Raw genomic sequence first — 113976 nt, 5'->3', positions numbered from 1 at the left:
GAGCGCGGCGTCCGTCTCGCCGCTTTCGATCAGGCGGATGGCGTCGAACCGCCAGGGGTCATGTTCGGGATAGCCCCGGCCGAATCCGGTCCGGATCGGGAAGCCGGTCATCCAGCCCGACGTCAGGACGACGCCCGCGCTATTGTCGCCCGCGCCGACGGGGAAGCCTGAAAACCTCGTCGTCTTGTTGAGATCGGCAAGGAGGCCGTAAAGCATTTCGATCGCGAGCTGGTCGATGGTCTCGCCGCCCCAGATCGCGGCGCCGAATTTCGCCTCGTTGAGGATCTTGGCGATCTCGTCGAACTTTTTCGTTTCCTCGCCGGAGGCGGCGACGGGCTTTCCCGCGACCCTCGCCCGCACGAGCGCCAGCGCGGAGCGCAGGTCCGGCGCGTCGAGCGTTACGAGAGGCAGTCCGTTCAGTTCGGCTGGGACGGCTCCGGCGTCGATCCAGATGATCTTCCGCGCGGTCGGCTCGAGGGCGAGTTCGGGTTTTTCGGCCGGCGCGAGGCGCTCCAGCAATTTGGGCCAGACCCGCGTCAGGTCCCTGCCCACGAAAAGAAGAACGTCTGCATGAAGGCGCGCCTCGTTCGGCGTCGTCAGGAACTGTCCCGCCTGGCGCAGAACATCGAGGTCGGCGAAAATCCGTTTGGAGCCGAGATGGTCGTAAGCGCCGCGCAGCCGTTCAGCGAGCGCTATCGAGGCGCGGGCGCCGGCGACGTCGGTGCCAAGCCCGGCGATGACGGGGAACCGCGCCGCGCCCAAAATCTCGGCCGCGCGCTTGACCGCCGCGTCAATTCCCGCGGGCTTTCCATCAATCCGGGCCTCGACCATAAATCCTCCTCAAGGGACGCGCCTCGCCAGCCTTCCCTGACCGCGCGCCTGCTGTTTCCGGCGTCTTGCGGCGCCGCCGCCATCCGAGCCGTCATGAGCGCTGTTAGGCTGCAAAGCCGGGAGCCGCAAGGCCTCAGATCGGTGTTTTCTGGCTGGCTTTCTTGCTACCGGGGTTGGCGTGGAAGGCGGGAGCTTATCAAGACGACGTTCTGAACGATTGGCGGACCCGCCAAATCTTCGGTAGGCTTGTCCGACAAGCGCAATGCCACAAAATTCGGACGCGCGCCAGCCTCGCCTTCAGCGAAAACCGCACTGACGCCCGCCGATCCGGAGGATCAATAAGTGACGGGTTTTAAGAGTTGACGCCTCCCCCAATCCTATGCATACGAGATTTTTGGACGATCCGACGCGCGTTCCGGTCTTTCAGCGGCCGGGCCTAGCCCTAGACCCGACCGGCCGAAAACGACGACCGAAGGAGAAGTCCATGAACTATCAGGTTGCGAACTATCAGGGTGCGAATGTGAGGACGGCGATCGTTCCATCGGCCATGGGTCGGCCTCTCCCCTCGACCGGCCGCGCTGCAGCTCGCGGCCGCGCTGATTCGTTCGCCTACAAGGGCCGCCCGGCAGCCAAGCCCAAGGCTCCGCCGCCGGCGCCGAAAGGCGCGCCCGAGCCAGCCCCGGAAGCGCCGAAGCCTCCCCAGCCGGAAAAAGAGGCGGGAGCCTCCTAAGCGCCGGGCGGACCAAAGCGGCGAGCATGGCGCGGCGATGAACGCCCGCCGCCCTAGGCGAAGCGGCCAGGGCGCGGAAGCGTTTGATCGCCCTGCACGCTTGACTTAAAGCGATAAAGACGGCCGGCAGTGATAACCCGGACCGTGGAGCGACGGATCAAAGGGGAGGGTTTTCATCGCGGTCGTCGATGTTTCCAAAGGCGCGTCAATGCATGTCATCGAGATTGATTTTTGTGACCCGGCCGAGGCGGCGCAAGCGTTGCGCCATCTGCCGTTTCTGACATTTCTCGACAGCGCCCGGGCCGACGAAACGCTGGGCCGCTACAGTTTCGTCGCCGCAGATCCGTTCGCCCGCCTCCAGGGCGACGAGACCAACGACAGCTGGATCGCGCGCCTCAAAGCCGCGCTTGAGGCTCATCGCCTGCCGACCGTGCCCGGCCTGCCGCCTTTTCAGGGCGGCGCCGCCGGGCTTTTTTCTTATGAACTCGGCCGCAGTCTGGAACGCTTGCCCGAGCCGGAGCGCAACGACCTCGCGTTTCCCGATCTTTCCCTCGGATTCTACGACGTCGTCGTCGCCTTTGACTGCGTCCAGCGCAGGGGCTGGATCATGTCCAGCGGGCTTCCCGAGACGGAGCCGGGGCTGCGAAGCCGGCGCGCGGCCGAGCGCGGTCATTTTTTCGAATCGGAGCTGCGCCGCGCGCCAGGAACCTTTTCCGCGGGGAATATCGCGATCGACGAATGGTCCAGCAATTTCACCAAGGCGACCTACGAGCGGGCGGTCGGCGAAGTCATCGAACGGATTCTCGCCGGCGATATTTTTCAGGCGAATCTGTCGCAAAGATTCGAAGCTCAGGCGCCCAACGATTTCGACCATTTCGGTTTTTACAAACATCTGCGCAAGATCAACCCCGCCCCGTTCGGCGCCTATCTGGATCACGAGAGCTTCGTCATCGCCTCGGCCTCGCCCGAACGGTTTCTCAAGGTCGAGGGCGACAGGGTCGAGACCCGGCCGATCAAGGGAACGCGGCCCCGCTTCGCCGACGCCGTCCTTGACTCGCTTCAGGCCCAGGCTCTGTTCGAAAGCCGCAAGGACCGCGCCGAAAACGTCATGATCGTCGATCTTCTGCGCAACGATCTGTCCAAGGTCTGCGTCCCCGGCTCCGTGCTCACTCCTCAACTGTGCGCTCTCGAATCCTTTGCGACGGTGCATCACCTCGTTTCGACCGTCGTCGGCCGTCTCAGCGAGGGGCGCGGCGCCGTCGATCTTCTCGCCGCGGCGTTTCCTGGCGGTTCGATCACCGGGTGCCCGAAGGTGCGCGCAATGGAGATCATCACGGAACTCGAACGCCACGCGCGGGGGCCCTATTGCGGGGCCATCGGCTATCTTGGATTCAATGGCGCGATGGACACCAACATCGTCATTCGCACGGCCAGTTTTCGTGGCCGGACCTGCGTGACGCAGGCGGGCGGCGGCGTCGTCGCAGGGTCGGACCCAAGAGCCGAATATCTGGAAACTCTGGACAAGGCCCGTCGCGTTTTCGAGGCGTTCGGCGTCAAGGAACTCGCTCGTTGATTCTTGTCATTGATAATTATGATTCCTTCGTTCACACGATTGCAAATTATCTGCGCGAACTCGGCGCCGACCCCGTCGTCGTCCGCAACGACGCGGCGCCGCCGTCGCAAACGCCGGAGGCGATCGTGATTTCGCCTGGACCCTGCACTCCGAACGAGGCGGGAATCTCGAATCGCCTCGTGCTCGAATATTCCGGCCGCGCGCCGATCCTTGGCGTTTGCCTTGGGCATCAATGCATCGGGCAGGCGTTCGGCGGCCGCGTCACGCGCGCGCTGCGGCCGATGCATGGCGAGGCGAGCCTCGTCACGCACGAGGGAGCCGGCATTTTGCATGGCCTGCCCTCTCCGCTTAACGTCGGCCGCTATCATTCCCTGATCGTCGAACTCGACGACGACAACCCGGACCTCATTGCGACAGCGTGGTCGCAGGAAGGCGAGATCATGGCGCTACAACACCGCCGGCATCCGACGTTCGGCGTTCAATTCCATCCCGAATCCATCCTGACAGAACACGGACGGCATTTGCTCCGCAATTTTCTCGAGCGCATTCCCTCGCCATGACGCGCATCTGGCGAAATGGCGAGCTTTTCGCGCCCGACGAGGCCTGCGTTTCGGCGGCCGACCGCGGGTTTCTGCTCGGCGACGGCGTTTTCGAGACGCTCGCCGTTCACAATGGCAAGCCGTTCGATCTGCCGGCCCATCTCGAACGGCTGGCGTTCGGCCTGGCGGTCCTTGGTTTCGCGGACACCGTCGATATCGACCGGCTCCACGCCGAAATTGTCCGCTACGTCGCGGATGACGGCGCGAAATCCGGCGTGCTGCGCATCACGGTGAGCCGCGGCGGCGGGCCGCGCGGCCTTGCTCCTCCGCCGGAGCCGCGCCCGACAATCGTCATGTCGTTGTCGCCGCCGCCGCCCGCGCGGGAGGAGCCGATTTCGCTCCATATCGCGGCCGCCACGCGGCGGAACGAATTGTCGCCCGTGTCGCGGATCAAGGCGCTGCCCTATCTCGACAACATCATCGCGCTGCAGGAGGCGCGGTCTCTCGAGGCGGACGATGCCTTGATGCTCAACACCTGCGGGGCGATCGCCTGCGCGAGCGCCGCCAATGTGTTCATCATACGCGGCGACCGGCTGGAGACGCCGCCGGTCGCGGACGGCGCCTTGCCGGGCACGATGCGGGCGAGGCTGCTGTCGATGGCTCAGGCGGCGGGCTTGACCGCGATGGAGACGTCACTGTTTGCAAACGACGTCGCCGAGGCGGACCATGTCCTTCTGACGAATTCCGTGCGCGGAATCGTCGAGGCCGGGCGCTGCGACGGCGCGGCGTTGGCGCGCCGCGCAGGCGGCGCCGTCGGGCAATTGCGGGCTCTGATCGCCGCCGCGATCGAGGAAGGGTGATCGGCGGGAGCCGCCCTGGCCGCAGCGGCACTATTCAAGCGCGTCTGCCGCATATAGAACTACCTCGTAAAACGACCTCGGATTTTCTCCGTAAACTCGAATGATCGCCGGCGCCGGCGAGGGAACCGCCAGAATGACCTTGATGCTCGCAAGCGTGACCGATCCGGCCGAGGCCGAGGCGGTTTGGGCGGGCGGCGCCGACATTATCGATCTGAAGGATCCAGCGAATGGAGCGCTGGGCGCGCTCGATCCTGCGCTCGCCGCGACCATCGTGCGCCAGGTGGCCAAACGCAAACCCGTCAGCGCCGCGGCGGGGGCCTTGTTCGCTGATCCGGATGCTGGAGTCGAGGCCGTTGCGAAAATGGCCGCCGCCGGTTGCGATTACGTGAAAATCGGATTTTCCTCGGACCAGACCGGCGCCGACGGCGTGCGCGCGCTGGCGCCGATCGCCGCCAGGACCAAACTCGTCGGCGTTCTCTTCGCGGACAAGACTCCCGATCTCGAACTCGTCGCGCTGATGGCCGCGCAGGGCTTCGCGGGCGCCATGCTCGACACGGCGGCCAAAAATGCCGGGCGGCTTCTGGATCACATGGACGTCGCTGCGCTCAACGGTTTTATCGGGCGCTGCAACGCGCACGGTCTCGCCTCGGGACTCGCCGGATCGCTCGAGCCGCCGGACATTCCGCGTCTCCTGCCGATGCGCCCAGGCTACCTCGGGTTTCGAGGTTCCCTGTGCCAGGGCCGGACTCGCGAGGCCGCCATCGACGCCGGAGCCGTGCGGATGATTCGCGACCTGATCCCGCAGGCGCAGTCCGGCCGCGCCGCCGTCGACGCGGGCGCCGATTTACGATTCTTTTTTGGCCGCGGGTACATCGCGGCGAACGAACGCGCCATCGAAACCGACCGTGTTTTCGTGCATGACCTCATCATGCCCTGTTTCATCGGCGCCTATGATTACGAGCGCGGAATGAAGCAGAACGTCCGTTTCAACGTCGATGTGGACGTGCGGCGTTCAAATCATCATTCGGACGATATGCGGGATATTTTTTCCTACGATGTCGTGATCGACGCGATCAAGATCCTGCTCGGCCAGGGCCATGTGGAATTGGTCGAGACCCTGGCGCGCGAACTTGCGGATAGCGTTCTGCGCCATCCCGAGGTCGTTCGCGTGTGCGTGCGGATTGAAAAGCTCGACATCATTCCCGGCAGGGTCGGCGTCGAGATCAGGCGCGAGCGCGCGAGCGAAGCCGCGGCGGTCGATCAGCTGGCGACCGGGTTCGCAAGCGCGGGCGGCAAGAGAAGTCATTGAGCGTCACGATCGTCAAGGTGGGCGGCAGCCTCGCGCATTCGGCCGCGCAACGCGAGGCTTGGCTCGCGACGCTCATCGCCTGGGGCGGGCCGCTGGTTGTCGTGCCCGGCGGAGGCCCTTTCGCCGCCGCCGTTCGCGACGCCCAGGCCGAGATGGGCTTCGACGACAAGGCCGCGCACAAGATGGCGCTGCTGGCGATGGAGCAGTATGGTTGCGCCCTCGCGGCGTTTTCCGGGATCTTCGATCTGGCCGCGTCGGCCGGTGAAATTGAGAGCGTCTTGCAAGCTGGCGGGATACCGGTCTGGCTACCGTCGCGAATGGTTGCGCCTGCGATCGAGGTGCCGGCGTCGTGGGATGCGACCTCGGATTCCCTCAGCGCCTGGCTCGCGGCGAAGATCGGCGCGCGCCGTTTGCTGCTGATCAAGTCCTGCGATTGCCCGGCCGGAGCGCTCGTCGAGGATCTTGCGATGGACGATGTCGTCGATCCGCTGTTTCCGTTGTTCTCGGGTCAGGCGGGGGTCGAGGTTTTTATCGCGGGTCCGGCCGCGCTTCCCGGGGCGCTGGACATATTGCGCGGCGGCGGGGTTCCGGGCGTTAACGTGATGTTGGAGTAGCGCGGCAGTCCCGAAACCGCCCCCGATCGCCGGGGACGAATTGATGACGCGATCGAAGCGATGAGAGCCGCTATGATGAAGGTGCGAACATGAACGATATCGTCGTCCCGCGCTGGGGCTGGGCGCTCACCGGCTCCGGTCATTTCTTCAACGAGTGCCTCGATCTGGTGCGCGAGCTGGAGCATGTCGACGTCTTCGTCAGCAAGGCGGCCGCCGAGGTGTTGCGAATGTACAAGCAGAAATACGATCTTCCGGATGCGGCCCGCATCTTTCCCGACGGCGCCGCCAGTTCTCCCGTGGTCGGCAATTTCTACCACGGAATCTACCATACGCTCATCGTCGCGCCGGCCTCGTCGAACAGCGTCGCGAAATTCGTCTATGGCATCTCCGACAATCTCGCGACCAATGTGTTCGCGCAGGCCGGAAAGTGCCGCGTGCCGAGCATCGTCTTCGCCTGCGACACCGCGCCGGAACTTGAAACGCGCGCGCCCGAAGGCATGGTCAAGGTCTATCCGCGGCGCATCGACCTTGAGAACACCGCGCGGCTGAAGGACTTCGAGGCCACGAGCGTCGCGGAGAGTTTGAAAGATCTGCAAACGCTCGTCGCCAGACGCAGGAGCGAATTGACGGAGAAATGAGCGAACGGCTTCTCTTCGTCACCGGCCATCTCGCCTACCCGCGGCTTGAGCGGCTGCTGCAGTCCCTGGGGGAGACCCCGTTCCGCTGGGAAGTGTTCGACATTGGAGTCAAGGTCGCCGCGCTGATGACCGAGGCGATCATTTTGCGGCGCATCCCGAGGCCCGTCGCCGCCGACCGCATCATCCTTCCGGGCCGCTGCCGCGCCGATCTCGACCGGCTTTCCGGCGAACTCGGCGTGCCCGTGGCGCGCGGCCCCGACGAGCTGAGCGATCTTCCCCGTTATCTAGGGCGGGGCGGGACGGCGCCGGATCTGTCGGCCTACGACATCCGCATCTTCGCCGAGATCGTCGACGCCTCGACGCTCTCCGTCGAGGCCGTGCTGGCGCGCGCGCAGGTCCTGCAAAACGCGGGCGCCGACGTCATCGACCTTGGCTGTCTGCCCGATACGCCCTTCCCGCATCTTGAAGATTGCGTGAAAGCCCTCAAGGCCGCGGGCGGACGGGTCAGCGTCGATTCCGCCGACCGGACGGAACTGGCGCGCGGCGCGAAGGCGGGCGCGGATTTCCTTCTCAGCCTCGACGAGAACTCGCTCGACATCGCGGCGGATACCGGGACGGTTCCCATTCTCGTTCCGGCGCCGCATGGCGACGTCGACTCCCTTGTCCGCGTGGCCGAGGAGGCGTCGCGCCGCGGCTTGCCGTTCATCGTCGATCCGATTCTCGATCCGATCCATTTCGGATTCGCAACCTCGCTGACCCGCTACGTCGAAACGCGGCGGCGCCTTCCCGGAGCCGAAATGATGATGGGCACCGGCAACCTCACCGAATTGACCGAGGCGGATTCGGGCGGCGTCACCGCGATCCTCATGGGATTGTGTTCGGAGCTTTCGATCCGCAACGTGCTGACCGTGCAGGTCAGCCCGCATACGCGCCGCACCATCGAGGAGCACGATTGCGCGCGCCGCCTGATGCTGGCGTCCGCGCGCGACGGCGCGCTCCCGAAAGGTTACGACGCCGGGCTGTTGCAGCTGCATGACCGCGCGCCCTACGCGTCAACCCCTGCGGAAATCGCCGAGATCGCGGCGCAGGTGCGCGACGCCAACTTCCGCATCGAGACGGCGGAGGACGGCGTTCATATTTTCAACCGCGACGGCGAACATGTGGCGCGCGACGCCTTTTCGCTGTTTCCAAAACTGGGCGTCGAGTCCGACGGCGCGCACGCGTTTTATCTTGGGGCGGAACTCGCCAAGGCGGAGATCGCCTTCGCGCTGGGCAAACGCTACGCCCAGGACGAGCCTCTCGATTGGGGCTGCGCGGTGGACAAGAAGAACGAGGATAGGTCGCGCCTGCGTGAGATCGGACATACTTTGAGGGGGAAGGTGTGAGACCCGAGGGCGCCGATCGCGCGAAGGAAGGCCCTCCATGCCGATGATCCGCGAATGCATCGTCACGACTGTTGATTCCTCCGGCCGTCCTCACATCGCGCCGCTGGGGCTGATCGAGGACGGCGAAGAATGGATCATCGCGCCGTTCCGGCCTTCGACGACGCTGGAAAATTTGCGCGCCACATCTTACGCCGTCGCCAATTATACCGACGACGCGCGTCTCTTCGCCGGCCTCGTCACCGGCCGCGCGGACTGGCCGCTCGTCGCCTTGAAGACAACGCCCGCGCCGCGACTCGCGGCGGCGCTGGCTCATGCGGAACTTGTCGTCACTCATGTTGTCGAGGATCAACAGCGCCCACGGTTCCACTGCAAGGTCGATCGCGTCGAGCAGCATGCGCCGTTCGAGGGTTTCAATCGGGCCCGCAACGCGGTGCTGGAATGCGCGATCCTGATGACCCGGCTGCGCATGTTGCCGCGTGAAAAAATCGATCAGGAAATCGCTTATCTCGCCATCGCCATCGAAAAGACGGCTGGAGAGGCGGAGCGCGAGGCCTGGTCGTGGCTGATGGAAAAGCGCGACGCGTTCTACAAGGACAATTGATGCTACAAGCGGAAGCGGCGCTACAGGGGGAGGCGACGCGCGCCGATGAGCGCCATGGCGCAGGCGCCCGCGCAATCCGACGCCTTGCCGCGCGCCCCCGGCGCGGCCTCGATCAGGTCGTCGAAGGCCAAATAGGGCCGTTCCATCCGCGCGGCCATCCCGCGCACGATGTCGCGGCCGCATCCGGCGCCGACGATTGGCGCGCAGGGTCCGATCAGGCCGCGCGAGAGAACGAGCGCGGCCGCGTCCATGATCTCGCGCATCTGCGCTTCGGCGAAGTAGCGCGCGAGCCGCTCCCACGCGTCGTCGTCCGCCTCGCCAGCGTCGCGCCCGATCATGCGGGCGAGGCGCGCGCGCGAGGCTGAAACCGTCTTTTCGCGCCCGTCCGGCGTCTCCATCAAATCCGCCTCCTCCGGCAATCGCCCGAGAATGCGATAGACGTCCGCCGCGCTGGCGAACCATTCGTTCATCAATGGCGTCAAGGCGCCCTCGAACGGGACAAGCTTCGGGCCGGCCATCAGGAACGTGCGCACCAGTCCGGTGTAGACAAGTTCGCCGTGGGCGAGCCTTTGCGCGTCGCTCGCGCCCCGGGCCGCCGGAACGCCGCCCGAGACCGGAATGAGGTCGGTCGTCGTCGAGCCCATGTCGATGAACAGGGCCTCGGGCGCGCGAAGGCCGGTCAACGCGGCGCTCGCATGCCAGTTGGCGGAGGCGATCTCGCGGGCCTGCGCGCCGACGCCCGCCCATTCGACGAATCCGGCCCGTCCCGCATAAAAAAAGACGCGTGCGGGCGAAAGACGACGGTTTGCGATTTCAGCCAGACCTGCGACGCCTTCATCGCGGGTGGCGAAGGCGTCGCATAATTCGCCCGTCATGGTGATCGCATGAACGGACGCCGCTCCGATCTCGGCCTGCGCCGCCGCGAAGGCGCGGTCGAGTTCCTCAAGGCCAAGCCACAGCGGACTGGCGATTTGCGCGGCCGCCGTCACCACGCCATCGTCCGCGCGCGCGGCCTTGAGGTGCGCGCCGCCAATATCCCATCCGATCACGGTTTGCATCATTGCCGACCCGCTGGGGAGCTTCCGCTCCGGTTCCGGAAACTTGATCAATAACTTAGAGAGGCATACTGACTCTAAACCGCCCGGGGCGGGATAGGGAGCGCGTGATGGAAGTCATTCCGGTGATCGACCTCAAGGGCGGCGCCGTGGTCGCGGCCCGCCGAGGCCTTCGCGACGCTTACGCCCCGATCGCGACTCGCCTGGCGCAGACCAGCGATCCTTTCGACGTCGCGGCCGGGTTTCTGACGATCTTTCCGTTTCGAACGATCTATGTCGCTGATCTCGACGCGATCGCCGCGCGCGGTGGTCATGAGGATATTCTTGTCGCTCTGAGCGCCGCCCTTCCGGACGTGACGTTCTGGGTGGACTCGGGAATCGGCGACGCCAGGCGGGCGGTCGCGTGGCTCGCCCGCCACCCGCGCGCGCGCCTCGTTCTGGGCAGCGAATCGCTGAAAAGCATGGATTGCCTCGATCAGATCGCCGGGGACGAACGCGTCATTCTCTCGCTCGATACTCATCGCGGAGCCTTGCTTGGCCCGCCCGGCATTCTTGAGGCGGTTCATTTCTGGCCTGCGCGGGTGATCGCCATGAGTCTTGATCGCGTCGGCGCCGGCGAAGGGCCCGATCTGAAGCGCCTCGTCGGGATCGCCGCGCGATCGCCGTCAACGAAATTGTACGCCGCCGGCGGGGTGCGCGGACTGAAGGATCTTAAAAATCTCATGAAAGCCGGGATGGCCGGCGCGCTCGTCGCCTCGGCACTGCATGACGGCCGCCTCACGGGAGCGGAGCTCGCGTCCCTTGTGGACACGACGCCGGTGACCCACGAATAATCAAAAATAAGCAAGAATACCTAAAACTGCCAGGGAGCCAAAATAAAAGGGGGCCAAAGCCCCCTTGTTTTTCTTTGTTCGAAAATATCTGTTCGCTACAAATCTTTTTTGCAAAAGATTTTTATTTTCGGCCGATGAGAGCATATTCCGATTGGATTGAATCAGTCCAATCGACAAGAATATGCTCAAATCTTTGATTCTGGAGCGATTTCTGATCGATCGCATGACTTCATGCGATCGGAAAGAGCTCTAGTTCGGCGCGAAAGGATGTTTCGCGGTGTTGCGCTGCGCAACCACGGTGCTGGGGGTCGGGTCGCCGTTGATGGCGCGGGAGATCGCCTCTTTGGTCGCCTGATAATTGTAGTCCTGGATCTTCTGGTCGTCCTTGGCTTCCCAATGGATGAAGACGCCGACGCAGATGAAGACGTTGTCGGCTTCGCGCAGCGGGATCGTGCCGTCGGCGAGGCTGTCCGCAACGGCCTTGGCGACGCCGCGCTGGGCCGGACCGAACATCTGGACCGCCTGGGTGGCGTTCTTGATCGTCACCTTGTTGAACATGACGGTCGCCGGCTTGGCGAGCAGGTTCGGAGCGACCACGGCGAGGAGCGACGTGAACCCGTCCTTGTTGTTGACGAGCGCATTCGCGAACGCCGTCTCGGCGGCGCTGCCGCGCGGTCCGATGAGAAGGTCGATATGAGCAACTTCGTTACCTTCCCCGACCAGCGATTCGCCGACGAGGAGCCTGTTTATCTTGGCCATGATTGAATCCCCTGGAGGTTTCCATTCCATATTACTGCCGAAGAAGATCGGCAGATGCGAAGGCTTATCCTTGTTGTCAGCGCCCGATGGGATCGGACCGGTTGACCGGACAGCACCGGCGATTGGTCGCCGCGGGCGCACTCAATCATCATTGCGCCGCTGGATCAAGATACGAGTTAGCCTCTTGGCGAAAACCGTCGCGACGGTAAGGTCCGCGCTTGTTCCCGGATTGAACTTCAGAACCTTGAGGCGGCTGTCGAAGGCGAGCAGGTCAGGCAGGAGAGGCGAGGGATCGAGACGGCTGTTCAATCTCGCCCGCAGGCCGCGAGCCTCGGCCTGCACCTGAGCCGCCGGCTCCGGACCATGTTTGCGGGCGACATGGCTGTCGGGAAAGTCCGCCAGAAAATCGAGGTAGACGCGCGCCGCCGGCCATGGCGCCGGCCATCCCGCAGCTCCCGCGGCTTCCAGCGCGGGGAATCCCGTCTCAAAAACATCAATGAAATCAGAGGTATATTGAAAGGCGATCCTGTCCCGTCCAGCCGATTCGCGCATCGCCTCCAGCAGCGTCGCCTCGACCGGGGCGTGGACGTCGTGGCGGGCGGATTGGCCGAGCCCCGCCGGGGAGGCGAGCAAAATGGCCTGGAAGGCGGCTTGCGCATCGGCACGCGTCAGCCCAAGCAGAGTGTCGTGCAGCGAGGCGAACAAATCGAACACGTCCGTCTGCATGCACGATTGCGCCGCCGCGGCGAGCGGGGCGCACAATAAGATGATGCCGAGATTGGTGTTCATCCCCGCCGCCGCCCAGGTCGCCTCGACGGCGCCGAGAATGCGGGCGCCGACGGTTCGCGAGGAATCACACAATGAAGGAGCCGCGACTTCCGCGCTGATCAGGAAATCAGCCGCCTTCATGCCGTGGCCGTCTGCAAAAACATGCACGTTGCCTGGCTTCGGGGCTTCGATTTCGTCGCGGCAAGAAGCGATGAAAGCTTCCGCGATCGGATTCAACCAGTCGCCTCCGCCCCGGCGCCTGCGATGCGGGCGAGCAGATCCTGCGCGAGACGGTCGGCGATCGAAAACGGCGCGACCCTCTGCAGCCCGCGCCAGCCGGGCATGCTGTTCACTTCGAGAATCTGGGGCGCATCCCTCGCATCGCGAATGATGTCGACTCCGGCGAATTCGGCGCCGGCGGCTTCAGCCGCGCGCAGGCCGAGATCTATGATCTCGGCGTCGGGCTCGAACCATTCCGGCCGAGCGCCAAGTTTCACGTTGGTGATCCAGTGCTCCGCATTCCGCGTCATCGCCGCGATGACCTTTCCATGCGAGACGAACAGCCGGATGTCGCGAAATCCGTTGCGTTCCACGGCGACAAACCGCTGCAGGTAATAAACCCCTTCCGCCTCATCGAACGGCGGCAGATCGTCCTCGCGCCGGATCAGTTTCAAGCCGAATCCCTGCGCGCCGAACAGGGGTTTCAACACCAGCGGCCCCCGGGCCGCCTCGCGCCGCACGATTGCGCGGGCCGCCTGTTCGGACTGAACCGTCCATGTGGCGGGAGTTGGCAGCCCGCGTCGGGCGAGGGCGAAGCTCGTCGCGGCTTTGTCGACGCAGATCTCCACCGCCCGCGCGCTGTTCACGACCTTGACGCCGAGGGCGGCGAGGCTGTGCAGGACGCCGAGCCGCAAAGTCACGCTCTCGAAAGTGCCGGAACCGATCGCGCGCACGAAAACCGCGTCCGGCAGATCCGAGCCGAAGCCGGGTATGACGAGGCCGCCTGGACGGCCGGTGTCGAAGCCGCACTGCGCCAGACGAATCGGGGCCGAATCGGCGCCCGCCCGCGCGAAGGCGGACGCAAGATCGCGGGCGTGCCAGTCGTAAAGATCGATCGCGATCGCGATTTTGGGTTGTCGCGCGCCCCTGTCGGGCGCGCTGGCGTTATGAGAAAGAGGCATCGAGCAACGCGTGATCGACGCCGCCCGCGTGGAAGGTCTCCCCCGTCTCGACCGCCGTCACGATCGCCCGCGCGGGGCTGAAAAGCATCGGGTCGATCGCGTAGAAATCGCCTTTGTAGGCGCTGAACACGTCCGCGAAAGGACGGCCGTGGTCACGCGACGTCGTGCTCGGCAGCGAGGCCGCCAGCGCCTTGGCGTCGTCGGCGGGGCCGCTCACGAACAAATGAGCCTGGCCGCCGTAGATGATGGCGTCGTTGGTCCGGCCCATCGCCTGGATGAAATCGGGATGCGGCGGCGAAAGCGGCGCGGAGGCCAGACCATCGAGGATCCGCTCAAGCGGAAATTTCAGTTCATGCGCCTTGTGCAGGGCGACTTCGAGAACGCGCGCGACAACCTGAACCCCGCCCGCGAGACTTTGCGTCGGAGCGAAAATGAACGCGAGGTTTTTGGGGTCGATCCCGCAATCCTGCGCGACTTTTTCGACGATTTCGGCCGGCGGAGGACGGTCGCCTTCCAGCACCAAAGTCGCTCGGGTGGCGTGATCGCGATAGTCCATTTCCTTGAACAAGGGCTCGACGCGAGCCAGAGCCCGCCCGGGACCCGAGCCGAGGGCGAAGAAATCGCCATGCGAGAGGGCCCAACCGGCGTACTGGCTGCAAAGACAGGCGATCACGGGATCGGTGCTGCGCACCGAAATCTGGAAAGGCCAGTTCGGATTGGAGCCGGTGGGGGCGATATCGACCGAGCCGAGGCCGCCAAGGCATATGTTCGCGATCTGCAGGCCGGCTTCGATTCCGCCGCGCGCATCCTTGCCCGCATCGATGACGGTTTCGCCCCTGGAGCCGACCGAAACAGCAAGACGCAACCGCGCCGCGTCGGCGACCATCCTGTCGACGATCTGTCCCGCCAATGTGTTGATGCTGAGTTTCGTCTCGCTCAAAACGTCGCTTCCTTCCCCATGTATAGTTCCGCCGCGTCGAGGATAAGGGAGATTCGTCCCTCCAGAAGCAGGCGCGCGCCCGCCGGATCATCCGAGCGCGCGTGCACCGTACAAAGCGGATCGTTCAGCCGCAAGCGCGTTCCCGGTTTTTGCCGGTCGGCCGTCCAGTCCGGCCAGTCCAGCGCCGGCATGGAGGCAATGGCGCGCCGGACATAGGCGACCCCGGCCGCCTGCGCGCCGCTGACTTGCGGCGGCCGGGCCGGCAGGCAGCTGAGGCATCCGTCGACATGGGCGTCGAACAGGGAACCCGCCGCGTCATCGAAAATGTCCAAGGTCGCTCCCGGGCGCGGATTGATTTCGAGCAGCGTAAAGCCGTCGTCGTCGTCGACGAGGCAATCCATGCTGTTGAGGCCGCGAAGTTCGCACAGCCGCACGATGGCCGCCGCGGCGGAGGTCAGGGCGGATTCGAGGCCTGCGGAAATCTCCGCGGGCCTGACGCCGCCGCCGAAACGGAACGGTTCGTCCGGCGAGGGCGAGGGCCATTGCCGGCTGGTCCCAAGAATCTGGACCTGCCTCCCGTCGGCGCAAAAAAGCACCGAAACAGGTTCGCCTTCGGCAATTCTCTGAAAATAGACGTTGTCGTCGTTTCCCGGGACCATCTCTCCCGTCGACCAGATTCCGGCTGAAACGACATGGGAGCCGCCCGAAGCGCCGGCGCATTTGGCAAGCCAATTCTCGGGATCTTCGGGGACATCGAGGCGGATCGGCGGATGGAAAATTTGAAGGCAGGCACAGAGCGCCGAAAGCTCGACCGGATCCTTGATGCGCCGGACTACTTCCGGCGTATTGCCAAGAAGCGGCCAGCGCTTGGACATTTCGGCGATCAATCCGGTGCGGTCCTCGAAGCCCGCGCCGTACACGATCCCGGCCGGCGCCGCGATTTCCGCGAGCGCATTCAGCGCCTCGAACAACGCCTCGCTCTCAAAACCGGAACCGGGATCGCCCTCGACCCGGCGAGTGGCGTGGGCGATGACTCTAGTGTCGGAATCATCGAAAAAATCGGCGACGAGCGGCCGGTATCCCGCGCGCCGCGCGGCCGCCGCCAGGGCCCGTCCGGACGACGCCGCGATCAGGATCGCGGCGCCGGGTTCAGGCGGTCTCACGCGCCAGGTTCACGCAGTCTCGCGCGCGAGCACGAAGGCGTCGCGGAAATCGAGGCTGAGGGCGGTGGTGGAGGTGGCCATGCGCTTGAACAGACCGGACTCGGTCTTGTATTTCACGTCGCCGATGGCGAGCGGGCCAACGCCGAGGCTGCCGCCTTCGAGTTCGCGGCCGTAGTCCATGAGTTCGAGGCCCTCGATCCCGGCGGGCGGAACCGCGTTGACGTCGGCCGCGATCAGGAGCGACTTCGTCGTGGCGAGAACCTCCTTGGAGAGGATTTGCTTTCCAGCCGCCGCCGCGCAAAACACGACGTCGACGCCGACCAGCGCCTCGACTTTTTTCTCTTCGGTGCTGCCGTCAACGGCGTGGACCGTGACGCCGAACCTTTTCTTGATGTCGTCGGCCTTGGATTGCACCCGCGCCGGTCCGTCATAGCCGGCGAGGAAAACCTCGGCGCCTTCCAGCGCGGCGATGACGCCCGAAGCGTAGCCGACGACCCCGGTCGCCCCGAAAATCAGGATCTTCGTGCCCTTGAGGCTGCGATTCTTCTTTTCTTTCAGCAGTTTCTCGACGCACGCCACCATCGCGGCGGCGGTGGTGAAAGACCCCGCCGGATCGGCGAAGGCGGAGATTTCGAAAGGCTTCAGCAGCGTTTCGCGCACGCGCTCCATCATGTCGAGGGCGAGGCCGGCGTCCTTGCCGGCGAAGAACACGGCGGTGCGGACCGCGTCGGAGGGCGAACGCGAGAACATGGCGTCCTGCACCAGCGGCATGACGTCGTCGAGCGTGACGCCGGTGTAGGGCGTGACCGAATCATAACCGGCGTCGAGCGCCATGTTCACGTCGAAAGGGCTCATGTGCTTCAACGGACTGAGCATATGCAATATATTTTTGGCCACGCATTTCCCCTATGAATTGGCGTCGAAGGATTGTCCCTTTACCAAAGCGCCGTGATTTAGTCCTTTGCAAATTGCGATGTCTATACCCGGTTCGACGCCTTTTTCGCGCAAACGGGCGCCGAGGCGCCGGGCGTCGTTTTCGCTTTCGGCGAAGGCGAAGCCGGTCGGGCCCCACGACGACTGGCCCGCGCCCTTCGCGCCGAAGCGGGTGAGCGCGTCCATCGCGTCGGCCACGGCCGCGCTGGCGTAGCGGCCGCCGCCCTGGGCCGGAGCAAAATAATCTCCGACGATGTCCTGAATCCGGCCGATCGCGCCGCCGAACGCGTCGATATCTTTTTCGGCCAGCGCCGGCAGCGCCTTGATCAGGACCAGGCGGCAGATTTCGGCCGCGGCGGAGCCCTCGAAAACTCCAAGCTGCGCGAAAGCGGCGCGCTCCTGCGGGCCGTGGACCCCCTTGGCGCGGGAATCGAGCACGAGAATGATCCGCCAGTCCGGAGGAAACTCGAGCCGCGCGATCACCGGCGGCGTTCTGGTCTTCTCGCCATGGCCGCCGTCGACGATAAAGCCGCCGCGCTCGAAAACCGCCGCGCCGACGCCCGAACGCTCGCCCCGCCGCAGCAGGGCGGCGTCACCGGCCGGATCCGGGGGCAGCCCCTCGAGACAGCGTAATGCGGCGGCGACGGCGAGCGCGAGCTGCGTCCCCGAGCCAAGACCCGCATGCGCCGGAATGGCTTCGCTTATGGTCAGAGCGTAAGCGTGCGGAAGCCGGAGATGTCCGCTCAGGATTTCAAGATAGCTGGCGCCACGGGGGCCTTCGACGCCCTCGATTCCGGGAGAAGGCGCGCGTGCGATGGACAGGCGCGTCGCGGGACCGTCGATGGCGAGCCCGAGACTGCCGAAGCGTCGGCCGAGCCCTCCGTTCATATCCAGAAAACCGAGGTGAAGCCGGGCGGGGGCGATCGCCGTCGCGGTGTCGAACATGGCCCCTTCTTTCGCGGAAGCGCCTGAAGGCCCGGCCGCTCTTTCGGCTCGCGCGCGCAGAGCCCGGGAATCCGGCGGGGCTCAGGCCGGCGGTGGATCCGCCACCTGAAAAGACGCCCCCTCTTACCGACCCGCGCCGCCAAGTTCAAGAGCCGGCAAGTTCAAGCCGACAAGTTCAAGAGCCGGCGAGGTTCGCGGCCGGCGGCGATCGGAGGTCTGGATCTAGTCGTATTTGATATAGGCGAAGCGCTGGTCGTGCTCGGGCGTTCCTTCCAGCGATCCGCCTTCCTTGCCGGGCCGCCACATGATCACGTCCTCGATTTTCTTCGCCAGTTCGAAGTCCTTGTCGGTGATCCCTTTCGCCGCGTGGTTTTGCAGGCGCACCTCGACGAAGGCGTAAGACGCCGTGATGTCGGGATGATGCCAGGCGGCCTCGGCCAGATGGCCAACGGCGTTGATCACCATCAGCGTGCCCTTCCAGCTATGGGTGCGATAATTGCGCCGGATCCATCCATCCTCCAGACGCCAGTGCGGCAAGTCCCGCTTGAGGAATTGTTCGACCTCTTCGTTCGAATAGGTGCGTTCTTTTTGGGCTTCCGTCATCGCCGTCTGTCTCCGCGCAAAGGGAAACGATCAAACGCGCGGAAGCGGCCCTCGGCCCGCGACGGCCTGGCTCGCTCCCCGCGCGCAATGTGATGGATTAGGGCCGCTTGAGCACGGAGATCCATTCGTCGACGTCTTTCTTGATCTGCTCCTTGGCGTGGCCATAGAGCTCGTAGATCCGGGCTTCGAGCTGATCGCGCTTGCCCTTCAGGTCGGCGATCTCCTGCTCGGACAATTTATCCCACTTGGCCTTGACGGTTCCAGCGTACTCGATCCAGTTCTTCTCGATATGCTCCCATTCCTCGGAGCGCGCCTTCAGCGAGGCTGTCCATTCGTCGACATCCTTTGCGATCTCTTCCTTCGCGTGTCCGTAGACCTCCTGAATCTTGGCTTCGAGGTGTTCGCGCCTGCCCTTCAGATTGGCGATCTCTTCCTCGGACAATTTATCCCACTTCGCCTTGACCGTCGCGGCGAAGGTCTTCCAGTTCTGTTCGAGATGATCCCAATCCATGATGTTCTCCGATCAAGTTGCGCCATTGCTTCGGCCGAGCGACGCCCGGCCGAAGGAGAGCAGGAGGAGCTTAAGCGGCGACGCCGATCGACGCCGCCTTTTTCAGGAGAGCCTCGGCCATCCGGATGCTGGCGATGTCGATCAGGCGGCCGTCGAGCGAGACGGCGCCCTTGCCGGCCTTGGCGGCGTCGGCCATCGCCTCGACGATCCGCTTCGCCTTGGTGACTTCGGCGTCGGACGGCGTGAACACCTTGTTGGAAAGCTCGATCTGGGACGGATGGATCGCCCATTTTCCTTCATAGCCAAGCACGGCGACGCGGTTGGCGGCGGCGATGAAGGCGTCCGGATCGTTGAAATCGCCGAAGGGGCCGTCAATCGGGCGCAGGCCATAGGCGCGGCAGGCGACCATCATGCGGGTCTGCGCCGCGTGCCAGGGGTCGGCCCAGTAGTAATTGCGGTCGCCGTTGGCGTCCTTGTCGGTCAGCACGCCGTAATCGGGGTTCACGCCGCCGATCACCGTGGTGCGGGCTCGCGTCGAGGCGGCGTAATCGGCGACGCCGAATGACATCGCCTCGAGGCGCGGGCTCGATTGGGCGATGGCCTCGACATTGGCCATGCCGAGAGCGGTCTCGATCAGCACTTCGAAGCCGATCCGCTTGTCGCGCTTCTTGGCCGCCTCGATCTGCGTCACCAGCATGTCGATGGCGTAGACGTCGGCCGGCACGCCGACTTTCGGAATGAGGATCATGTCGAGACGCGGGCAGGCTTCGACGATGTCGACGACGTCGCGGTACATGAAATGGGTGTCGAGACCATTGATGCGCACCATCATGGTCTTCGCGCCCCAGTCGATCTCGTTCAGGCCGGCGATGATGTTCTTGCGCGCCTGCTCCTTGTCGTCGGGAGCGACGGCGTCCTCGACGTCGAGAAAGACGACGTCCGCGGCAGATTTTGCCGCCTTTTCGAACATCGCCGGAGCGGAGCCCGGAACCGCCAGTTCGGAGCGGTGAAGGCGAGGAGTCGCCTGTTCGATAATGGTGAAACTCATGGCCGTTTTCCCTCTCGTTGTATCTTGCGGCGTCCGCGGCCTGTCAGCCGGTGGCGCCGAGGCCGCTGGCGATGCAGTTGATCGAAAGCAGCAGGTTGGATTTGTAGGCTTCTTTCTCGAGTTCGGTCGGGCAGGCCCGGAAGCCGCGCAGAAGCTCCACCTGCTCCCGGCTGACCTTGTTGATGGTCGGCAGCCGGTGCTGCAGTAAGGATCTGTATCTTGGAAAGCGCTCCGCGATCTCGCCGTCCTGGCTGACCCGCAAAACCATGTCCCGGGTCAGCTTGAACTCCGCTTCGATCAGACTGAACACGCCTTCGCGCGCCTCTTCGTCCGTGACGAGTCCGGCGTATTCCCTCGCGATGTCGAGATCGACGAGGCACATCGTCTTCTCGACCTCGCCGATGACGAGCCGGAACAGGCGCGATTCCTTGAACATGCGTTGCAGCAGCGCGGCGCCGCGCTCCTTGCGCACGTCGAGGAAGCTGGCGATGCCGCTTCCCACTCCGTACCAGCCGGTTATGACATGGCGATTTTGCGCCCAGGCGAAAACCCAGGGAATCGCCCGCAGATCGCTCAGCGACCTTGCGCCGAAGCGGCGCGCCGGACGCGAACCGATGTTGAGCAGGGAGATTTCCTCGAGCGGACTCGCCGCCTGGAAATAGGCGAGGAGGCCGGGATGGCCGATCAGTCCGGCATAGGCGGCGTGCGAGGCGCCCGAGAGGGCCTCCATCGCCTCGTCGAATTCGGCCGAGGGCGTCAGCGCATGTTCGCGCTCCGACATCAGCGCATGCTGGAAGACGCCGGTCGCGAGAACCTCCATCTGATAGGCGGCGGTTCCCCGGTTGGCGTATTTGAACGAGACCACCTCGCCCTGTTCGGTCACCCGGAAGCGGCCCCGGATGGACCCCGCCGGCTGCGCCGCGATCGCCTGCGCGGTCGGCGAACCGCCGCGGCTGACGGAGCCGCCGCGGCCGTGGAAGAACGCGATGCCGATCCCGCTTTCGCTGCCGACCTTGGTCAGGCGGTTCTGCGCTTTCGCCAGCTCCCAGTTCGACGAAAGAAATCCGCCGTCCTTGTTGGAGTCCGAATAGCCGATCATGACTTCCTGGAGGCCGCCGAGGCCGCGCGCGCTGCGGCGCACGACCGGGACGGACAGCAGTTCGCGCATGATTCCGGGCGCGGCGCGCAGGTCGGTGATGGTTTCGAAAAGCGGCACGATCGGCAAGGTGCACGCCTCGACGCCCGCGGCGTCACGGAACAGCCCGGCCTCCTTGGCGACAAGATAGGCCCCGAGAATGTCGGCGGCCGAGCGCGTCATGCTGAGGATGAAGCTGCCGAAGGCCTCGCGATCAAACTCCTCGCGCGGGTCCTGTGCAAGCTTGAACATGCCGAGCGTCTCTTGCGCTTCGGGCGAGAGATTGAGTTCGCGGTCGCCCTGGCGCGGCCGGGCGAGCTCGGCGATGATCCAGGCCTTCCACTCTTCCGAATCGGGCTTCGGCGGGTCGCGCTCCTGCCCGGATGTCGCCTTCCACAAGGATTGCAGGGTTTCCGTCAGGCGAGTCGAATTCTCGCGCAGATCGAGCCGGACGGTGCGGAAGCGGAACACCTCCACGGTCCAGCGCAGCGGACGGATCAGCCGGGACGCGAGTTCGCCGCTGCCGCCGGCGGTCAGGGCCTCTTCCAGAACCGAAAGATCCGCGATCAGTTCATCGGCGTTGGAATAGGAGGCCGCCGTCTTGTTCCAGTTGCCTTGTTCCGTGTTCGCGATCGCGGCCCTGAGCTTGCGCAGCATGCAGGACAGGAACTGGCGGTACGGCTCGCCGGGATTGCGATGGGCTATCGCCTCGCCGTCGCCGATTTCGGCCAGCGTGCGGGCGAGAACCGCCCGGAACGCTTCCGGCGGAGGCAGCGCGCGCTCCGTGATCGACATTCTCTGCTGCAGGATCAGGATGCGCTGTTCGTAATGGCGCATGCTCGCCAGCGCGTTTTCGGTCAGCGCGCGGCGGGTGACGGTGTTGGTGACGAAAGGATTGCCGTCGCGGTCGCCGCCGATCCAGGAGCCGAACTGAAACACGGGGGTCAGCGCGAAAGTGTCGCCAGGATAAAACTGGTGCAGCGCGCGGTCGAGCTTTTTCAACAGCTCGGGGACGCCCTCGAACAGGGTCTCATGGAAAAAGTGAAGGCCCCAGGCGACTTCCTGATCCACCGAGGGTTTTTCCAGGCGCAGTTCGCCGGTCATCCAAAGCAGTTCGATTTCGTCGCGCAGCTGGTCGATGAGGGACGCGCGTTCGCGCTCGGTCCATCGGGTCTGCTCGAGATCGACGAGCAAACGGTAGATCCTGCGGTGCTTTTCGAGAACGGTCACCCGTTTGGCCTCGGTCGGGTGGGCGGTGATCACCGGTCGGATCCGCATCGAGGCGAGCTTGTCGCTGAGTTCGGGCGCGCCGACGCCGAGGCGCGCCGCCTCGGAAATCAGGTTGGCGAACGTGCCTTGAACCGCGTCGGGGCCGCGCTCGCGCTCGATGAGGCGGCGCAGCCGCATCGCGGCGTGCTGCTCGACGATCGCCAGAAGCTGAAACCAGATTCCATGAACCTGAAAGACGCGGGAGAGGAGTTCAGGCGAAAAATCCGAGACTTTGCCGTCTTTGGCGACGGAATCCCCCGCGAGGACGTCGGCCACCTGCGGGTATTGCTGGCGCACAACGTCGAGGAGGAGTTGAAACAGAATATCGGCGGTTTCCTCGCCGCTCAACGGCGCCTTGGCGCCGGCGTCGGAGGGGTTCCAACCGGGGGGAAGGGCGATCTCACGGTCAGTCATAAGCGGCGCTCGCTCCGGCCATGTTCCGCTGCGTTCGTCATGTCGGCCCTCATCGAGGTGTGATCCATGGATCGGTCCGGCGCCTTGTATGCGCCGACAGCGGAAATCCAAGCGGACTTGGATGATCGTTCGCTTGGATGATCTTTCGAAAGATTGGGCGGGGAGCTTTGGGCGCCCCGCGCAAAGTTCGTTTTCGCTTCGACGAGAGCATATTCCGATGGGATTGAATCAATCTAATCGAGAAAAATATGCTCAAGCATTTGATGCTGGAGCGATTTCTGATCGATCGCAGACTTCATGCGATCGGAAAGCGCTCTAGTGGGCACCGGCCTGGGCCAGGACCTTGGCCATGGTCGCGCCGAGTTCGCTTGGACTTGGCGCTACGGTCAATCCGTAGGACTTCATGATTTCGGACTTTTCGGCGGCGCTGTCGCCGGTCGCCGAGATGATCGCGCCGGCGTGGCCCATGCGGCGGCCTTTCGGAGCGGTCAGTCCGGCGACGTAGCCGACGACCGGCTTCGTCATGTTTTCCTTGATCCAGGCGGCCGCTTCGGCTTCCTGGGGGCCGCCGATCTCGCCGATCATCATGACCGCCTTCGTTTCGGGATCCTGTTCGAAGAGGATGAGATGGTCGAGGAAGGAACTGCCGTTGATCGGATCGCCGCCGATGCCGACGCTGGTCGAGACGCCGATGCCAAGGTCTTTCATCTGGGCGGCGGCCTCATAGCCAAGGGTCCCGGACCGGGAAACGATGCCGACCGAGCCCCGCATGTAGATATTGGTCGGCATGATGCCGAGCATGGCCTTGCCGGGGCTGATGATGCCGGCGCAATTTGGCCCGACCATCAGGGTGCGGCGCCCTTTCTGATAGCGCAGGAGGTAGCGCTTGACCCGCATCATGTCCTGCGCGGGAATGCCGTCGGTGATCGAGCAGACGAGGCCGATCCCGGCGTCGGCCGCCTCCATGATCGCGTCCGCGCAATAGGCCGGCGCGACGAAGGTGATGCTGACGTTGGCGTCGGTCGCGCGGACGGCTTCCTTCACCGTGTTGAAGACGGGCAGGCCAAGGTGCGTCTGGCCGCCCTTGCCAGGGGTGACGCCGCCGACGACGTTGGTGCCGGCGGAGATCATGTCCTTGGCGTGGAAAGTGCCTTTGTCGCCGGTGAAGCCCTGAATCAGGACCCGGCTTTTTTCATCGATTAGAATGCTCATGTCGGCTACTCGCGGAGAGCATTTTCAGGCGTAGCGGAAGCTATGTTCGCAACCAGAAAATGGGCCAAAACAAAAACGAGGGGCGCCGGCGCCAATGCATGCTGACTGCGGCCAGATGATCAAAGACGCGATGATCAAAGGCCGGCAATCAAAGGCTGACAATCAAAGGCTTGGCCGTCGCCGGGCTCTCCTCGTCGCGGGTTCAGTTCAATAACGCCAGTCTTCCGGGGCGCTCAGGCCGCCCCGGATTTGCGTGGCGGCGCAGTCTCGGCCGCATTCACCGCCGCCTTCGCCGCCTCGGCGAGCGTGTCGGCGGAAATGATCGGCAAACCGCTCTTCTTGATGATGTCGCGGCCGGCCTCATAATTGGTGCCCGACAGGCGCACGATCAGGGGCACGTCGACGTTGATCTCCCGGCAGGCCTTGACGACGCCTTCGGCGACCCAGTCGCACCTGTTGATGCCGGCGAACACATTGACGAGGATCGCCCGCACGTTGCGGTCCGACAGCACGAGGCGGAACGCCGCCGCGACGCGTTCGGGCGAGGCGCCGCCGCCGACGTCGAGGAAGTTGGCCGGATTGCCGCCCGCGTATTTGATCATGTCCATCGTCGCCATGGCGAGGCCGGCGCCGTTCACGATGCAGCCGATGTTGCCGTCGAGGCCGACATAATTGAGATTGTGCTCGGCGGCCTGGACCTCGCGGGGGTCTTCCTGCGAATGGTCGCGCATGTCGGAGACGGCGCCGCGCCGGAACAGCGCGTTGTCGTCGAACGACATCTTGGCGTCGAGCGCCAGCACGCGGTCATCCTTGGTGATGACGAGGGGGTTGATCTCGACCATGGTCGCGTCGAGATCGCGGAAAGCCCGGTAACAGCCAAGAATCGTCGAGACCGCGCGGCTGACCTGTTTCAGGTTGAGGCCGAGGCCGAAAGCGAGTTCGCGCGCCTCGAAGGCCTGCAGGCCGACCGCCGGCTCGACCACGACCTGGAGAATTTCTTCCGGGTGGGTCTTGGCGATTTCCTCGATCTCCATTCCGCCGAAACGGGACGCGATGATGCGCACGCGCTCGACTTTCCGGTCGAGCACGAAGCCGAGATAGATTTCACGCTCGAAGGGTTCGGCGGCTTCGATATAGACGCGCTGAACGACCTTGCCCTCAGGGCCCGTCTGATTGGTGACGAGAGTCTTGCCGAGAAGTTCGGTCGCGGCGGCGCGGACCTCGTTGTAGGTCTTGCAGAGCTTGACGCCGCCGGCCTTGCCGCGGCCGCCGGAATGGATCTGCGCCTTGACCGCCCAATGCCATCCGCCGAGTTCGGTGGCGCAATACACCGCCTGGTCGGGACTGTAAGCGATCGCTCCGCGTGGCGTCGCCACGCCGAAATTGCCCAAGATTTCCTTGGCTTGATACTCGTGAATGTCCAGCTTCCCCTCCTCCGACTTCTGTTGTCCGCTCCGCAAGAAGCGAACTCAAACTTTCACTAAAATTTCGCCGGACGCGCCCAGGCTTGTTGTTGAACCCTTGGTTCGGTTGTCCGAGTGTTTTGCGCGGGACGACCGGGATCCGGAGCGCTTCCGAAAACCTTATTTAAAATTCCAGGACGCATCAACTCATCCGTTGACGGCTTGCATAGACACTTGAAATGCGACTTGCAACAAATGCGACTTGCAACGGATCCGACCAATGATCTGCAAAGGTTTGGATGAGAGGAACGTCTTGGATAGGAAGAACGGCTTGGATCAAAGGAACAGCTATGACTAGAGAGACGGCTTGGTCTATGAAGAGCGCGCGCCGTTTCGCCGCCATCGAGTTCGCCGCCATTGACTTCGCCGTTATCGGTCTGCCGTCGACCCGCGCCGCGTCGGCGCCGAGCCTGACTCCTTCCTGACGAAGCGGCGAGAAAAACGGTTGAAACGCGATTATTCGCGGTTATAACGGCAACGCGCGGAAAAAAACAAGATTGTCGTTTTTCGAGGCCGGCGCGCGGTTCCATTTTGCCGGACGCCGCAGACCGGGATAAATTTTTCTTCTACGCCGTCCTTTCGTTGACGCATCACCCGAATTCCGCCGCCCCGTTCGGCGATCCCTGCTCACCGCGCCCAGATGAGGCGGAAAAATCCTCATGATTTCTGATCCCCGGCAATTGCTCCTTGATATGTTCAGCGCGGCGGTCGGCGCGGCCTCGCCCGCCGTTTGTCTTCCCGCGCATCTGCCCCCAAAGCCGCTTGGGCGCACCATTGTCGTCGGCGCCGGCAAGGCCGCGGGCGCGATGGCGAAGGCGGTCGAGGATCATTGGGACGGGCCGCTCGAAGGTCTGGTGGTCACCCGTTACGGCCATGGCGCGCCGTGCAGCCGCATCGAAATCGTCGAGGCCGGGCATCCGGTGCCGGATACCGCGGGCCGCGAGGCGGCGGAGCGCATCTACGCCATGGTGCAGGGGCTGACCCCGGACGATCTGGTTCTCTGCCTGATCTCGGGCGGCGGCTCCGCCTTGCTGGCGTTGCCCGCGGCCGCCGTGACGCTGGCCGACAAGCAGGGGATCAACAAGGCTTTGCTGAAGAGCGGCGCGACGATCTCCGAAATGAACTGCGTGCGCAAGCACCTGTCTGCGATCAAGGGCGGCAAGCTGGCGGCGGCGGCGGCTCCCGCCCGGGTCGCCGCGCTGCTGATCTCCGACGTTCCGGGCGACGATCCCTGCGTCATCGCCTCGGGTCCGACGGTGGCCGACCCGACGACGTCCTCCGACGCGCTGGCGATTTTGGAGAAATACGGGATCGGGGCGCCGGCGCATGTGCGCGCTCATCTCGAATCGCCGCAGTCCGAGACCCTGAAGCCCGGCGATCCCCGTCTCGCCGGGGTCCAGAACGTCATCATTGCGACGCCGCAAATGTCGCTCGAAGCGGCCGCTGCGGCGGCGCGGCGCGCGGGCGTGGCGTCCCTCATTCTCGCCAGCGACATCGAGGGCGAGGCGCGCGACGTCGCCCTTGTTCATGCGGCGATCGGCCGCCAGAGCTACGATTTCGGCCAGCCGATCGCGCCGCCTTGCGTGCTGATCTCCGGCGGCGAGACGACCGTCACCGTCCGCGGAACGGGACGCGGCGGCCGAAACGCCGAGTTTCTGCTGGCCCTCGGGGTCGCCCTCGACGGCCATCCGGGCGTCCATGCCTTCGCCGGAGACACCGACGGGATTGACGGCACCGAGGACAATGCGGGGGCTCTCCTTGCCCCGGACAGTCTGGCCCGCGCCGAAGCGAAGGGAATCAAGGCCAAGGCGAAGCTCGCCGATAACGATGGGTATGGGTTCTTTTCGGCGATCGGCGATCTCGTCGTGACGGGTCCGACGCGAACGAACGTCAACGATTTTCGCGCGATTCTGGTCCAGCGCTGACCGCCGCGCCGGCGCTGAACCCGGCGGCGGCAGACTTAAAATTCCTGCGCGGGGCGAGGCCCCGGCGGATGACTCGCTGCATTGACTTATGCTAGTCAGTGTGATCGTGGATAACGAATAAATGGCTATCGAAGATGGAGAATGAATGATGGCGGGCCGACACTTTCTTTTTGTCCCCGGACCGACCAATGTCCCCGACCGCGTTACGCGGGCCATGGTGGTGCCGATGGAGGACCATCGGTCCCCCAAATTTCCCGAACTGACTCTGCCTTTATTTCAGGAATTGAAGAAAGTCTTCAAGACGACCGACGGACAGGTTTTTATCTTTCCTTCCTCGGGCACAGGCGCCTGGGAATCGGCGCTGACCAACACCCTCTCGCCCGGCGACAAGGTGCTCGCCTCCCGTTTCGGCCAGTTCAGCCACCTCTGGATTGATCTCGCCCAGCGGCACGGCCTCGACGTTCAGGTTCTCGAGGAAGAATGGGGCACCGGCGTCAAGCCCGACAAGATCGAAGAGATCCTGCGCGCCGACAAATCGCATCAGATCAAGGCCGTCCTCGCGGTCCACAACGAGACCGCCACCGGCGTGACCAGCGACATCGGCGCGGTCCGCAAGGCCATGGACGCGGCGGGCCATCCCGCGCTGCTCTATGTCGATGGCGTCAGCTCGATCGCGAGCCTTGATTTCCGCGCCGACGAATGGCGCGTCGACCTTGCCATCGCGGGATCGCAGAAGGGGCTTATGCTTCCGGCGGGACTTGGCTTTGTTTGCGCCAGCCCGAAGGCGCTCGCCGCCTCGAAGACCGCGCAGCTGAAGCGCGTCTATTTCGATTTCGACGACATGACCAAGGCCAACGCGACCGGTTATTTCCCCTACACCCCGGCGCTCCCGATGCTTTACGGCCTGCGCGAAGCGCTCAAGATTCTGTTCGAGGAAGGCCTCGAGAACGTGTTCGCCCGCCATCACCACCTTGCCGGCGGCGTGCGCGCTGCGGTCAAGGCGTGGGGCCTCAAGACCTGCGCCAAGGAAGCAAAGTGGGATTCCGACACGGTGACGGCGATCCTGACGCCGCCGGGAATCAACGGCGCGGACGTGATCTCCACGGGCTACCGCCGGTATAACATCTCCCTCGGGGCCGGTCTGTCCCAGGTGGCCGGCAAAGTGTTCCGTATCGGTCACCTTGGCGATCTCAACGAACTCATGGTTCTTGGGGCGCTCGCGGGCGCCGAGATGGCGATGGCGGACAACGGAATCGATGTGAAGCTCGGCAGCGGCGTCGCCGCCGCGCAGACTCACTTCCGCGCCTCCAATGCGGTCGGCGAAAAGAAGTCCGCCGCCTGAGCCAGGCGAGATTCGGGACGCACGCTCGCGAAATAGAGCCTCAAGGCGCGCCGGAAATTTTTGGCGCGCCTCGAGCGCTCATAAAATCGCGTGGCGAGGCCCGTGTCGAGAGCCTTTTCGGCTCGCGCGACTGAGCTAAATCGAGACTTGGCCTCCTCAATCGAGACCTGCCTAAACGAGACATGGCGCCGGTCAAAAGGCGCGAGTTCGAAATGATTGACGACGAGCGCGCCAGGACAAAGATCCTGGCGTCGCGCGGCCTCGACACCGGCGCCTCATGGGGCGTCTCATTGCAAATTACCGCAAATTTTCGCAAATCTTCGCAGGCGCGGCGGCGAACAACATCCCGGCAAACGTTCAGAGAGCGACATCACCGTGCAACATTCGATTGTTTTTCTCGACCGCTCGACCCTCGACGCAAACGTGAGGGCGCCGAATTTTGCAAACACCTACAAGGACTATCAGGTCACCGCCCCCGGGGAGATCGTCGACCGTCTGAAGGGCGCGACCATCGCCATTATCAATAAGGTGCCGATGCGCGAGGCGACCCTCGCGCAGCTTCCGGATCTCAAATTGATCGCGGTCGCCGCGACCGGCACGGATGTCGTCGACAAGGCCTATTGCAAGGCGCGCGGCATTGTCGTCTCCAACATCCGCAATTACGCGTTCAACACGGTTCCCGAACATGTCTTTGCGCTCGCGTTCGCGTTACGGCGCAACATCGTCGCCTATCGCGACGACGTGCGCGCCGGCAAGTGGCAGGAAGCCGACCAGTTCTGTTTCTTCGACCATCCGATCCGCGACATGCGCGGTTCGACGATGGGAATCGTAGGCTACGGCGCGCTCGGCAAGGGAGTGGCGCGCATCGCCGAAGCCTTCGGCATGAAAGTGCTGCCCTATGACGTATTCCCGCAGCCGGGCCTCGTCGATCTCGAGACCTTGCTGCGCGAAAGCGACATCATCACGTTGCATGCGCCGTTGACGCCCGAAACGAAAAACATGATCGGCCCGCGCGAGCTGCGGCTGATGAAGCGGGACGCGATCCTGATCAACACCGGCCGCGGCGGCCTCGTTGACGAGGCGGCGCTCGCCGAAGCCCTGACCGAAGGCGTGATCGGAGGAGCCGGATTCGACGTGCTCACGGTCGAGCCGCCCAAACAAGGCAACATACTGCTCGATCTGCGGCTGCCGAATTTGATCATCACCCCGCATGTCGCGTGGGCCAGCAAAGAGGCGATGCAGATCCTCGCCGATCAACTGATCGACAACGTCGAGGCGTTCGCCGCCGGCAAGCCGCAAAACGTCGTCGAGGCCTAGGACGCAGACGCCGAAACGTGAATTCGGGCTTGAGACTCATCTGTAGCGGAGGAAAAAAGTATGTCCACGGACATCGAAATCGCCCAGCAAGCCAACATGCAGCGGATTACGCAGCTGGCGAAAGAAAAGCTGGGCATTGACGATGAATATCTTGAGCCTTACGGGCACTACAAGGCCAAGATATCGCTGGACTACATCGAAAGTCTCGCCGACAGGCCGGACGGCAAGCTCATCCTCGTCACCGCCATCAGCCCGACTCCGGCGGGCGAGGGCAAAACGACGACCACCGTCGGCCTCGGCGACGCGCTGAATCTGATCGGCAAGAAAGCCTCGATCTGTCTTCGCGAACCTTCGCTTGGTCCGGTGTTCGGGATGAAGGGCGGCGCGGCGGGCGGCGGCCACGCGCAAGTCGTCCCGATGGAGGACATCAACCTTCATTTCACAGGCGACTTCGGCGCCATCGGCCTCGCGCATAATCTTCTCTCCGCGATGATCGACAATCACATTCACCACGGCAACGAACTCGGTTTCGACATCAGGCGGATCGCCTGGAAGCGCGTCGTGGATATGAACGACAGAGCGCTCCGGGACATCGTCGTCGGCCTCGGCGGCGTCGGCAACGGCTTTCCGCGGCAGGACGGTTTCGACATAGTCGTGGCCTCGGAAATCATGGCGATCTTCTGCCTCGCCACCTCGATCAAGGATCTCAAGGAGAGACTCGGCAAGATCGTCGTCGGCTACACCAGGGAGCAAAAGCCGATTCTCGCCGCGGATCTGCACGCCCATGGCGCGATGGCCGTGCTTTTGAAGAACGCCTTGCAGCCCAATCTCGTGCAAACGCTCGAAAACAATCCCGCCTTCATCCATGGCGGCCCGTTCGCCAACATTGCGCATGGCTGCAACTCGGTCCTCGCCACCAAGACCGCGCTGAAACTCTCCGACTATGTCGTCACGGAGGCGGGATTTGGCGCCGACCTCGGCGCGGAGAAGTTCGTCGACATCAAATGCCGGAAATCCGGACTGCGCCCGCAGGCGGCCGTGATCGTTGCGACCATCCGGGCGCTCAAATATCACGGCGGCGCCGACCTCAAGGAACTCAACACCGAAAACCTTGCAGCGCTCGCGGACGGAATCGCCAATCTCGAACGCCACGTCAACAATATCCGCAACCATTTCGGGCTGCCCTGCATCGTCGCGATCAATCATTTCACGTTCGATACAGACGCTGAAATCGACCTGCTCAAAAAGAAACTGGCGCATCATGAAGCGCCGGTGGTCGTGTGCCGCCACTGGGCCGAAGGAGGCAAGGGCGCCGTCGACCTTGCGCGAACGGTCGTCGATCTCATCGATAAGACGCCCAGCGATTTCCGGTTCGTCTACGAAGACGACGCGACGTTGTGGGACAAGGTCACGGCCATCGCGAAAAAGCTCTATGGAGCCAGCGAGGTCACGGCGGACCTCAAGATCAGAAATCAGATCAAGAAGCTGCAGGACGCCGGCTACGGCCATTATCCGGTCTGCATCGCAAAGACGCAATATTCGTTCTCGACGGATCAGAAGCTTCGCGGTGCGCCGTCCGGCCACGAGATCAACATTCGCGAGGTGCGCCTCGCCGCCGGCGCCGAATTCATCGTTCTCGTCTGCGGCGACGTCATGACGATGCCTGGGCTGCCCAAGGTGCCGTCCGCGGTCAAGATCGACCTCGACGAACAGGGTAAGGTCGTCGGCCTGTTTTAGAGCGCTTTCCGATCGCATGGAGTCATGCGATCGATCAGAAACCGTTCCAGAGTCAAAGACTTGAGCATGTTCTTGTCGATGGGATGAATTCAATCCAATCGGAATATGCTCGAGCTGAGGTCCTTTCCCGTCTCTGATGGGGGAGCGAAATCCGTCCGAGCTCAATCAGCGGAGCGCCCTGTGCTCCGCTTGCCGGCGAGAACCGCCGCCGCCGCTTTACCGATCTGAGCATCGGGAGGCGCAGGCCCGGCGAGCCGAACGGGTCCGTCGTTCGGGCTAGATCCCCAGGATAGGCCGGACGAGACGCAAGGCGAGGCTGCGGAACCGCAAGGGCGAGTTGGTCACCGCGAGGCAAACGCATCCGGTCTCGGGGCCAGCCTTTGGCGTGTGCTCGACGGTTTCGTCCACGTCGGCGACGTCGCCGCGCTCAAAAACGCAGCCGCCGTCGTGAAGGCTCCCGAACAATATCAGGGTCAGCTCGCGGCCGCCGTGGCCGTGTTCGGGCACCTCCATCCCCGGAGGGAAGCGCAGCAATCGGACCTGCGTTTCAGGATCGCCGGTCTTGATCTCGACGCGCGCGGCGGTGAACCCGACACGACGCCAGCCGAGTTCGGCAAGCTCGCCCCCGGCGTATCCGCGCAGGGGTTCGGGCAGATCATGAGAGCATGGCGTGCTTTCCGCGCACCCGCGTTGCTGAGATTGCAGCGGGTTTGCGTCTGTGATGCGGGCCATGACGCTTGCGAGACTCCCCGTGGCCACGGGCTCGGCCCCGGCGCAGTCCAGCATCCAGCCGCCAATGGCCTCAGCCGACCGGTTGCGGCTGCGGCAACGCGGGCAAAGGGCGAGATGAGTCGCGACAAGAAGGCTCCAGCCTTCGGACAGGCTTCCGGCCGCATAACTGACGAGAAGATCGTCGCTGACGTGATGACGGATGCTCATCGTCCCTCATCCTCTGACTTTTCCAGAGACGAACGCAGTTTTGCGAACGTCATCCTGATCCGGGATTTTACCGTGCCGAGCGGAACCCCGAGCCGGGCGGCGATGGAGCTGTGCGACAGGTCCTCGTAAAAGGCCAGTTGCAGCAGCTGCTGTTCGGTCTCGGACAGGGCGGCCATCGCCTTGCGCAAACCGGATTCTGCTTCCTGGCGGACGATCGCCTGATCGGCCGGCAGGTCCATTTCCGGGACCAACGCCGGATCGCTTGGATCGATCTCGGGCCGCCGGCCGCGCCGGAACGCGTCGATGCGGAGATTTCGGGCTATGGTGAAAATCCAGGTGGCCGCGGACGCCTTCGCCGGATCGTATTGGGCCGCCTTCCGCCAGACCATGACCATTGTTTCCTGCATCACCTCGTCGGCGATCGAGGGGTCGCGGGCGGCCCGCAGCAGGTACGCCTTGAGCCGAGGGGCGTAATATTCAAAGAGCGCCGCGAAGGCTTCGCGATCGCCGGACCGGCCAATCGCGACTAATCGCTCAGCCATCCGAACCGCTTCCGGAGCGTCTGAAGGCGTCTTGCTTTTGGTCGACGGCGTTTGCACCGTTGAATTCCGACTATGGGCTTTCGCCGCTCCTACACCACGCGAACCCCGGCGCACAAGCGCGCCATGTCCAAACATGCGGTAATCGAGAGGTCCGAAAAGCAAAAGTGACGACGCCATGGCCATGATACGCGGGGCGGGGCGCGGCGGATCATCGGCCAGCCGCCTTCGCCGCCGCCAGCTGTCGGCAATTCGTCGCCAAACTTTGCTAAGTCCCGCGTTGATCACTATCTGAGCAAGAGTGGTCGATCGCAGGCGCTGTGCTTAAGCCGGGCCCGTTCGAGCGCCAACGTTCATCCAGCATTTCCAAATTTTTGGAGTGACAGCCATGTTTGACGCAAAGGAACTCTTGAACGTGCTCACCGGCGGGGTTCCCGGTTCGGGCCGCGATCCCGCGGCGGCCGCGGCGGATGCTCTGGAGCGCGGCAAGCAGGCCGCGAGCGAGGCGGCGAACAGCGCCGCCGCGGCGGTGTCCGGGGCCCTCGGCCAGGCGAAGGATCGTCTGGAAGGCACCGAGGCCGCCGGCTATGTCGGCAAGGCGAAGGATGTGGTCGATCAAAATCCGTTGGGCGCGGTCGCAGCTCTTGGCGGCTTGGCGGCGGTGCTTCTTGGCACCAGGGGCGGGCGGGCGGTGACCGGCGGAGCGGTCAAGCTCGGCGGCCTCGCGGCGATCGGCGGGATTGCTTATAAAGCGTTCCAAAATTATCAGGCGGGCCGCCCGTTGACCGAAGGCGTTCCGGGGCTTGAACAGCTGACCAGCGCTCCCGAAGGGTCCGGCTTCGCGGAAACGGCGCATTCCAACGATTCGGCCCTGCTCCTCGTTCGCGCCATGATCGCGACCGCCGCCGCCGACGGGGTGGTGGATCCCGCCCAGCGGGCGAGGATTCTCGGCGAATTGAAGGAGGGCGGCCTCAACCCGCAAGCCGCCGAATTTCTTGACGCTGAGATCGCGCGTCCCTCGACGGTCGCGGACATCGCGTTGGGCGTCGGTTCGTCAAAGGAATTGGCGTTGCAGGCGTACACCGCCGCCCATCTCGTCGCGGAGAGCGCTCCGGAGAAGGCTTTCCTGAACAGTCTCGCCGAAGCTCTGGCGCTTGATCCAAAGCTGGTCGGGCAATTGGACGCCGCGGTTTTGGCCATCGCCCCGACATCGCATTAGTTCCGACGGCCCGTTCGCGCGGAACGCCTCGCCCTTTCGCAGGTCCTAAGTCCTCAAAGGGTCGAGAGACACGAGAGAGGATGTCCGAATCCTGCGGGCCTCGCACCCGGGAGGAGAATCCGGCCCAATTGATCTTTCGCGAGCCGACCGCCAGGATCAATACATCGCCGGGAGGAAATCAGGATGCGGTCTCCGGACATTCGGACTTGGACGACGCCGCGCGATTGCGACCTTAAATTACGCGAAATCAAGAATCACGCCGGTCTTTCGATTCGCGTCCTCCCGAACGGGTGCGTTTTTTCGATCGAGCACAGGCAATCTGCCGCGCCCATTCTCGTCAACCAGCTCCTTGGCGCGGCCGTGGGCGGCGGTGCCGGAGCGCTTTTTCTGCGGGTCCGCGGCGAGCGGCCGCTTCTTATCCGGGCGTTGGGGCCTCAGCCATCGATCCGTTTCGCGGCCTTCCCGGACAGGTTTGTCTGGGAAGGGGAGACAGGCGGGGTCCGCCATCGCGCGATCCTTTGGCTCCATCCAACCGAACCGGCGTGGGTCTGGCGACTTGAGGCGGAGCATGACGCGGACGGCGCCCTGATGGCCGATGCGCTCTTCGTTCAGGATCTTGGCCTTGGCGAGCGTGGTTTCCTGATGAACAACGAGGCCTACGCCTCGCAATATATCGATCATCACATCGAGCGGCACGGGCTTTATGGGCCTGTCGTCATGAGCCGCCAGAATCTGGCGCAGGACGGGAAAAACCCATGGGCGGTCCATGGCTGCCTCGATGGGGCCGCGGCCTTCGCGACCGACGGCAAGCAGGTCTTCGGCCCCGCGTTTCGCGATTGCGCCGAGCCGCCGTTCGGCTCGGGGGCCGATCTGCCCGGAATTCGCCTCCAGCACGAGATGGCCTGCGCCGCGGTTCAATCCCCCCATGTCGCTCTTGTCCGCGGAACGAAGGCGGTCTGGAGATTCTTCGCCCTCTTCGTTTCCGATCATCCGGCGGCCTCCGGCCCCGAGGACCTCGCGCGGATCGACGCCTGTTCCTGGCCGGATGTTCGGGTTCCCGCCGCAATGGGCCGCGGGGATCTGGCGTCGCCGGATGTCAGCCTCGTTCAGGCCGCCGCCGCCGTTCCGGCGCGCGATCTCGACGACACGGATCTGCTTCGCCTCTTCCCCGACCGTCTTCGCGAGGAAAGGATCGACGGACGGCTTCTGTCGTTTTTCATGCCGGATCCGCCGCACAACCGCCATGTGGTCCTGAAGGCGAAGGAGCTGCTCATCACGAGGCGCCATGGGGCCTTGATGCGGTCGGGCCAGGCGATGCTGCCCGACGAGGAAACGCTCTGCGCCACGGGCTGGATGCACGGCGTCTTCTCGGCCCAGCTGACGATCGGCAACACGTCGTTCCACAAATTGTTTTCGGTTTCGCGCGAACCCTACAACGTCATTCGCTCCAGCGGTCTGCGCATGCTGGTCGACGCGGGCGAGGGCTGGCGGTGGTTGACCGTTCCATCCGCCTTCGACATGGGCCTTGGCCATTGCCGCTGGATCTATCGCTTCGACGCTCGGATCATCTCGATCCGCGCGATCGCTTCGGGCGCGGATTCCGCGATGCAATGGCGTGTCGCCGTGGACGGCGAGCCGTGCCGATTCCTGGTCTTCGGGCATCTCGCCGCAGGGGAGCGCGAACTCGATCACAAGGGCCGGATCGAAGCGGACGCCGCCGCCCGACGCTCAGCGCTCCGTCCGGATCCGGATTCGCTTTGGGGACAGCGCTTTCCTCAAGCCGTCTATCATCTCGTCACCAGCACGCCGGACGCGATCGACGCATGGGGCGGCGACGAACTTCTCTATGCCGACGGGCGCCCCCGCGCCGGCGACTATCTTGCGTTCCGGACGCTCCCGACGCGCGAACTCTGCTTCGCCGTCACGGGGTCGATGGACGATCCGGCGCGCGCGGAGCTTCTGGCTGATCGATACGCACGGGGCGTCCGCGACGAAGACATGCAGGCGCCCGCCGCCGCTTACTGGCGGCGCGTGACGCGCAGCCTTCGCATCGAGGACGGCGGGGACCGCGGCGAGGCCCTCGACGTCTTTTTTCCCTGGCTTGCGCATGACGCGATGATTCATCTGACCTGCCCGCACGGCCTTGAGCAATATACCGGCGCGGCCTGGGGAACGCGCGACGTCTGCCAGGGTCCCGTCGAATTCCTTCTCGCCCTCGAGCATGACGCGCCGGTCAAGGAGATCCTGCGCATCGTGTTCGCGCAGCAGTACGAAACGAAGGGGGACTGGCCGCAATGGTTCATGCTCGAACCCTATTCGGCCATTCAGGATCGATCGAGCCATGGCGACGTCATCGTATGGCCGCTCAAGGCCCTCAACGATTATCTCGAGGCGACGAACGATCTTGGTTTTCTCGATGAGCCGGTCGCATGGCGGCGGGAGGACACGCTGGAAAAAACGGCGCGGACCGACAGCGTCGCCGCGCATGTCGAGAAATTGCTCGCGGTCGTTTGCGCGCGGTTCATTCCGGGGACCAGCCTCATCCGCTATGGCGAGGGAGACTGGAACGATTCGTTGCAGCCGGTCGATCCAAGGATGCGCGACTGGATGGTGAGCAGCTGGACGGTCGCGTTGCTGTTTCAGCAGCTTTGGCGTTACGCCGAAGCGCTGCTCCGCGCGGATCGCCCCGCCGCTTCGGCAAAAGCCCGCGACCTCGCCGCCCGGATAGAAGCCGATTTCAACCGCCTGCTCATTCGCGATGGCGCGGTCGCCGGCTATGGCGTGTTCGCGCCCGGAGGCGGCGAGCCGGAACTGCTCATTCATCCGTCCGATGCGCGCACGGGTCTGAAATATTCCCTGCTCCCGATGACGAGGGGGATCATCGGCGGCCTGTTCACGCCGGACCAGGCGGCGCATCACCTCGCGCTCATTCGCGCTCATCTCCTTTTTCCCGACGGCGTCAGGCTGATCGACCGCCCCGTCGTCTACAGGGGCGGCCCGCAAACGATATTCAAGCGCGCCGAGTCCGCCTCCTTTTTCGGCCGCGAGATCGGATTGATGTATGTCCACGCCCATCTTCGTTACGCCGAGGCCATGGCGGGACTGGGCGAAGCCGGACCGCTATGGGACGCGCTGCAGGTCGCGAACCCGATCGCCGTCACCGACCTGTTGCCCCAGGGCGGCCTGCGCCAGCGCAACGCCTATTTCAGCAGCAGCGACGCGGCGTTTGCCGACCGTTACGCGGCCAGCGCCGAATGGGCGCGGGTGGCGGCGGGACAGATCGAGGTCGAAGGCGGATGGCGCGTCTATTCGAGCGGCCCGGGCCTTTACGCCAATGTCCTGATCCGCTTGCTCTTTGGCCAAAGACGCAAATGGGGAGAGCGGATCGCGCAGCCTTTGCTTCCCTCGGGGCGTGTGGAGGCGCGGCTGCGGTGGGACGACGTTCAGGCGTGATCTCTCAAACGGCGCCGGAATATGCTCTAAAGGCGCGGCGCGTTCAGGGTCCGACGTAACGCACATTATTGCCCTTCGGGTCGACGATCATCGCGCCGGGCGCGACAAGCGGCTCCGCCGCGGACCGGCCCGTGGTCAAGCCGGCTGCAACCGGAAGCGCACTGGAGCCTGTACGGTACGGGTCCATTGCGAGAAGGGCCTTGCGCGCCCGTTTCGGGATGCCGGCGTCCCGGACCAGGGCGAAATCATCGATTTTGTGATGAGGACCGGCGTCTCCAGTGAAAACCTTGATCCCGGAATGTGTCATCACCGCATCGCCTTCGCGGAGGCTCTCGTCGTCAAGAAGCACAGGCGCCGGGCGCGCCGCCTCCCGCGATCTGCAACAGGCGTCTTTGTCGTCCCACTTCGGATGGCGCAGGACAATCTGCTTGGTCGCGCGCCGGTGGTCGTCGCGCGTTGGATGATGTTCCGCGAAACGCCGTGACGACCGCAGATGAAAGAACCGATGGCTGTGCGCCTCGCGCAAACCGCGCGGCTGCGGCGCATAATTGCTCGGCGCGGGCTGCGGCGACGAAAACAGAAAATCGAAAAATCCCGCGTTCGCAGTATTGAGCGAGATCGGCAGCGTGAAGGACGCAAGCGCAAGCGCAAAGGTCAAAGCGCGCGCGCTCCCTTGGGAAATAATCAAGGCGTGCCTCCCGGAAATGATTTGAAAATAAATGATCGAGCCAAATACGGACGAAAAGATATTTTAGAAATTTATGGCTTCTATCATATGACACGGGCGTCATGAATTCAAGGCGCGACAGGCTCAACGGACGAATCCGCCTCCCGCCCTTGCCGCCTTCTCCCTTGCCACCTCCTCCCCTGCCGCCTTCGCCTTTACGCTCCGCCGCTTATGCGGCCTTGGCTTCCGAAAGCGCATCGAGCGCGCGGTCCTGCTGACGCCGCATCCAGGTTCCGACCGCGGCGCCGTCAACGCCCAGATCACTCAGCACCGCCGCCGCCATGTCGAGCCCCGGCGGCATGCTGCGGTCGACGACGGGGGTGAGGCCCGCCGCGAGGAAATCCTCGATGCTCGCCGCGTCGGAAATGGCCGCGAATCGTTTCAGGTCGGGATAATATTGGTCCGCCAGAGGCGTCAGGGCGCGGGAGATTTCGAGCGTCGGTTCGGTAATCACCGCGATCTTGCGCTGATGCATCTGGACCGGCTCCCAGATGCGGGGATCGGCTCCGTCGCCGAAAAAGACGGCGTAACCGTCGGCGATTGCGTCGGCGTAGCGGCTTTGGTCGCGTTCGATCGCCTGGTAGCCGATCTCGAATTCGTTGAGGGCGTCGGCGACGGTTCGGCCGGTCTGGCCCATGCCGACGATCATGACCGGCGCCGCGAGATCGCGTTCCAGTTCCTCGCTGTCGATCGCTGTCCGGCGCCGCGCGCGCAGCCGTCCCGCCAGAGAGCGGCCAAGCTGCGCGAGCGTTGGCGTCAGGACGAGGCTCAGCGCCACGGCGGCGATGACGACGGACGTGGCCTCGTCGCCGATCAGCTGGCGCATCGGCGGAAGGCTCAAGATCACGAAGGCGAACTCTGATCCTTGAGCGAGAAGGAACCCCAGTTGAAGCGACCCCGGCCCCGACCAGCGGAAGAGGAGGCTCGACAGAGCGTTTGTCAGAACCTTCGTGGCGATGAGAGCGAGCGTCGCGCCGATCACCTGCGGCCACAAATCCCGGAGCGCGGAGAGATTCAGCGTCAGTCCGACGGAGATGAAAAAGAATCCCAGCAGCAGGCCCCGGAACGGTTTGGTTTCGGCCTGAATGATCGGCCGGTAGGGGGTTTCGGCGATGATCATGCCGCCAAGGAATGCGCCAAGGGTCAGCGACAGACCGATCGATCCTGTCGCCCAGCTCGCCGCCAGCGCGACCAGCAGCGCGCTCGCGGTGAAGACCTCCTCGTTGTTGGTTCGCGCGATCAGGTCGAACAAGGGCCGCACGACGATCCGGGCGAGGACGACGGCGACGCCGAACGCTCCGGCGGCCTTGACGAGCGCGAGCGCCAGATGGGGAAGGATCGCGCCGCCGTCGCCGCCGAGTTCATTGACGACAATGAGGAGGAAGATGGCGGCGACGTCCTGAAAGATCAGGATGGCCGTCGCGGTCAGCCCGACGGGACAATTCTGCTGGCCCCGTTCGGCGATCAGCCGTGCGACGACGGCGGTGGACGACAGCGCGAGCGTCGCGCCGAGCAGGAAAGCCGGGAGCGGCGCCATCCCGCCGAGGATCGCGAGACCGCCGAGGCCGAGGGCGCCGAGCGAGACCTGCACCGGTCCAAATCCGAAGATGTCGCCCGCCTGTTCCTTGATATGGCCGAGTGAAAAATGCAGTCCGATGTCGAAAAGCAGAAAGACGACGCCGAGTTCCGCCAGGAGGGAAACCGTGGGGGTCACCTGAAAAAGCTGAACCCCGCTCGCCTGAAGTCCGATTCCGAGCGCAAGATAACCGACGATAGGGCTGAGACGGGCGGCGCGGCAGACGACCGCGGAGACGACGCCGCCGAACAGCAGCGCCAGAACGGGAGCGAGCGAGGCCAGAATGGGAACGGGGTGCTCCATCAGCGTCAGCCGCCGCTCATTTCGAGAAAACGATGGATGTCGGCGACGACCACCGATCCTTCGCCCACCGCCGAGGCGACCCGCTTCGTCGATCCCGAGCGGACGTCGCCCACCGCGAAGATCCCGGGCAGCGAGGTTTCATAGGGAGACGTCGCGTGAGCCGCCGCCGCCGCTCCCGTGACGACAAACCCCTTCGAATCGAGGGTCAGGCAGCCGTCGAGCCAGTCCGTGTTCGGCGACGCGCCGATCATGACGAAGACATTCCCGATCGGCCTCGTCTCGCTGGCGCCCGTGGCGCGATTGGACCATGTCACGGAGCGCAGTTCGCCGTCGCCGCGCAATCCGGTGATCTCCGTCTGCGTATGCAGCCTGATCCGGGGCGACGCTTCGATCCGCTCGATAAGATAGTTCGACATCGTCGCCGCCAAGCCTTGCCCCCTCACGATAATATGGACGCAGGACGTGGACCGGGAGAGAAAAACGGCGGCCTGCCCGGCGGAGTTTCCGCCGCCGACGACAACGACTTCCCCCTCGCCGCAGAGTTTCGCCTCCATCGCGGTCGCCGCGTAATGGACGCCCTGGCCCTCGAATTGAGCATAGTTTTCGACGTCGAGCGTCCGGTAGCGCGCGCCCGTCGCGATGACAAGCGTCTTCGCCCTGATCGCTCCGCCGTCGTCGAGGCGCACGCGGTACGGCCGCCCCGCGCAATCGACGCCCGAGGCCTGGCGCGAGATCGCCAGCCGCGCGCCGAATTTCTGCGCCTGAACCTGAGCGCGTCCGGCCAATGCCTGACCCGAGATGCCGGTGGGAAATCCGAGGTAATTTTCGATTTTCGAGCTGGTTCCCGCCTGTCCGCCCGGGGCCTCGACTTCGACGACCAGCGTGTCGAGGCCCTCGGACGCCGCATAGACCGCCGCGGCGAGGCCGGCCGGCCCGGCGCCGACGACAACGACGTCGCGAACGTGTTCGGGATCGATCTGTTCGGTCAATCCGAGACTGTCGGCCAAAGCCGAATTCGGCGGGTTCAGGAGGATGTTCCGACGCGTGTCGATCACGACCGGAAGCTGATCGGGGGAAATCTTGAAGCAATTGAGGAAGCCGCCCGCGCCCCGATCAAAATCCGTGTCGAGCATGCGGTGCGGATAGCCGTTGCGGGTCAGGAACCGCTGCAGCCGGATCGTGTCCGCCGCGTGCGCGGGGCCAACGAGGATGACTCCGCCCTGCCCATGGCGGATCATTCCGACCCGACGAAGAATGAACGCCCGCATGATGATTTCGCCGATATCGCTTTCCGCCGTCACGAGGCGTCGGAAATCGGCCCGCTTGATCCGCACGACCCGGGCGTCCGGTCCCGCCCGCGCGCTGACCAGAATCTGACGGTCATTGAAGAGGTCGAGTTCGCCGGTGAACTGGTGTTTTCCGTGGACAGTGATGACCTGCGGGGCGCAACCGTCGCGCTCGTCGAAAATCTCTATGGAGCCGTCGAGAACGAGGAAAAAATCGACACTGCGCTGGCCCCTCTCATAAAGGAGGATCCCCTGCGCCGGCTGTTCCTCGGCTCCGAAGGCCGCAGCCCGCGCCGCCTGCTCCAACGTGAGAACGGGGAACGTCTGGGTTTCGCGCTCGTAGGGATCGCTCGCATCGCCTTGCGCGAACTGCGGGGTCAATTCAGGTTTGGCGAGCTTCATCGGGCCTCCGGCTGAACGTGGCGACCGCTCGAGCATATTCTGATCGGATTGAATCAATCCGATCCCAAGAATATGCTCAAGCCTTTGAATCTGGAGCGATTTCTGATCGACCGCATGACTTCATGAGATCGGAAAGCGCTCTGGAGCATATTCCGATCGGATTGAATCAATCCAATCGATAAGAATATGCTCAAGTCTTTGACTCCGGAGCGGTTTCTGATCGATCGCATGACTTCATGCGATCGGAAAGCGCTCTGGCGCCGCCGCGCGGATTTCGCCCGGCTGAACACATCTAATCTGGTTTTTTGTCGTGCGGACGGCGGCTGCAAGGCTAAATTATAGGCGGTCCTGTTTCGAGGCCCGCGTCATGCCGGCATTAGGCCAAGTCAAAAATCAGCAATTCAGCCTTTTCGCCTTCATTCTCGGAGGAAAGTTTTGCGCCCTCGAAGGACAATTTTGGTTCGCCGCTGATGGCGAGGCCGTCTCCCGCCGCAACCGCGATTCCATTGACCTTGGCGGCCCCTTTGACGACCTGAACCCAGGCGTGCCGTCCGGTCGCGACAGAAAGCTCCGCCGCCGCGCCCGGTTCGAGGGAGCCGCGGTAAATCCGCGCATCCTGATGCAGCTCCACGGCGCCGGGGCCGCCCGACGGCGCGGCGATCAGATCAAGCTGCGCGGGAGCGCTCACCGGAGGAAGCGCCGCTTGTTCATAGCCGGGCGCGATCCCGGCGCGTTCGGGCGCGATCCAGATTTGCAGAAAATGGACGGGATCGGTCTTCGACGCATTGAATTCGCTGTGCCGGATGCCCGACCCGGCGCTCATCCGCTGAATTTCGCCAGGTCGGATGACGGAGCCGTTGCCGATGGAATCCTTATGCTCCAGCGCCCCGTCGATCACATAGGAAATGATCTCCATGTCCTGATGGGCATGCGGGTTGAACCCGGCCCCTGGCTTGACCCGGTCTTCGTTGATGACGAGCAAATCCCGGAATCCGGTATGGTTGGGGTCGCGGTATCCGCCGAATGAGAACGTGTGCCGGCTGTCCAGCCAATCGATTTTGGTCGGGCCGCGTTCGCCGGCCTTGCGCAATTTCATCATTCGCGTCTCCGGAATTTATGAGGCCTCGGAATTTATGATGCTTGGCAGTATATGGGCGGCGCGAACGCATGCGCCAAGACCAATGCGCCAAGGCCAACGCGCCGAGCGAGGAAGGCGCGCCGTAACGTCCGGAGGGCGCGGAGGGAACGCGTGGAGGGCCAAATCCCGCCACCGATGGGTTTTCTAACGCTTCGTCTGATCGCGGGCCTCGTCCAGCAAGGCGCGCAGCGTCCGCCGCAGGCCATGAATCTGGTCGATCAGGTGGAGAACGACCGGAACCGCCTCATCGTTGACGCCGAGGTCTTGCCGAAGGTCGTTGATGAGCCGGGCGCGCGCGACATCGGCGTCGGAGAAGGTCGCGCCGGCCTCACTTCGATGCGGGACCAGCCATTCGTCCCTGATCCAGATTTCGAGCGTCTCGATCTCGAGCCGGGTTCTGGCGAGGAATTGGTCGCGGTCGATCATTCAGGCCTCCATTCCCGCGCGCGGGTTTTGAATTTTCCCCGCGGCCCAGTTCGCCATGAATTCCTCAAGCTCCGGATCGATCTTGTCCGGGAGCGCGACTTTGAGATTGACATACTGGTCGCCGCGCCCGCCGTCCGGCCGCGCGGCGCCCTTGCCCTTGAGGCGAAGCACCGCGCCCGTGCTTGAGCCCTTGGGCACTTTCATCGCGACGGCGCCGGTCGTCGTCGGCACGCGCACCTCGCCCCCGAGAACGGCCTCGGCGAGGCCGATCGGCAGGGAAAGATGGATATCGTCGCCCTCCCGGGTGAAGAAGCGGTGCGGCTTCACCTCGATTTCGACAAGCGCGTCGCCGGGCTTGCCGCCGCCCATCCCGGGCTCGCCCTTGCCGCGAAGCCGCAGGATCTGGCCATCGCGCGTGCCGGGGGGGACGGCGACGTCAAGCGTCGAGCCGTCCGGCAAGGCGACCCGGTTGGTCGCGCCATTGACCGCGTCGAGAAACTCGACCGGCAGTTTGTAGCGCAGATCCCGGCCGCCGGCGTTGGCCCGCGCGCGCCGGAACAGACCCGACAGAATGTCGTCGTCCATCATGTCGGCGTAGCCCGCGTCGTTCTGGTAGCGGCCCGCGCTGTCTCCGGCGTAGTCGCGGTAGTAATTCTGCGGCGGCCGCTCCGCGCCGGACGCATCGATTTCGCCGCGGTCGAACCGGGCCCGCTTTTCCGGATCGCTCAAAAGATCGTAGGCCGAGCCGACCGCCTTGAACTTCTCCTCGGCCTCGCGATTGCCGGGATTAAGATCGGGATGCAGCTTTTTCGCCAACTGGCGATAGGCTTTGCGAAGTTCGTCGGCGGAGGCGCTTTTGGACACGCCCAGAAGTTCGTAAGGGTCTTGACTCACCAGGGTTCCTCGCGGGTTCGATCCGCCGGCGCGCCGCGCCTGTCGCGCGCCTGTTGGAAGGCCATTCTATCGCGCCCGCCGGGAAATGTCGCCGCGCGGGAAAGGAAGTCCTAGAGCATATTCCGATTGGATTGAATTGATCCAATCGACAAGAATATGCTCAAGCCTTTGACTCTGGAGCGATTTCTTATCGATCGCATGACTTCATGCGATCGGAAAGAGCTCTATCGCGCGCGCTCGAACTTCGCCACGGCGGCGCCGTTTGGCCCCGGCGGGCTTCTCACGACGAGTTTGCCGTCCTCCAGCGAAACGAACCGGACGAGGCTGGCGCCGGTCATGGTCTCGTTCCAAGACACGTCGGGATGCAGGGTGACCTTCAGCGCGGCGCCATAGGCTTCATCGGTAAAGGGCGCCGAATAGCCGATCATGGTTTTCGCCAGTTCGGCGTAGCCCTCCTCGTCATGGGCCGCCTTCCTTCCCTCGGCGACCACGATGAGCGTGCAGCGCCGGTCGGCGCCGACGATCAGAACGCCGTTGGGATGCGCTCCCATCGGCAGGCTGGTTTCCCCCGCCGCATCCTTATGCACGTAAGACACGATCCGCCATGTGCCGACAATGTCGCCTGGCGCAAGCGCGGCGGCGCGGACGCCGGCGGCAAGCGCGCAGAGTCCACAAAATGCGATCAGCGCGGCTCGTATTTTCGATTGGGGTTTGCGCGGCATGAAGATTTCCTCGCCAAATTGGATCATGAAACGCGTTTATCGACGGCCGCGCCTTCAGCGCAGGTTGATCCCGGCGCAACGGCCGTCTTCCGTCTTGAAATAAATCGGGTCGCAGGGACTAAAATCGTTATCGCACATCGGCCGGCAAGCAGGCTTCGGTCTATAGGAAGCCTGCGCGCCCCAGGGAACGCCGGGCGGATAGGGGACGGCCGCGGGTTCGCCCGGCTGGAGGAACGGCTGGGCCTGCGCCATGGCGACCGCGCCGGTCAAAGCGACCGCGAGGAGGGCGATCTTACAACTCATTGGCGAGGCTCCGTCCGTTTGCTCGCGGGATCGTATTCTCCTGCAAACCTTAAGGCGCTCATAAGGCGCCGTCGCGGGATTTGGAAGGCGCAATCGGCGGATCATTAGCTAAATGATCCGCCCGGAAAGAGCCCCGACCCCGGCCGTGAGCGCCATCGCAAGCGCGCCCCAGAATGTGACGCGCAGGGCGGCCGGACGGTATTCGGCGCCTCCCACCCTTGCGGCGAGAGCGCCAAGGCCCCACAAAAACACGAGCGATGTCCCGGCGACACAGCCGACGATCCGGCGTTCGGGGACAAACATGGCGACGCCAAGCGGCATCGCCGCCCCGAACGCGAAGCTCGCAGCCGAGGCGAGCGCCGCCTGGATCGGACGTGCGGTCAAAGTCTCCGATATGCCAAGTTCGTCGCGGGCGTGAGCCCCAAGCGCGTCATGGGCCATGAGCTGATCGGCGACTTGCGCCGCGAGGTCTTGATCGAGTCCGCGCCCAACATAGATCGCCGTCAGCTCTTTTCGCTCGGCCTTGTCGTCGGCCTCGAGTTCCGCGCGTTCGCGCTCGAGTTCCGCGTTCTCTGCGTCCGCCTGCGAATGAACGGAGACATATTCGCCCGCGGCCATCGCCCCTGCGCCGGCGACGAGGCCGGAAACGCCGGCAAGGATGACATTGGCGTGGCCCGCATGGGCCGCGGCGACGCCGAGCACAAGGCTCGCCGTCGAGACAATTCCATCGTTCGCGCCCAGAACCGCCGCTCTCAACCATCCGATCCGGCTGGTCACATGCCTCTCTCTGTGCCTTGGCGGCATAACAGGCGTCTCCTATTTGACAAGCTGAAGGTTAGCGCAAACGCCGCGGTTCGCGTTAAGGTTCTTTTGGAATTGACCGGGAGCCGATTGGCGCGCCGACTCGCGCCGCCGCAACATATGATAGAGTAGCGCGTTTCGATCATCGTGACGGAACCAATCATGGCCGGCGTTCGCCGCCGGTCGCGCCGCCGCAAAGGATTCCATGGAAACGTCCGACGCCGCTGGATTGTTCGTCTTCGCCGCCGCTTGTTTCGGCGCGGCCTCTTCCGGCGCGCTGTTTCGTCCCGGAAAATGGTACGCAAACATCAGGAAGCCCTGGTGGACGCCGCCGGACTGGTTGTTCGGGCCGGTCTGGTCCATCCTTTACGTCATGATCGCCATTTCGGGCTGGCTCGTCTGGCGCCGCGCCGGTCTTGCCGGAGCCGCCGCGCCGCTGGCGATTTACGGCGCGCAGCTTTTGTTGAATGCAGGATGGTCGGGACTCTTCTTCGGGCTGAGGCGGCTCGATCTCGCTTTCGCGGAAATCGTCGTTCTCTGGCTCTCGATCGCCGCAACCATCGTCGCTTTCGACGGCGTGGATCATCGCGCCGCTTTGCTGCTCGCGCCCTATTTCGTCTGGGTCAGTTTCGCTTCGGCGCTGAATTTCGCCCTGTGGCGGCTCAACCCTTCGCCTGTGTCCCGCGAACTGGCCTGAGAGCCGGGCGAAATGTTCTTATTTCGCCGGCGGCGTGCACACCACGGTTTCCCGCAGCACATAACAGACGGACATCGTCCCGGTGCGCAGATCGACCCGGAACACCGCGCCCTCGCTGGCATGGTGGGACGCGACGAGGGAATATTCGCTAGGAGTCTGTGGGCCCGCGCCTTCGCCGGGGGGATAGCAGAGCGTGATTCCGACCGAGCCCTCCTTCACGCTGTTTTCTTTCAATCCATATTGGCAAGCGCCGACTTCGCCCGTCGCCCGGTCGAGACGATAGATGCGATTGACGTCGATCGCCGGGCAGGGAAGAAATTCGTAATTCGCGGCGATTGCGCCTTGCGCGAAGACCGCCAGGGCCAAGCCGGCGACGAGGCCCAGGCCGGATTTGGACAAAACGGCTTTGGACAGAGAGGGGTCGGACCAAGGGAAAGACAGGGAGCGCGGCGCCATCTTGAAGCCCTTTCATGAAGCTCTTGCGTGAAGCTCTTGTATGTCGCTCTTGCGCGCCGCCCTGGCGGGCCACGAATTTCGTCAATCTTCGAACAGCGCGGGCCGCGGTCGGCGCGGCGGCGGGCTTTGGACGCCGCTTTGGCCGGTTTCGACAGGTACGCGTAATCAGGATAAAAGCCAAGATCGGCGCGGCGCAACGGGTGGAGAGGCGCGCGAGACCGCATTCTCGCGGACTCTTTCATCCATCCTTGAGATCTCTTGCATCCGCCCTTGAGATAATGCGACTCTTGGAGGATGAACGGGGTTCCGGGCCGCCGCCATAATTTGGCCGGTCGCGTTCGTTAACCGGATCTGCAGGGGGAGAGTCAGTTGTTCCGCCGTTTATGCGCCTTCGCTCTCGCTGGATGTCTTGGCGCGGCTCCCGCTTCCTCGGAGGTCGTGCGCGCGCATTACACGGTGTCCCTTGTCGGACTCCATATCGGCGACGCGGTGGCGGTGGGGTCGATCGATCCCTCGTCCTACCGGATCGATTTCAATGTCCACCTGACCGGCGTCGCGGCGATGGTGTCGAACGTCAAACTGGCCTTGCGTTCGACCGGCGCGTTGCGCAACGGCGCCGTCGCTCCCGCCACTTTCACGACGATTTCGTCGAACGACCGCGAAACGCGAACCGTGCGCATGTCGCTCAACGCCGGCAATGTGAAGGCGGTGGATATTTCGCCGCCTTGGGACGACCTGTTCAACCGGGTTCCCGTGACCGAGGCGCACAAGCGCAATATCCTCGATCCGTTGAGCGCCTTCGTCATGGCCGTTCCCGAGGGGCAGCCTCTGGTGGGGGCTTCGGCCTGCAACAGGACTCTCCCGGTCTACGATGGGTTCGTGCGGTTCAATGTCGCGCTGTCCTATGTCGGCACAAGGGACGTTTCCGTCAGCGGCTATTCGGGTCCCGTGTCGGTCTGCGCCGCGCGTTACACCCCGATTTCCGGGCATAAGCGCGACTCCCGGTCCGCCAAGTTCATGTCGGAAAATCGCGAGATCGAGGCGTGGCTCGCGCCCCTCCCGCACGCGCATGTCGTCGTCCCGTTGCGCGTCGCCCTGACGACGCTGGCGGGCGCCGCCGTCATCGAAGCGGTGGATTTCACGATCCAGGCCAGCGACGTGGCGGCGACGACCGCGCATTGAGGGGTCTTGCTCGGCAAGGCTTCGGAGCCTTGAATCGCCGGCAAGGGCTTCCAGGACCCTCACACGTAAACTTCCAAGATTTCGCCAAAGACCTGGCGCCAAAGACTTGCCAAATAAATTTCCAAAAAGCCCGCCAAATAAATTTTAAGGCCCGGTTGACAGAAGAGGCCTCCCGAGTCCGTGCGCCATCTCGCTGCTTCGTCTGGCCGAAGGGTTCGAAAATCTTCCAATTCCCAACCTTTAGTCGCAACCGTCGTCAGCCCGTCAACATGGTGTGGTGAACAAACCCGGACTCGAGGCGGGTCGCCGATTCGGGCGTGATTCGTTCGTCTCCTGTTCGAGATCTAAAGAAAACTGCCAGCAACGGCGCCATTGTGATACAGAAGCGAAAGGCGGCCCGAACGTTTGGCGATAAGTCATCGGCGCGGGAGAATCCCGGGGCTTTGCGAAATGCGGCCACGAAAACAACAAGCTGAAGCTTTTCTGGAGCGCCGGAAAACCATCGGCCGGAGCAGGAGGACAGGCGACTCGCATCTTTGAGTTCTCATTGTTCCTCTTGCGCCGATTAACCAATGAACATTTCAGTTCCAGCTCCGAAGCAAAATCAGCGCGACCGCGCCAGGGGCGTCAGCGTCCTGCTCGGGCCGACGAACACCGGCAAGACGCATTTCGCCATCGAGCGAATGCTGTCCCATCCCAGCGGAATGATAGGCCTGCCGCTGCGGCTTCTCGCCCGCGAAGTCTATCAGCGCGCCGTCGAAAAGGCGGGGTCCGCGGCGGTCGCCCTCATTACCGGCGAAGAAAAGATCAAGCCGAAAACGGCGCGCTACTTTATCTCGACGGTCGAGGCGATGCCCCGCGATCTCGAGGTCTCTTTTGTCGCCGTCGATGAAATCCAGCTCGCCGCCGACCTTGACCGCGGCCATGTCTTCACCGACCGGCTGTTGCGCCGTCGCGGCCAGGACGAGACGCTGCTGATCGGAGCGGCGACAATGCAGCGCGCGGTCGAGGAACTCCTGCCGGGCGTTAAAATCGCCTCACGCCCGCGTTTGTCCGCGCTGAGCTTCGCGGGCGAAAAGAAAATGACCCGTCTTCCCCGGCGCAGCGCGATCGTCGCTTTTTCGGCGGAGGAAGTCTATGCGATCGCCGAATGGATCAGACGTCAGCGGGGCGGGGCCGCGGTCGTCCTTGGCGCGCTCTCGCCGCGGACCCGGAACGCCCAGGTCGAGATGTTTCAAAACGGCGACGTGGATTACATCGTCGCCACCGACGCCATCGGCATGGGCCTGAATCTCGACGTCGATCATATCGCCTTCGCGGCCGACCGGAAATTCGACGGCTGGCAGCACCGCCGCCTCAATCCGGCGGAACTGGCGCAGATCGCCGGACGAGCCGGGCGGCATACGCGCGACGGCACGTTCGGCACGACAGGCCGCTGCGCCCCGTTCGACGCCGAGATCGTCGAGGCGCTGGAGGAGCACCGGTTCGATTTTGTCCGCACGTTGCAATGGCGCAATACCGATCTCGATTTTTCCTCGATCCGGGACCTTGCGGCCTCCCTGGACGTTCTTCCAGGGGAGCGCCGGCTCACCCGGGCGCCGCTCGCCGAAGACCAGATGGTTCTCGACATCGCCGCCCGCAACGAAAAAGCCGCGCGCGAGGCGTGTACGCGTCAGGACATCGCAAGGCTTTGGGAATGTTGTCAGATTCCGGATTACCGGAAGCTTTCGCCGGCCGCGCATGCGGACCTTGTCCTGTCGATTTTCGGATTCGTCGTCCGGGCGGGATATATCCCGGACGACTGGTTCGTCCGGCACATCAGCGCCCTCGACCGGGTCGATGGAGATCTTGGCGCGCTGTCCGCGCGGATCGCGGAAGTCCGGACCTGGACCTTTGTCGCCAACCGTTCGGACTGGCTTCGCGATCCGGAGCATTGGCAGAGCGTCGCGCGTCAGGTAGAGGACAGGCTGTCGGACGCGTTGCACGAACGGCTCGCCCAAAGGTTCGTCGACCGCCGGACGAGCGTGCTTATGCGCCGCTTGAGGGAGAACGCCATGTTGGAAGCGGAAGTCACCGCCAGCGGCGATGTGCTGGTTGAAGGCCAGCATGTTGGCCAACTCAACGGATTTCGTTTCACCGGAGACCCGCAAGCGGTCGGCGAGGCCGCGAAAGCCTTGAACGCCGCCGCGCAGAAGGCTCTCGCGGGGGAAATCGAAGGCAGGGCCACGCGCGTTCACGAGGCCGTCGACGAAGCGTTCGTGCTGGCCAATGACGGAATTATCCGCTGGCTCGGCGAACCTGTGGCGAAAATCGCGCCGGGCGGGCATGTGCTCGAACCCCGGGCCTGCATCCTCGCCGACGATCACCTCACTGGACCGGCGCTCGAAATGGCGCAGCGCCGGCTGGATCTCTGGCTTGCGCAGCACGTCAAGAAGCTGCTCGGCCCGCTTGCCGAACTCGAGGCCGGAGCAGGGCTCGAGGGGATTGCCCGCGGCATCGCTTTCCAGGTCGCCGAATCGCTTGGCGTGCTGGAGCGGTCCAAGGTCGCGGACGATCTCAAGAACCTTCCCCAGGAGGCTCGCGCCGCCTTGCGCAAGTTCGGGATCCGTTTCGGCGCCTATCATCTTTATCTGCCGAATTTGCTGAAACCGGCTCCGCGCGCGCTCGCGGCGCAGCTTTGGGCGCTGAAGAACGGCGGCGTCGAGGAGGTCAAGGGTCTCGACGACGTTCCTCATCTGGCCGCTTCAGGGCGAACCTCGTTCATCGCGGACAAGGAGGTTCAAAGAGGCCTCTACCGGGCGGCCGGTTTCCGCGTCTGCGGCGATCGCGCCGTGCGCGTCGACATATTGGAACGGCTCGCCGACCTGATCCGTCCCGCGATCGCCTACCGTCCAGGGGTCACGGCCGGCGATCCGCCCGTCGGGGCCGCCGACGACGACGGCTTTGTCATCACCGTTGCGATGACCTCGCTGGCGGGTTGCTCGGGCGAGAGTTTCGCGACGATTCTGCGCTCGCTCGGCTATGTGCTCGATCGCCGCAAAGGTCCGGCGATCACCGCGCCGCTGCGTCCTCTCGCCGCGATGGAGCCCGCGGCGCCGGGTGTTGTCGACCTCGCGAGTCCGGAGGACGCTGAGGGCGAGCCAAATCCCGAGGCCGCGGCCGTCGAGAGCGACGGTCCGCCAAAAACCGCCATCCTGGAAACAGATCCGACTGAAACCCGCCAAACCGAAGAACTCGCCAGCGAGGATCCGTCGGCCGCCGCCGCCGATTCCGCACAGCTCGTCGAAGAGGTCCGCGGTCCGGTCAGCGAGGAGGAGAGTCCGCAAGACCTCACGGGCCGGGAATCGGCCAACGAGCCGGCCTGCGTCGAGCACAGGGACTTCGAGGACTCGCGCGTCGCCGCCGCCGCGCCGCCCGCGGCGTCCGAAACGGTAGTCCCGGACATGGTTCGGGATTTTGACGCTGCGCCTGCCGAGGACACGCCTGCCGAGGACACGCCTGCCGAGGACACGCCTGCCGAGGACACGCCTGCAGAGCCGCCGATGATCGATGTCTGGCGGCCGCACCGGCAACATCACCATGCGCGCCGGCCCGAGGGGCGCGCGAACAGGAGGCCGGAAAAGCGTGAAGCCGGCGCCGTCGCGGTTCCTGACGCTGAACAGGCGGAGGGCGGGGCCCGCAACCGGCGGCCGACGGCGGCAGGCCGTCCTTCGGGCCAGGACCATCGCAGGGGCGGACAAAATCGCGCCGGCAAGGGTGAGGCTCTTCCCGCCTCCGCCGAGACGCTTCAAACCGGCGGCGAAGACCGTGCGCAAGACCGCGGGCAAAGCCAGAACGGCGCCCGGCCTGCCGGCCGGGTTCAGACTCAGCACCGCCCGCAGGGCCAGGGGCGCGGGCGCTTCGAAGGCCACGACCGGCGCGAGGGAGGCGGGGGACAACAAAGGTTCGGGACGGACGAACGCAGACATGGGCGGAACCTGCAAGCGGGCGGAGGCGAGAAACGTTCGAACGAACGGCCGCCCGATCCCGATTCGCCCTTCGCCAAACTGCTTGTGCTGAAGGCGCGTTTGGAGGAAAAAACGACCAAGGAAAGCTGAACCCGTTCGCGGCGGCGCAATCGCGAAACCGCCCGGACTCTCCAAAGGGCGGCGCACGCTCCCGTTCGGCTGACGGCTGAGGCCGAAATCAATTGCCTCTACGGTATGATAGGGTAAGCTTCCGCCAGCAGATTGGGCCTTGGTCTGCCGGACTGTTCGCGGATTTTTAGCCTGGGAGAGAATTGATGCGCGCCGATTTCGTTCTCAGCGTGGTCGCCGTGATGGTTTTTGGAGCGCCTGCGTCGGCGTGGGCTCAAGCGACCCCGGCTGGGCCTGTCGCCCCGGTCCTTCAAAGAGGCGGCGGCATCGCGGGCACGGGCCTTGGCGCCAACGCCGCAGGCGGACGCTCGGCCCTGGTGGTGAGCGGTGTGGGGCACATTGGCGCCGGAACCGGCGGACTTAGTCTGGGCGTTGGAAACGCCTTCGGCGGCATCAACGATACCGCGATTGGCGTCGGCGCTGGCGGACTGCGCGACGCCTCCTCCTGGGGCACGATGACGGGCGGCATCCTGGGGAACGGACGCGGCCTCGGCATCGGCAGCGGGGGCCTGAAAGACACTTCAGCAGGAAGCGCCGGAATCAACACCGGCGGCATTAGCGGCAGCGCCATCGGCGTCGGAACTGGCGGCCTCAGGGATCTGACCAGTTTGGGCGCGGGGACCGGCGGCTCCTCCGAAGGGCTTAACGCCCCACGCTTCCGCTTTGTTCAATAGAGATCGGTCGGTCCGGACGATGCGCCTCGCATAGTTCGACGACAGGCGCGCTTCGTCGCGTCTGCGGCTTGGCCTGCGCGGCTTGGTCTGGACGATTGGCGTGCGACGAAACGCGCGACGTCTCCGAATCGTCGGACCGCGGCCTTAATTTTGCGCAATTACCAGCCGAAAAATTTTCCCACTTGGTTAAACGGCTTGTTTCGGGTCCGCGGGGATCGAGGGCGGCGGCGAGGCTTTCGTTCGCACACCGCCGCCTGAGGGCGGACAAAATCTTCCTATTTACGGCGCAGCTAACGCTTATCCGCCGGGATCGGCAGCCGGAACGGGGATTGTTGCGCCTCGGCGGCGCTAAAACAAAAAAATGGAGCTTGCGAGCATGCAAACGAAGTTACTTGAAATTCGCGATCAATCCGGGCGGATTCCGGTTCTGGCGATGGAGATTGGGCCAAGGACCGAGGCCGGAGCGGAATTGCTTCAGCGGTTTGGGCTGGCTGCCGAGAGGGGCGTCGTTGTCGTGAACCTGAAAAACCAGACGGCGCTGAGGGATTCTTTCACCTGGGAGAACAACTCGGCCATGCAGATCGCGCATGCCTATATAGACGGCCGGTTCGAGCAACTGACCGACGGCGATGTCGTCGATGTAGAGTTTATCCTCGGCGAGACGCCGAAGGGCGGCGATCCGTTCAAGGAATAAGCCATACCGGCGTACGCGACCTTTATGTTCAGAACGACCAAAGGTCAGGGATCGCGGATCTGATCCGAAGGCTCCGGCTGCGGCGTCTTCAGCCCCGCCGGCGCGCGCGCGGCGATCGCCTCATCCGGCGCAAGGTTTTGAACGTCCGCCGCGGGCTCGCTGAAATTGCCGAGAACATACGCTCGTCCGGCCCGGCCAAGAATCGTCACGCCATCGCCGGCCTTGATGCGCGTCGCCGGATCGGGCCGTTCCGCGGAACGGCTGCCGGATTGTTCGATCGCGATAATAAAGAACGACCGTTCCGCCTTGCGCTCGATCTCGTCCACGGTGAGGCCGCAAAAAGCGCTTCCCTCGGCCGCGACGACCACTTCGATCTCGAGGCCGAGCGTGCGCAGATCAAGCTCCAGCTGACGGCGCCGTTCCGAATATTGAATGATCCCGGCGATCGCCGGAAAGAGGATCATCGAGGCGACCTGTTCGGCGCCGATATGAGCCGGTAGCACCACGGCGTTGGCGCCGGCCTGAAGAAGCTTTTTCTCGGTCGACGGCTCCTCGCCCCGCGCGATGATCTGGATCGTCTTGTTCAGGCTGCGGGCGCTGAGCGTGATAAAGACGTTGACCGGGTCGGAGGAAACGACGGTCGCCAGCGCTCTCGCGCGTTCGATGCCCGCCTGTTTCAACACGCTTTCCTCGGCGGCGTCGAGATTGATGCAAAGATATCCGAGCGCCTGCGCCTCGACAAAGCGGGTGTGGTTAGGCTCGATGATGACGAACTGGGAATTGCCCGCCCGCAGCTCCTTGGCGAGCATGGCGCCAGTGCGGCCGAAGCCGCAGATGATGACATGATCCTTCAATACGTCGATCTGTTTGTTCATGCGGGTCAGCCCGAGCATCTGCTGGAGTTGGGAAAGCGTGATGAACTGGACCAGCGCGCCGGTGAGGAAGATCATTCCTGTACAGCCAAGCGCCATAAGCAGGATCGTGATCGCGCGCAGTTCGATCGTATCGAGGGGATGGACTTCGCCGTAGCCGACGGTGAAAACCGTCAGCACCACCATAAAGAGCGAGTCGCCGAAATTCCACCCGCTGTGCATGTAGCCAGCCAGGGCGAGAGCGCTGACGGCCAGCACAAAGATCACGCCGTAGATAAGGTTGTTCGCCCGGGAATCGAAAATCGATCTCATCTGACCGGGAACCGCCACTTCCTTTACAAGGGCGAAAGATCGGTCCTGGACCGACCTTCTTTCAGCTTCGTTGAAAAGCCGGACGAAAAACGCCGCCGCCTGCCTTGCGATCTGCGTAGAGAGAGCCCGCGCGGAAAAACAGGGAATTCAGGAGCGCTGGTCTGACCATTCGAGGTCGCGGCGCCGATCCTCAGCGGCTGCAAGCTTAGCCCTGATTGTACCAAAAGGCCATGGCGTGGATCAAGGTTAGCTGGGAATCGTTATCCCAGGCGCGGCCTCGCCCATGAACTGGGCGGGGAGCTGGGCTCGGCCGGTTTCGTGGAGCCCAGGATCTGAAGTCGTCACCAGTCGCTACCGGCCTTGTAATGATATTGCGAACAGACAAGCCAACCTTTGAGCGGCCGCAACGGAAGCACACAAAGGACGATCAGCAGCGGCAGCGTCGTCACGAGATGTATCCACCAGGGCGGCTCGTGGACCGCGTCGAGCCACAGCGCAAACCCTAGGATCGGGAAAGCCATCGCGGACATGGCGAAAAAGGCGGGCCCGTCGGCGGGATCGGCGAATCCGTAATCCAGTCCGCACTTCTCGCACCGCGGCGCAAGCTTAAGGAAGCCGCTGAACAGACGGCCTTCGCCGCAGCGCGGGCATCGGCCTCGAATGCCGGTAAAGATGGGGCTTGGTTCAGTGTCTGCCATTCCCCGACGTCTAGTCCGGGGAGCGGGAACATGCAATGCGCGAGGATCGATTTGCCCGAAATCAGGAATCGGTCCGGCGCAAGACGGACCGTGCGATCGTCAAATGGCGCACTGTGACAGGCAATGATGAGAACTACGTTTACGCTATAGCTCTCTCTTGAGCGGAGTTCGAATCCCCCGTGGTCCGACAGGGTGTCGCATTGCAGGAAATCGTGCGACAGCATTTCAATATTTTCAATTGGTTACGACTGCACGAAACTCGCGAATTTGCATGAAACGGTGAGAATGGCGTGACGAATTTGCGCGAAATGTGCGAATGACGGTTCCCGATGTTTGCGAACGATTCGACCCTGGCTTCGTCGACGTCGACCGGCGCGCGCCATTCACCATCAATGGCGCAACGCCACTTGTCGTACCCTTGACGATCCGAATGGCTCTGCTCGCGGCGCTCTCTCGCATCCAGAACGATTCGGACCTTTACACGCGCATGGAGAAATCGTGCAGTGGTCGGGAAAGCATTTGGTCCGACGCCGTGAAGATCAAGCTGCTCACCGACGCCCATCCGTCATTCTCATATTTGCAGCAAATACGAGACGCAAGCCCGTTTTGGTCTCGCCATTTCCAGCAGCGGCCGTCCGAAACCGGGGTAGTCTCACGCTTTCGTGCAAAGTGACAGCTGTTCTCGATCGGCGGCAAGAGCAGAGCGAACGCCGCCGCGAGCATATTGCGGAACTGAACAAGCGCGCCGCCGAATCGGACCTGCGCCTCAAACGCCTCTACGACGCCATCGAAGCCGGTGTGGCCGACATCGGCGATCCGGCGCTCAAGGACCGCATCGACGGGCTCAAGGCCATGCGCGATCAGGCCAGAGCCGACGCCGAACGCGCGCAGGCGCTGCTGGAAAACTTCGGCGGCAAGGCTGTCACGCCGCAAATGCTGCGCAAGTTTGCTGAAACCGCGCACCAGCGCATCCGGGTCGACGGCGGCGGCTATCCTCGAGCGAGCGTTGATGGGCGATGAAGGACTCAGACTGCATGAAGAACAGCGAAAACGCCGCCATGCCGATGTCGACCATCGGAGAGACGACGTCTGCGCCCTTCCACTTGTCCGGAAAGGTCGAGCAAACGCCGCGCAGGCCGTCCAGAAGCTCCTCGAGAATCAGCACCCCGACGGTGAATCAGAAAACTCGCTCCCGCGAAAGCGATTTCTCCCAACTCAAGCTGAGCTATTGAGAACTGCTGACCGGAAAGGCGCCGACTTGTCGAAAGCGCCCAATCGAAGCATGTTTGACCTCGAACCCTCGGCTATCTGGCAAATGTCGGATTAGGAGTTAAAGATGGCATCTGAAGGCAACGGACCAATATTTGAGGCGATATCAAATAGCTTCCGGTCTCATAGGGACCGCCTATTAAAAGGCGCGATCATGGAATGCCGTTCACGCGTTACTGGTATATTTAATATTATAGATCTGGGTGGGTCGTATAAATATTGGGATCGGATTGGATTTGATTTTCTTGAGTCGGCAAACATAAACATAACTTGTGTCAATCATATCAGGAGTGAATTATTTGCGTCAGAGCCCAAAACTGAAAGAATAACATTTGTTGTCGCCGACGCATGCAATTTGGATTTTTACAAAGATAGCAGTTTTGACTTCGTCCATTCAAATAGTGTCATTGAACATGTCGGTCGCTGGAGTGAAATGCGCGCCTTTGCGAAGGAGGTACGTCGGTTGGCGCCGGCCTATTACATTCAGACACCTTATTTTTGGTTTCCAATTGATCCGCATTTTTATCGCGTGCCGTTCTATCACTGGATGCCAGAATCCCTCAGGCTGAAAATTATAAGGCGAATGAAGGTCGGTTGGTCGTTGGCAATACCGGATCTCGATGACGCAATGGCCGCGGTCGAATCTGCGGTGATTCTCGATGCCAGCCAATTCCGCTCGCTCTTTCCCGATGCAGAAATCAGTTTTGAGCGTTTCGCTCTTTTCCCGAAGTCGTTGATCGCTATTAGGAGATGAAAAGCAAAGTGTTCAAGGCAGGTGTCTTTGCCCGCCAAGCGGCTACTGCTTCCCCTCCCATTCAGCGCAAACGCGGCCCGCGCAGGGGCGTGGCGGGCGCTTGATCGGCTTCCGGCAGCGCTGGGCGATCCGGGGGAATGCCGACATATGATCGCAGTCAGATGTCAAGCGTGACCGATGCCCAGGCACGCCTCGGAAGTCGGGTTAACGCGGTTTTAGGCTGGTTTTGGGTTGACGGCGTGTCGTGATTCCCTGGGCTGTGTGATTCGGGGGGAGCACGACCATGGACGATCTGATTTTCGAGCTTGCCGACGAGGAAATCCCACGCGACCGGCTGGCCTTGTTGCTCGATCACTTCTCGAAGCTCTCGGACGAACGCGAGTCGTGGCGCGTCATGTATCCCCTCGCCGAGGTCCTGTTGCTGCTGACTTGTGCAACAATTTGTTCTTGCGACGATTTCGATGAGATCACCACCTGGGGCGAGAGCCATCTTCCCTTTCTGCGCCGCTTCTCCGAGTTCCACTTCGGCATTCCCAGCCAGCGCTGGCTGCGCGATCTCGTCAACCGCATCGATCCGATCCTGTTCGGGCAGTGTTTCGAGAGCTGGATCGCGGCGCTTTCGCCGGGTCGCCACGATCTCATCGCCATCGACGGCAAGACCTCGCGGCGCACAGGCGACAAACGCAAGGGCTTGAAGGCGCTGCATACGCTCAGCGCTTACGCCACGAACGCCCGGCTGACCTTGGCGCAGCTTTCCGTTCCAGAGAAAACCAGGTCGTGTCCCCAGCAGTGGTGTAGCTCGGCTTGCGGCGGTCATCGGAACTGCCGATGACCGATGAGATGATGAACCTGCGCGCGCTCGTAGAGAAGGCCCCCGACGATATTTTGCGCGAGATGATCGGCTTCGCCGCCGAGCGCTTGATGGAGCTTGAGGTCGGAGCCCTGACGGGCGCGGGTTATGGGGAAAAGAACCCTGAGCGCTTGGCTCAGCGCAACGGCTACCGCGACCGGATTTGGGAAACCCGGGCCGGAGCCGTCGAGCTGCGCATCCCCAAGCTGCGCAAGGGCAGCTATTTTCCGGGCTTCCTGGAGCCGCGCCGGATGGCCGAGAAGGCGCTGACCGCCGTCATTCAGGAAGCCTACATCCAGGGCGTCTCGACGCGCTCGGTCGACGATCTGGTCAAGGCGCTCGGCATGAGCGGCGTTTCCAAGAGCCAGGTCAGCCGGCTGTGCGAGGAGATCGACGAGCGGGTCACGGCCTTCCTGGAGCAGCCCATCGAAGGCGACTGGCCCTATCTCTGGATCGACGCCACCTATGTCAAAGCCCGGCAGAACGGCCGTGTCGTCTCACGGGCGGCGATCATCGCCGTGGGCGTCAACGCCGACGGACGTCGCGAGGTGCTCGGCATGGACATCGGCCCATCGGAAGCCGAGACTTTTTGGACTGAGTTCCTGCGCAAGCTGCGTCGCCGGGGCTTGCGCGGCGTGAAGCTCGTCATTTCCGACGCACATGAAGGCCTGAAGGCCGCCGTAGCTAAAGTCCTGCAATCGAGCTGGCAGCGCTGCCGCGTTCACTTCATGCGCAATGCGCTCGCTCATGCGGGCAAGAGCGGGCGACGCGTCGTCTCCGCCTTCATCGCCACCGCCTTTGCGCAGGACGACGCCGAGGCCGCCAAGTCGCAATGGCGCAAGGTCGCCAATCAACTCCGCCCCAAGCTGCCGAAGCTCGCCGTTCTGATGGATGACGCCGAGGCCGATGTACTCGCCTTCATGAGCTTCCCGCCGGCCCATCGCACCAAACTGCACTCGACCAACCCCATCGAGCGCCTCTCAGAGCGGGAGGCCGCGTCAGCTTCTGGAACGCTTCAGTTACAATCTGCATGTTGGTTTTGTTCCAGTTGTTGACGTTTGATCGGGCCGCGCGAGGTCAGACGAGCGAGTTGATCTCGGAAGGCGCCGGCAGCTGCTATCCAACAAAAATGCTCTATCGATTCGACCCTTGACTTCGCAATCAAGTTTTGGAAAACTTTATCTTGCACGCGTCAGGTACTGCCCGTCATGGGTGACCCTCAGGGTTCATGAGCGCCGTTCTCCAGAACGGACCGCCGGTGTGTTTCTTGCACTCACTTCTCGCAAGGGACAAACCCATGTCTGACTTAAAAGCAATTATCATCGGTGCTGGTCTGGGCGGGCTTACGCTTGCCCAACCACTGCTCCGCGCCGAGATCGCGGTCGAGCTGTTCGAGCGCATTCGAGCGCCCGCAGGGCTATCGACTCCATCTCGACGGCGATGCGATCGATGCGGCACGCGAGGTGCTGACGCCGCACTCTACGCGGCATTCGAGGCGACATCATTCCGCACTGAGCCGTTTACGACCATCCTTGCGACCGATCTGACAGCGTTGAAACGCCTGCCGACGGGGATTGAGCACGATCCGGCAGTCTGGCCGACGCGCGAGGGACAGGTAGAGCATGCCAATGTCGATCGCGCGACGCTGCGCCAGCTCCTGCTCGCCGGTCTCGACAACCGCATCCACTATGGCAAGACGCTCATACGATATGAAAGCGATGGCGAAGGGGTGACGGCCTTCTTAAAGGACGGCGCCCAGATGCGTGGCGACGTTCTGGTCGGCGCTGAGACGGTATCCGGTCTGTGGTCAGGCGTCAGCGCGCACCTCAATGCAAGACCGTCGATGCCGGTATTACCGCGATCTATGGCAAGGTCGCTCTCGACGAGGCCGCGAGCATCGTTCCACGCGAGACGCTTGAGGACATCTTCACGATCGCCTCAGATGAACGGAAGGTGTTTCTCGGCGCTGGCAGCGTCCGCTCCAACGCCGCCGGATGACGCAGCAGAGGCCTGCATGCCGGGTCTGTCGTTGCGCCCGCAGCCTGATTATGTTGTCTGCATTGTAGGCGGTCGACACGAATTCTTTCCTTCGGGCCTGCATGAGGCGTCAGGCGCCGAACTCCAGCAGGTGGCGGCCGAAGCGCTCGGAGCATGGCCCGAACAAGCAGGAGCGCTTGTCCGCGCCGGCGATCCGGCCGCCTTCTTCCTGATCGAGATGTATACCAGCGTGCCATGCGCGCTCGACACGCCCGTCAGCGTCACGCTGCTCGGCGATGCGGTTCATGCCATGACGCCGACGCTGGGCCGGGGCGCCAACGTGGCCATGCGCGACGGCGCGCTGCTCGGCCGGGCGCTCCGCGACGTTGCCGCCGGGCGGCGGACCCTCGGCGCGGCGCTTGCCGATTACGAGCGCGAGATGGTCGCGTATGGCTTCGCGGTCGTTCGCGAGGCGGCAGAGATCGGCAGGCAGCGCATGGCGCAAAATCCGCTGCCCGCCTGACGGCGGGAGCGGACTCAATAGCTGGATTTTGTCGTGAAGCGTGTCGCGCAAAAAAATCAACTCTATTGCGCGATACGCTTCAAATCAGCAACGCCAGGATACTGGCCCGCCTTGGCGCCTCCCGATAGACGGCACACGTCCGGCTTATCGCGGTTCGTAGCTCGTCAGGCGTTTAAAACGCGCAGCAGCTTCGGCATGATCGGAGTCATGACAATCACGCTTCGTCTCGCCGGACCCGGCGACCTCGCAACCGTCCAGGAGATCGTCCGTGCGGCCTACAACCACTATATCGCTCGCATCGGACGCGAACCCGGGCCCATGTTCAACGATTACGCCACTCTACCGGCTGTTTACGTTCACTTGATGAGTGTCTTCAGGGGAGCCTGTGTGAAAGCTCCCGCAGCCCGGCGATGATAGCGTCGACATAGAAGTCAAAGCTATCCGTCATCGGCTTATCGGCTCCGCGCTAGCCGCAGTCTCTTTGCGAAACCGCGCAGGGAATATCGAGCGCGCGTCCCCTCGACATTCGGCTTCGAAGGCGGCGGCGCACGCAGTCATGCTGGTAGCGCCTCACTTGGTGGCGCTGATCATTGATGGATTGCGTTACCGCGCAATCAAGGACACTTGAGTGGCCAAGAAGACTATCGACCAGAGAAGTGACACCAGGTGTTTAGACTCAGCATGTGGAGTAGATCTATCATCTTCACAGCGGAGGGAGCTTTGGGACAGGTTCTTTACGGCAGCGCCAAGACCACGCACTCCATTTGAGTGGAACTATAGCGATCAGATGCTTCGGCCGCGAAGCTTGCCGAGCGTTTTGGGATCAACGAGAAGACCGTCCTGGAAGTGGCGCCGTCGGCAGTCCGTCGAAGACATGCCGATGGATAAATCGGAACTGCTTCAAAGCCTCGCCGCCGCTTCCAGAGGGGAATCGGCGGCTTTGACGGTTCGCAGTTCTGTACTGAAATGGCGCACCCGAGAGGATTCGAACCTCTGGCCTCTGCCTTCGGAGGGCAGCGCTCTATCCAGCTGAGCTACGGGTGCCTTGCGCTCACGGAAGCGAACGCATGCGGCGCATCTTACCTGTCGAAATGCGCCGCGCCAACCCTGTTCTTGGCGGATGCGTCTGAGTTTCGGCCCTGCCCACGGCCGCGAAGCCGAAATTCCGGCAGGACCGTTTCGCAAGCGCGCTCATCGCCAAAAGAGTGAGCTGAAATTCCTAGAGCGCTTTCCGATCGCATGACGTCATGCGATCAATCAGAAATCGCTCCAGAAAGCTCGAGCATAGTCTTATCGATTGGATTGATTCAGTCCGATCGGAATATGCTCTAGTGAAGAGTGGGGAGAGTGGGGTCGCCGCGCAGCTTGGCGATTTCGTCCTTAAGCTGCAGCTTGCGGCGCTTCAATTCGGCCAGTTTCAGCTCATCTGAGGCGGGATGCACCAGCGCCTTTTCAATTTCCTTATCGAGCGCGTCATGACGCTGCTCCAGAGCGGCCAAATGATTTTCAAGAGACATGCAGAACTCCATTGTAAGGACCACGCACAGGTCGAAGTGTGCCACAGCATTCTGGTTTTGCGAAGATCATTTCGCAAAACCGTTTCACTTTTGCGGCCGGAGCGCTTTCCGATCGCATGAAGTCATGCGGTCGATCAGAAATCGCTCCAGAGTCAAAGGCTTGAGCATATTCTTGTCGATTGGATTGATTCACTCCGATCGGAATATGCTCATAGCGCTTTCCGATCGCATGAATCATGCGATCGATCAGAAATCGCTCCAGAGTCAAAGGCTTGAGCATATTCTTGTCGATTGGATTGATTCACTCCGATCGGAATATGCTCTCGGACGGGGCGTCTGGTTGCGAGGCCGTCTGCGCGGCGTCCATGGCGAACAAAGGTTATTCCGGCGCTGGTTAACGCTTGCTTCGCCGGACCGGGGAAAAGACGCCGAACCTGCGCGAAACTTGGCCTTGCCGCAGCCCCGCGCCGACCTTATCTTCGCCCCCGCCTGGCGCCCCGGCCGGCCGGAGCCTGAAGCCCCGCATCGCAGAAGGTCCAAAGACGATTTCGGACGGACCTCCATCCATTGAACGCCGCCTTGTCGCTCGGCCTTTCCACGAAGGGCGGGCAAGAGCGTTAGCAGGCTTGAGGATCGTCGGCCATGGCGGATAAACTAAGCGGCGAGGAGCGCGCCCTGCTGGAAGCGGAACTTGAACATTTGCGCCAGGAGCACCGCGACCTCGACACGGCGATCGAGGCGCTTCTGCATCTTGGCGTCATCGATCAGCTGCAGGTGCAGCGGCTGAAAAAACGCAAACTTCTTCTCAAGGACCGGTTGTCCTTTATCGAGGATCAGCTGACGCCCGACATTATCGCCTGAACGGCGGCCTTGATCGCCTGAACCAGGATCTGGCGCAGACTTCGGCGTTCAAAGCTTCTCGATGCGGGCCAGGGTGAAGAGCCCGAACGGCGGCAGTTTACGCCGCTCCACCAGGCGGACGTTCGGGTTAGCGTCGATCCAGTCGCCAAGAATCGACCAGGGGAATTCCGGGCGCCAGCCAAGTTCGGCGCTGAGCTTTCCAAGCCCTCGTTCGATCCACGCGATCGGCCCCTTAGCGGCGCCGATATGGTTGACGAGGATGATTTCGCCGCCGGGTTTCACGACGCGCGCCAGTTCGTCGAGCGTAACCTCGGGTTCTGGCACGACGGTTAGCACAAAGGGAGCGACGGCCGCGTCGAAATGGTCGTCCGGAAAAGCGAGGTTCGTCGCGTCCATGACGAGAAGTCCCTCCACGTTCGCCAAGTGCTTGGCTACGGCCCGGCTTTGCGCCCGGCGCAGCATCGGCTCGGACAGATCGACGCCGATCAGCCGCGTGCGATGGTCGAACATCGGCAGTTCGAGGCCCGTGCCGACTCCGACGTCGAGCACCTGGCCGAAAGGCCTGTCGGCCGCGGCGGCCACCGCCTTGCGTCCTGGATACATCGCCAGAGTGAAGACAAGATCATAGACCGGGGCCCAGCGCGCGTAGGACCGTTTGACGTCCTTGTTGCCCAGCGAGGGCCTTGCGTCCGCCGCCTGAGCGCCTGCGGCGGCCGAAAGCGCACTTTCGCCCGAGGATTGGTCCGCATCGTCAAAAAAAGGGGTCTTCTCCACGCGCGTCCTCCAGCTCCAGGTCCATTTTTCTTTTTATCAGCGCCGGCCGTTGGAAGCGGCGCCATTGTCAGGTTCCGGCGGACAGAGCCGGCGCCGCACAGGCGGAAACGGTCGAATGGATGAAGCCGCCGCCCAATACCCGGGCCTGCGGCTGATCCGATTCATAAAAGACGCAGGCCTGACCGGGCGAGACCCCGTCCTCGTCGTGGACGAACTCGACAAAACATTCGTCCTCCCGGAGGTAAAGGGCGCCCGGCGCGGGCGGGCGCGTCGAGCGGACCCGGACGAAGAGATCAAATCCCTCCTTGGCGCGATCTTCCATGTCTCCCGGACCGATCCAGTTGACATCGCGCAGATAGGCGACTCGCGTCGCGAGCGCGGCGCGCGGCCCGACCACGACGCGGCCGGCGGCTGCGTCAAGTTTGACGACGTAAAGCGGTTCGCCAGCGCCGCCAAGGCCAAGGCCGCGCCTCTGCCCGATGGTGTAATGAATGACGCCGCCATGGCGCCCGAGCACGCGACCGTCGAGATGAACGATATCTCCCGGCGCGGCCGCTCCGGGCGACAGCCGCTCGATCATGTCGGCGTATTTTCCCTCGGGCACGAAACAAATGTCCTGGCTGTCGGCCTTGTCGGCGACGAGCAGCCCGAACCGTCGGGCCAGGGCGCGGACTTCGGTCTTGGGCAGATCGCCGAGCGGGAAGCGCAACTTTGCGAGCTGCCGCCGCGTGGTCGCGAATAAAAAGTAACTCTGGTCTCGGGTCATATCGGCGGCGCGGTAAAGCGCGCGCTGCCCGGACTCGTCCGCTCTTGAAGACACATAATGGCCGGTGGCCAGAACGTCGGCGCCAAGATCCTGCGCCATTTCGAAGAGATCGGCGAATTTGATGTCGCTGTTGCACGAGACGCAGGGGATCGGCGTTTCGCCCATCGCATAGCTTTGAGCGAACGGATCGATGATCTTCGCCTTGAACCGTTCTTCGTAATCGAGCACGTAATGGGGAATATCGAGGCGGGCGGCGACGAGGCGGGCGTCGCGGATGTCCTGACCAGCGCAGCACGAGCCCGCGCGATGAACCGCGGCTCCGTGATCATAAAGCTGCATGGTCACGCCGATGACGTCGTAGCCCTCTTCCTTGAGGAGAGCGGCGGCGACCGAGGAATCGACGCCGCCCGACATCGCGACGACGACTCGCGTGTGCGCCGAAGATTTACGCAGGCCGAGGCTGTTGAGCGGCGCCGCGCCGCCCTGGTTTCCGTTCATCGTATCGCCGTCCGCTCCCATCGACCGCAGGCGCATGTTCGAGCTTGCCCCGGCCGGCCGACCCGCCGGCTGCGTCAAAATGACCTCATCTCATACAACCTCCTGCCGCCGGTGCGCAATCGGTCGTCTCGAAGCTTTGATGATCGCCGCGCAAGGCTCAACGCTTAGAGTGCCCGGATGAAAGAATGCTCAGGGTCGCCGGACGCGATCAATAGATGTTTCCGAAAGATTAAAGTTCAGCAAGTCGATCTGCGCTCAAACCTGCAAAATTCCGGTTTAGGCAAATCTTAAGTCGCCCGTTTTAGTGTGTCTCGCAACAAGGTCCGTCTGGTGCGTGAGTATTGATTATGTCTGAACCACATCGTCTCCGGGCAAAATATGTCATTGGCCCGGACGGCAGCCCATTGACCATCGCCGATCTCCCCCCGGCGACCACCAAGCGCTGGGTCATCCGGCGCAAGGCGGAGGTGGTGGCCGCCGTGCGCGGCGGGCTTCTCTCCCTGGAAGAAGCCTGCCACCGCTATACCTTGACCGTCGACGAATTCCTGTCCTGGCAGATGTCGATCGATCAGCATGGCCTCGCCGGCCTGCGCACGACGCGGATTCAGCAATACAGGCTTTGACCAAGGCGGCCGTCGCGCTCGACATGGACGCGCTCGACAAAGCTAATCTTTCCCGGCGTCTTCTCCATCCAGCTGGTGGCGCATGATGAACGGCGCCTGCGAGAGCATGAACAGCGCGAGAATGATGAATATCCCGGGAAACTTGAACGCGACCCAGACATCGTTCGACTGGGTCCGCCACACAATTTCGTTCAGGATCGCCAGAGCGAAGAAAAACGCGCCCCAGCGCACCGTCAGCAAGCGCCAGCCGCGCTCGGTCAAGGCCATGGCGTTGTTGAAAATAAACGGCAGGAACAGCCGGTTCATCGCCAGGCCGATGAAAAGCGCCGCGCCGAAAAGCGAGTAGATGACGGTCACCTTCATCTTGATGAAGGTCGTATCCTGCAGATAGAGGGTCAGGCCGCCGAAGGCGACCGCCAGAACCGCAGTCACGAGCGGGACGATCGGCAGACGCCCTGTCTCCGCGAAAGACACGGTGAGGGCGATGACGACGCTGACCATCAAAACGCTGGTCGCTGTGAAGAGCGCCGCGTTCGGCCCCGCCAGCAGCTCCGGCGACAGGACGCGGGCGAGGAGCGGTTCGAAAAGCCTCGGCCGCGCATTGGCGACGAAAAAAAGCGCTAGCGGCCCGAATTCGACGCCCATCTTGAGCCAGGGCGACAGCTCGGCGTCAGTGGCCGCCTTCTCCTTGGCGGCGCCGCTCAACTTGGTGTCCGGGCGCAGGGTTCCGCTCATGAAAGCCGGCTTTCCTTGTCGTCGCTATGTTAATTTGGCTTCTTCATTAATGCGTTTTTGAGTTGGCGTGAAGCGCCTAGCCCTCGATCCCGGCGATCGCGCGGGCGAACTCGCGGGCCGTGAAGGGCTCGAGATCGCCGGCCGTTTCGCCAACGCCAATATAATGGATCGGGAGGTGAAACTTGTCGGTGATGGCGACAAGAATGCCGCCGCGAGCGGTTCCGTCGAGCTTGGTCATCACGAGGCCGGTGACGCCCGCGACCCGGCCGAAGATTTCGACCTGACTGAGCGCATTCTGCCCGACCGTCGCGTCGAGTACCAGAAGCACGGCATGGGGAGCGCTCTCGTCGACTTTCCGGACCACGCGGATGATCTTGTCGAGTTCGGCCATCAGCTCCGCCCGGTTTTGCAGCCGCCCCGCCGTGTCGATGAGAACCACGTCGTCGCCGCGTTCGCGCGCCGCCTTGACCGCGTCGAACGCCAGCGCCGACGCGTCGGCGCCTTGTTCGCGGTAGATGACCGGGCAGGACAGGCGTTCGCCCCAGATGCGCAATTGCATGACGGCGGCCGCGCGGAACGTGTCGCCGGCAGCGAGCAAAACCTTGCGTCCCTCCCCGGAGAATTGCGAGGCGAGCTTGCCGATGGTCGTCGTCTTGCCGGAGCCGTTCACGCCGACGACCAGAATGACAAAAGGCTTTTCGCCCGTGTCGACGTCGAGCGGCTTCGCATAGGGGCCAAGGACACGTTCGACTTCAGTGGCGAGGATGTCCTTGACCTCCTCAATCTCGACGTTCTTGTCATAGCGGCCTTTGCCGACGATCTGCGCGATCCGCGCCGCCGTGGCGACGCCGAGATCGGCGCGAATCAGAACGTCTTCGAGATCGTCGAGCATTCCGCTGTCAAGCTTGCGCTTGGTGAAAATCGCGATCAGTCCGGCCCCGATCGAATTCGAGGAGCGCGCGAGGCCTTCGCGCAGCCTTGTCCACCAGCTGCGTTTCTGCCCTTCGGCGATCGGCGGCATCGGCGCAAAAGAGAGCGGACTGGGGTCGGCCTGCGGCGGCGCTTCCGTCTCGAAAGGCGCGTCCGGTAAGGCTTCGTCGACCTCAGTCACATCCTGGGGAGCGGCCTCGTCAAACGGTCCGGCGGACGCGTCGCGCTCTTGCTCCAGCGCTTGCGCCAAGGGTTCCTCAGTGGAAGGCGGAGGCGCAGCGGGAGCCTCCTTGCGCCCGAAGACCCTTGAAAACAGGCCCCCTTTCGGCTTGGCGGCGGTTTCGCCTTCTTCGCTGCTGGGCTTGGCCATCGAATTCCTTCTTGGTGATTAAACCGCTCGCGGCGCGCCGGCCTCGGGCAAGCCGCAGGAGGCAAAGCCTATGATCTGCGGCCTCGCGACAACTTCACTGATCCTGTCTATATAAGTTCGCGCGCGCGATGGAGAATTTTTTCGGCCTGCCGCGGCCTGCCTCACGCCAATGGAGCCATGCGTCCCGTGGTCACGCGCAGCATTTGCGCCCGCGACTCAAGCTCGGCGAAGGTTGCCGCGTCCGCCCCGGTAAGCCAGATCTGGCCCCCAAGATTTGCGAGCAGATCGTAGAGGGCGCTGCGGCGGAGGGGATCGAAATGCGCCGCGATTTCGTCGAGCAGGATGAGAGGCGCGATTCCGCTCGCCGCTTCGACGAGCCTGGCGTGAGCCAGAACGAGGCCGACGAGCAGCGCCTTCTGTTCGCCGGTCGAAGCCTGCGCCGCCTCGGCGCCCTTGGGTCCGTGCCGGACCTGCAGATCGCTCGCCTGGGGCCCGATCAGCGTGCGCCCGGCCGCCGCGTCGCGTGTCCGATTGGCGCGCAGCATCCCCCGGAAGAGATCCTCGGCCTCGAGTGCCGGCCGCTCTCCCACGAGGGCTTCGATCTCCCCGCGCAGGGCGAGGCCCGCCCATGGAAACGGCGAATCGCGTTCGCGCCCGGCGAGGATCAGCGCCGAGAGCCGGGCGAGCGTTTCGACCCGCGCGGCGGCGATTGCGACGCCAAGTTCCGCGACCTCGCGTTCGATGGCGTCGAGCCAGGCCCCGTCGCCGGCGCTTCGGCCTTCCTCCAGCAACCGATTGCGCCCGCGCAGCGCGCGCTCGAACGCGTTGACCCTCGCCCCGTGCTCCGGATCGAGAGCCAGCACCAGCCGGTCGAGAAATCGCCGCCGCTCCCCCGCCGGCCCTGTGAACAATCCATCCATCGCCGGCGTCAGCCAGACGACGCGAACATGACCGCCGAAGGCGCGTATGGAGGGGGCCGGCTCGCGGTCGATCCTGAATTTCCGCGCCGGCGGCGCCTCCGGCTGCGGTTCGAGGCCGGTCCCGAGCCGAACCTTTCCGCCGGGCCCGGACAATTCCACTGAAACCGCGAAACCGCCGCCGCCGCCCTTGCGGGCGCAATCGGCCAGCTCGGCCCGGCGCAGGCCGCGCCCCGGCGAGAGCAGCGACAAGGCTTCGAGCGCGTTGGTTTTTCCAGCGCCATTGTCGCCGGTCAGGACGACAATATGGTCGGAAATCTCCACGTCGAGCGTGGCGAATGAGCGGAAATCGGCGAGCGCCAGCCGCCGGACGCCTGTTCCGGCGAAGCCCAGAGGAAATCCCGCGCCCGCAGGCGGCGAGGTCGTCATGGTCCTCATCATTTCACTTGCGGCTTCGCCTCCGCGACCGGAAGCCCTTGACCGCCCCGATCACCATGCCCTCATTGAGGCGGGATCTAACCCCAACACGAACACTAAGACGAACTGCATGACGAGCGCGATCAGTTTACGCCAGCCGGAAGATGCCGAAAGGCCTGGCCTTGTCGATCTCTGGGAGGCGAGCTGGCGGGAAGCGATGCCGCAGATCGATTTCGCCGCGCGGCGGGATTGGTTCGTCGCGCATGTCCGGGCGCTGGAAGCGGCGGGCGCCGTCACGACCTGCGCGTTCGACGCCTCCGGCGCCATGCTGGGGTTCCTGTCGATCGATCCGCAGACCGGCTATCTCGACCAGATCGCCCTCGCCCCGGACGCCAAAGGCGGACCGGCGGCGAAGCTGCTCCTTGCGGAGGCCCGGCGGCTCTCTCCGGCCAAAATCGAGCTGGAGGTCAATCAGGACAACCCGCGCGCGATGCGGTTTTACGAACGTGAAGGATTCAGGCCCATCGCCGAGGGGGCCAATCCGAGGTCGGGCCTGAAAACATGGCGCTTGCGGTGGACCGGCCATGATCGAGACGAGATTTAGGACGCTGGGGCGACGGTTTCGAATTGAAGCTTGGCGAGCCGGGCGTAGAGGCCGTCCTGCGCCACGAGCGTCGAATGCGCGCCTTCCTCGACGAGATGACCATTTTCCAGGACCAGAATCCGGTCGGCGTTAAGGACCGTCGCCAGACGATGCGCGATGACGAGGGTGGTGCGTTCGGACATCACCTTTTCGAGCGCGGTCTGAACCAGAACTTCGTTTTCGGAATCGAGCGCGGACGTCGCCTCGTCGAGCAACAGGACCGGAGCTTCCTCCAATATCGCCCGGGCGATGGCGATGCGCTGGCGCTGGCCGCCCGACAGCGTCACGCCGCGTTCTCCGGCGAGGGTCGCGTAGCCCTCCGGCAAGGCGCTGATGAAATCATCGGCCGCGGCGCGCCGCGCCGCGTGGCGCACCTCTTCGTCGCTCGCGTCCGGTTTTCCGTAACGGATATTGTCCGCGATCGAGGCGCCGAAGATCACCGGATCCTGCGGAACGCTCTTGATCTCCTTGCGGAGCGCCGCCGGATCGACGGTTTTGATGTCGACGCCGTCGAGATAAATGGCGCCCGAGGTCGGGTCATAGAATCGCGACAGCAGCTGAAACAAGGTCGTCTTGCCGGCTCCCGAGGGTCCGACAATGGCGACGGTCTCGCCGGCCGCGATCTTGAACGAGAGATCGCGCAGGGCGACGCCGTCGGGCCGGGTCGGATAGGCGAAAGTGACGCCCTCGAATTTGATGTCGCCGCGGGCCGGAGACGGGAGGCGCGCGGCCGGAACCGGCGCGACGATGGCCGGGCGCACGCGAAGCAGGTCGCCGATCCGGCCGGCGGCGCCGGCGGCGGACGAGATTTCGCCCCAGACCTGGCTCAGTTCGCCAAGGGAGGTCGCGCCGAGGAGGGCGTAAAGCACGAATTGCGACAAAAGGCCGCCGGTCATGCGGTCGGCGAGAACGTCGTGCGCGCCCATCCAGAGCACGCCGACGACGCTGGTGAAAACCAGAAAGATAGCCACGGTCGAGAGGCCCGCCCGCGCCGCCGCCGCATTGCGCGCCGCTTCATACGCGCCCTCGACCGCCGCGCTGAAGCGCTGGCTCGTCGCCGGTTCGGCCCCATAGGCCTGCATGACCCTGATCGCGCCGAGGTTCTCGCCGGCATAGGCGCTGGCCCTGGCGAGCGCGTCCTGCGCCGAGCGCGATCTTTTGCGCACCGCCCGCCCGGACGCGAAGAGAGGCAGCACCATAACGGGAATGACGATCAGCACGATGGCGGAGAGTTTGGGGCTGGTGTAGACCATCAGCGCCATTGCGCCGACGAAGAGAAAAAAGTTGCGCAGCGCCAGCGCGGAAGTGGCGCTCAGCGTCGATTTCATCTGCGTCGTGTCCGCCGTCAGCCGCGAGAGAAGCTCTCCGGTCTGCGCGCTGTCGTAGAAGGCTGCGTCGAGGCCGCAGAGGTGCTTGAAGACCGCGGATCTCAGATCGGCGACGAATCGCTCCCCCAGCGTCGTCGTAAAGTAATATCTCGCTCCAGAGGCGAGAGCGAGGACGGCGGCGACGCCGACGAGCGCGAAGAAATAACTGTTGATCAGTCCCGCGCTGTCGGCGGAAAAGCCAAAATCGATCATCCGCCGGATGGCGAGCGGCACGGCGAGAGTCGCGCCCGAGGCGATGGTGACGGCGAGGACGGCGCCCGCGATTCGCTCCTTATAACGGAGCAAGTAGGGCAGCAGCGGCAGCAGCATCCGCGGCGACGGCTTGATGGCGGCGGCCGGATCGGCGGGAGACGTGACAGGTGTGGACATCGCTTGATTTCTATCAACATCTTGCGGTTGTAATGAAAAACTTCCCGGCGGCGATCCGGCGCTCCAGATCCGGCGACGACGAGAGCCTCTTAACACTATTGCAGGGAATTGGGGCGGCCGCCGTCCGGCAAGGTTGCTGACGATATAACATAAGTGTTATCTCCGTCGCGCCAATGATTGAACTAAACGGGTTGCGGGTTTTTGAGCGCGGGGTGCGGCGGCGTGGCGGGCGAGAAGGTTCTGGTCACTGGAGCCTCGGGCTTTGTGGGATCTGCTGTGGCGCTCGCCCTAGTGAGGTCCGGCTATAACGTCCGGGCCTTGCTGCGTCAAACCAGCGCGCGGACCAATCTGGAGGGTCTCGATCTCGAACTCGTCGAAGGCGATATGCGCGATCCGGAGGCGGTCGCGCGGGCGATGTCGGGGGTCAGGATTCTGTTCCACGTCGCCGCGGATTACCGGCTCTGGGCGCGCGAGCCCGGCGAGATCATGGCGACAAACCTCGACGGCACGCGCACCCTCATGCAGGCGGCCCTGGCCGAGCGCGTCGAACGCGTGATCTACACCAGCAGCGTCGCGACCATCGCCTGCTCGTCCAATGGCCATCCCGCCGACGAGACGACCCCGCTCGCGCGCTCGCTCGCCATCGGCGAATACAAGCAAAGCAAGATCGCCGCCGAAGAGATCGTCAAGACCATGATCGCGCGCGATTCCCTTCCGGCGATCATCGTGCATCCTTCGACGCCGATCGGACCGCGCGATCAAAAGCCGACGCCGACCGGACGGATCATTGTCGAGGCGGCCCGCGGCAACGTGCCCGGCTTCGTCGACACCGGGCTCAATCTGGTGCATGTGGACGACGTGGCGCTTGGCCATCTCGCCGCGCTCAATCGGGGAATCCCTGGCCAGCAATACATCCTCGGCGGACAGGACGTGCCGCTGTCCGGCCTGCTGTGCGACATCGCCCGTCTTTGCGGCCGGCCGGCGCCTTGGCTGCGGTTTCCGCGTCCGCTGGTCTATCCTCTGGCCTACGCGGCCGAGGCGATGGCGAGGTTCACGCGGCGTGAGCCCTTTGTGACCGTCGACGGATTGCGCATGTCGAAACATCGAATGTTTTTCAGTTCCGCGAAGGCGGAGCGCGACCTTGGATATAAGGCGAGGCCCTATCTGGAAGGCCTGAACGAGGCCTTGATCTGGTTTCGCGAACACGGACACGTGCGATGAGCGAGGCCTTGACGATCGAACCCTCAAAGACCCATCGCGACGAGAATTTTCCGGTCGCCTCGGTGCTGATCGCGGAAGAATTCCGCGCGCCGATATTGGCGTATTATCGGTTCGCGCGCGGCGCCGACGACGTTGTCGACAATCGTTCGCTCTCCCCCGAGGAAAAGCTCGCCGGTCTCGACGCCTTTGAAGCGACCCTGCTCGGCGACAGCGAGGCTACGGAGGCGGCAAAACCGCTTCGCTCGATCATCGCGCAAACGAAACTGTCGCCGCGGCACGCCCTCGATCTGTTGCGCGCCTTCCGCCTCGACGCCGTCAAGTCCCGCTACGCCAGCTTCGCCGAACTCATGGACTATTGCGCCTATTCGGCGGCGCCGGTCGGCCGGTTCGTGCTCGACGTCCACGGCGAAAGCGAAGCGACGTGGCCCGCCTCTGACGCGCTCTGCTCAGCGCTGCAGATCATCAACCATATGCAGGATTGCGGCGCCGATTACCGCACTCTCGACCGGGTCTACATTCCGCAGGACCTTCTCGCCGCGCATGGCGCCTCCGTCGAGGATCTGCGGGCTCCAAGGGCGGCCCCGGGGCTGCGCGCCGCCCTGCGCGAGCTCGCCGGCAAGACGGCCTCGTTGATCGACGCCGGCGCCGCGTTGCCTCCGGAGGTCCGCAATTTCCGGCTTTGTCTCGAAACCGCGATGATCCTTCAACTGGCGCGCAAATTGAATTCCTTTCTCCTCGTCCGCGATCCCTTGTGTGAAACCGTGCATCTCTCCAAGCCCGGCTTTCTCGCCACGTCCGTCCTCGGCGCCTCGCTTGGCCTTCGCGCCTATGTGCGAAAATCCGCGCCGCTCCCCAGTCCGCGCGCAGGTGACGCATGAGCGAGGGCGCTCTCAACATCGACGAGCAGAACGCCGCCGCCGCCTCGCGCGGCAGCTCGTTCTACGCGCCGATGCGGATCCTGCCGCGTCCGCGCCGCGAGGCGATGTTCGAAATCTATTCCTTCTGCCGCGCGGTCGACGATATCGCCGACGAAGGCGGCTCGCGCGAGGCCCGAACGCGAGCGCTTGATCAATGGCGCGCCAGTCTCGACGCCCTTTACGCGAGATCGGCGCCGCCGGGATTGCGCGGCCTCGCGGAGGCGATCCGCCTGTTTGATCTGCAGAAGGAGGATTTTCTCGCTGTGATCGACGGGATGCAGATGGATGTCGACGCCGATATCAGGGCGCCTGACGCCGCGACGCTTGATCTTTATTGCGACCGGGTGGCGAGCGCGGTCGGGCGTCTCAGCGTGCGGGTTTTCGGCATCCCTCCAGAGGAGCGCCAGGGGCTCGCGCATCATCTCGGCCGCGCCTTTCAGCTCACCAATATTTTGCGCGACATCGACGAGGACGCCGCGATCGGCCGGCTCTATCTGCCGCGAGAGGCTTTGCAGGCGGCCGGGATTTCGCCTGATGCGCCCCCCGCCGCGCTCGCCGCGGTTGCGCTCGATCGCGCCTGCGCGCCGCTGGTCGCGAGCGCGCGAACCCATTTCGACGAGGCTCGCAAAATCATGTCGAGATGCGCCCGGGAAAGCCTGCGCGCTCCGAAAATCATGGCTGAGGTCTACGAATCGATCCTCGAGCGTTTGATCAGGCGCGGGTTCGCCCCGCCGCGCGAAAGGGTCCGGACCCCGCGCCATCGGGTCATTCTCGCGGTCCTTCGCCACGGACTGTTCTGATGGCGAGACCTGTCGTTCACATCGCTGGAGCTGGTCTTGCCGGCTTGGCGGCGGCGGTGAAGCTCGCCGGGCGCGGCTCGGTCTTCGACATCGTGATCTACGACGCCGCCCGGCAGGCCGGAGGGCGTTGCCGGTCTTATTTTGACTCCTCTCTCGGCATGGTCATCGACAACGGCAATCATCTGCTCCTGTCGGGCAATCTCGCCGCCCGTCGCTACCTCGACGCCATCGGCGCAAGCGATGCTCTCAGCGCGCCTGCGCGCGCCGAATTCTCGTTTCTCGACCTCGAGACAAACGAGCGGTGGCGGGTGCGGCCGAACGATGGCCCGCTACCGTGGTGGATCTTCTTCAGGAACCGCCGCGCTCCGCATACGAACTGGCGCGATTATCTCACGCTCGCGCGCCTGCTCGTCCCTGGCGCGGATCGGCCGATCAAACAAGCGATGCCGTGCCAGGGCGGGCTTTACGAACGGCTTTGGCGGCCGTTTCTGCTGGCCGCCCTCAACACCGAGCCAAGCGAAGGCTCGACCCGCCTCGCCGGCGCCGTCGTGCGCGAGACTTTGGCCAAAGGCGGGCGCGCCTGCCGCCCGATGTTCGCGGCGCGAGGCCTTTCAGCCGCCTTCGTCGAGCCAGCGCTACTTTATTTGAAGATGAGGGGGGCGGATATCCGGCTCGATCACCGTTTGCGCGCGGTGTCGTTTTCGGCCGGGCGGGCGTCAGGCCTCGATTTCGGCGACGCGACAGCGACGCTTGGCCCGGCGGATCATCTGATCCTCGCCGTTCCGCCGCAGATCGCGCAGGATCTTCTTCCCGGCACCGGCGCGCCGCAGACCTCGCGGGCGATCGTCAACGCGCATTTCAAGATCGCGCCGCCCGCGGATTTTCCCGCCATTCTCGGCGTCGTCAACGGGCTGACCGAGTGGATTTTCAGCTTTCCTGACCGGATTTCCGTCACGATCAGCGGCGCCGACCGACTGCTTGAGGCCCCGCGCGAAAAACTGGCGGCCGACATCTGGTCCGAAATTCAGCGCGCGACGGGGCTTGGCGCGGCTTTGCCGCCCTGGCAGATCATCAAGGAGAAGAGGGCGACCTTCGCGGCGACGCCGGAAGAAAACGCACGCCGTCCTGGCGCGAAGACTGCTTATAACAATCTCGCGCTGGCCGGAGACTGGACCGCGACCGGCCTGCCCGCGACCATTGAAGGAGCGATCCGGTCCGGCAATTGCGCAGCTGAGCTGATCATTAACCGGGCTTGACTAGATTCAGGCGAAACGGAGCAATGGAGCGGAAAGGAGAAAAGGTGACTGACGGACTTGCTCTCGATGAGACCTGCATGCATTCAAAGCCTCTGACCGGTGCGTCGCCTCGCGTGGTCGCCGACGAGATTGCGCCTTCGATCGCGCGCGCGCAGGAGGCGCTTCTCGCCGCTCAGCGTCCGGACGGGCACTTTGTCTTCGAACTTGAGGCCGACGTCTCGATTCCGGCCGAATACATTCTCTTTCGCCATTTTCTCGGCGATCCGGCGCCGGACGAGCTTGAAGCGAAAGTCGCGGTCTACCTTCGCCGCCGTCAGGCGAGGCACGGCGGCTGGCCGCTCTTCACCGACGGCGCCTTCAACATCAGCAGCAGCGTCAAAGCCTATTTCGCGCTGAAGATCATCGGCGATTCGCCCGATGCGCCGCATATGCGCCGGGCGCGCGACGCGATTCTGGCGCATGGCGGCGCGGCGGCGACCAATGTCTTCACCCGCTCGCTGCTCGCGCTTTACGGCGCCGTGCCCTGGACCGCGGTTCCCGTGACGCCAGTCGAGATCATGCATCTGCCGCGCTGGTTCCCGTTCCATATCACCAAGATTTCCTATTGGGGCCGCACCGTTCTCGTTCCGCTGACGGTCGTGCACGCCTTGAAGCCGAAGGCGCGAAATCCTCGCCTGACCTCCATTGAGGAGCTTTTCGTCGCGCCAGCGGACACGGTCAGGCGCTGGCCGGGCACGCCTCACCCGCGCTTTCCCTGGACGCAGATTTTCGCGGGGATCGACGGTGTTTTACGCTGGGCGGAGCCGTATTTTCCGGATTCGCTGCGCCAGAGCGCGATCGAGAAAGCGGTGGCTTTCGTCAGGGAGCGATTGAACGGCGAGGATGGCCTCGGCGCGATCTATCCGGCGATGGCCTATTCGGCGTTAATGCTGGACTCTCTTGGCTACCCGCGTTCGGGTCCGGAGATCACCCGGATCGTCGCCGCCATTGACAAGCTCGTCGTCGTCAAGGAGGACGAGGCCTATTGCCAGCCCTGCGTCTCCCCTGTCTGGGACAGCGCGCTTGCCGCGCTTGCGCTGATGGAAAGCGGCGGCGCGAATCTTGCGCCTCGCGTCGGCGCCGCCGTCGACTGGCTCGAACCTCTCCAGGTCACGGATGTCGTCGGTGATTGGGCGGCGCAGAAACCTGATGTTCGTCCGGGCGGATGGGCCTTCCAATACGCCAATCCCCATTATCCCGATCTCGACGACACCGCCGTCGTCGTCATGGCCATGCAGCGCTCGGTCCTGCAGACGGCGGCTCCAAAGCGGACGTCGCCGAACGGGGCGGACGCCGATTACGCAGCGGCGATTTCGCGCGCGCGCGAATGGATCGAAGGTCTGCAAAGCGCCAACGGCGGCTTCGGCGCCTTCGACGCCGACAATGACCGCGAATATCTCAACGCCATCCCGTTCGCCGATCACGGCGCGCTTCTCGATCCGCCGACCGCAGATGTCACGGCCCGCTGCATCTCAATGCTCGGCCAGCTTGGCGAGCGGCCGGCCGGCAATCCGAACCTCGCTCGCGCGATCGATTATCTCATCAAAGTCCAGGAGAAGGACGGCAGCTGGTTCGGCCGCTGGGGCATGAATTACATCTACGGAACATGGTCGGCGCTCTGCGCTCTCAACGCCATCGATTTCGACCCGAACAGCGCGCCGGTCCAAAAGGCCGTCGCCTGGCTGAAACAGATTCAGAATGCCGACGGCGGCTGGGGCGAAGGCGGCGAGAGCTACGAGTTGGACTATTGCGGCTACCGGCCGGCGCCGAGCACGTCGTCGCAGACGGCCTGGGCGTTGCTCGGGCTGATGGCCGCCGGTATGGTCGACGATCCATCGGTCTCAAGGGGCGTGCGCTACCTTGCGCTGACGCAGTCGGAAGACGGATTTTGGTCAGAGGAGCGCTTCACCGCGACCGGTTTCCCGCGCGTCTTTTACCTGCGCTATCATGGATATTCCAAGTATTTCCCTCTCTGGGCGATGGCGCGATACCGCAATCTCGCGTCGGGCAACCGGCGCACGACGGCCTTCGGGATGTAACCGTGTCCGATCAGCGCGGTTTGGTCGTCGCGGTCACCGGCCTCAAGTCTGAAGCAGGACTCGCCGCGGGGCCGGGGGTGCTCGCCCTTGCGGGCGGAGGCGACGGCGCAGCTCTCCATCGCGACATCAAGGCCGCCGCCCTGGCGGGCGCCCGCGCGGTCATAAGCTTCGGCGTCGCCGGCGGCCTCGCCCCCGATCTCGCGCCGGGCGCGGTGCTCGTCTCGCGTTCGATTGTGACCGAGAGCGGCGAGCGGTTTTTGACGCATCCGCTCTGGACGCGCCGGATTTCGGCGGCGCTTGGCGGCGCGCGGATCGCCGATTTTGCGGGCGTCGATTCGCCCGTCGCCGACGCCGACGGGAAGCGCGCCCTTTATCTTGGCGCCGGCGCGCATGCGGTCGATATGGAATCGCATATCGCGGCCCGCGCCGCATCCGCCCATAATTTGCCGTTCGCAGCGGTGAGGGTGATCGCCGACCCTGCAGGGCGCGGCCTTCCGCATGCGGCGATTGTCGCCATGAAGCCGGGCGGAGGCCTAGCCCTCGATGCGCTGGCTTTATCGCTCCTGCGCGATCCGCGCCAGATTCCGCATCTCATCCAGACGGCGATCGACGCCCGCGCGGCGTTCCGCGGCCTATTCCGCAGCCGAAAGGCGCTCGCCGGAGCTTTCGGCTTCGACGATCTCGGCGAGTTTGTTCTCGACGTGCCGGGAGAAGACGAATTCGGCGGGCCGCTGCCCCTCTAGCGGAATGTCCGGGGTCATTTCGCCTTGCGTGCGGATGCCGTTGAGAGCGACGCCAAGGGCATGCAGCGGGTTTTTGAAAGCGTCCTCGACGGCCGTCGCTTCGAACCCGCAATGAACCATGCAGTCGGCGCATTTCTCGTAATTGCCGGTGCCGTAGGAGTCCCAATTGGTCTCGTCCATCAGCTCCCTGAACGTCGCGGCGTAGCCCTCGCCGAGCAGATAGCAGGGCCGCTGCCAGCCGAACACGGTCCTTGTGGGGTTGCCCCACGGCGTGCACTGATAGGTCCGGTTGCCCGCCAGGAAGTCGAGGAAGAGCTTAGACTGGAAGAACGGCCAGGCCCTGCCTTTGTCGCCGCGCGAGAAAATGTCGCGGAAAAGCGTCTTGGTTTTCTCGCGATTGAGAAAATGCTGCTGGTCTGGCGCGCGTTCGTAGGCGTAGCCGGGAGAAACAGTGATGCCTTCGATGCCGAGCGCCGAGACGGTGTCGAAGAACGCCGCGACCCGTTGGGCGTCGGCATTGTTGAACAGCGTGCAATTGATCGTGACGCGGAACCCCTTCCGCTTGGCCAGCATCAGGGCCGAAAGGGCGCGGTCGTAGACGCCGGTCTGGCAGACCGATTGGTCGTGCATGCCCTTGTCGCCGTCGAGATGGATCGACCAGTTGAAATAGCGGTTCGGCTTGTAGCGGTCGATGTGCTTCTCGAGCAGCAGCGCGTTCGTGCAAACCGTCACGAACTTCCGCCGGGCGATGGCGCCCTCGACGATCTGCGGCAGATCCTTGTGCAAAAGGGGTTCGCCGCCGGCGATGACCACGACCGGCGCCCCGCACTCGTCGATCGCGTCGAGACAGTCCGCGAGCGGCAGGCGCTGATTGAGGATCTTGTCGGGATAGTCAATCTTGCCGCATCCGGCGCAGGCGAGATTGCAGCGGAACAAGGGTTCGAGCATGAGAACGAGCGGAAACTTTTTTCGTCCGCTCAAACGCTGGCGCACCACATAGGCGCCGATCTGCGCCATTTGCAAAAAAGGGATTCCCATGCAGGCTTCACTCCGGGCGTCTGATCCAGATCAAGGAAGGTCAGCCGCCTGTTCAGGGATATTCCACGGGCGGGCGAAGAGTCTGACCAGTTAGAGCGCTTTCCGGCCGAATGTGATCATTCGGTCGATCAGAAATCGTTCCAGATTCAAAAACTTGAGCATATTCTTGTCGATTGGAATGAGTCCACCCAATCGGACTATGCTCTAGTTGAAATCTCACCGCGGCGCAACACCAGCGCGGGCGGAGCGGAAACCTGCGCCTTGGCGCCGGTTTATTGGCGAGGTCTGGCTGCTTCAAACTCCCGTCATTTCCGAGGGAAGCTTGAATTCGATCTTCTCCTCGACGCCGGGCAGGGCGGCGACCTCGACCGGCCCAAGGGCGCGCAGTGCTTCGATCACTTCGTCGACCAGGATTTCCGGCGCCGAGGCGCCGGCGGTCAGCCCGACGGATTGCGCCGAGCGCAATGTTTCAAGGTCGAGTTCCGACTTGTCGGCGATGAGGTATGTCGGCACCCCGGCGTCGAGGCCGATTTCGCGCAGGCGGTTGGAATTCGAACTGTTTCTGGCGCCGACGACCAAAATCACATCGACGACGCGGGTCAGTTCAAGGACGGCGCTCTGGCGATTTTGCGTCGCGTAGCAGATGTCCTTCGTCTCGGGTCCCACAATGTTCGAGAATTTACGGTTCAGGGCGGCGATGAGGCCTTTCGTGTCGTCCACGCTCAAGGTTGTCTGCGAGACATAGGCGAGCGGCGCGTCGGCGGGCAGATCGAGCGCCTCCACGTCCGCGGCGCTCTGGACAAGGAAAACCGGGCCGGGGATCCGGCCCAGGGTGCCTTCGATCTCCGGGTGTCCTGCATGGCCGATGAGGACGACGCGGCGTCCTTGCTGCGCGTAACGTTCGCCTTGATGGTGAACTTTCGCCACGAGGGGGCAGGTCGCGTCGAGCACCGGCAAGCCGAGCGTGGCGGCTTTCTCCTCGACGGCGCGGGACACGCCATGCGCGCTGAAGATCGTGCGCGCGCCCAGGGGGATTTCATCGAGGCTTTCGACGAATCGCGCGCCCTTCGCCCTCAGCCTGTCGACCACATGGCCGTTGTGAACGATTTCGTGCCTGACATAAACCGGAGCGCCGTATTTTTCGAGAGCCTGCTCTACGATTTCGATCGCCCGGACAACACCGGCGCAGAAACCGCGGGGCTGAGCCAAGATTACTTTCATGAAATTTGCCTAGCTTTAAATCGGACTCGCCCTTACAAGCAGCCCAGAACTTGATTTAAAAAACGTTGTCAGCCTTGACCGGCGGGTTTCCGGTTGTCAAACCGGCGATGCATCAAGCGCCGCCGCGATCTTCAGAACAGCGGAGCTGCAAACCGGCGATAACGTTCCCCGCAACTGTTCGAGCCGCGTCTTCCTTTTGACCGAGACCGAGCCGGACTTTTTCGATTGGCCATGGCACCGCATGAATTCAGCCCAGGACCATCAAGATCAGCTGGCTCCGGACAACAATCCGGAACCCATCGCGAGGGTGATCGTCGCGATCGTGTCGGTCTGCCGGCGCTACAAATGGATCGTGCTTGCACTGACGGTTCTGGTGACCGTTCTGTCCGGGAAATACGCGGCGACTCATTTTAACATCAACACGAACACCAACGAGTTCATTTCGCCCAAATTGCAGTGGCGGAAAAATCTTACGGCGCTGGATCAGGCGTTTCCTCAGCGCGCGGACACGATCATCGTCGTGATCGACGGCGCGACGCCGGAGGTCGCGGAATCCGCCGCCCAGCGGCTGACGGACAAGTTGAAAGCGCGTCCGGACCTCTACGAATCCGTGACCCGGCCTGACGGCGGACCCTTTTTCAACCAGAACGGCCTCCTGTTCCTGCCCACGCCGGAATTGCAGCGGACGATGCAGGAGACTGTCCACGGCCAGCCGTTCCTCGTCGCGCTCAACGCCGACCCCAGTCTGAGGGGCATGGCGGACGCCTTTTCGTTCATCAACAAGGGCGTCAAGGCCAAAGCCGGCACCCTCGACGATTTCGACCGGCCCATGGTCGCGCTCAGCGATGCGCTCGACAGCGTTCTCGCCGGGAAGCCGACGTTCTTTTCCTGGCGCTCCTTATTTTCCGAAACTCCGCCCGACCGGCGTGAGCTGCGCCGCTTCATCCAGGTCAAACCGAAGCTCGATTACGCCGCGTTGAAGCCGGGGGAAGTGCCGTCGGACTTCATCAGGGCGAGCGCCCGGGAGCTCGGGATCTCGCCCGCGACGGGCGTGACCGTGAGGCTGACCGGCCTCGTGCCCATGGCCGATGACGAATTCTCGACCCTTGAAAAGGGCGCGGGGCTGAACGCGGCGCTGACCGCCCTGATCGTGATCTTTATCATCTGGATGGCGCTGAAATCGGCGCGCATCGTCCTTGCGGTCGTCTTGAGCGTGGTCGTCGGCCTCGCGCTCACGGCGGCGGCCGGCCTCTGGATGGTCGGCGCGCTCAATCTGATCTCGGTCGCCTTTGCGGTTCTTTTCGTCGGGATCGGGGTCGATTTTGGCATTCAGTTCAGCGTCCGCTACCGCGCCGAACGCTTCAAGGAGCCCGATTTCAACAAGGCCATCGTTCAGGCGGCGGCGAAATCCGGCCGCCCCCTGGCGCTCGCCGCCGCCGCGACGGCGGCCGGGTTCTACTCGTTTCTCCCAACCGATTATCGCGGCGTTTCCGAACTCGGCCTGATTGCGGGAACCGGCATGTTCATCGCGTTTTTCGCGGCGATCACCGTGCTCCCCGCCTTGCTCGCGGTGATGCGCCCTCCGGCCGAGGAAGAGCCGGTCGGCTATAAATTCCTTGCGCCGGTCGACGATTTCATGGCGAGGCACCGTTACGCCATCGTGATCAGCACGCTTGCCGTGGCTTTGGCGGGAACCCCGCTGCTGCGCCATCTTCATTTCGATTTCAATCCGCTGAATCTGCGCAGCGACAAGGTCGAATCCGTCTCCACCTTGCTCGATCTGATGAAAGATCCCTCGACCGACACCAGCACGATCGAGGTGCTCGCGGCTTCGGTCGCCGATGTCGCGCCGATGTCCGCAAGGCTGCAGAAACTGCCCGAGGTCGCGCGGGTGACCAGCATCCTGACCTTCATTCCGGACGACCAGGACGCCAAGCTCGCGATCATCCGCCACGCCGCCTCGGTTCTGGCTCCAGTGTTCGATCTGCGCCGCTCGAAGCCAACGCCCAGCGACGCCGAGGATGTCGCGGGCCTCAACCGCGCCGCCGACGCTTTCGCGGCGACAGCCGGGACCGCCAGCGGCAAGGGCGCCGACGACGCCAGGCGGCTCGCCGCGCTGCTGCGCAAGCTGGCGGCTGGAACCCCCCAGCTGCGCGACGAGGCGCGCGCCGCGTTCCTGCCGCCGCTGCGCACGATGATCGACCAGTTGAAAACGTCGCTCACGGCGCAGAAAATCACGCTGGCCTCGATTCCTCCCGACCTCGCTCGCGACTGGGTTTCAGCCGACGGGCGCGCCCGGATCTCGGTCTCGCCCAAGGGAGACCCGAACGACAACGCGGTCCTGCTGCAATTCAGCAAAGCCGTGCAGGCGATCGACCCAAGGGCGAGCGGCGAACCAATCGCCGTTCAGGAATCCGGAAAGACTGTCGTGCGCGCCTTCATCGAGGCCGGAGTTTGGGCGCTGCTCTCGATCAGCATTCTCCTGTTCATCGTGCTACGGCGGGTGTCGGACGTTCTGTTGACGCTGGTGCCGCTGCTGCTCGCCGGCGTCGTCACGCTCGAAATTACCGTTCTGATCGGTCTGCCGCTCAATTTCGCGAATATTATCGCCCTACCGCTGCTTCTCGGGTTGGGAGTCGCCTTCAAAATCTATTTCGTGATGGCGTGGCGTGCGGGGACCACAAACCTGCTTCAATCGAGCCTCACCCGCGCGGTGTTTTTCAGCGCATTGACCACCGCGACGGCGTTCGGCAGCCTCTGGCTCTCGAATCATCCTGGAACGTCGAGCATGGGCAAGCTGCTGGCCCTCTCGCTGGTCTGCACGCTCGCCGCCGCGATTTTGTTCCAGCCGGCGCTGATGGGGCCGCCAAGGAAGGTGAACCCGTCCGGCGAGGGCGCGTAGAGGCCTCTGCCCGTCAGGCGCATCCGCCGAGAGTCCTATTTCGCAAACAGCAGGGAGCGGTCGGCGAACGCCTTGAATTCGAGGGCGTTGCCCGCCGGGTCGAGAAAGAACATCGTCGCCTGTTCTCCCGGCTGGCCCTTGAAGCGGAGATAGGGCTCGATGATGAATTCGACGCCCGCCGCGGTCAGGCGGTCCGCCAGCGCCCGCCACTGATCCATATCCAGGACGACGCCGAAATGGGGCACCGGCACGTCGTGGCCGTCGACGCGGTTGCGATGCAGATCTGATCGCGGATTAAGGTCTGATGGAGAATGAGACGGCGCCTTGTAGTGGGCGACGATCTGATGACCGTACAGATTGAAATCGATCCAGCTTTCGGCGCTGCGGCCCTCGGCGCAACCAAGCACCGAGCCGTAAAACTTCCGGGCCGCCGCGAGGTCGTCGACGGGAAAGGCGATGTGGAAGGGCGGCGGATTTGTCATGTGGGCTGGCCCTGTGGCGGCGCCGGCGTCGCGTATCCGTGGAGGAACCCGGCGACCGCGCTTTCGACGAGGCGCTCGATCTCGGCAGGCTCGGGCGGCTCTCTTAGACCGAGCAGGCGCTGCAGCCGGATGGTGCCGGTCAGCATATCGAGAAAATGATCGGCGGCGGCGGCGCAGTCCAGCATCTGCAGCAGGCCGCGCTCTTTCCGCCCTTCGAAAAATTCGGTGAGAAAGGCTCGGCTCCGGCCCGGGCCCAATTTCCAGTACTGCCGCGCGAGGTCAGGAAAACGCGGCGCTTCCGCCACGATGAGCCGGTTGAGGGCGATGCATTTCGGCCCGGTCACAATGGCGAGGTATCTTGCGCCCACCTCGCGGAGGAGTTCGTCGGGCGCGCGGGCGAATTCCTTCGGGGTCAGGCCGCGAAAGATCGTCTCGCAGGTGTCGGTGACAATGGCTTCAAAGAGTCCCTGCTTGCCGCCGAACAGGGCGTACAGCGTCTGCCGCGACCCGCCGGAGCGCGCAATGACGTCGTCGAGGGTCGTCTCGGCGTAGCCTTTTTCCTGAAAAACCTCCCCGGCCGCCGTCAGGAACGCTTCACGCCGGGCCTTGAGGCGCTGGCTTTCGGGCTTCGCTTGAGCGGCGGCGAGGTCAGTGGAACTCATCGTTCACAACCAGTTGAAATCAGTGTCACGCCCTTGATATGTACTGTACAATACAATACGTCAAGGACGGTCTCCAGGAGGTCTTCGATGGGCCGGGAGGTCTCGGGGATGGGCCGGGAGGTCTTCAATGGGCATTGTCGCCTTCGCGCTGCGGTTCCGCCACACATTTTATGTGATGGCGGTGGTGATGCTGTTTCTTGGCGTGAGCGCGATCCTTGCGATGCCGCGCGACATTTTCCCTAATATCAATATCCCCGTCGTGTCCGTGATCTGGCAGTACACGGGCCTGACCCCCGAGGAGATGGAACAGCGGGTCACGACCTACAGTGAATATTCGATCAGCTCCAACGTCAACGACATCCGGAACATCGAAAGCCAGACGCTGGCCGGCGTCGCGGTCGAAAAGATCTATTTCCAGCCGAACGTCAATCTGGATCTGGCGATCACGCAGGTCGTCTCGGCCTCCAACTCGATCCGCGCCCTAATGCCGACCGGCATTCAGCCTCCGGTGATCGTTCAGTACAACGCCTCGTCCGTGCCGGTGCTCCAGCTCAGCCTGAGTTCAGATCAGCTGAACGAGCAGCAGCTTTACGACTACGGCATCTATCAGATGCGCCAGGCGCTGGCCCCCATCCCCGGCATCACCCTGCCGACTCCATACGGCGGCAAGTATCGTCAGATCATGGTCGATATCGACCCCGACGCGCTGAAGGCGCGCGGCCTTTCCCCCAACGATATCGTCAATGCGGTGAACGCCCAAAGCCTGACCTTGCCGTCGGGCGACGCGAAGATGGGCGACAAGCAGTTTATCGTGAAGGTCAACAACATGGCGCCCTCGATCGAGGCGCTGAACCGATTGCCGATCCGCCAGGCCAAGGGCGCGACGATCTACCTCTCCGACGTCGCCCATGTGCGCGACGGCTGGGCCGTGCAGCAAAATATCGTTCGCGCCGAAGGCAAGCGTTCGGTGCTGCTGACGATCATCAAGAACGGCAACGCCTCGACGCTCGACGTGGTCAATCGCGTGAAGGCGGCGATGCCCGAAATTCAAAGAGCGGCCCCGCCGGGCATGGACATCAAGTTGCTGTTCGACCAGTCCGTCTTCGTGCAGGACGCCATCAGCGGCGTGCTTCACGAAGGCGCCATCGCGGCGGGTCTGACCGCGCTCATGATCCTGATCTTCCTCGGCTCCTGGCGGTCCACGATTGTCGTCATGGTTTCGATCCCGCTCTCGATCCTGACCTCGATCGCGGTGTTTGGGGCGCTGGGTCAGACGATCAACACCATGACTCTTGGCGGTCTAGCGCTCGCCGTCGGCATTCTCGTCGACGACAGCACGGTCACGATCGAAAACACGCATCGTCTGTTGGAGGAGCATAAGCCGTTCGATACGGCGGTGCTCGAAGGAGCGGCAGGCATCGCGGTGCCGACGCTCATCTCGACCCTGGCGATCTGCTGCGTTTTCGTTTCGGTGTTTTTCCTCAAGGGGGCGGCGCGCTACCTGTTTACGCCACTCGCGATGTCGGTCGTGTTCGCGATGCTTGCGTCCTATATCATTTCACGCACGCTCACGCCGATCATGATCGGGCTCCTCTTGCGCAAGGAACACGAGCAGGGGCCGGGCAAGGGCGGGCGGCTGTCGCGTTTCCACGCCGCGTTCAACGCCCGCTTCAACCAGTTTCGCGAGTTTTACGGCTGGCTGCTCGCCGCCATTCTGCGCCGCCGCATCATCACCCCGGTCGTGGCCGCGACCGTCGTCGCGTCGGCCGGCGTCCTTTCCCTTTTCGTCGGCTCCGACTTTTTTCCAACGGTCGACGCCGGCCTCATCCAGTTGCATGTCCGCGCCCTGGCGCGCACCCGGATCGAACGCACGGAGTCCATTTTCCAGGCGATCGAGGACAATATCCGCGCCGAGATACCCGCGAGCGACCTCAAGCTTGTTCTCGACAACATCGGGTTGCCGCAGCGCACCTACAACCTCGCCTTCACCGACGGCAGCGCGATCGGCGTCAACGACGGCGTCATTCAGATCGAGCTCGCCGAAGGGCATGCGCCTACCGCGGAAATCATCAAAAAGCTGCGCGCCGAGCTGCCGCTCGCCTTTCCGGATGTCCTGTTCTATTTCCAGCCCGCCGATCTCGTCACGCAGGTGCTCAATTTTGGCGTGCCGACGCAAATCGACGTCCAGGTGCAGGGCCGCGATCGTGAGGGGAACAAGGAGATCGCCCGGCAATTGCAGCAAAAGATCGCTGATGTTCCCGGCGTCGTCGACGCCCACGTCCAGCAGGAGCTCGACGCGCCGGAGATGTTTTATTCGATCGACCGCACGCGCGCCCAGGAGCTTGGATTGAATATGCAGGCCGCGGCCAACAATCTCAACATCAGCTTGACGTCGTCCGAACAGGTCTCGCCAAACTTCTGGACCGATCCGAGGAACGGCATACCGTACTTCTTCACGGTGCAGACGCCTGAATACAAGATCTCCAACAAGAACGAGCTCGACAATACCCCGCTCGCGAGCAGCCTCGACGTCAACGGGACGCCGATTCCGACCATGCTCGGCAGCATCGCGACGGCGAAAAGAATCGGCGTCCAATCCGTTTTCAATCAATCCAACATCCAGAGCGTCTACGATGTTTACGCCAGCGTTCAGAGCATCGATCTCGGGACCGCCGATTCTGCGATCAAGAAGATCGTGAGCGAGATTGAGCCGCAGCTGAAACCGGGAAACCAGATCGTGATCCGCGGCCAGATCGACAGCATGCACGCGGCCTTCGCTGATCTACGGCTCGGGCTTCTGTTCGCGGCCGTCTTCGTCTACCTGCTGATGGTCGTCAATTACCAAAGCTTCCTCGATCCGCTCGCCGTCATCCTGGCGCTGCCGGGAGCCGGGGCTGGCATCATCCTGACGTTGTTCGTCACCGGCACGACCTTGAGCGTTCCAAGCCTGATGGGCGCGATCATGGCGGTCGGCGTCGCCTCGGCGAATTCGATTTTGCTCGTCACCTTCGCGCGCGACCAGCGCCAGGCCGGAATGAGTGCGTTCGACGCCGCGCTCTCGGCGGGAACCACCCGGCTCAGGCCGGTTCTCATGACGGCGGCGGCGATGATCGTCGGCATGATTCCGATGGCGATCGGCGGCGCGGGCGAAGAACAGAACGCCGTGCTGGCCCGTGCGGTCATCGGCGGCGTCGCCGCGGGCACTCTGACGACGCTGCTGTTCGTTCCCTACCTTTATTCGGTGATCGGACAATTCGAGCGGCCCTCCGAACGGCGGGACGCGTCTGCGCACGGGATCTCCCCCGAAGGAGTTTTACCATGAACGCCGAGCCGCGGAATCGGCCGCCCCTTCAAAGGGAGCAGCTTGCGCCAGATCAAGGCTCGCGCCGGAAGACAGCGCGCGCGATCGCGGTGAGCGCGGTGTTGGTTCTAGCGATGCTGGCCGGGTTCGGCGCCTGGAGCCAGGCCCAAAGGAAAGCCGACGCCATCGCCGTGCTCGAGGCGCGCAGGAACGCGATTCCGACGGTCCGCACCATGATCGCGGCCGAGGACGCCAATCCGCGCAAGATCACGTTGCCAGGCAATATGGCGCCATTCGAAGTCGCGACTCTCTACGCGCGCGCCACGGGATATATCGCGGTCCGTAACGTCGACATCGGCAGCAAGGTGCGCAAGGGCGATGTGTTGGCCGTGATCGCCGCGCCCGATCTCGACCAACAGCTCGCGCAGGCGAAGGCGCAACTCGTCCAATTCGAAGCGGCGGTCCAGCAGGCCCAGGCCAACGCCGATCTGAGCCACGTCACAAATCAAAGGACGACAAACCTCGTTTCGAAGGGCTGGTCGAGTGAGCAGCAGGGCGACCAGGACCGCCTGACGCTCGCCGCGCGAGTGGCCGCGCTCGGGGTCGCGCGCGCGAACGTCACCGCTCAGCAGGCGGCCGTCAACCGGCTGGCGCAGCTGACCGGTTTTGAACAGATCACCGCTCCGTTCGACGGCGTCGTCACCACAAGGTTCATCGATGTCGGCAGTCTCGTCGCGGCCGATGCGAACACAGGGACGGCTTTGTTCACGCTGGCGCGAACGGATCTCTTGCGCATCCAGGTTTATGTGCCGCAGTCCGCCTATTTCGGGATCAAGGACGGCGATCGCGCCACGGTCACGGTTCCCGAGTTGCCGGACCGGGTGTTCGATGGCGAGGTGTCGCGCAATGCGCAGGCCCTCGCCGCCGGCAGCAGGACGCTGCTCGCCGAGGTCGACGTCGGCAACACGAGCGGCGCGCTGGCGGCCGGACTCTATTGCATCGTACACCTCGATATCGCGCGGTCGGGACCGGTCATCGACATTCCGTCGCAGGCGGTGATTTTCAACAAGGACGGCCTTGCCGCGGCCACCGTGGTGGACGGCAAGGTCGAGCTTCGCAAACTCGTTCTTGAAGCCGACAACGGCGCCGACGTCGAAGTGCGCGGCGGTTTGCGCCCTGGCGAGCAGGTGATTCTCAGCCCGCCCGCGAATATCGTCGAGGGCATGCGGGTCAACACCATCGAAGCGTCCGAGGCCGTCGCGAAGAAGTGAGGGGTTCATCCTGCTTCCAGCTCGTCGCCGGCGCCCATGTTGGCGGAACATGGCGTCAAGCCTGCGGCTTGAAGCCTGCGACGCGAGGGCGCGCCTGATAAGCCGCGTTTATCACCCCATCCATCTAAACGAATGGACGGTGACTTCCCCCTGACTATGAAGGTGACCTCCAGCCGAACTCACGGGTTCCGCGTCCGCCCGGATCGCCGGAGGCCGCGGGCGCGGCCCCTCGGCTTAAAGGGAAGGAAACCTGAAATGGCGAAAATTGTATGCGTGCTTTACGACGATCCGGTTGACGGCTATCCGAAAACCTACGCCCGCGATGATGTCGCCCAGCCTAAAATCTATGCGGACGGACAGACTCTTCCCACACCCAAGGCGATTGACTTCAAGCCCGGCGCTCTACTCGGCAGTGTCTCCGGCGAATTGGGGCTTCGCAAGTTCCTGGAGTCGAACGGGCATACGCTGGTGGTGACGTCCAGCAAAGACGGAGCCGACAGCGTGCTCGACCGCGAGCTTCACGACGCCGATATAGTGATATCGCAGCCCTTTTGGCCGGCCTATATGACGAAGGAGCGCATCGCGAAGGCTCCCAACCTCAAGCTTATTCTGACGGCGGGCATCGGCTCGGATCATACGGATTTACAGGCGGCCATCGACCGGAACATCACGGTCGCGGAAGTCACTTTTTGCAACAGCATCAGCGTCGCCGAGCATGTAGTGATGATGATCCTGTCTCTTGTCCGCAACTACATCCCATCGTATCAATGGGTCGTGAAGGGCGGCTGGAACATTGCCGATTGCGTCGCCCGCTCCTATGATCTTGAAGCGATGCAGGTGGGCACAGTGGCCGCCGGGCGCATCGGCCTTGCAGTGCTGCGGCGGCTGAAGCCGTTTGATGTCGGCCTGCATTATTTCGACCGCCACCGTCTGCCGGAATCGGTTGAAAAAGAGCTGAATCTGACTTTTCATCCCAATGTCGAGAGTCTCGTCAAGGCCGTCGACGTCGTGACCATCAATTGCCCGCTGCATCCCGAAACCGAACATTTGTTCAACGATGCGATGCTGTCCAAGATGAAGCGCGGCTCCTATATCGTAAACACCGCCCGCGGCAAGATCTGCGACCGCGACGCCATCGTGCGCGCGCTCGAAAGCGGGCGACTCGCCGGATACGCGGGCGATGTCTGGTTTCCGCAGCCGGCGCCCGCAGATCATCCCTGGAGAACCATGCCGCATCATGGCATGACGCCGCATATTTCCGGCACCAGTCTGACGGCGCAGACGCGTTACGCCGCGGGCGTTCGCGAGATTCTCGAATGCTTTTTCGAGAACCGTCCGATCCGGGACGAATATCTCGTCGTCAATGGCGGCAAACTCGCAGGCGTCGGCGCGCATTCCTATAGCGAAGGCGACGCGACGGGCGGATCGGAAGAGGCCGCGCGCTTCAAAAAGCAGTCGGCATAGCTTTCGGATCGCAACTTTGAGCCGACGCCCTCAAGCGGCGCCGGCTTCAATATTTTGGCGCCGGACCGATAACGGCGCCATCGCAAGGATATTGGCTTTGCATGGGAGCGAGGGATGACGCGCGAGCAGTTGACCGAGAAACTTCTCGACATCAAACGGGAAAAGGGCTGGACCTGGGCGCACATCGCGCGGGAAATCGGCGGCATGTCCGAAATTCCGATCGTCGGCGCCTTGCTGGGACAGGGTAAGCTCGTCAAGCCGCTGGCGCGTAAGGCGGCCAAGCTGTTTGGACTGACCGAGACCGAGGAGCGAATGTTGAATGAGACGCCGTATCGGGGCGCGTCCATGCCGCCGACGGACCCGTTGATCTACAGGTTCTACGAGCTCGTGATGGTGAATGGGCCGGCTTTAAAAGCCATCATCGAGGAAGAATTTGGCGATGGCATCATGTCGGCGATAGACTTCGATATGAACATCGATCGGCTGGCGAATTCCAGGGGGGATCGGGTGAGAATCGTCATGTCGGGAAAATTCCTTCCTTACAAGTATTATGGAGCCGCGGAAGGAATTCCAGATTACGGATTTAAGGAAGATTGAAGCTGCGACATCAGCCCCCGCGTGCGTGACAAGGTTCGGACCGGCGCGTAACTCCTGGGCGAGGACGGCAAACAGGGTCTGCGGGGTCCAGCATGTTCATTCGACAATTGGAATATCTGGTGACGCTGGCGCGGGAACGGCATTTCGCGCGCGCGGCGGAGGCCTGCTGCGTTTCACAACCTGCATTGTCCGCGGCGATCCGGCATCTTGAGGAGGAATTGGGGGTCTCGATCGTCGAGAGAGGGCAAAGATTTCTTGGTTTCACCGAGGACGGCGAGCGCATCTTGGGCTGGGCGCGTCAAGCCCTTGCGGCTTGGGACGGTCTCAAGCAGGAAGCCTCAATATCGCGAACAAGGCTCACGGGGACCCTGCGCCTCGGCGCAATTCCGACGACGATGCCAATTGTCTCACTGCTCACGGGACCATACTGGGCGGAATATCCCGATCTGCATCAAATGGTGCAATCCTTGAGCAATGAGGACATTGTCCGGCGGCTGGATAATTTTGAACTTGATATCGGCGTTACTTATCTTGAAGAGCAAAATCTGACTCGCTTCCGGGTTCTGCCGCTCTATCGGGAACGTTACGTGCTGCTTGCGCGCGACGCAACGCTGCTCGACAAGAGCCAATCCGACGATGGCAAGACGATAACCTGGCGGGAAGCGGCGAGATTGCCGCTCTGCCTTCTCACCCGGAATATGCAGAACCGGCGCATCATCGACGCTGCGTTTCGCAAGGCCGGGGCGCATCCACGAGTTGTTGTGGAAACTGATTCGGTCTTCGCGCTTTATTCCAATGTGAGATGCGCCGAAATGTTCAGCATCTTGCCGCACAGCCTGCTCTCTCTGTTCGAGATGCGCGAGGAGCTGACGGCGATTGCGCTGACCCCTGAATTGAATCGCGCGATCGGTCTCCTTGCTCTCGACAATGACCCCGTGTCGCCCATTGTGTCCGCGATCTGGGCGGTCACTCAGAGGCTGAACCTCGGCGCTAAATTTGACTTCCTCGCCGAGGCCGATCTGCAAACGAGCGATCCCCTCCTCGCACAAAGGTTTTCATAAGCTCCAACATCGCGGATCGCCTCACTGCGGCTGGCGTTTTTCGAGATCGAGCACGAGCATGCGGATCTGCGCGTCCGCCGGGAACAGCGCCGCAAGCTCGCGCGCATGGGCGAGCGCGCCCGCAAGATCGCCCGTTTCGCGCGAGATGGAGATGAGCGCCAGCAGAATGTCGCGATTGGCTGGATGACGCTTATGGGCTTGTTCCAGCAGGTTGAGCGCTTGCCCATGCGCGCCCGTTGAATTGATCGCGATCGCGTAAACATAGGCGTAGCGCGCCTCGCCCGGCGCAAGCTCGCTCGCTTCGCGCAGCAACGGCAACGCTTCGGCGTAGTTCTTCTGCCGCACCAAAGCGAGGCCAAGGGAATGTTTAATATCGGCGTTTGACGGTTCGATCGCCATCGCCTTGCGCAACAGGTTCGCGCCTTGCCCGTTCATCCCGCGCATACGGTCGAGATCGGCGAGGTTGACGAGCGCCGGGACAAAGTTCGGATCGAGCCGCAACGCCGTCTGATATTGCGCGTCGGCCTCATCGCCTCGGCGCAGTTTGGTTTCGAGAAGGCCAAGGTTCAGATGAGCTTCGGGCCGTTCGGCGTCGATCATTTCGGCGGCGAACAGTTCGGCGTAGGCGGCCGCGAACGCATTGCGTTGCTCCGGCGTCATTGCCTGCTGGTCCGCGCCCGCGAGGGCCCGCGCCGCCTCGATCCGCACCGCGCGGACAGGGTCGCCGAGCAACGGCGCCATAGCCTCGATCATCGCGGCGGAAGGCGAGACGGCGAGCGCGCGGGGCGCGGCGGCGCGCACGAGCGGGCTCGGGTCCGCCAGCGATGATTTGATCGCCGCGTCCGATTGCGGGCTGAGGTAAGCCGGCAGAAGGGCAAGGGCCGCGGCCCGCGCGATGTCAGGCTGGGCGGCGTCCGTTATAAGCTGATCGAGCTGACGCTCGGCGTCAGCGGCGCCGGCGCGGCCGGCATGCAGCGCGAGGCCGAAATGGCCTCTCGTCTGCCGTCCGCCGGGAAACCAGTTCGCGACCGTCTGCGACGCCCATTCGGGGCTTTTGCCGGCATGGCAGGAATTGCAGGCGTTGGGAGAGCCGATCGACAAGGTCAGGTCCGGACGCGGAACGCGCAGACTGTGATCCCGCCGGTCGTCGACGACCATGTAGGTCTTGGCGGGCATATGGCAGTTGACGCATTGCGCGCCTTCGCCGCCTTGCGTGTGGTGGTGATGCGAGGCGGCGTCGAATTTCGCGGGGAGATGGCATTGCGCGCAAAGCCCGTTGCCTTGCGCGCGTAGCGCGAGGCTATGCGGTTCGTGGCAATTGGAGCAGACGACGCCCGCGCGATGCATCCGGCTTTGAATGAAGGAGCCATATTCGAACGCCTCGCCGTCGATCTGTCCGTCCGGATGGTAGAGGCCTGACTCAAGAAGGGCGGGAAGATACGAGTCGAGAAACGGCCCACCGATGGGACCTTCGGCGATGACTTTCCGGCGCGAATGGCACGGCGCGCAGATATCGAGTTCGCGCGATCGGGGGGACGCCGCGCGCTCGGCGATTCCGGTGTCCTTGTTCATGCGCCAGAGGCCTTCCCCGGCTGGAGCCCGCGAAGTCGTGAGGCCCATGTCTGCGTTGGCGTGATCGGCGCGGGGAGCGGATCGGTCATCCTTGCTTTCAGGTTTTCGCGCCGCCGCCCAGGCGATATGGCTCGATCCCGGTCCGTGGCAGGCCTCGCAGGAAACGTTTAGGTCAGTCCAGGTCGTCGCATAAGCGTCCGCGGCGAGGTTGTAATTTTTCCGCAGGTTGGTGGAATGGCAGGCCGCGCATTGATAGTTCCAGGTCTGGTCGCGTCCGGTCCAGTGCAGTGGGTCGCCCGGGTGAATCGTCTCAGACGGATAAAGAGAAAACCAGCGTTGGCCGCCCTTGTCCCTCGGGCGGCTGTCCCAGGCGGCGCCAAACGCCTGATAGCGTCCGCCCGGAAACGCGATCAGATATTGCTGCAAGGGAAAAACGCCGAACGTGTAGGCGACTTTGTAATCATGCGCCACGCCGTCAGGTCCGTCCGCGCGCAACATGAAGGCGTCGCCCGCGCGGCTGAAGCTGGTTGTCGCACCGTCATGGACGAGCGTGGCGTTGGCGAAATCACCCTCGACATTGGCGGGCGTCGCCTCCTGCATCGCTTTCGCATGGTGCGAAGACGCCCACACCTGCGTCTGATCCGCGTGGCACCCCGCGCAGGCCTTGCCGCCAACGAAGGAGGCGCTTTCGGATTTGACGCCGTCCCCGGCGAATGACGGCGTCAACAATATGAGCCAGCAGAACAAGGAGGCGAGCCAGGACGAGATCAACATCAATTTCTGTTCCAGCGCGCCGGTTTCACAGCGAGGCTCAGGCCAAGGGGCAAGCTCAAACAACAAACGGGGAGAGTGAAACGGACTTATCCACCCCGCTTGAGCTTGCGCGTGCTTGGTCGTTTATTGTCCCTCGTGAGCCTTGATGGCTTCCTCGACTTTCGCCTTGACCGCTTCGAGGTTAAAGCTCGCCGGGGCCTGCATGGGCGGGAACTCGATCGCCGTCTTGGCGAGTTCGGCGACCTTCTGCTGCACCAGAACAAAACGCCAGAATTCGCGCGCCATGAAGTCGTTCATGTAGCCGCCGCCGAGATTGTTCAGGGTTTCTCCCCGGATCGAGGGCGTCCGCTCGAACGGATCCTGACGAATGTTGATGATGGTCGGCATATCGGTGTCGACCTTCTCGCCGGGCCATCCATAGGGTTGCTGCATGAACTGATATTTGAAATCGTCGAGCCGCAAAGCGCCGAGCTTGGGGCCGCCAAAATAGAAGATTTCATGCCGCGCCGTCGGGCCTTTGCCCAACAGGAGATCCATCTGGTTATAGCCGTCGAGATGGTTCTTGTAGGTCTGGCCCTCCAGCGTAACGCCCTTCAGGAGCTTGTCCTTGACGTCGGGAGCGCCAGCGGCTGCGGCGAGCGTCGGCAGCCAGTCGAGGCCGGAGAAGATGCCATTTTCGACCGAGCGCGGCTTGACCTTGCCCGGCCAGCGGATGATCGCCGGAACGCGGAAGCCGCCTTCATAGATAGTGCCTTTGGTGGCTCTGAACGGGGTCATGCCGCCGTCCGGCCAGGTGAAGACCTCGGCGCCATTGTCGGTGGTGAAAATGACGATTGTGTTGTCGGTTTCACCGATGTCCTCGACATGTTTCAGCAATGCGCCGACGCTGTCGTCCATCTGCGCCATGCCGGCCTCCTCAAGGCCGAAATTGTCTGTCGCGTTCATTTTCGCCTGATATTTCGGCGGCAGGAAGGTGAACACATGCATGCGCGTGGTATTGTGCCAGACGAAGAAGGGCTTGCCAGCCGCTTTTGCCTTATCCATGAAGTCGCTGGAGGATTTGACGAGAACGTCGTCGAACGTCTCCATGTCGTATTTGGCCTTGGGGCCCTCCTGCCAGCTCTGCATGTCCTTCATGTCGGGGAAGGGCGCAAGCGGACCTTCATCGACAATCTTTTGTTTGCCGATCTTGCCCCAGCGCGGTTGCTCTGTGGCGTCGTCGACATCCGACGCATAGCTATGAACCAGATTGCGCGGGCCATATTTGTCCACCCAATCCTGCGGGTAGGAGTACCAATAAGGATCCGACATGGCGTCGAGATGGTAGAGGTAGCCGAAAAACTCGTCGAAGCCGTGCACAGTCGGCAGGAACTTGTTGAGATCGCCGAGATGATTTTTGCCGAACTGGCCGGTGGCGTAGCCCTGCGCCTTCAGCACGGTGGCGAGCGTGACGGCCTGGGCCGGGAGCCCGATGTCGGCGCCAGCCTGACCAACGGTGGTAAGGCCGGTGCGGATCGGCAGTTCGCCGGTGATGAAATTCGCCCGTCCGGCCGTGCAGCTCGCCTCGGCATAATAATCGGTGAAGATCATGCCTTCTTCGGCGAGCTTGTCGAGGTTCGGCGTCTTGCCGGACATGATGCCGCGATGATAGGCGCCGATGTTGAACCAGCCGACATCGTCGCCCATGATCACGATAATGTTTGGCTTTTTCTCGCCGGAAGCGGGAGCCGGGGCGGCTTGCGCCGCCGGCTTCGTGGGGGGCTGCCTTTTTGTTTGCGCTTCGGCGGCGCCCCAGCATGCGGCCGTCAGAATGGTCGCGGCAGTTAAAGAGTTGAATGCTCGGCTGAAACTATCGCTCATAATGGGCTCCTTCAGTCTACGAAACGTTCCCGCGGTAGGCGCGTCGCCCGGCCCGGTCAAGACTAAAGCGGGCGACGCCGGCAGTCGACCTTAGATCAGCGGTTTGTCCACATCGCGGAAGGTGATCACCGCGACGTCGCGGCAGGCGACGTGCGCCGGGTCCAGCGGTTTGATCGCCGTCACGCCGTGATAGACCCTGCTGTCCTGCAAGAAGACCGCGTCGAGCGGATCGGTCAGGGTGAAGTCGCCGAGCGGGGTTTTGTCGAGATCATAGATCGAGGTGATTCCACTGGCGACGTTGGTCCGCGCGATCAGCACGACCAGCACGAAATCGACGCCGTCGCGGTGCAGCCCCTCGGGAGTCGGCTGGCCGATTTGACCCTCGCGCGCCTCGATCCGGAACTGATGCGTCTCGACATGCCACTCGCGCGGCTTTTCCGGCGCCGAAAGATCGAACACGGCCCTTCCGGCTCCGAGCAACGCCAAAGTCACGGGATGATCGGAGATGGCTTCGGTCACCGGTTCGAACCAGCGCTCGACGCCGCCATTGAGCGGATTATAGTCGCGGCTCTGATAATGCGGCTGATGAGGTTTGCGGACGACGCCTTTCTGCGAGATCGCAAAGGCGGCGAAGCGGCGGCGGCGGTAGCGGCCCCCGTCGGCCATGTAATCGTCAACGCCGAGGTGGTCCCAGCTCGCGGCGAAGGAGGGCCATGCCGCGAGCGCCTCGGGCGTCAGGAACGCCCGGAACTGCTTTGAAGGCGTAAAGGCGAAGCCGCCGGAGCGGACCTGACCGGCGATCAGGGAAACATCGGGGAGGGTCATGAAGGCAAATCCCTGCGGCGAAACGGCTTCGAAGCCGGGCCGATACGTTTGCGCCGGCGCGGCCGGCGCGCGTTGTTCCTCCCGGGCGGGCCCTGTGGCGCCTTGGCCTTCGGGACCGGCTGTCCGGTCTGCGTTCGTTTTGCGGCGGCGCAAAACGTTCCAGTTTGCGGCCCGAATCGTTCATGCGCCCGGCGTTTTCTTTCTGCAACCCATACTTTCCGCCGCCGGCCCTCGTCCAGCTTTTCCGCGCGCCGGGGCCGTTTCTTCTTGCGACGAAGGGAAGGCGCTTGCGTTGGCGGGCCGGCGCGTGAGAGGGAGTGGCCTCGAACGGCGCGCCGGACTATACTGGTCCGATCTTCAACTTTTGGAATGACCTCATGCCTCCGTATCGCTCCCGCACGACGACGCATGGCCGGAACATGGCCGGCGCCCGCGGCCTTTGGCGCGCCACCGGCATGAAGGATTCCGATTTCGGCAAGCCGATCATCGCCGTCGTCAATTCCTTCACCCAGTTCGTGCCGGGCCATGTCCACCTCAAGGATCTCGGCCAGCTTGTCGCGCGGGAAATCGAGGCGGCGGGGGGCGTCGCCAAGGAATTCAACACGATCGCGGTCGACGATGGGATCGCGATGGGCCACGACGGCATGCTCTATAGCCTCCCCTCGCGCGAAATCATCGCCGATTCGGTCGAGTATATGGTGAACGCGCATTGCGCCGACGCCATGGTCTGCATTTCCAATTGCGACAAGATCACGCCCGGAATGCTGATGGCCGCGCTGAGGCTCAACGTTCCCGCGGTCTTCGTTTCCGGGGGACCCATGGAGGCCGGAAAGGCCGTCGTCGGCGGCAAGAGCAAGTCGCTTGATCTCGTCGACGCGATGGTGGCGGCGGCCGACGCCAGCGTGTCCGACTCCGATATCGCGGTGATCGAGCGGTCGGCCTGCCCGACCTGCGGCTCATGCTCCGGCATGTTCACGGCCAATTCGATGAATTGCCTCACCGAAGCGCTGGGGCTGTCGCTTCCGGGCAACGGATCCCTGCTCGCGACGCACGCCGACCGCAAGCGCCTCTTTGTCGAAGCCGGACACCTCGTCGTCGATCTGGCGCGGCGCTATTACGAACAGGAAGATTCCTCCGCTCTGCCGCGTTCGATCGCCTCCTTCGAAGCCTTCGAGAATGCGATGACGCTCGACATCGCCATGGGCGGTTCGACCAATACGGTTCTGCACCTTCTCGCCGCCGCCCATGAGGCCGGGGTCAACTTCACCATGCGCGACATCGACCGACTGTCGCGGCGCGTGCCGGTGTTGTGCAAGGTGGCGCCGTCCTCGCCGGATGTTCATCTAGAGGATGTTCACCGCGCCGGCGGAGTCATGGCGATTCTGGGAGAACTCAATCGGGCGAACCTTCTCCACGGCGGGCTTCCGACGGTGCATGCGGAAACGCTCGCTCTCGCCCTCGATCGCTGGGACGTCAAGGGCCCCGCGAGCGACACGGCGAGGCATCTCTATCGCGCCGCGCCGGGCGGCGTGCCGACCCAGACGGCTTTCAGTCAGGACAGGCGTTACGAGGCCCTCGATCTCGACCGCGCTGGCGGCGCCATCCGAAACGAGGCGCACGCCTTCTCCAAGGATGGCGGCCTCGCCGTCCTTTACGGCAATCTCGCCGAGGAGGGCTCGATCGTGAAGACAGCCGGCGTCGATGCGTCGATCCTGACGTTTTCGGGCCGGGCGCGGATATTCGAGAGTCAGGACGCGGCGGTGGCGGCGATTCTCGCGGACGAGATCAAGCCCGGCGACGTTCTCGTGATCCGTTATGAGGGGCCTCGCGGCGGTCCCGGGATGCAGGAGATGCTTTATCCCACGAGCTATCTCAAATCGAAGGGGCTGGGCAAAGCCTGCGCCCTCTTCACGGACGGTCGCTTTTCGGGCGGAACCTCGGGACTTTCGATTGGGCACGCCTCGCCGGAAGCGGCGGAAGGCGGCGCCATCGGCCTCGTCGAAGAGAACGACGTGATCGAGATCGACATCCCGAACCGGCGCATTCATCTCGCCGTTCCCGATGAAGAACTTGCCTGGCGGCGCAGCGCGATGGAAGCCAAGGGGAAATTGGCCTGGAAGCCCGCGCAGCGCGCCCGGAAGGTCTCGGCCGCGCTTCAGGCCTATGCCGCTTTGACGACCAGCGCCGCGCGCGGCGCGGTCCGCGACGTCGGGCAGCTTCGTTCGTAAGGTCAGGCGGCGGCTATCTTATTGAGCCGCCGGATGTCGGCGAAAACTGCTTGACGGGGCCATTACGTCCGAGGCATTCCCGCCCAGAGGCGGGCTGAGTCTTGGCGGGCTTCAATCCCCCGGGATTCGTTGGCGATGGACGCGGTCACGACCCGTCCGCCCTCCGTTCGATTTCAACCTGAGCGGTTGTCGCGCCCTTGCGGACTTTCTTGATCTCGCCTTCGAGCGCGTTCCGTCCGGAAATTTTCGTCACATAGTCCTTTATGGGCGGCCCGATTTCCTTGACGGCGACGTCTCCCGCCCGGGGCGTTCGGTTGGGCGAGCGGAACCGCTTGCGGGCGTTTCGCCATCGGCCGCCGTCGCCTGGCGTCAGGCGCGACCGCGGGCGGGGGCCGTCACGCAAATGTCGCGCTAATCTGGTCGGCCTTAGACTCAGCAGTCCCGAACGCCGGAGCCCCGCCGATGGATTTTTACCGAAGATTTACCTGTCTTGTCTGCGCGCCGGCGTTCGACGATCAGAGCCTTGAGGGCCTCCGGCTCCGGCAGATCGTCGGCGGGATCGAAAGGCTGGGCATTTCGGTGGTCCGCGCGGCGCGGTTCGAGGACGCCGAACTCGCGGTTCAGACCGATGCGGCGATCGGCTGCATGGTGGTCGACTGGAGCAAAAAGGGCGTCGAGGGAAAGACTGCGGCGCTGATCAATCTCATGCGCCGGCGCGGGCTCGAATTGCCGATCGTCATGCTGGTGCGCAACAAGCAGTTCGAGGACATTCCGGTCGAGGTTCTGGACTATATCGACGGCTATGTTTTTCTCGCCGAGGAGACGCCGGAGTTCATCGCCAAGAAGATCGTCAGCCGTCTCAGGCAATATGCCGAGACTCTCAAGACGCCGTTCTTCGGCGCCCTCGTCGACTACGCCGAGGAAGGCAACCAGATGTGGACCTGTCCGGGGCACAATGGCGGCGTCTTCTACAGCCGCAGTCCGATCGGACGCATTTTCGTCGAACATCTGGGCGAAGCGATCTTTCGCGACGATCTCGACAATTCCGTTCTCGAACTCGGCGACCTTCTGGTGCATGAAGGACCGGCGCTGCGCGCGCAAAAGGAGGCCGCCGCCATTTTCGGCGCGGAGAAAACGTATTTCGTCCTGAACGGCACGTCGTCGTCCAACAAGATCGTGTTGTCGGCATTGCTGGCGCAGGACGATCTGGTGTTGTTCGACCGCAACAACCACAAAGCGGCCCATCATGGCGCGCTCTTGCTCGGAGGCGCGATCCCGATCTTCCTCGAAACTGACCGGAATCCTTACGGCCTGATCGGACCGATCTATCCCGAGGCGCTCGACGAGGACAAGATCAGGGAGAAAATCAGGCTCCATCCGCTCGTCAAGGATCCCGAGGCCTCGCGCCGCGAGCGTCCGTTCCGCGCGGCCGTCATCGAACAATGCACCTATGACGGGACGATCTACAACGCGAGGATGATCCTCGAAAAAATCGGACATCTTTGCGACTACATCCTGTTCGACGAAGCCTGGGCCGGCTTCATGAAATTTCATCCTTTGTTTGCGGACCGCTTTGCGATGGGGTTGCGCGATCTCGGCGCCGGCCAACCGGGACTCATTGCGACGCAATCCACTCACAAACAGCTGGCGAGTTTTTCCCAAGCGTCGCAGATCCATGTGAAGGACAGCCATATCCGCGGTCAGGCGAGGCGTGTCGGCCACCGCCGCTTCAACGAGTTCTTTCTGCTGCACGCTTCGACATCGCCGTTCTATCCCTTGTTCGCTTCTCTCGACGTCGGCGCGCAGATGATGAAGGGACGCTCGGGCGAAGTGCTTTGGGACGACACCGTCAAACTTGGAATCGAAGTGCGCAAGAAGATCCGGGCGGTGCGCCGCGAGTTCGAGGAGACGGAGAAAGACCCCGCCCGGCGCTGGTTTTTCGATGTCTTCACGCCCGATTTTGTCGCGTCGGGGCAAGGCGCGTGCGCCAATTCGGCAGAGGGCGCTTCAGAGGAAGGCGCGCGAAAGCTCGTCGCCTGGGAGGACGTCCCGACCGACGAACTCGCCGCCGATGCGCGTTATTGGGAGCTGGCGCCCGGCGCATCCTGGCATGGATTTCATCATGTCGCGCCCGGTTTTGCGATCACCGACCCGAACAAGCTCACGATCCTGACGCCCGGCTTTCGACGCGACGGCTCCAGCGACGCGCACGGAATTCCAGGACCGGTCGTCGCCCAATATCTTCGTGAAAATCGGATCGTCCCGGAAAAAAACGATCTCAATTCGCTGCTTTTTCTGCTGACGCCCGGGGTCGAATCCAGCAAGGCGTGGACGTTGCTCAGCGCCCTCGTCGCCTTCAAGAAGCTGCACGACGACAACGCCAGGCTCAGCGACGTGATGCCGGAGTTCGTCCGCGCCCGCACGGCGCGCTATCAGGATGTGCGGTTGCGCGATCTGTGCGCGCAGATGCATGCGTTCTATCGCGACGCGGCGACCAGCAAGCTGCAACGCGAGCAGTTTGCGCCGCGCCATTTGCCGAACATGGCTATGGCCCCGCAGGAGGCCGTCCGGCACATGGTGCGCAACAATGTCGATTATCTGCCGGTGGACGAGATCAAGGGTCGAATCGCGACGACGCTTTTTGTGGTCTACCCGCCCGGCATCGCCACGATCGTTCCCGGCGAGCGACTCGATGAGAGGGCGCAGCCCATGCTGGACTATCTCAAGATGTTCGAGAACAGCGCCAACCTGTTTCCGGGCTTCGAGGCGGAGCTTCAAGGCGTCTATCGTGAGGCGGAGACAAATGGCCGGGTCCGTTTCCATACCTATGTCGTGCGCGAATAATTCGCTCAGCTTTCACGGTTGACGAGTGTTCGGCCGGGCGCGCCCGGTTCGTTCGCCGGATCGTTCGGCAATTGCTCGTCGCCGGGGCCAAGCGGCCGCTGCATCATGACGGTGTCGCACCAATGGCCGAATTTGAACGCGACCGAGCGCAAGATTCCGGATTGTTCGAAGCCGTTCGTGTGGTGCAGCCGCAGCGACGGCGTGTTGGAGCTGTCGATATAGCAGACCATCTGCCGGAACCCCGCGCCGGCGCAGGCGTCGATCAAAGCCGGCAGAAGCTTGCGGCCGACCCCGACGTGCAAATGATCCTTGTGCACGTAGATCGAGTGCTTGACCGTGTGGCGATAGGCGGGACGCTTCAAAAACGGCACGGCGTAGGCGTATCCGACGACGATTCCCGCCTGTTCGGCCACAAGATGCGGATAGCGGCGCCGCAGCATGGTCTTGCGCCGCCGCTTGATGTCCTCGTGCTGAATCGGCATGGGATGATAATCGCCGAGGCCGTAGCGGACGTGATAGGCGTAGATGGCGAGCATGGAAGCGACATCGTCCTCGGTCGAAGGACGGACCGTGATGGGCTGCGGCTGGTCGAGCATCTGCGTGGAGGGTTCCGCTCTCTGGCTCCGCTTCTCCGCGCAGCATCATCCATTCGAATGAATCCGATCGATCATTCTCCAGTGACTCTTTTATGACATTTGGATGATTTTCACTCCCCCATGACCGGCTCCCGCGCCCAGGAATGGTTCAAAAGCTCGGCATCCGAGCAAAGAAATGTTATCGCGCCTTCCGTTTCATGCGACGATGAGGTCTGTGCGACGTTAAATCAACGCACTCCGCTTTTTCGCGGTGACGTTCGCGGCCGGCCATTGGGAGATCAGGGCGATGCGATGGCGCTGGCTGGACATGGGATTGCTGGCTCTGTGCGCGATTTTGGCGCTCGATTCAAACGCGTTCGCGCGTGAGCCAAAGACGCCGGCTAAAGCTCTCCATGCCCGTCACGTCAGCGGCGGCAAGCTCCACTCCGCGGCCCCCCGCCTCTCGCAAAAGCGGTCCTATATTACCTATGGCGCACCCGTTCGGGGCGGTTGGAGAGGTCATGGAACCGGCTTCGCAGATCTTGTCGGCGATCCGGAAAGCGGCCTCGGCTTTTACGCCCTGCCGGTCCAATACCGGATCGCCGCGCGCCGCTACCGTCTTCGCCACCCGAGGCCGCTGTGGCAAAATCCGGTCTATTTCGCGATGATGGCGGACGCCGCGCGCTATTCCTACTGGCTCCCCGCCAATCGCGAATATGCATACGGGATCTACAATCCCTATGACGGCGTCGGAACGCCGTTCTTTCCCGGCTATTATGGTCCGGTTGGAGATAACGGCGAGGATCGCCCGCTAAGGACGCGTCCTTATCGGCGCTGAACTTTGGCGATCTGTCGCCAACGCCGAACCTACCTCCAACGCCCGCTGGAAACCGACGGGGCGGCCGTTCGAAAAGAGCGCCCGCGGAGCCGCTCCGATCAGATGTCGATTGCGCCCTTGGGGCTTCCGGCCGGCGCATCGGGGGCTGGCGAATCCGGAATCGGCACGAGTTCGAACGTGGTCTCCTGAACCGGTCCTTCGGATCGCGCGTGAAAAATGAAATACCCCGAAATCGCAAAGAGCAGAAGTGCGATAAGATCTCTCATGGTTCGTCCTTTACTGGTCTTCGCCCGATCTTGGCCCGATCTTGCAGGCGCATCCCCCGGCTCAGGCTCGCCAGCCAGGAACGCGTGGCGGACATCACTAACTCCCGACTATAAAAGCATGTTCCATGCCGTCTCCAGCAATGCTTCCGAGCCCTTCGCAACCCGAGCCTTTCGCAAGCAAGGATATGGGGTTTAAAATCGCTGGCCGCCAGACAGGCCCTGGTCGCGGCGCGACCTTGGTAAAAAAGCCTGCGACCACAAAGAAAGTGGATCGCGGCCGTATGAGCGGGGCGGGATCTGATATAGAGACCGTGGACCGTCCGGGGCGTCTTCCGGATGCGTTGAAATTTTTAGGGAGCCGAAACCATGAACGACCTGCTTGTCATCGCTTTTCCGTCCGAGCAGAAGGCTGAGGAAGTCCGTTCGAAATTGCTGGAAATGCAGAAGGAATACGTGATCGCCCTCGGCGACGCGGTCGTCGCCGTCAAGCACGAGGACGGTTCGATCAAGCTGAACCAGCTCATCAATACGACCGCCATCGGCGCGGCGTCCGGCGCGTTCTGGGGCACGCTCATCGGACTGATCTTCCTGATGCCCGTCGTCGGCGCCGCGGTGGGGGCGGCCTCGGGCGCGATCGGCGGAAAATTGTCCGATTTCGGCATCGACGATAATTTCATCAAGGAAGTCTCGGCCGCGATTTCGCCCGGCAGCGCCGCTTTGTTCCTGCTCGTCAAGAAAATGACCACGGACAAGGTGCTTGAGGATCTGAAAGGCGTCGGCGGCACCGTGCTGCGCACGTCATTCGACAAAACCAAGGAAGAGGCGATCCGCGCGGCGCTGGCCGGAAATCCGCCCCCGGCCGCTCCGTCGCCGGCCGCCTGAGGATCGCGGTTCGGGCCCTCGGCGGAGTGCAAGGAAACCGCCCATCCCCACGCTGCGCTGGACGGGCGGGCCGCCTCCATGACTGATAAAGCGAAGGCGGCGCCTGGAAACGATGCGCCGAAGCCCTCTGCGGCGCAGGAAACGAAAGATGCGCAGGAAGCGGCCGCCGCGGAGCCCTTCGTCCTTCCCTCGGCCGCGCCGGGCGCCGCTCAGGGACCGGCGCCGGACGATGGCGGTCTCCTGGCGCTTGCGGCGCTGGCGCTGCTGATCGGAGCCTTGTCCGGACTCGTCGGCGTCACGTTCCGGCTGGTTCTGGAGCGCGCCGACGTCTTCCGCACCGCCGTGAGCAAGGCTGCGCATGCGGGCGGCTTGAGCGGATTTCTGTTTTTCACCATCGCCTGCGCCATCGCCGTGTCTACGGCGGCCTGGCTGGTGCGCAGGTTCTCGCCCTTCGCTTCGGGCAGTGGGATCCCCCACGTCGAGGCGGTGCTGAACGAGGAACTGCCTCAAGCGCCGTTCCGCCTCATTCCGATCAAATTCGCGGGCGGCTTGCTGGCCATCGGCTCAGGACTCGCGCTCGGGCGGGAGGGGCCGAGCGTGCAGATGGGCGCGAGCATCGCCCATTTGACCGGCCAGATGTTTCGCCGGAACTGGCCGGACTGCCGGGTGCTGTTCGCCGCGGGAGCTGGGGCGGGGCTCGCTACGGCGTTCAATGCGCCGATCGCGGGCGCCGTCTTCGTTCTCGAGGAGCTTGTGCGCCGTTTCGAGCCCCGGATCGCCATTGCCGCGCTTGGCGCGTCCGCGACCGCGATCACGATTTCCCGGGCTATCGGCGGCGGCAAGCCGGACTTTTCCGTCGAAGTCCTCGCCTCCGCGAGCCCTCTGGCGCATCCGTTGTTTTTTGTTTTGGGCGCCTTCGCCGGATTTGCCGCCATCCTCTACAACCGGCTGCTTCTGAAGACGATGGCGGCCGCGGCGGGGCTCACGCTGGCGTCGTTGAAACCAGGCGCGGCGTCAACCGGCGCCGTCATCGGCGCCATCGCCTGGTGCGATGTCGCCTTCGGCGTCGGTGCGGCGGTCGTGGCCCTCGTCTATCATCGCATTCTGGCGCGGATGATGGACGACGGCGCCGACGCCGCCCCGGTGGAATTGCGCGCATGGCTGATCGGCGCGGCGGTCGGGATCCTTGGCTGGTCGGCCCCTGGTCTCGTTGGCGGCGGCGACGCGCTGACGCAAAAAGTGCTCGGCGGGTCAGAGGCGCTGGCGATCGTTCCGCTGATTTTTGCACTGCGGCTTGTGCTCGGATCCGTGTCTTATGCGGCGGGAACGCCGGGCGGCCTGTTCGCGCCTCTGCTCGTTCTTGGCGCGCAGCTCGGCTTTGTGTTCGGCTGCGTGTGCAAGGCCGCCTTTCCAGGCCTCGATATTCAGCCGACGGGCTTCGCGGTCGTGGGTATGACCGCGTTTTTCACGGGCGTCGTGCGCGCGCCGCTCACCGGGATCGTCCTGGTGAGCGAGATGACGTCGAGCGTCGCCATGCTGCTGCCGATGCTTTCGGCGTGTTTCATCGCGATGGTCGTCCCGACGCGGCTTAACGACGCGCCGATTTACGATTCGCTTCGCGAATTGACATTGCGGGCCCGCGCGGACGCCGGCGGCGATTGAACGCCGCCTGACGGAGCCGCTTTATTCAGATCTCGCCCGGGGCGGCAGGTTCGACGAGTTTGCGATAGAGATGCCACGTCGCGTGGGCCAGAACCGGAATGGCGACAGCCAAGCCGGCGAAGAAGGCCAGAAAGCCGAGCCCGAGCGTCACCGCGATTATGATGCCCCAGATCGCCATCGTCACAGGATTTGCGATCACCGCGCGCAGGGACGTGAGAACGGCGGCCGCCAGGCCGACATCCCGATCAAGCAGCAGCGGAAACGAAACGACGCTGATGCTCAAAACCGCCACGGCGAAGAGAAATCCGACAAAATTGCCAAGCAGGATCAGGGTCCAGCCTTGCGACGTCGTGAGCACCTCCGTGAAAAAGTCGCCGATCGAGTCAGGGGGAACGGCGCCAAACAGCGAGGTGTAGATCGCTTCGGCGGACAGCCGCCATGCAACGAAGATCGCAAGCAAAAGCACGCCAAGCGCGAGAATCGCAGGAATCGAGGGGGAATGCCGCACGTCGAAGACCGTCTTCCATGACGTTTCCAGCCCTTGCTCCCGGCGTCGGCTGACCTCGTAAAGGCCGATCGCGGCGAAAGGCCCGACCAGAGCGAAGCCAGACATCACGGGAAACAGAAGCTGAACCGTATTGCCGGCGAGAACGATGCCGATGATCGGATAGATCAGGCAGAGAAAAGCCAGCGACGAGGGCATCGCCATGAAATCATGGAAGCCTTTGACGAGCGCGCATTTTAGGTCTTCTACGCTGATTTTACGAACAATCGGATACGCCGGAGTTTCTCCTGCCCCGGCGATGACGTGAAAATTCGACATATGGATCCTCCCGAACCAATTCAGCGGCAGGAGACCGCAGCACCGCTCTGCAATGCGGTTTCCTGACGACTCCCGAACAAGCTTTAAGAGAATATAGGCAGGGAAACGTCGTTTGCCTATCGGGAATGTTACGCAAAATGCTTTGTTTTCAGTGGGTTATTGCTGCGGCGCACAATAAGCGTCAAGATTTTGGGTTGGCGCCCGCATGGGCTGACTGTCGGACCTGCCTGCCGAATACGCCGAAAGACGGGACCGCAACCAGGGTCGCATTTAAAGAGTCGGCAGGGTTAGGCGCTTGATCGGCATGCTAAAAAAGTTACAACCGTTATGAATCGAAGCGAACGCATCGGCGCGGCGAAGGCGGACGAATTTCCGCTTGCTCATGGCCGGTAAGGATGAAAATGAAGAGGCTGTTCCGCCGCCGTGACGGCCGCGACTTCAGCGTTCATGGAGAAATGTCGAATGAGCAAACTGGACCGGCCTCGCGAAATCATTGAATATTGCCTGAAGCCCCTGGATCTTCCGACTGCGACGGAAGAATACAAGGAGGCCTACCGGCGTCTCGAACACGTGATCAAGACGTTCCAGCTCGCGGCCTTGCGGGCAAAGATTCCGACCGCGGTCGATTTTTCCAACATGAAGACGATCACCATCAACGAGCGCGCCCACGGCGACGATTGATCGGCCAGAGCGCTTTCCGATCGCATGAAGTCATGCGATCGATCAGAAATCGCTCCTGTTTCAAAAGGTTGAGCATATTCTTGTCGATTGGATTGATTCAATCCGATCGGAATATGCTCTAGGAGCGGGCCATGAGTTCGATGGCCAGCCCGTAAATGCGCCGCCGGGGCTCTTCGGGCAGAGTCGCCAGCGTTTCAAGGTAGGTTCCGCCGGCGCGGCACATTTTCTCGTCGTCGAGCGAGGGATCGGCCTTGCCGTCGAGCAGCGCCTCGATTTCGGGAGTGCCGAGCCCCTTGGCGCGCAGGCCCTCCTCGAGAGCCTGAAAGTCCTGCGGCGCCGGACGGGCCCGCGAGATGCGGTTGATCGCTCCATCCTTGATGGCGTCGAGGCCGGCCATCGCCATCGTGGCGACAAGCTTCCGGTGCGATGCGGAAAAATTGAGGAAGTCCGCGCTTTCGCCGCCGAAAAGATAATTGGCGCACAGCCTTGGATTGACCAGAGAGAGCGTGCGCAGCATCGCCAGTTGAACCTCGAAAATATGATCGAGAGCCGGGCCGCCTGCTTTCGCCGCGAGAACGCCCCGCGATTGGCGCAATGCTCGCGCGGCGTCGGACACGAGCAGGTCCGGACTTCCGATCTCCCCGGCGGCCGCGGAGCGTTCCGAAAAAGCCGCGAGGCTCGCCTCGTACTCGGCCGGGTAGGCAATTTTGAACCGTTCGAAAAAAGGCGCGAATTCGGCCGTCGCGACATAGTCGGCGTCAAGCAGCCGGCGCACCGCCGCGACGGCCTGCGGGGAGGCCCGCCCAATGGCGGCGGCCTGCGGCGGCGGCCCGGACGGGCGCGCGAAGAAATAGCCGTAGCCCAAAATTACCGCGACAAGGGCGGCGAGGGCGAGCAGCGCGAGCCGCAATAAGGGCATGCGAGCAAATCTCCACGATCAAGAGTGCGGCGCCGATGCCTGAATCCGAGCCTTTTTCCGATCCGCGACGCAGAGAACGAGACCAGACGAACGAGACCGGCCGAAGGCGAGCGGAGCCTGAAACTTTGCCTCTGTCGGCCGCTTGAGGCAAGTCCGGGCCCATCGGGTCCGCCGCCGCCCTCAGCCGATGGCGCGCAATCGTTCAAAGCCCTGATCGAGGTCGTCCTTCAAGTCTTCGACGTCCTCAAGCCCAACGGAAAACCGCAGGGCCGGCCCCGGCGGGCTCCAGGTGGTGGCGCTGCGGTAGGAACTGCAGTCGAAAGGGATGACGAGGCTCTCGAAGCCGCCCCAGGAATAGCCCATCCCGAACAGCCGCAGACCGTCGAGCATGGCGGCCATCGCCTTGTTTGAGCAGGGCGCGAGAAGGACCGAGAACAGCCCCGACGAGCCGGAAAAGTCGCGTTTCCAGAGCGCGTGCCCCGGACAGGAGGGCAGCGCCGGATGAAGCACCTGCGCCACCTCCGGCCGCTCGTTCAGCCAGTTGGCGAGGTCCAGCGCCTGACGTTCGGCTTCGTGGAGCCGGAGGTCGAGGGTCCGAAGGCCCCGCAAAGCCAGGAAGACGTCCTCGGGCCCCGCGCACATGGCGAAGGCGTCGGCGGTGGCGTGCAGGCGGGAAAACCAGCCCTTGTTGGCGGACACAAGCCCCAGCAGGAGGTCCGAATGGCCGGAGAGGTATTTCGTTCCGGCTTCGATCGCCATGTCGGCCCCGTGCGCATGGGGCGGGAAAAACAGCGGCGTCGCCCAGGTGTTGTCGAGGATCGCGCAGGCGCCCTTCGCCCGGGCGACGGCCGCGATGGCGGGAACGTCCTGAAGTTCGAAACTCTGCGAGCCGGGGGTCTCCATGAAGATCGCGCTCGTGTTCGGCCGGACAAGAGAGTCGATTGCGGCGCCGATGAGCGGATCGTAATATTCCGTCTCGACGCCCATTCGCGCCAGAATGGTTTCGCAAAAGATCCGAGTCGGCTTGTAAACCGAATCGCTAACGAGAATGTGATCGCCGCATTTCACCGCAGTCAGCAAGGCGAGGCTGATCGCCGCGAGCCCGGAGGGCGCCAGCACCGTCCCCGCCGCGCCGGCGAGTTCCGTCCAGGCCGTTTCGAGCGATTGAGTCGTCGGCGATCCCTGCGTTCCATAGGTGAAGCGCGCCTTGCGCTTGACGAGGTCCTCGACCGTGGGAAACAGGACCGTAGACCCTCGATAGACAGGGGTATTGACGAAGCCGTGCTGTTCAGAGGGACGTCGCCCGGCATAGATCAGCCTGGTCCGGTTCTTGAGGCGGCTTTTGTCCCATGGCGCGTCGGTCATCGGCTTTATCGTTCCCTTGTCTTGCGTTCGCCGCAAACTGGGCTTCACATCCGCCCCGCGTCAAGCCGTCAGGCACGCCGAGGCGCTCTCGCGCGAGCGCGGCGACTTGACCGATTCATGACGGGCCTCTACTTGCGCGAAGCGCTCAAAACAGCCGGATCGACGATGAAACTGTTCGCCGTAAAAATATCCAACATGTCGACCGGACTCCTGGCGTTGGCCGCCATGCTCGTTCTGGGCCAGGGCGCGGCGCTTTGCGGCACGCTCGATCAGGTCAAGGCGAGAGGCGTCGTTCGTTGCGGATCGAACTCCGGGCTCGCCGGTTTCGGTCTGCCGGACGACAAGGGCGTCTGGTCCGGCCTCGACATCGATTTTTGCCGCGCGGTCGCCGCCGCCATCTTCAATGATCCCCTCAAAGTGAAAATTATTCCCCTGACGAGCAAGGACCGGTTCACCGCCCTGCAATCCGGCGAGGTTGACCTTCTCGCCCGCAACACCACCTGGACGCTCTCGCGCGAGACCGGCCAGGGATTTTTGTTCGCCGGGATCAATTATTACGACGGCCAGGGATTTCTGGTGCGCAAGAAGCTCAATCTCTCATCCGCGCTGGAACTCGCCGGCGCATCGGTCTGCGTGCAGCAGGGCACCACGACCGAACTCAACCTCGCCGATTTCTTCAACGGCAACAATATGAAATACGAGCCCGTCAACTTCGCCACGGCGGATGAAGCCGTCAAGGCGTATGACGCCGGACGTTGCGACGCCTATACCACAGACGCCTCGGGCCTCTATATCGAACGCGCCAAACTCGCCGCTCCGGACGATCATGTCGTGCTTCCCGAGATTATCTCGAAGGAGCCTCTTGGCCCCGCGGTGCGGCAAGGCGACGATCAATGGTTCAACCTCGTCAAATGGGTGAATTTCGCGATGATCGACGCGGAAGAGCTGGGCGTGACGTCGAAGAACGTCGATGAAAAAGCGAAGTCCGAACGCCCCGACATCAAGCGCCTGCTGGGCTTTGACGGCGACTTCGGCGAGGGATTGGGACTGACGCCCGACTGGGCCTACCGCATCATCAAGTTCGTCGGCAATTACGGCGAGGTTTACGACCGCAATCTGGGGCAGGGTTCGAAGCTGAAAATCCAGCGCGGCGTCAATTCGCTCTGGTCGCGCGGCGGTCTGCAATATGCTCCCCCGATCCGTTAGGCCGCCCGCCTGTAGGACCTGAAATGTGGCCGGGAAGCCGAATGTGGTCTGGAAGGCGAATGTCAGGAAGGCGAATGTGGGCTGGAAGGCCTGGACCGCCGCCCGGCGGGAGCGAGCGAGCGGCGCGTTCATGGCTTTTCCTCTGGCGCGCTCCGGCCGTTCGAGCCGCGCTTTACCAGTCCGTTCTTGTCCTGCTTTTTGCGGTCTTGCTGGGCGCGGCGGTCCTCGACGTCCGCGCGAATATGCAAGCGCGCGGCATTCCGACCGGGCTTGGTTTTCTCGACAACGCCGCCGGGTTCGACATCAATCAGACGCTGATCGCCTATAACGCGCGCTCGACCTACGCCCGAGCGCTGCTGGTCGGTCTCTTGAATACCGGGCTCGTCTGCGCCGTCGCTCTCGTTTTCGCGACGATCATCGGCTTCACCGTCGGACTTGCGCGGCTGTCCAGGAATTTGGTCATCGCCCATGGCGCGCTCGTTTACGTCGAGGCGCTGCGCAACGTGCCGCTGCTCCTGCAATTGTTGTTCTGGTACAATGCGGTTCTGAAGCCGTTGCCGCCGCCACGGGAATCGCTCTTGCTCCTACCGGGGGTCTACCTGAACAACCGCGGCTTCTTCTTGCCGGAACCCCATTTTGGTCCCGACGCCCCGTGGCTTGGCGTTGGCCTCGGCCTCAGCCTCGTTGGAGCGGCGCTCGGCTGGCGCTCGTTTCGGCGGGCGCGGCGAAAGCCGGCGTCGGTGGATTTGCCGGTCGGCGAAGTTGCGGGCGGCGCCATTCTTTGTCTGGCGCTCGTCGCCTTCGCGTTGACGGATGAGCCGTTCAATCTCACCGCGCCGGTGCTGAAGGGCTTCAACTTCAATGGCGGGATCCGGCTGAGCCCCGAGTTCGCCGCCCTGGTTCTCGGCCTGAGCCTTTACACCGGCGCCTTCATCGCGGAAATCGTTCGCGCGGGCGTCGCGGCCGTGCCGCATGGGCAGAGCGAGGCCGCGGCGGCGCTCGGCCTCGCTCAAGGGCCGGCGTTCCGGCTTGTCATCGCGCCGCAAGCCATGCGCGTGATCATTCCCCTGCTGACCAGCCAATACCTTAATCTCATCAAGAACTCGTCTCTCGCGGTCTTTATCGGCTACCCCGACCTTGTGCAGGTCTTCGCCGGCACGGTGCTGAACCAGACCGGCGCCGCCGTGCAGGTGATCTTCATCACCATGACGGTCTATCTGGCGATTTCGCTGCTGATCTCGCTTGCGATGAATCTCTACGGCCGGCGCTTCGCGCTTGTGGAGCGCTAGTGTAGTGTCTCACGCAAAGCTTGACAATTCGCCTCATTCGGTTACGGTTGTTTCATGTGGTCGAGCAGTCAAGCTGTTGAGATAACGCCC

At 63.4% G+C, this 113976-nt stretch carries 101 protein-coding genes, 1 tRNA gene and 1 pseudogene (1 of these 103 only partly in view); 51 read left to right on the top strand and 52 right to left on the bottom strand.

Annotated features, from left to right (window positions below):
• Nucleotides 1-831 carry the 5' portion of a molybdopterin-binding domain-containing protein gene (locus BM177_RS00525; protein WP_091675845.1) on the bottom strand. 261 nt of this gene lie to the left of the window's left edge, so 831 of the gene's 1092 nt are visible here — the first part of the coding sequence; the start codon lies at nt 829-831; its stop codon lies off the left edge, out of view.
• 484 nt (nt 832-1315) lie between these two features.
• Here BM177_RS00525 and BM177_RS00520 point away from each other — a divergent pair, with 484 nt between their 5' ends.
• From BM177_RS00520 to BM177_RS00480, 9 genes are all read left to right on the top strand, one after another.
• Complete coding sequence (locus BM177_RS00520; protein ID WP_139223459.1) at nt 1316-1561, top strand: hypothetical protein; 246 nt, start codon at nt 1316-1318, stop codon at nt 1559-1561.
• A 208-nt stretch (nt 1562-1769) separates the two neighbouring features.
• Complete coding sequence (gene pabB, locus BM177_RS00515) at nt 1770-3134, top strand: aminodeoxychorismate synthase component I (RefSeq protein ID WP_091675838.1); 1365 nt, start codon at nt 1770-1772, stop codon at nt 3132-3134.
• A complete protein-coding gene (locus BM177_RS00510) occupies nt 3131-3694 on the top strand; it encodes an anthranilate synthase component II (RefSeq protein WP_091675834.1) in 564 nt (187 codons plus the stop codon). Before pabB ends, BM177_RS00510 begins: the two co-directional genes overlap by 4 nt.
• Complete coding sequence (locus tag BM177_RS00505) at nt 3691-4533, top strand: aminotransferase class IV (protein ID WP_091675829.1); 843 nt, start codon at nt 3691-3693, stop codon at nt 4531-4533. The genes BM177_RS00510 and BM177_RS00505 overlap by 4 nt, the downstream gene beginning before the upstream one ends.
• A gap of 133 nt (nt 4534-4666) precedes the next feature.
• Nucleotides 4667-5842, top strand: coding sequence for a (5-formylfuran-3-yl)methyl phosphate synthase (locus BM177_RS00500; RefSeq protein WP_091677281.1), 1176 nt, complete (start codon nt 4667-4669; stop codon nt 5840-5842).
• Nucleotides 5839-6456, top strand: coding sequence for an amino acid kinase family protein (locus BM177_RS00495; RefSeq protein WP_091675825.1), 618 nt, complete (start codon nt 5839-5841; stop codon nt 6454-6456). Before BM177_RS00500 ends, BM177_RS00495 begins: the two co-directional genes overlap by 4 nt.
• An 89-nt stretch (nt 6457-6545) precedes the next feature.
• Nucleotides 6546-7094 (top strand): flavoprotein, encoded by a 549-nt coding sequence (locus BM177_RS00490; RefSeq protein WP_091675821.1) that lies wholly within the window; start codon nt 6546-6548, stop codon nt 7092-7094.
• Nucleotides 7091-8479: a DUF6513 domain-containing protein gene (locus BM177_RS00485; RefSeq protein ID WP_091675818.1), complete on the top strand. Its 1389-nt coding sequence runs from the start codon at nt 7091-7093 to the stop codon at nt 8477-8479. The genes BM177_RS00490 and BM177_RS00485 overlap by 4 nt, the downstream gene beginning before the upstream one ends.
• Nucleotides 8480-8516: 37 nt before the next feature.
• Nucleotides 8517-9080: a DUF447 domain-containing protein gene (locus BM177_RS00480; RefSeq protein WP_091675815.1), complete on the top strand. Its 564-nt coding sequence runs from the start codon at nt 8517-8519 to the stop codon at nt 9078-9080.
• 20 nt (nt 9081-9100) lie between these two features.
• Here BM177_RS00480 and BM177_RS00475 read toward each other — a convergent pair whose 3' ends face one another.
• Nucleotides 9101-10141 carry a hydantoinase/oxoprolinase family protein gene (locus tag BM177_RS00475; protein WP_342028883.1) on the bottom strand — a complete coding sequence of 347 codons (1041 nt, stop codon included), beginning with the start codon at nt 10139-10141 and terminating at the stop codon, nt 9101-9103.
• Between the two features lie 104 nt (nt 10142-10245).
• Here BM177_RS00475 and BM177_RS00470 point away from each other — a divergent pair, with 104 nt between their 5' ends.
• Nucleotides 10246-10968: a HisA/HisF-related TIM barrel protein gene (locus BM177_RS00470; protein ID WP_091675811.1), complete on the top strand. Its 723-nt coding sequence runs from the start codon at nt 10246-10248 to the stop codon at nt 10966-10968.
• Nucleotides 10969-11217: 249 nt separating this feature from the next.
• Here BM177_RS00470 and fae read toward each other — a convergent pair whose 3' ends face one another.
• The 13 genes from fae to BM177_RS00400 form a co-directional block, all read right to left on the bottom strand.
• A complete protein-coding gene (gene fae / locus BM177_RS00460; protein ID WP_091675805.1) occupies nt 11218-11727 on the bottom strand; it encodes a formaldehyde-activating enzyme in 510 nt (169 codons plus the stop codon).
• A gap of 141 nt (nt 11728-11868) precedes the next feature.
• Complete coding sequence (locus tag BM177_RS00455) at nt 11869-12732, bottom strand: triphosphoribosyl-dephospho-CoA synthase (RefSeq protein WP_091675801.1); 864 nt, start codon at nt 12730-12732, stop codon at nt 11869-11871.
• A complete protein-coding gene (locus BM177_RS00450; RefSeq protein ID WP_091675796.1) occupies nt 12729-13676 on the bottom strand; it encodes a RimK family alpha-L-glutamate ligase in 948 nt (315 codons plus the stop codon). Before BM177_RS00450 ends, BM177_RS00455 begins: the two co-directional genes overlap by 4 nt.
• Nucleotides 13660-14562, bottom strand: a complete 903-nt coding sequence (gene mch / locus BM177_RS00445) for a methenyltetrahydromethanopterin cyclohydrolase (protein WP_244532050.1) — start codon at nt 14560-14562, stop codon at nt 13660-13662. Before mch ends, BM177_RS00450 begins: the two co-directional genes overlap by 17 nt.
• 50 nt (nt 14563-14612) lie before the next feature.
• Entirely contained in the window at nt 14613-15779 is a 1167-nt protein-coding gene (locus tag BM177_RS00440; protein WP_091675788.1) for an ATP-grasp domain-containing protein, read from the bottom strand.
• A 9-nt stretch (nt 15780-15788) separates the two neighbouring features.
• The gene (locus BM177_RS00435) at nt 15789-16676 is read right to left on the bottom strand and encodes an NAD(P)-dependent methylenetetrahydromethanopterin dehydrogenase (RefSeq protein WP_175492443.1); all 888 of its coding nucleotides are present in this window, start codon (nt 16674-16676) and stop codon (nt 15789-15791) included.
• Nucleotides 16677-16685: 9 nt separating this feature from the next.
• Nucleotides 16686-17657 carry a beta-ribofuranosylaminobenzene 5'-phosphate synthase family protein gene (locus tag BM177_RS00430; protein WP_091675782.1) on the bottom strand — a complete coding sequence of 324 codons (972 nt, stop codon included), beginning with the start codon at nt 17655-17657 and terminating at the stop codon, nt 16686-16688.
• Between the two features lie 222 nt (nt 17658-17879).
• Nucleotides 17880-18260 (bottom strand): 4a-hydroxytetrahydrobiopterin dehydratase, encoded by a 381-nt coding sequence (locus tag BM177_RS00425; RefSeq protein ID WP_091675778.1) that lies wholly within the window; start codon nt 18258-18260, stop codon nt 17880-17882.
• 97 nt (nt 18261-18357) lie between these two features.
• Nucleotides 18358-18771 carry a CsbD family protein gene (locus tag BM177_RS20445; RefSeq protein ID WP_244532011.1) on the bottom strand — a complete coding sequence of 138 codons (414 nt, stop codon included), beginning with the start codon at nt 18769-18771 and terminating at the stop codon, nt 18358-18360.
• Nucleotides 18772-18841: 70 nt separating this feature from the next.
• A complete protein-coding gene (locus BM177_RS00415) occupies nt 18842-19819 on the bottom strand; it encodes an HpcH/HpaI aldolase/citrate lyase family protein (RefSeq protein ID WP_091675773.1) in 978 nt (325 codons plus the stop codon).
• Nucleotides 19820-19862: 43 nt separating this feature from the next.
• Complete coding sequence (locus BM177_RS00410; RefSeq protein WP_091675768.1) at nt 19863-22637, bottom strand: phosphoenolpyruvate carboxylase; 2775 nt, start codon at nt 22635-22637, stop codon at nt 19863-19865.
• A 315-nt stretch (nt 22638-22952) separates the two neighbouring features.
• Nucleotides 22953-23849 (bottom strand): succinate--CoA ligase subunit alpha, encoded by an 897-nt coding sequence (gene sucD, locus BM177_RS00405; RefSeq protein ID WP_091675765.1) that lies wholly within the window; start codon nt 23847-23849, stop codon nt 22953-22955.
• 233 nt (nt 23850-24082) lie between these two features.
• Nucleotides 24083-25273, bottom strand: coding sequence for a malate--CoA ligase subunit beta (locus tag BM177_RS00400; protein ID WP_091677275.1), 1191 nt, complete (start codon nt 25271-25273; stop codon nt 24083-24085).
• A gap of 698 nt (nt 25274-25971) precedes the next feature.
• Here BM177_RS00400 and BM177_RS00395 point away from each other — a divergent pair.
• The 4 genes from BM177_RS00395 (at nt 25972) to BM177_RS00380 (ending at nt 31633) form a co-directional block, all read left to right on the top strand.
• Entirely contained in the window at nt 25972-27237 is a 1266-nt protein-coding gene (locus BM177_RS00395; protein ID WP_091675762.1) for a glycerate kinase type-2 family protein, read from the top strand.
• Between the two features lie 148 nt (nt 27238-27385).
• Nucleotides 27386-28579 carry an aminotransferase class V-fold PLP-dependent enzyme gene (locus BM177_RS00390; protein WP_091677273.1) on the top strand — a complete coding sequence of 398 codons (1194 nt, stop codon included), beginning with the start codon at nt 27386-27388 and terminating at the stop codon, nt 28577-28579.
• Between the two features lie 375 nt (nt 28580-28954).
• Nucleotides 28955-29896, top strand: coding sequence for a D-2-hydroxyacid dehydrogenase (locus BM177_RS00385; protein ID WP_091677269.1), 942 nt, complete (start codon nt 28955-28957; stop codon nt 29894-29896).
• 60 nt (nt 29897-29956) lie between these two features.
• Nucleotides 29957-31633 carry a formate--tetrahydrofolate ligase gene (locus tag BM177_RS00380; RefSeq protein ID WP_091675760.1) on the top strand — a complete coding sequence of 559 codons (1677 nt, stop codon included), beginning with the start codon at nt 29957-29959 and terminating at the stop codon, nt 31631-31633.
• Between the two features lie 276 nt (nt 31634-31909).
• Here BM177_RS00380 and BM177_RS00375 read toward each other — a convergent pair whose 3' ends face one another.
• Together BM177_RS00375 and BM177_RS00370 are read right to left on the bottom strand one after the other, a co-directional pair.
• On the bottom strand, nt 31910-32572 hold the full coding sequence (locus BM177_RS00375; protein WP_091675756.1) for a ChrR family anti-sigma-E factor: 663 nt from the start codon (nt 32570-32572) through the stop codon (nt 31910-31912).
• The gene (locus BM177_RS00370; RefSeq protein WP_175492442.1) at nt 32569-33114 is read right to left on the bottom strand and encodes a sigma-70 family RNA polymerase sigma factor; all 546 of its coding nucleotides are present in this window, start codon (nt 33112-33114) and stop codon (nt 32569-32571) included. Before BM177_RS00370 ends, BM177_RS00375 begins: the two co-directional genes overlap by 4 nt.
• A gap of 385 nt (nt 33115-33499) precedes the next feature.
• On the opposite strand from BM177_RS00370, the gene BM177_RS00365 reads away from it, so the two are divergent.
• Together BM177_RS00365 and BM177_RS00360 are read left to right on the top strand one after the other, a co-directional pair.
• Nucleotides 33500-34330 (top strand): tellurite resistance TerB family protein, encoded by an 831-nt coding sequence (locus BM177_RS00365; protein ID WP_091675752.1) that lies wholly within the window; start codon nt 33500-33502, stop codon nt 34328-34330.
• A 183-nt stretch (nt 34331-34513) separates the two neighbouring features.
• Nucleotides 34514-37783, top strand: a complete 3270-nt coding sequence (locus tag BM177_RS00360; protein ID WP_091675748.1) for a cellobiose phosphorylase — start codon at nt 34514-34516, stop codon at nt 37781-37783.
• 43 nt (nt 37784-37826) lie between these two features.
• On the opposite strand, the gene BM177_RS00355 is transcribed toward BM177_RS00360, so the two are convergent.
• The 9 genes from BM177_RS00355 to BM177_RS00315 all read right to left on the bottom strand — a co-directional run bounded on the left by BM177_RS00355 (nt 37827) and on the right by BM177_RS00315 (nt 46364).
• Complete coding sequence (locus tag BM177_RS00355) at nt 37827-38441, bottom strand: hypothetical protein (protein WP_139223458.1); 615 nt, start codon at nt 38439-38441, stop codon at nt 37827-37829.
• Nucleotides 38442-38679: 238 nt separating this feature from the next.
• Nucleotides 38680-40389 carry a cation:proton antiporter domain-containing protein gene (locus BM177_RS00350; protein WP_091675738.1) on the bottom strand — a complete coding sequence of 570 codons (1710 nt, stop codon included), beginning with the start codon at nt 40387-40389 and terminating at the stop codon, nt 38680-38682.
• A 5-nt stretch (nt 40390-40394) separates the two neighbouring features.
• Nucleotides 40395-42077 carry an FAD-dependent oxidoreductase gene (locus BM177_RS00345; protein ID WP_091677261.1) on the bottom strand — a complete coding sequence of 561 codons (1683 nt, stop codon included), beginning with the start codon at nt 42075-42077 and terminating at the stop codon, nt 40395-40397.
• A gap of 376 nt (nt 42078-42453) precedes the next feature.
• Nucleotides 42454-43176 (bottom strand): pirin family protein, encoded by a 723-nt coding sequence (locus BM177_RS00340; RefSeq protein WP_091675735.1) that lies wholly within the window; start codon nt 43174-43176, stop codon nt 42454-42456.
• 183 nt (nt 43177-43359) lie between these two features.
• A complete protein-coding gene (locus BM177_RS00335; RefSeq protein ID WP_244532010.1) occupies nt 43360-43641 on the bottom strand; it encodes a chaperone modulator CbpM in 282 nt (93 codons plus the stop codon).
• On the bottom strand, nt 43642-44535 hold the full coding sequence (locus BM177_RS00330; RefSeq protein WP_091675732.1) for a DnaJ C-terminal domain-containing protein: 894 nt from the start codon (nt 44533-44535) through the stop codon (nt 43642-43644). It abuts the gene before it with no gap.
• Nucleotides 44536-44759: 224 nt separating this feature from the next.
• Nucleotides 44760-45257, bottom strand: coding sequence for a lipocalin-like domain-containing protein (locus BM177_RS00325; protein WP_175492441.1), 498 nt, complete (start codon nt 45255-45257; stop codon nt 44760-44762).
• A gap of 54 nt (nt 45258-45311) precedes the next feature.
• Nucleotides 45312-45560 (bottom strand): hypothetical protein, encoded by a 249-nt coding sequence (locus BM177_RS00320; RefSeq protein ID WP_139223457.1) that lies wholly within the window; start codon nt 45558-45560, stop codon nt 45312-45314.
• Between the two features lie 108 nt (nt 45561-45668).
• Complete coding sequence (locus BM177_RS00315; protein WP_091675722.1) at nt 45669-46364, bottom strand: VIT1/CCC1 transporter family protein; 696 nt, start codon at nt 46362-46364, stop codon at nt 45669-45671.
• A gap of 202 nt (nt 46365-46566) precedes the next feature.
• Between BM177_RS00315 and BM177_RS00305 the strand changes: the two genes are divergently transcribed.
• On the top strand, nt 46567-47058 hold the full coding sequence (locus BM177_RS00305) for a TspO/MBR family protein (RefSeq protein WP_091675714.1): 492 nt from the start codon (nt 46567-46569) through the stop codon (nt 47056-47058).
• An 18-nt stretch (nt 47059-47076) separates the two neighbouring features.
• On the opposite strand, the gene BM177_RS00300 is transcribed toward BM177_RS00305, so the two are convergent.
• Entirely contained in the window at nt 47077-47514 is a 438-nt protein-coding gene (locus tag BM177_RS00300) for a hypothetical protein (protein ID WP_244532009.1), read from the bottom strand.
• 369 nt (nt 47515-47883) lie between these two features.
• On the opposite strand from BM177_RS00300, the gene BM177_RS00290 reads away from it, so the two are divergent.
• The 4 genes from BM177_RS00290 (at nt 47884) to BM177_RS00275 (ending at nt 54200) form a co-directional block, all read left to right on the top strand.
• Nucleotides 47884-48696 (top strand): DUF3108 domain-containing protein, encoded by an 813-nt coding sequence (locus BM177_RS00290; protein ID WP_091675706.1) that lies wholly within the window; start codon nt 47884-47886, stop codon nt 48694-48696.
• Nucleotides 48697-49268: 572 nt separating this feature from the next.
• A complete protein-coding gene (locus tag BM177_RS00285; RefSeq protein WP_091675701.1) occupies nt 49269-52793 on the top strand; it encodes a helicase-related protein in 3525 nt (1174 codons plus the stop codon).
• A gap of 185 nt (nt 52794-52978) precedes the next feature.
• The gene (locus BM177_RS00280; protein ID WP_091675697.1) at nt 52979-53506 is read left to right on the top strand and encodes a hypothetical protein; all 528 of its coding nucleotides are present in this window, start codon (nt 52979-52981) and stop codon (nt 53504-53506) included.
• A 376-nt stretch (nt 53507-53882) separates the two neighbouring features.
• A complete protein-coding gene (locus tag BM177_RS00275) occupies nt 53883-54200 on the top strand; it encodes a hypothetical protein (protein WP_139223456.1) in 318 nt (105 codons plus the stop codon).
• 44 nt (nt 54201-54244) lie between these two features.
• Here the strand turns inward: BM177_RS00275 and BM177_RS00270 are convergent, their stop codons facing one another.
• Nucleotides 54245-55384 carry a potassium channel family protein gene (locus BM177_RS00270; protein WP_091675692.1) on the bottom strand — a complete coding sequence of 380 codons (1140 nt, stop codon included), beginning with the start codon at nt 55382-55384 and terminating at the stop codon, nt 54245-54247.
• Nucleotides 55385-55725: 341 nt separating this feature from the next.
• Entirely contained in the window at nt 55726-56082 is a 357-nt protein-coding gene (locus BM177_RS00265) for a DUF983 domain-containing protein (RefSeq protein ID WP_091675687.1), read from the bottom strand.
• A 498-nt stretch (nt 56083-56580) separates the two neighbouring features.
• Here BM177_RS00265 and BM177_RS20440 point away from each other — a divergent pair, with 498 nt between their 5' ends.
• From BM177_RS20440 to BM177_RS00235, 4 genes and pseudogenes are all read left to right on the top strand, one after another.
• Nucleotides 56581-57102, top strand: a complete 522-nt coding sequence (locus BM177_RS20440) for a hypothetical protein (protein WP_244532008.1) — start codon at nt 56581-56583, stop codon at nt 57100-57102.
• 316 nt (nt 57103-57418) lie between these two features.
• Nucleotides 57419-58105: a class I SAM-dependent methyltransferase gene (locus BM177_RS00245; RefSeq protein ID WP_091675675.1), complete on the top strand. Its 687-nt coding sequence runs from the start codon at nt 57419-57421 to the stop codon at nt 58103-58105.
• A gap of 283 nt (nt 58106-58388) precedes the next feature.
• Nucleotides 58389-58937 (top strand): ISAs1 family transposase, encoded by a 549-nt coding sequence (locus tag BM177_RS00240; protein WP_091675672.1) that lies wholly within the window; start codon nt 58389-58391, stop codon nt 58935-58937.
• A pseudogene (locus BM177_RS00235) lies at nt 58934-59938 on the top strand (IS256 family transposase); the annotation flags it as partial. The gene BM177_RS00240 and the pseudogene BM177_RS00235, both read left to right, overlap by 4 nt.
• A 518-nt stretch (nt 59939-60456) precedes the next feature.
• On the opposite strand, the gene BM177_RS20330 reads toward BM177_RS00235, so the two are convergent.
• Entirely contained in the window at nt 60457-60642 is a 186-nt protein-coding gene (locus BM177_RS20330) for a hypothetical protein (protein WP_210185870.1), read from the bottom strand.
• 116 nt (nt 60643-60758) lie between these two features.
• On the opposite strand from BM177_RS20330, the gene BM177_RS20325 reads away from it, so the two are divergent.
• From BM177_RS20325 to BM177_RS00225, 3 genes are all read left to right on the top strand, one after another.
• Nucleotides 60759-60953: a hypothetical protein gene (locus BM177_RS20325; protein WP_210185869.1), complete on the top strand. Its 195-nt coding sequence runs from the start codon at nt 60759-60761 to the stop codon at nt 60951-60953.
• 16 nt (nt 60954-60969) lie between these two features.
• Complete coding sequence (locus tag BM177_RS20320) at nt 60970-61455, top strand: FAD-dependent oxidoreductase (RefSeq protein WP_210185868.1); 486 nt, start codon at nt 60970-60972, stop codon at nt 61453-61455.
• A 207-nt stretch (nt 61456-61662) separates the two neighbouring features.
• Entirely contained in the window at nt 61663-61869 is a 207-nt protein-coding gene (locus BM177_RS00225; RefSeq protein ID WP_139223455.1) for a hypothetical protein, read from the top strand.
• 553 nt (nt 61870-62422) lie between these two features.
• Here BM177_RS00225 and BM177_RS00220 read toward each other — a convergent pair.
• The 3 genes from BM177_RS00220 to BM177_RS19375 form a co-directional block, all read right to left on the bottom strand.
• Nucleotides 62423-62499: transfer RNA gene (locus BM177_RS00220), tRNA-Arg, on the bottom strand.
• A gap of 284 nt (nt 62500-62783) precedes the next feature.
• Nucleotides 62784-62972 (bottom strand): YdcH family protein, encoded by a 189-nt coding sequence (locus BM177_RS00215; protein WP_091677250.1) that lies wholly within the window; start codon nt 62970-62972, stop codon nt 62784-62786.
• The gene (locus BM177_RS19375; RefSeq protein WP_139223454.1) at nt 62962-63252 is read right to left on the bottom strand and encodes a hypothetical protein; all 291 of its coding nucleotides are present in this window, start codon (nt 63250-63252) and stop codon (nt 62962-62964) included. Before BM177_RS19375 ends, BM177_RS00215 begins: the two co-directional genes overlap by 11 nt.
• 362 nt (nt 63253-63614) lie before the next feature.
• Here BM177_RS19375 and BM177_RS00205 point away from each other — a divergent pair, with 362 nt between their 5' ends.
• Nucleotides 63615-63833, top strand: coding sequence for a YdcH family protein (locus BM177_RS00205; protein WP_091675664.1), 219 nt, complete (start codon nt 63615-63617; stop codon nt 63831-63833).
• Nucleotides 63834-63881: 48 nt separating this feature from the next.
• Here BM177_RS00205 and BM177_RS00200 read toward each other — a convergent pair whose 3' ends face one another.
• Both BM177_RS00200 and mnmA read right to left on the bottom strand, forming a co-directional pair.
• The gene (locus tag BM177_RS00200) at nt 63882-64508 is read right to left on the bottom strand and encodes a class I SAM-dependent methyltransferase (RefSeq protein WP_244532049.1); all 627 of its coding nucleotides are present in this window, start codon (nt 64506-64508) and stop codon (nt 63882-63884) included.
• Nucleotides 64509-64674: 166 nt separating this feature from the next.
• Nucleotides 64675-65871, bottom strand: a complete 1197-nt coding sequence (mnmA, locus tag BM177_RS00195) for a tRNA 2-thiouridine(34) synthase MnmA (protein WP_091677244.1) — start codon at nt 65869-65871, stop codon at nt 64675-64677.
• A 347-nt stretch (nt 65872-66218) separates the two neighbouring features.
• On the opposite strand from mnmA, the gene sciP reads away from it, so the two are divergent.
• The gene (gene sciP / locus BM177_RS00190) at nt 66219-66494 is read left to right on the top strand and encodes a CtrA inhibitor SciP (RefSeq protein ID WP_091675660.1); all 276 of its coding nucleotides are present in this window, start codon (nt 66219-66221) and stop codon (nt 66492-66494) included.
• 42 nt (nt 66495-66536) lie between these two features.
• On the opposite strand, the gene BM177_RS00185 is transcribed toward sciP, so the two are convergent.
• The 3 genes from BM177_RS00185 to recF all read right to left on the bottom strand — a co-directional run bounded on the left by BM177_RS00185 (nt 66537) and on the right by recF (nt 69875).
• Nucleotides 66537-67229: a septation protein A gene (locus BM177_RS00185; RefSeq protein ID WP_091675656.1), complete on the bottom strand. Its 693-nt coding sequence runs from the start codon at nt 67227-67229 to the stop codon at nt 66537-66539.
• A gap of 76 nt (nt 67230-67305) precedes the next feature.
• Nucleotides 67306-68529: a signal recognition particle-docking protein FtsY gene (gene ftsY / locus BM177_RS00180; protein WP_091675651.1), complete on the bottom strand. Its 1224-nt coding sequence runs from the start codon at nt 68527-68529 to the stop codon at nt 67306-67308.
• Nucleotides 68530-68690: 161 nt separating this feature from the next.
• Nucleotides 68691-69875 carry a DNA replication/repair protein RecF gene (gene recF, locus BM177_RS00175; RefSeq protein WP_091677241.1) on the bottom strand — a complete coding sequence of 395 codons (1185 nt, stop codon included), beginning with the start codon at nt 69873-69875 and terminating at the stop codon, nt 68691-68693.
• A gap of 118 nt (nt 69876-69993) precedes the next feature.
• Between recF and BM177_RS00170 the strand changes: the two genes are divergently transcribed.
• Complete coding sequence (locus BM177_RS00170; protein ID WP_091675648.1) at nt 69994-70467, top strand: GNAT family N-acetyltransferase; 474 nt, start codon at nt 69994-69996, stop codon at nt 70465-70467.
• On the opposite strand, the gene BM177_RS00165 is transcribed toward BM177_RS00170, so the two are convergent.
• Entirely contained in the window at nt 70464-72263 is a 1800-nt protein-coding gene (locus BM177_RS00165; protein ID WP_091675644.1) for an ABC transporter transmembrane domain-containing protein, read from the bottom strand. The two genes, BM177_RS00170 and BM177_RS00165, sit on opposite strands and share 4 nt — an antisense overlap.
• A 201-nt stretch (nt 72264-72464) precedes the next feature.
• Between BM177_RS00165 and hpnA the strand changes: the two genes are divergently transcribed.
• From hpnA to BM177_RS00135, 6 genes are all read left to right on the top strand, one after another.
• Nucleotides 72465-73484 carry a hopanoid-associated sugar epimerase gene (gene hpnA / locus BM177_RS00160; protein WP_244532007.1) on the top strand — a complete coding sequence of 340 codons (1020 nt, stop codon included), beginning with the start codon at nt 72465-72467 and terminating at the stop codon, nt 73482-73484.
• Nucleotides 73481-74362, top strand: a complete 882-nt coding sequence (hpnC, locus tag BM177_RS00155) for a squalene synthase HpnC (protein ID WP_091675636.1) — start codon at nt 73481-73483, stop codon at nt 74360-74362. Before hpnA ends, hpnC begins: the two co-directional genes overlap by 4 nt.
• Nucleotides 74359-75201, top strand: a complete 843-nt coding sequence (gene hpnD / locus BM177_RS00150) for a presqualene diphosphate synthase HpnD (RefSeq protein WP_091675630.1) — start codon at nt 74359-74361, stop codon at nt 75199-75201. The genes hpnC and hpnD overlap by 4 nt, the downstream gene beginning before the upstream one ends.
• Nucleotides 75201-76457: a hydroxysqualene dehydroxylase HpnE gene (gene hpnE, locus BM177_RS00145; RefSeq protein ID WP_091675627.1), complete on the top strand. Its 1257-nt coding sequence runs from the start codon at nt 75201-75203 to the stop codon at nt 76455-76457. The genes hpnD and hpnE overlap by 1 nt, the downstream gene beginning before the upstream one ends.
• Nucleotides 76458-76534: 77 nt before the next feature.
• Nucleotides 76535-78535, top strand: coding sequence for a squalene--hopene cyclase (gene shc, locus BM177_RS00140; RefSeq protein ID WP_091677238.1), 2001 nt, complete (start codon nt 76535-76537; stop codon nt 78533-78535).
• Between the two features lie 2 nt (nt 78536-78537).
• Nucleotides 78538-79278 (top strand): phosphorylase family protein, encoded by a 741-nt coding sequence (locus tag BM177_RS00135; protein WP_244532006.1) that lies wholly within the window; start codon nt 78538-78540, stop codon nt 79276-79278.
• Here BM177_RS00135 and hpnH read toward each other — a convergent pair.
• On the bottom strand, nt 79168-80316 hold the full coding sequence (hpnH, locus tag BM177_RS00130; RefSeq protein ID WP_091675624.1) for an adenosyl-hopene transferase HpnH: 1149 nt from the start codon (nt 80314-80316) through the stop codon (nt 79168-79170). The two genes, BM177_RS00135 and hpnH, sit on opposite strands and share 111 nt — an antisense overlap.
• 294 nt (nt 80317-80610) lie before the next feature.
• Complete coding sequence (ispH, locus tag BM177_RS00125) at nt 80611-81537, bottom strand: 4-hydroxy-3-methylbut-2-enyl diphosphate reductase (protein ID WP_091675621.1); 927 nt, start codon at nt 81535-81537, stop codon at nt 80611-80613.
• A gap of 241 nt (nt 81538-81778) precedes the next feature.
• On the opposite strand from ispH, the gene hpnN reads away from it, so the two are divergent.
• Nucleotides 81779-84439: a hopanoid transporter HpnN gene (hpnN, locus tag BM177_RS00120; protein ID WP_091675616.1), complete on the top strand. Its 2661-nt coding sequence runs from the start codon at nt 81779-81781 to the stop codon at nt 84437-84439.
• Nucleotides 84440-84474: 35 nt separating this feature from the next.
• Here the strand turns inward: hpnN and BM177_RS00115 are convergent, their stop codons facing one another.
• Both BM177_RS00115 and BM177_RS00110 read right to left on the bottom strand, forming a co-directional pair.
• Nucleotides 84475-84921 carry a VOC family protein gene (locus BM177_RS00115; RefSeq protein WP_091675612.1) on the bottom strand — a complete coding sequence of 149 codons (447 nt, stop codon included), beginning with the start codon at nt 84919-84921 and terminating at the stop codon, nt 84475-84477.
• Complete coding sequence (locus BM177_RS00110) at nt 84918-85583, bottom strand: TetR/AcrR family transcriptional regulator (protein ID WP_091675609.1); 666 nt, start codon at nt 85581-85583, stop codon at nt 84918-84920. Before BM177_RS00110 ends, BM177_RS00115 begins: the two co-directional genes overlap by 4 nt.
• Nucleotides 85584-85710: 127 nt before the next feature.
• On the opposite strand from BM177_RS00110, the gene BM177_RS00105 reads away from it, so the two are divergent.
• From BM177_RS00105 to BM177_RS00085, 5 genes are all read left to right on the top strand, one after another.
• The gene (locus tag BM177_RS00105) at nt 85711-88905 is read left to right on the top strand and encodes an efflux RND transporter permease subunit (RefSeq protein WP_091675604.1); all 3195 of its coding nucleotides are present in this window, start codon (nt 85711-85713) and stop codon (nt 88903-88905) included.
• Nucleotides 88902-90155 carry an efflux RND transporter periplasmic adaptor subunit gene (locus BM177_RS00100; protein ID WP_091675601.1) on the top strand — a complete coding sequence of 418 codons (1254 nt, stop codon included), beginning with the start codon at nt 88902-88904 and terminating at the stop codon, nt 90153-90155. The genes BM177_RS00105 and BM177_RS00100 overlap by 4 nt, the downstream gene beginning before the upstream one ends.
• A 255-nt stretch (nt 90156-90410) precedes the next feature.
• The gene (locus tag BM177_RS00095; RefSeq protein ID WP_091675598.1) at nt 90411-91619 is read left to right on the top strand and encodes an NAD-dependent formate dehydrogenase; all 1209 of its coding nucleotides are present in this window, start codon (nt 90411-90413) and stop codon (nt 91617-91619) included.
• A 114-nt stretch (nt 91620-91733) separates the two neighbouring features.
• Nucleotides 91734-92216: a cyanase gene (gene cynS / locus BM177_RS00090; RefSeq protein ID WP_091675593.1), complete on the top strand. Its 483-nt coding sequence runs from the start codon at nt 91734-91736 to the stop codon at nt 92214-92216.
• Nucleotides 92217-92308: 92 nt separating this feature from the next.
• Nucleotides 92309-93277 carry a LysR family transcriptional regulator gene (locus BM177_RS00085; protein ID WP_091675590.1) on the top strand — a complete coding sequence of 323 codons (969 nt, stop codon included), beginning with the start codon at nt 92309-92311 and terminating at the stop codon, nt 93275-93277.
• Between the two features lie 21 nt (nt 93278-93298).
• Here the strand turns inward: BM177_RS00085 and BM177_RS00080 are convergent, their stop codons facing one another.
• The 3 genes from BM177_RS00080 to BM177_RS00070 form a co-directional block, all read right to left on the bottom strand.
• The gene (locus BM177_RS00080; RefSeq protein ID WP_091675587.1) at nt 93299-95623 is read right to left on the bottom strand and encodes a tetratricopeptide repeat protein; all 2325 of its coding nucleotides are present in this window, start codon (nt 95621-95623) and stop codon (nt 93299-93301) included.
• Between the two features lie 123 nt (nt 95624-95746).
• Nucleotides 95747-97483 (bottom strand): arylsulfatase, encoded by a 1737-nt coding sequence (locus BM177_RS00075; protein ID WP_091675583.1) that lies wholly within the window; start codon nt 97481-97483, stop codon nt 95747-95749.
• A gap of 90 nt (nt 97484-97573) precedes the next feature.
• Nucleotides 97574-98308, bottom strand: coding sequence for a 2OG-Fe dioxygenase family protein (locus BM177_RS00070; protein WP_091677234.1), 735 nt, complete (start codon nt 98306-98308; stop codon nt 97574-97576).
• Between the two features lie 377 nt (nt 98309-98685).
• Here BM177_RS00070 and ilvD point away from each other — a divergent pair, with 377 nt between their 5' ends.
• On the top strand, nt 98686-100536 hold the full coding sequence (gene ilvD, locus BM177_RS00065; RefSeq protein WP_091677232.1) for a dihydroxy-acid dehydratase: 1851 nt from the start codon (nt 98686-98688) through the stop codon (nt 100534-100536).
• A 145-nt stretch (nt 100537-100681) separates the two neighbouring features.
• Here ilvD and BM177_RS00060 read toward each other — a convergent pair whose 3' ends face one another.
• Nucleotides 100682-100939, bottom strand: a complete 258-nt coding sequence (locus tag BM177_RS00060) for a CHAP domain-containing protein (RefSeq protein ID WP_091675579.1) — start codon at nt 100937-100939, stop codon at nt 100682-100684.
• Between the two features lie 59 nt (nt 100940-100998).
• Between BM177_RS00060 and BM177_RS00055 the strand changes: the two genes are divergently transcribed.
• Nucleotides 100999-103380: an Orn/Lys/Arg family decarboxylase gene (locus BM177_RS00055; protein ID WP_091675575.1), complete on the top strand. Its 2382-nt coding sequence runs from the start codon at nt 100999-101001 to the stop codon at nt 103378-103380.
• 5 nt (nt 103381-103385) lie between these two features.
• On the opposite strand, the gene BM177_RS00050 is transcribed toward BM177_RS00055, so the two are convergent.
• Entirely contained in the window at nt 103386-103976 is a 591-nt protein-coding gene (locus BM177_RS00050; protein ID WP_091675570.1) for a GNAT family N-acetyltransferase, read from the bottom strand.
• Nucleotides 103977-104262: 286 nt separating this feature from the next.
• Between BM177_RS00050 and BM177_RS00045 the strand changes: the two genes are divergently transcribed.
• Entirely contained in the window at nt 104263-104793 is a 531-nt protein-coding gene (locus BM177_RS00045; RefSeq protein ID WP_139223453.1) for a hypothetical protein, read from the top strand.
• A 98-nt stretch (nt 104794-104891) separates the two neighbouring features.
• Here BM177_RS00045 and BM177_RS19850 read toward each other — a convergent pair whose 3' ends face one another.
• Nucleotides 104892-105059, bottom strand: coding sequence for a hypothetical protein (locus BM177_RS19850; RefSeq protein ID WP_175492440.1), 168 nt, complete (start codon nt 105057-105059; stop codon nt 104892-104894).
• A gap of 366 nt (nt 105060-105425) precedes the next feature.
• Here BM177_RS19850 and BM177_RS00040 point away from each other — a divergent pair, with 366 nt between their 5' ends.
• Together BM177_RS00040 and BM177_RS00035 are read left to right on the top strand one after the other, a co-directional pair.
• The gene (locus BM177_RS00040) at nt 105426-105941 is read left to right on the top strand and encodes a DUF1269 domain-containing protein (RefSeq protein WP_091675559.1); all 516 of its coding nucleotides are present in this window, start codon (nt 105426-105428) and stop codon (nt 105939-105941) included.
• A gap of 78 nt (nt 105942-106019) precedes the next feature.
• Nucleotides 106020-107603: a ClC family H(+)/Cl(-) exchange transporter gene (locus BM177_RS00035; protein ID WP_091675557.1), complete on the top strand. Its 1584-nt coding sequence runs from the start codon at nt 106020-106022 to the stop codon at nt 107601-107603.
• A 25-nt stretch (nt 107604-107628) separates the two neighbouring features.
• On the opposite strand, the gene BM177_RS00030 is transcribed toward BM177_RS00035, so the two are convergent.
• Nucleotides 107629-108426: a DUF2189 domain-containing protein gene (locus BM177_RS00030; RefSeq protein WP_091675554.1), complete on the bottom strand. Its 798-nt coding sequence runs from the start codon at nt 108424-108426 to the stop codon at nt 107629-107631.
• 462 nt (nt 108427-108888) lie between these two features.
• Between BM177_RS00030 and BM177_RS00025 the strand changes: the two genes are divergently transcribed.
• Nucleotides 108889-109107 carry a hypothetical protein gene (locus tag BM177_RS00025; RefSeq protein ID WP_091675552.1) on the top strand — a complete coding sequence of 73 codons (219 nt, stop codon included), beginning with the start codon at nt 108889-108891 and terminating at the stop codon, nt 109105-109107.
• A gap of 118 nt (nt 109108-109225) precedes the next feature.
• Here BM177_RS00025 and BM177_RS00020 read toward each other — a convergent pair whose 3' ends face one another.
• Together BM177_RS00020 and metC are read right to left on the bottom strand one after the other, a co-directional pair.
• Entirely contained in the window at nt 109226-110026 is an 801-nt protein-coding gene (locus BM177_RS00020) for a hypothetical protein (RefSeq protein WP_091675549.1), read from the bottom strand.
• Nucleotides 110027-110206: 180 nt separating this feature from the next.
• Nucleotides 110207-111391, bottom strand: a complete 1185-nt coding sequence (gene metC, locus BM177_RS00015) for a cystathionine beta-lyase (RefSeq protein ID WP_091677229.1) — start codon at nt 111389-111391, stop codon at nt 110207-110209.
• A 195-nt stretch (nt 111392-111586) separates the two neighbouring features.
• On the opposite strand from metC, the gene BM177_RS00010 reads away from it, so the two are divergent.
• Nucleotides 111587-112597: an amino acid ABC transporter substrate-binding protein gene (locus tag BM177_RS00010; protein WP_425284357.1), complete on the top strand. Its 1011-nt coding sequence runs from the start codon at nt 111587-111589 to the stop codon at nt 112595-112597.
• A 74-nt stretch (nt 112598-112671) separates the two neighbouring features.
• Nucleotides 112672-113886 carry an amino acid ABC transporter permease gene (locus BM177_RS00005; protein WP_091675545.1) on the top strand — a complete coding sequence of 405 codons (1215 nt, stop codon included), beginning with the start codon at nt 112672-112674 and terminating at the stop codon, nt 113884-113886.
• Nucleotides 113887-113976 lie beyond the last annotated feature (90 nt).

The sequence above is a fragment of the Methylocapsa palsarum genome, from assembly GCF_900114285.1.
In the GTDB taxonomy this organism is placed as follows: Bacteria; Pseudomonadota; Alphaproteobacteria; order Rhizobiales; family Beijerinckiaceae; genus Methylocapsa; species Methylocapsa palsarum.
Note: the sequence above shows the minus strand (reverse complement) of the source record. Positions and strands in the feature narration are given on the sequence as shown.

What these genes read in the sequence shown, in the direction of transcription:
- BM177_RS00520 (WP_139223459.1), top strand. Translation starts at nt 1,316, where the DNA reads ATGAACTATCAGGTTGCGAACTATCAGGGTGCGAATGTGAGGACGGCG.
- pabB (WP_091675838.1), top strand. Translation starts at nt 1,770, where the DNA reads ATGCATGTCATCGAGATTGATTTTTGTGACCCGGCCGAGGCGGCGCAA.
- BM177_RS00505 (WP_091675829.1), top strand. Translation starts at nt 3,691, where the DNA reads ATGACGCGCATCTGGCGAAATGGCGAGCTTTTCGCGCCCGACGAGGCC.
- BM177_RS00500 (WP_091677281.1), top strand. Translation starts at nt 4,667, where the DNA reads ATGACCTTGATGCTCGCAAGCGTGACCGATCCGGCCGAGGCCGAGGCG.
- BM177_RS00490 (WP_091675821.1), top strand. Translation starts at nt 6,546, where the DNA reads ATGAACGATATCGTCGTCCCGCGCTGGGGCTGGGCGCTCACCGGCTCC.
- BM177_RS00485 (WP_091675818.1), top strand. Translation starts at nt 7,091, where the DNA reads ATGAGCGAACGGCTTCTCTTCGTCACCGGCCATCTCGCCTACCCGCGG.
- BM177_RS00480 (WP_091675815.1), top strand. Translation starts at nt 8,517, where the DNA reads ATGCCGATGATCCGCGAATGCATCGTCACGACTGTTGATTCCTCCGGC.
- BM177_RS00475 (WP_342028883.1), bottom strand. Translation starts at nt 10,141, where the DNA reads ATGATGCAAACCGTGATCGGATGGGATATTGGCGGCGCGCACCTCAAG.
- BM177_RS00470 (WP_091675811.1), top strand. Translation starts at nt 10,246, where the DNA reads ATGGAAGTCATTCCGGTGATCGACCTCAAGGGCGGCGCCGTGGTCGCG.
- fae (WP_091675805.1), bottom strand. Translation starts at nt 11,727, where the DNA reads ATGGCCAAGATAAACAGGCTCCTCGTCGGCGAATCGCTGGTCGGGGAA.
- BM177_RS00450 (WP_091675796.1), bottom strand. Translation starts at nt 13,676, where the DNA reads ATGCCTCTTTCTCATAACGCCAGCGCGCCCGACAGGGGCGCGCGACAA.
- mch (WP_244532050.1), bottom strand. Translation starts at nt 14,562, where the DNA reads ATGGTCGCCGACGCGGCGCGGTTGCGTCTTGCTGTTTCGGTCGGCTCC.
- BM177_RS00430 (WP_091675782.1), bottom strand. Translation starts at nt 17,657, where the DNA reads ATGTTCGACACCGCGACGGCGATCGCCCCCGCCCGGCTTCACCTCGGT.
- BM177_RS00425 (WP_091675778.1), bottom strand. Translation starts at nt 18,260, where the DNA reads ATGACGGAAGCCCAAAAAGAACGCACCTATTCGAACGAAGAGGTCGAA.
- BM177_RS20445 (WP_244532011.1), bottom strand. Translation starts at nt 18,771, where the DNA reads ATGGATTGGGATCATCTCGAACAGAACTGGAAGACCTTCGCCGCGACG.
- BM177_RS00415 (WP_091675773.1), bottom strand. Translation starts at nt 19,819, where the DNA reads ATGAGTTTCACCATTATCGAACAGGCGACTCCTCGCCTTCACCGCTCC.
- BM177_RS00410 (WP_091675768.1), bottom strand. Translation starts at nt 22,637, where the DNA reads ATGACTGACCGTGAGATCGCCCTTCCCCCCGGTTGGAACCCCTCCGAC.
- sucD (WP_091675765.1), bottom strand. Translation starts at nt 23,849, where the DNA reads ATGAGCATTCTAATCGATGAAAAAAGCCGGGTCCTGATTCAGGGCTTC.
- BM177_RS00395 (WP_091675762.1), top strand. Translation starts at nt 25,972, where the DNA reads ATGATTTCTGATCCCCGGCAATTGCTCCTTGATATGTTCAGCGCGGCG.
- BM177_RS00390 (WP_091677273.1), top strand. Translation starts at nt 27,386, where the DNA reads ATGGCGGGCCGACACTTTCTTTTTGTCCCCGGACCGACCAATGTCCCC.
- BM177_RS00380 (WP_091675760.1), top strand. Translation starts at nt 29,957, where the DNA reads ATGTCCACGGACATCGAAATCGCCCAGCAAGCCAACATGCAGCGGATT.
- BM177_RS00375 (WP_091675756.1), bottom strand. Translation starts at nt 32,572, where the DNA reads ATGAGCATCCGTCATCACGTCAGCGACGATCTTCTCGTCAGTTATGCG.
- BM177_RS00370 (WP_175492442.1), bottom strand. Translation starts at nt 33,114, where the DNA reads ATGGCTGAGCGATTAGTCGCGATTGGCCGGTCCGGCGATCGCGAAGCC.
- BM177_RS00365 (WP_091675752.1), top strand. Translation starts at nt 33,500, where the DNA reads ATGTTTGACGCAAAGGAACTCTTGAACGTGCTCACCGGCGGGGTTCCC.
- BM177_RS00360 (WP_091675748.1), top strand. Translation starts at nt 34,514, where the DNA reads ATGCGGTCTCCGGACATTCGGACTTGGACGACGCCGCGCGATTGCGAC.
- BM177_RS00350 (WP_091675738.1), bottom strand. Translation starts at nt 40,389, where the DNA reads ATGGAGCACCCCGTTCCCATTCTGGCCTCGCTCGCTCCCGTTCTGGCG.
- BM177_RS00345 (WP_091677261.1), bottom strand. Translation starts at nt 42,077, where the DNA reads ATGAAGCTCGCCAAACCTGAATTGACCCCGCAGTTCGCGCAAGGCGAT.
- BM177_RS00340 (WP_091675735.1), bottom strand. Translation starts at nt 43,176, where the DNA reads ATGATGAAATTGCGCAAGGCCGGCGAACGCGGCCCGACCAAAATCGAT.
- BM177_RS00335 (WP_244532010.1), bottom strand. Translation starts at nt 43,641, where the DNA reads ATGATCGACCGCGACCAATTCCTCGCCAGAACCCGGCTCGAGATCGAG.
- BM177_RS00325 (WP_175492441.1), bottom strand. Translation starts at nt 45,257, where the DNA reads ATGCCGCGCAAACCCCAATCGAAAATACGAGCCGCGCTGATCGCATTT.
- BM177_RS00320 (WP_139223457.1), bottom strand. Translation starts at nt 45,560, where the DNA reads ATGAGTTGTAAGATCGCCCTCCTCGCGGTCGCTTTGACCGGCGCGGTC.
- BM177_RS00315 (WP_091675722.1), bottom strand. Translation starts at nt 46,364, where the DNA reads ATGCCGCCAAGGCACAGAGAGAGGCATGTGACCAGCCGGATCGGATGG.
- BM177_RS00305 (WP_091675714.1), top strand. Translation starts at nt 46,567, where the DNA reads ATGGAAACGTCCGACGCCGCTGGATTGTTCGTCTTCGCCGCCGCTTGT.
- BM177_RS00300 (WP_244532009.1), bottom strand. Translation starts at nt 47,514, where the DNA reads ATGGCGCCGCGCTCCCTGTCTTTCCCTTGGTCCGACCCCTCTCTGTCC.
- BM177_RS00285 (WP_091675701.1), top strand. Translation starts at nt 49,269, where the DNA reads ATGAACATTTCAGTTCCAGCTCCGAAGCAAAATCAGCGCGACCGCGCC.
- BM177_RS00280 (WP_091675697.1), top strand. Translation starts at nt 52,979, where the DNA reads ATGCGCGCCGATTTCGTTCTCAGCGTGGTCGCCGTGATGGTTTTTGGA.
- BM177_RS00275 (WP_139223456.1), top strand. Translation starts at nt 53,883, where the DNA reads ATGCAAACGAAGTTACTTGAAATTCGCGATCAATCCGGGCGGATTCCG.
- BM177_RS00270 (WP_091675692.1), bottom strand. Translation starts at nt 55,384, where the DNA reads ATGAGATCGATTTTCGATTCCCGGGCGAACAACCTTATCTACGGCGTG.
- BM177_RS00265 (WP_091675687.1), bottom strand. Translation starts at nt 56,082, where the DNA reads ATGGCAGACACTGAACCAAGCCCCATCTTTACCGGCATTCGAGGCCGA.
- BM177_RS00245 (WP_091675675.1), top strand. Translation starts at nt 57,419, where the DNA reads ATGGCATCTGAAGGCAACGGACCAATATTTGAGGCGATATCAAATAGC.
- BM177_RS00240 (WP_091675672.1), top strand. Translation starts at nt 58,389, where the DNA reads ATGGACGATCTGATTTTCGAGCTTGCCGACGAGGAAATCCCACGCGAC.
- BM177_RS20320 (WP_210185868.1), top strand. Translation starts at nt 60,970, where the DNA reads ATGCCGGGTCTGTCGTTGCGCCCGCAGCCTGATTATGTTGTCTGCATT.
- BM177_RS00225 (WP_139223455.1), top strand. Translation starts at nt 61,663, where the DNA reads ATGACAATCACGCTTCGTCTCGCCGGACCCGGCGACCTCGCAACCGTC.
- BM177_RS00215 (WP_091677250.1), bottom strand. Translation starts at nt 62,972, where the DNA reads ATGTCTCTTGAAAATCATTTGGCCGCTCTGGAGCAGCGTCATGACGCG.
- BM177_RS19375 (WP_139223454.1), bottom strand. Translation starts at nt 63,252, where the DNA reads ATGCTCAAGCCTTTGACTCTGGAGCGATTTCTGATCGATCGCATGATT.
- BM177_RS00205 (WP_091675664.1), top strand. Translation starts at nt 63,615, where the DNA reads ATGGCGGATAAACTAAGCGGCGAGGAGCGCGCCCTGCTGGAAGCGGAA.
- mnmA (WP_091677244.1), bottom strand. Translation starts at nt 65,871, where the DNA reads ATGAACGGAAACCAGGGCGGCGCGGCGCCGCTCAACAGCCTCGGCCTG.
- sciP (WP_091675660.1), top strand. Translation starts at nt 66,219, where the DNA reads ATGTCTGAACCACATCGTCTCCGGGCAAAATATGTCATTGGCCCGGAC.
- BM177_RS00185 (WP_091675656.1), bottom strand. Translation starts at nt 67,229, where the DNA reads ATGAGCGGAACCCTGCGCCCGGACACCAAGTTGAGCGGCGCCGCCAAG.
- ftsY (WP_091675651.1), bottom strand. Translation starts at nt 68,529, where the DNA reads ATGGCCAAGCCCAGCAGCGAAGAAGGCGAAACCGCCGCCAAGCCGAAA.
- recF (WP_091677241.1), bottom strand. Translation starts at nt 69,875, where the DNA reads ATGACGACCTCGCCGCCTGCGGGCGCGGGATTTCCTCTGGGCTTCGCC.
- BM177_RS00170 (WP_091675648.1), top strand. Translation starts at nt 69,994, where the DNA reads ATGACGAGCGCGATCAGTTTACGCCAGCCGGAAGATGCCGAAAGGCCT.
- BM177_RS00165 (WP_091675644.1), bottom strand. Translation starts at nt 72,263, where the DNA reads ATGTCCACACCTGTCACGTCTCCCGCCGATCCGGCCGCCGCCATCAAG.
- hpnC (WP_091675636.1), top strand. Translation starts at nt 73,481, where the DNA reads ATGAGCGAGGCCTTGACGATCGAACCCTCAAAGACCCATCGCGACGAG.
- hpnD (WP_091675630.1), top strand. Translation starts at nt 74,359, where the DNA reads ATGAGCGAGGGCGCTCTCAACATCGACGAGCAGAACGCCGCCGCCGCC.
- hpnE (WP_091675627.1), top strand. Translation starts at nt 75,201, where the DNA reads ATGGCGAGACCTGTCGTTCACATCGCTGGAGCTGGTCTTGCCGGCTTG.
- shc (WP_091677238.1), top strand. Translation starts at nt 76,535, where the DNA reads ATGCATTCAAAGCCTCTGACCGGTGCGTCGCCTCGCGTGGTCGCCGAC.
- hpnH (WP_091675624.1), bottom strand. Translation starts at nt 80,316, where the DNA reads ATGGGAATCCCTTTTTTGCAAATGGCGCAGATCGGCGCCTATGTGGTG.
- ispH (WP_091675621.1), bottom strand. Translation starts at nt 81,537, where the DNA reads ATGAAAGTAATCTTGGCTCAGCCCCGCGGTTTCTGCGCCGGTGTTGTC.
- hpnN (WP_091675616.1), top strand. Translation starts at nt 81,779, where the DNA reads ATGAATTCAGCCCAGGACCATCAAGATCAGCTGGCTCCGGACAACAAT.
- BM177_RS00115 (WP_091675612.1), bottom strand. Translation starts at nt 84,921, where the DNA reads ATGACAAATCCGCCGCCCTTCCACATCGCCTTTCCCGTCGACGACCTC.
- BM177_RS00110 (WP_091675609.1), bottom strand. Translation starts at nt 85,583, where the DNA reads ATGAGTTCCACTGACCTCGCCGCCGCTCAAGCGAAGCCCGAAAGCCAG.
- BM177_RS00105 (WP_091675604.1), top strand. Translation starts at nt 85,711, where the DNA reads ATGGGCATTGTCGCCTTCGCGCTGCGGTTCCGCCACACATTTTATGTG.
- BM177_RS00100 (WP_091675601.1), top strand. Translation starts at nt 88,902, where the DNA reads ATGAACGCCGAGCCGCGGAATCGGCCGCCCCTTCAAAGGGAGCAGCTT.
- BM177_RS00095 (WP_091675598.1), top strand. Translation starts at nt 90,411, where the DNA reads ATGGCGAAAATTGTATGCGTGCTTTACGACGATCCGGTTGACGGCTAT.
- cynS (WP_091675593.1), top strand. Translation starts at nt 91,734, where the DNA reads ATGACGCGCGAGCAGTTGACCGAGAAACTTCTCGACATCAAACGGGAA.
- BM177_RS00085 (WP_091675590.1), top strand. Translation starts at nt 92,309, where the DNA reads ATGTTCATTCGACAATTGGAATATCTGGTGACGCTGGCGCGGGAACGG.
- BM177_RS00080 (WP_091675587.1), bottom strand. Translation starts at nt 95,623, where the DNA reads ATGTTGATCTCGTCCTGGCTCGCCTCCTTGTTCTGCTGGCTCATATTG.
- BM177_RS00075 (WP_091675583.1), bottom strand. Translation starts at nt 97,483, where the DNA reads ATGAGCGATAGTTTCAGCCGAGCATTCAACTCTTTAACTGCCGCGACC.
- BM177_RS00070 (WP_091677234.1), bottom strand. Translation starts at nt 98,308, where the DNA reads ATGACCCTCCCCGATGTTTCCCTGATCGCCGGTCAGGTCCGCTCCGGC.
- ilvD (WP_091677232.1), top strand. Translation starts at nt 98,686, where the DNA reads ATGCCTCCGTATCGCTCCCGCACGACGACGCATGGCCGGAACATGGCC.
- BM177_RS00055 (WP_091675575.1), top strand. Translation starts at nt 100,999, where the DNA reads ATGGATTTTTACCGAAGATTTACCTGTCTTGTCTGCGCGCCGGCGTTC.
- BM177_RS00050 (WP_091675570.1), bottom strand. Translation starts at nt 103,976, where the DNA reads ATGCTCGACCAGCCGCAGCCCATCACGGTCCGTCCTTCGACCGAGGAC.
- BM177_RS00045 (WP_139223453.1), top strand. Translation starts at nt 104,263, where the DNA reads ATGCGATGGCGCTGGCTGGACATGGGATTGCTGGCTCTGTGCGCGATT.
- BM177_RS19850 (WP_175492440.1), bottom strand. Translation starts at nt 105,059, where the DNA reads ATGAGAGATCTTATCGCACTTCTGCTCTTTGCGATTTCGGGGTATTTC.
- BM177_RS00040 (WP_091675559.1), top strand. Translation starts at nt 105,426, where the DNA reads ATGAACGACCTGCTTGTCATCGCTTTTCCGTCCGAGCAGAAGGCTGAG.
- BM177_RS00035 (WP_091675557.1), top strand. Translation starts at nt 106,020, where the DNA reads ATGACTGATAAAGCGAAGGCGGCGCCTGGAAACGATGCGCCGAAGCCC.
- BM177_RS00030 (WP_091675554.1), bottom strand. Translation starts at nt 108,426, where the DNA reads ATGTCGAATTTTCACGTCATCGCCGGGGCAGGAGAAACTCCGGCGTAT.
- BM177_RS00025 (WP_091675552.1), top strand. Translation starts at nt 108,889, where the DNA reads ATGAGCAAACTGGACCGGCCTCGCGAAATCATTGAATATTGCCTGAAG.
- BM177_RS00020 (WP_091675549.1), bottom strand. Translation starts at nt 110,026, where the DNA reads ATGCCCTTATTGCGGCTCGCGCTGCTCGCCCTCGCCGCCCTTGTCGCG.
- metC (WP_091677229.1), bottom strand. Translation starts at nt 111,391, where the DNA reads ATGACCGACGCGCCATGGGACAAAAGCCGCCTCAAGAACCGGACCAGG.
- BM177_RS00010 (WP_425284357.1), top strand. Translation starts at nt 111,587, where the DNA reads ATGTCGACCGGACTCCTGGCGTTGGCCGCCATGCTCGTTCTGGGCCAG.
- BM177_RS00005 (WP_091675545.1), top strand. Translation starts at nt 112,672, where the DNA reads ATGTGGGCTGGAAGGCCTGGACCGCCGCCCGGCGGGAGCGAGCGAGCG.